Here is a 112,619-nt window from a genome sequence, read left to right as displayed (position 1 = left end):
TCGTCGTTCCACACCACGATCTGCGTGCTCGAAGGACTGCTCGACTACGAGCGCGGCGGCGGACAGGTGCCGGTCGCCGAGGCGCGGCGCGGCGGCGAGGAATACCTGCTCAGCCGCGCGCTCTTCCGCCGGGCCAGCACCGGTGAGCCGGCCGACGACAGCTGGCTGGAGTTCTCCTTCCCGACGCAGTGGTACTACGACGTGCTGCGGGGCCTCGACTACTTCCGCGATGCCGGCGGCACGCCCGACCAGCGCCTGACTGATGCACTCGACCTGCTGCGCACCAAGCGGCAGCCGGACGGCACCTGGCTGCTGGAGAACACGCACCCCGGTCTGGTCTGGTTCGACCTGGACGACGGGGACGGAGCACCCAGCCGATGGAACACCCTGCGTGCGCTGCGGGTGCTGCGCTGGGCGGACGGGAACGACTGACGGGTGGTGTAGCGACGGCGCTGCCGCTGCCTAGACTTTCCGGATGACTGGATTCTCCACACGTGCCATCCACGCCGGCCAGGAGCCGGACCCCCGCACCGGCGCCGTCGTACCCGCGATCTATCAGACGTCGACCTACAAGCAGGACGGTGTCGGCGGCCTGCGCGAGGGCTACGAATACTCGCGATCGGGCAATCCCACGCGTGCCGCGCTCGAGGAGTGCATCGCCGCGTTGGAAGGCGGCGCAAAGGGTTTCGCGTTCTCCTCCGGGCTGGCCGCCGAGGATTGCGTCATGCGCGCGGTCCTGCGGCCCGGGGAGCACATGATCATCCCGACCGACGCGTATGGCGGCACGTTCCGCCTGGTCGACAAGGTGCAGAAGGTGTGGGGCGTGGACTACAGCCTCGCCAAGGTGTCGCAGGCCGACGCGATCCGCGGCGAGATCCGGCCCGGTGTCACCAAACTCGTCTGGATCGAGACCCCGACCAACCCGCTGCTCGGCATCGCCGACATCGCGGCCATCGCCTCCATCGCGCACGAAGCCGGTGCGTTGCTCGTCGTGGACAACACGTTCGCATCGGCATACCTCCAGCAGCCGCTGAGTCTGGGCGCAGACGTCGTCATGCACTCGACCACGAAATACTCCGGCGGGCACAGCGACGTCGTCGGAGGTGCCGTGGTGGTTGCCGAACACGTTGGTGTCGAAGCGTTTTCGGATCTTGCGGAGCGAGTCGGATTCCACCAGAATTCGATGGGCGCGATCGCCGGACCGTTCGACTCCTGGCTGGTGTTGCGGGGGCTGAAGACCCTCGCGGTGCGCATGGAGCGGCACTGCGACAACGCCGAGAAGGTCGTCGAATACCTGCGCGGTCGCAGCGACGTCACGCATATCCACTACCCGGGGCTGGACAGCCACCCGGGTCACGACATCGCCGCACGCCAGATGCGCCGCTTCGGCGGCATGGTCAGCTTCCAGCTCGCGGGGGGCGAGCAGCACGCCGTCGACGCCATCGGCCGCACCAAGCTGTGGACGCTGGGGGAGTCCCTCGGCGGCGTCGAGTCGCTGATCGAGCACCCGGCCCGGATGACGCACGCGAGCGTCGCCGGGACCGAGCTCGAGGTGCCCGCCGACCTGATCCGCCTGTCCGTCGGGCTGGAGGACCCGGACGACCTGATCGCCGATCTCGACCAAGCGCTCTCCTGATCGAGAGGACCCATACCGGTACGAGAGGACCCGAAATCCGGCATTGACTTCGGGTCCTCTCGTGCGTTAAGGGGTCCGCTCGATCGGTGCGCGGTGCGAGTTGACTCGAATCAAGACGCGATATATCGTCATTTGTGAACTTGCGATATGTCGCGAAATTCGGTGGCGGTTGTCGGAGGTCGATGAGACCGTAGGTCAATCGGGACGAGGGAGTCGAGATGGGTGACGCGGTGACGGCCGACGGGCTGGTCAAGCACTACAAGGACGTGAAGGCCGTCGACGGCGTGAGCCTGCGCGTGCCCGAGGGCAGCGTGCTCGGCGTGCTCGGTCCTAACGGCGCGGGCAAGACGACGACGGTGCGGATGCTCACGACGCTGATCCGGCCGGACGCGGGGGCCGCCACGGTGGCGGGTGCCGACGTGCTCCGCGACCCGCAGGCCGTGCGCCGCAGCATCGGAGTGTCGGGCCAGTATGCCGCGGTCGACGAATACCTCAGTGGCCGTGAGAATCTCGAGATGGTGGCTCGCCTTTATCACCTGCCGGCGAAGGAGGCCAAGGCTCGCGCCCGTGAACTCTTGCGTCAGTTCCGGCTGGACGACGCGGCCAATCGTCCGGCGAAGACCTACTCCGGCGGCATGCGCCGCCGCCTCGACCTGGCCGGCGCACTCGTCGCCCGGCCTCCGGTGATCTTCCTCGACGAGCCGACGACCGGTCTTGATCCGCGCAGCCGTGGTGACATGTGGGACGTCATCAATGATCTTGTCGGGCAAGGCACGTCGGTGCTGCTGACCACGCAATACCTTGAAGAAGCCGACCGTCTTGCCGACAATATCGTCGTGATCGACCACGGGCGGATCATCGCGGAAGGCACTGCGGACGAGTTGAAGGCACAGGTCGGTGGGGAGCGGCTGGAGATCACCGTTGCCGAGGCGGAGCGGATAGCTGACGCGACCCGAGTGCTCGAAGTCGTGGGCTCGGGAACGGTCGAGGCCGATCGGCACACGCGCCGTCTCATCGTGCCGGTCACGGGTGGCACCCAGTCTCTGCTGCAGGCGGTGCGTGCCTTCGATGAGCAAGCAATAGCCGTGCAGGACATCGGAATTCGCCGGCCGACCCTGGACGACGCGTTCCTCAGCCTCACCGGACACAAGGCGGTGTCCGACGAAGCCGACGATTTCGAGCAGCTCGCCGGGCAGGCGTCATGACCGACGTGAGAACTCGGTTGTCGTCGACGACGGCCGATGACAGCCAGGAGATCCGCACCGGCAGCCTGATCGGCGACGGCTTGACGGTCGCGCGGCGCAATCTGATCAAGATCCGGCGGGTGCCCGATCTGCTGATCTTCACCACCCTGCAGCCGATCATGTTCGTGCTGCTCTTCGGCTACGTCTTCGGCGCGCTCGCTGGTTCTGGTGCATCGGTGCAGTCCGGCTATCGCGAGTTCATGATGGCCGGCATCTTCACCCAGACGATCATCTTCGGTGCGACCATCACCGGCTACATGATGGCCGAGGACATGCAGAAGGGTGTCATCGACCGGTTCCGGACGCTGCCGATGCACCCGAGCGCCGTGCTCCTCGGCCGCACCCTGACCGACGTCGTCAACAACGTGGTGGTCCTGGTTGTGATGTCCGTGACGGGCCTGATCATCGGCTGGCGGATCCATCACGGTGCGCTGCACGCGCTGTGGGCCTACCTGCTGATGCTGCTCTTCGCCTATGCGCTGTCCTGGGTGTTCGCCTATGTCGGCCTGCGCGTCCGCTCCCCGGAAGTGGTCAACAACGCGTCGTTCATGATCATCTTCCCGGTGACGTTCATCGCCAACACGTTCGTGCCATCGCAGAACATGCCGGTGGTCCTGAAGCAGATCGCCGGCTGGAACCCCGTCTCGACCATCACCCAGTCGGCGCGGGAGAACTTCGGCAACCTCTATGCGCTGAAGTCCGGCCAGACCCACGCGGCTGTCGACAAGCAGACGGCATACACCTGGGCGCTGCAGCACCCGGATCTCTACACCCTCAGCTGGACCGCCGTGCTGCTGGCGGTGTTCCTGCCGTTCGCGACGGCGGCCTACAAGAAGGCCGTCGCCAAGTAGCTCGGCGGACACGAGAAAGGGCGGCGCGCCGGCGAAGTGTGCCGCGCGCCGCCCTGCCCGTATGACGGACAGCCCGTCTCAACCGGTGTAGGCTGTGGCGTCGAGGACCAACACGTCGATGGTCTTGCCGTTGGGTGCGTCGTAGGAGACCTGGTCGCCGACCTTGGCGCCGTTGATCGCGCTACCGAGCGGGGACTTCTCGCTGTAGACGTCGAGGGTGGAGTCGCCGGCGATCTCGCGACTGCCGAGCAGGAATTTCTCCTGCTCGCCGAACATCTCGACCGTCACGACCATGCCGGGGCTGACGACACCCTCGGTCGCGGACGATTGGCCCACGACCGCATTGCGCAGCAACTCCTCGAGCTGGCGGATGCGGGCCTCCATCTTGCCCTGCTCCTCCTTGGCGGCGTGATAGCCGCCGTTCTCCTTCAGGTCACCTTCTTCGCGGGCCTCCTCGATCTTGGCCGCGATATCGCTGCGGTCTTCGCCCGAGAGGTGATCCAGCTCGGCCTTGAGGCGGTCGTACGCCTCCTGGGTCAGGAAGCTGGCCGAGGTGTCGGCAGTGGTCATGACGTCTCCTTCAGTCGTCGGACCTTGGTCAAACAATGAGGTCCGGGGCCACCTCCGGCTCATCGCTCGGATGCTGGTCCCAGACCTGGGTATAGCGACCCACACTACCATCGACGTGCGCCGCGCCCGAATCGTCGTGCAGCCGCCGCACCGCCGGTCAGCGGTATGCGCAACTGTCGACGATGCCGGTGACTGCCTTGGACACGGTCGGGATGGTGCGCGTATAGGACGTGGTCAGGTGGTTGCTGGCCGGCAGGTTCACGGTCAGCACACCGACCCGGTTATGGGTGATGTCCTGCGCCTCGAGCGTGCAGGTCACCGGCTTGCCGTCCTGGTTGGTCACGAAGAACGTCACCTCGACGCTGCGGGAGTCCTTCACGGTGAACGGTCCGTTGTCCCAGCTGACGCCGCGCGTCGCCGAGATGCCCCACCAGGTGGCGATGCCGGTGGCCGCCAGCACGCCGATGATCCCGATGATCCACCACTTACGTTGTTCGGGGGTGAGTTGGGGCATCGCCATAAGGTGAGAGAATAGGTGCCGAACCCGGGTGATTCCCGGGCGCCCCGTGTGCGCCCGACCGCGGACCGCCCTTTTCCGAAGCGTCCTACGAGGAGTCCACGACGTGACAGAGGGCTTGCGCCTGTTGGCGGTTCACGCCCATCCCGACGACGAGTCCAGCAAGGGCTCGGCGACCATGGCCCGGTATGTCGACGAGGGTCACCCGGTGCTGGTGGCTACCTGCACCGGTGGCGAGCGCGGCGACATCCTCAACCCGCGGCTGAAGGGCAACGCCGACATCGCTCGTGACATGCCCGAGGTGCGTCGCGCGGAGATGGCCAAGGCGCGCGAGATCCTCGGTGTGCGGCAGGTGTGGCTGGGGTTCGTGGATTCCGGTCTGCCCGAAGGCGATCCGCCCCCGCCGTTGCCCGACGGGTGCTTCGCTCTGGAACCGCTGGATATCACCACCGAGGCGCTGGTCCGGGTCATCCGTGACTTCCGGCCGCACGTCGTTACGACATACGACGAGAACGGCGGCTACCCGCACCCGGACCACATCATGACGCACGACGTCACCGTCGCGGCGTTCGAAGCGGCGGCCGATCCGCAGGCGTTCCCGCACGCGGGTGCGCCTTGGCAGCCGCTGAAGCTCTACTACGACCGCGGCTTCTCCCGCGCCAAGATGATGGCCTTCCACGAGGCGCTGCTCGACGAGGGGCGCGAGTCGCCATACGCCGAATGGGTGGAGCGCCGCCTGAACCGCCCGGAGGGGCGGGTGACGACCCGGGTCGAGTGCTCGAAGTATTTCCCGGTGCGGGAGCAGGCGCTGCTCGCGCACGCGACGCAGATCGACCCGGACGGCACGTTCTTCGCGCTGTCGCCGGCCGGGCAGGCCAGGGTGTGGCCGACCGAGGAGTTCGACATCGCGCGGTCCTACGTGCCGATCGCCGAAGGCGAGGACGACCTCTTCGCGGGTCTGCCGCAAGACGTCGCGGCGGCCGACGCGATGGCGTCCGGCCCGCTCGGGGCGCCGGTGGTCGACGATGTGGTGCAACGACAAACGCAGGAGGCAACCCATGGGTGACGGCGGCAACGAGAGTGTGGCGGTCACCGCCGGCATCTGGGGCTTCATCGTGCTCTTCGGACTGGCGCTGGCGTGCTGGCTGCTCTTTCGCAGCATGAACAACCACCTGCGCCGGGCGCAGTGGCAGGAAGACCAGGATCACCCTGTGCGGCAACGAATTCCGAACACGAAGCCGCCGCGCGATGAACTTTCGGTGTCGCCGGGGAATCGGCCTGGCGTGAATCCGAGAGATCGCCAGGGCGGCACCGGCTGAGACCGGCGAGGGATCAACTGCCTCTCAGTTTCATAGGTAAGGTTTGCTTCTGCGTCGAGCGCAGCGGGCGGTCGGCGCAGGCCTGGGGAGTGCAACTAGATGTCCTTGCTCGGCAAGCCGTTCCTCGTCACACTCGTGATTCTCGCGGTGATCGCGCCGGTCGCGACACTGGTGTTGTGGCCGAAGGCTCGCGGCCCGCGTGCGCTGCGCGTTGTCGGCCGGTTGGTGCTGCTGGGTGTGTGCGAACTCACCGCGGTGCTGCTCGTGCTCACTGCTGCCAACGACTACGGGCAGTTCTACTCCTCCTGGAGTGATCTCCTCGGCACGGTGCACGGACACTACGCGACCGCTCAGTATGGCGCCACCGCAGCACCCGCCCGCCGTCCGGTGGTGAAGGACGCGCAGATCGTCCGGCGGCCGGCCCAGGATCTGGGCACGCTGCAGGTCCAGGGAGTCGACAACTGGTCGTCGCCGAAGCAGTGGCGCACTGAGGGCAAGGTGCTCAAGGTGCGCATCACCGGCCGCCGTTCCCACCTGTCGGAGCAGGCGCTCGTCTACTTGCCGCCGGAGTACTTCTCCCCGAAGTACGCCAAGACCGCGTTCCCCGCCGTCGAGGCGCTGACGGGGTACCCGGGCATCTACACCACCCTGGTCTCGCGGCTGGACTACCCGCGTGCCGCACTGGACCTGGTCCGCAAGCACCGTGCTGCACCCGCGATCTACGTGATGATGTCGTCCTCACCGGTCGCGCCGCGCGACACCGAGTGCAGCGACGTTCCCGGCGGCCCGCAAGCGGAGACTTATCTGAGCTCCGAGGTGCCGAACGCGATCGAGCGGGCGCTGCGGGTGCGGCATACCTGGGGCATCATCGGCGACTCGACGGGCGGCTTCTGCGCGGCGAAGTTCGCCTTCTACCAGCCGCAGGTGTTCCTCGGCGGGGTGTCGCTGTCCGGTTATTACCAGGCATTCAACGACTGGACCACCGGCGACCTGTATGGCGGGTCGCTCGAGCTGCGGCACCGCGACGACCTGCTGTGGATGCTCGAGCACCGGCCGGCCCCACCGGCAAATCTCTTCCTGACCATCAGCAAGCAGGAAACGCATCCGCGCGACGGCTACCCGGACACCGAGCGCTTCCTGAGTCTGGTGAAGCCGCCGATGCGGGCTACGGCGCTGATCGCACGGGAGGGCGGGCACAACTACGCGACGTGGGGCCGACAGCTGCCGCGTGCACTCAGCTGGTTGTCGGCCCAGATCGGCAAGCCCGGCGGCATCTTCCGCGACACTCCCGCAGGGGGCGGGAAGGCCGACGCCTCCGGTGCTGATGCGTCAACTGGTGGCGTGTCCGTAGATCGCCAGTGACGCGGCGACGTAGTGCGCGATGAAAGCGACGACGGTGAACGAATGGAACACCTCGTGGAAGCCGAACCATCGCGGCGACGGGTTCGGCCGCTTCGTGCCGTAGACGATCGCGCCGAGGGTGTAGAGAACTCCGCCGACGGCGATCAGGGTGATGATCGCCGGGCCGCCGGAGCGCATCAACGGGGCGAAGTAGAAGATCGCCACCCAGCCGAGAGCGACGTAGATGGGGGTGTAGAGCCAGCGTGGTGCGCCGACCCAGCAGACCCGGAAGAGCACACCGAGGCCGGCGCCGCTCCACACCAGCACCAGCAGGCTCAGCGCGTCGCGGCCGTGCAACAGCGTGAGCGCGAACGGCGTGTAGGTGCCGGCAATGATCAGGAAGATGTTGGAGTGGTCCATCCGCTTCAGCAGGCCCTCGACCCGCGGGGTCCACTTGCCGCGGTGGTAGACCGCCGACGTGCCGAACAGCATCGCCGCGGTGACGGCGAAGACCGCCGCGCCGATGCGGCCGCGTGCCGTCGGGGCCAGGCACACCAGGACGATGCCTGCTGCGACGGCGAGCGGTGTCATCCCGGCGTGCAGCCAGCCGCGCAGCTTCGGTTTCACCGCGCGGATCAGATCGGCCGCGTCCCGCTGCAACGAGCGCGCCGCGGCAATTTTCGGCTCGATCATGACGCCAGGGTAAGCGAACAGATTGTGACCGGAAAGCCCGTCCTGCCGCGATGAGACGAAGGTCTCGGCATACTCTGGACACCGGAGGTTTCCTCTGCACCAGCCTCCGGATGTCTTCGACAGGGAAGTGGGATCGGCCGATGCGCGTGCGTGACCTGCTCTACGCCGCGTACGAACGGCACGTGCGTAAATCGCTGCCTCAGCAGAACCTGCCACGGCACGTGGGCGTGATGCTCGACGGCAACCGTCGCTGGGCCCGGGCCCGCGGCGCGCAGACTGCGGACGGTCACCAGGCAGGTGCCGACAACATCAAGCCGCTGCTCGAGTGGTGCGAGGAGGCCGGGGTCGAGGTCGTCACGCTCTGGTTGCTGTCCACCGACAATCTCAGCCGGTCCCCGCAGGAGCTGACGCCGTTGCTCGGCATCATCGAGGGTGCGGTCGAGAGCCTCGCCGCCGAGCAGCGCTGGCGGCTGCACCCGGTGGGTGCGCTCGACCTGTTGCCCGACTCGACATCGCAGGTCCTCAAGCAGGCTGCCGATGCCACCTCCGCCGTGGACGGCATGATCGTCAACGTCGCCGTCGGGTATGGCGGGCGGCGCGAGATCGCCGACGCCGTCCGCGCGATGCTGCAGGAGCACGCCGAACGCGGCACGTCGATCGAGGAACTCGCCGAGACGCTCGACGTCGAACACATCGCCCAGCACCTCTACACCAAGGGTCAGCCCGACCCCGATCTGGTGATCCGCACGTCTGGGGAGCAGCGGCTCGGGGGCTTCCTGCTCTGGCAGAGCGCAAACTCCGAGTTCTACTTCTGCGAGGCCTACTGGCCCGACTTCCGGCGCGTGGACTTCCTGCGAGCCCTGCGTGCGTATGCCGAGCGTGATCGCCGGCTCGGCAGGTAGGCGGAACGCGAGACGACGACCGGGGCGGCTGAACGCCTCGCGAGCCTGCGAGCGTCAGCGTCCAGCCGTGCCGCGAGGAGTCGAGCTAAACTACACTACCCGAAATGCGCTGTGATGGCGCGGGATTCGCCGTCGACCGTGACGCTCCCGCCATACGGCAGCAGGAGCTGGGGGCTGGTGTGGCCGAAGTCGACGTCGAGTGCGACGACGAGGTCCGGGTTGTATTCGCGGGCCGCGCGCAGCACCGCGTCGCGTTGCTCTGCCCGCAGCCCCGCCGCTGACTCCGGCGAGACCGGGTGGTCGTGGTCGCTCACCGGCGGACGTGCCCACAGCAGCGCTGACGCGGCCGCGAGCAGGCCGCGCTCGCCGAGGTTGCGCAGCATCCAGTAGTTCTCGGTCGGTGTCTTCGGGTCCTCGTCGGCTTCGAGCAGCAGCACCATGCCGTCATACGCCGGGGCGGGCCGCAACCAGCGGTTCGCGGCGAGCGTCCACTCCACGATCGCGAGGCAGCCGCCCCAGGTGACGCCGGTGACGGGTCGCGCCGGACCACTCCAGGTCCACGGCTCGGCCGGCTGGTCCGGTGCCGGGTCGGTGAGCGCGCGCGGGTCGTCCCAGCGCCAGCCGACGTCCCGGGACCGGGCGGGCTCGGCCAGTCGCAGGTCGCCGCCGAAGAGTGCCGCGCGTAGTGACTCCAGATGCGCCCCGTCCGGCACCGGCCCGAGATGCACTTGCGTCGAACCGCCATGCACGCCCGCAATGCCGTGGAACCACAGGTAATTCAGCAGGTTGGTGTTGTCGCTGTAGCCGAGGAACCGCTTCGGGTTCGCCTGGATGACGTCCGCGTCGAGGTGCTTCAGCACGGTGATCTGGTCCTCGCCACCGATGGTCGAGACGATCGCGCGGATCGTCGGATCCGCGAAGGCGGCGGTGACGTCGGCTGCGCGCTCGGCGGGTGTCGCGTCCCGCCGCGTCGTCGGGAACTCGACAGGTTCGACACCGAACTCGTCACGCAGCCGGGCCATCGCCCGGTCGTGTATGGCGGGGAAGTGCGCCGGCGCGGCCCAGCTGGGGGAGAGCACCGCGACGCGATCGCCGGGGCGGACGGGCGGCGGCAGGACGGGTGACGACATACCGGCTATGCAATCAGGTGAACTTTGCGTGACTCGACCGGCGTGGCTTCTGCGGATCTGCATCGCCGTCCGTAGTGTCGGAACTGACGCAGCGCGATCCCCGTGCTCGCGTTCGGGAGGCCCGACGATGGAGCGATCACCGCTCCGGACGAAGGGCCGGCACCGGCTCTTCGGGGCCCGGTCCCGGCACCTGGTCCGAGAGTAGGCACGCGGCACGACCTGCCGCGCGCCTGGAGGAGATCGACATGGCCATCAGCTCCCAGCCCTCCCCTTCGACGCCCACCAGCGCGACGCCGCGCGGCATCCGCACCTACGTGCTCGACACCTCCGTGCTGCTGTCCGATCCGCGCGCGATGCGCCGGTTCGCCGAGCACGAGGTCGTGCTGCCGGTCGTGGTGGTCACCGAACTGGAGGCCAAGCGGCACCACCCGGAGCTGGGCTACTTCGCGCGCACCGCGCTGCGCGCGCTGGACGACCTCCGCGTCGAACACGGCCGGCTCGACGCGCCGGTGCCGATCGGTGACGGGGGTACCCTCCGCGTCGAGCTCAACCACACCGACCCGCAGTCGTTGCCCAGCGGATTCCGCTTGGGGGACAACGACACTCGCATCCTCGCGGTCGCGCGCAACCTGGCCAACGAGGGCAGGGACGTCACGATCGTCAGCAAGGACCTGCCCATGCGGGTCAAGGCGTCGGCGGTCGGGCTGCAGGCCGAGGAATACCGCGCGGAGCTCGCCGTCGAGTCCGGCTGGACCGGCACGGCTGAGATGGACGTCGCTCAGCAGCAGCTCGACACGCTGTATGACGACGGGCGCGTCGAGCTGGCGGAGGCCGCCGACCTGCCGTGCAACACCGGAGTGGTGCTCCTCGGCGCAGGCAGCAGCAGCGCTCTCGGCCGGGTGATGGCGGACAAGTCGGTGCGGCTGGTCCGCGGCGACCGCGATGCGTTCGGGCTGCACGGCCGGTCCGCCGAGCAGCGGATCGCGCTCGACCTGTTGCTCGACCCGGACGTCGGGATCGTCAGCCTCGGCGGCCGCGCGGGCACCGGCAAGTCGGCGCTGGCTCTGTGCGCCGGTCTCGAGGCGGTGATGGAGCGGCGCCAGCACAGCAAGGTGATCGTCTTCCGGCCGCTCTACGCCGTCGGCGGCCAGGAACTCGGCTACCTGCCCGGCACCGAGAACGAGAAGATGGGCCCGTGGGCACAGGCGGTGTTCGACACCCTCGGCGCGGTGGTGTCCCGGGAAGTGACCGAGGAGGTCATGGACCGCGGGCTGCTGGAGGTGCTTCCACTGACCCACATCCGGGGGCGCTCGCTGCACGACGCGTTCGTGATCGTCGATGAGGCGCAGTCGCTGGAGCGGGGCGTGCTGCTCACCGTGCTGTCGCGCATCGGTCAGAATTCCCGCGTTGTGCTCACCCACGACGTTGCGCAGCGCGACAACCTGCGGGTCGGCCGGCACGACGGCGTCGCCGCGGTCATCGAGAAGCTGAAGGGGCACCCGCTCTTCGGGCACGTCACGCTGCACCGCAGCGAGCGGAGCCCGATCGCCGCCCTCGTGACCGATCTGCTGGAAGGAACCGAGTCCTGAGCGAGGACCGCCGCAAATCCTTTCGTCTCAATATCTCGGTTCGGTAACGCTCAGCTGTCATCTTCGAGTAACGTACCTGCGGACGCGCTCGAAGAAAGCGGTCGGCAACGACCGCAAGAGTGCGGCGTAGCCCGTGCGACACGGTCCCCGAAATTCCCGGGTCGCGCGGCTACGCCGGAATCACCTCTGGGGCGCGTCAGCCATGTCTTCCCCCGAAAGGCTGCTGCTTCATGTCTCGTCCCGTGGGACGTCACCGCGCTCGGCGCGACACCGGAATCTACGCATTGCGCCGCCCTGCGGTCGCCGCGACTGCCGCGATCTCGACGATCTCGGTCGCCGCAGCGGCATACTCGACGGCGGCGAGCGCCAACGCGAGCGTTGCGGGTAGCCCCCGTGCCAGCATCGCGTTCGGCACGGCCGAGACCAGCTCGACCGCCCTGCTGGCCGCCAACTCGGCGGTGGCCGGTGACGGCCAGGCGCAGCTCTCCGCGGCCCAGCAGGCCGTGGCCGCACGCGCTGCAGCCGACGCCAAGGCCCGCGGCGCGGCGGCGGCGAGCGCCACTGCCGCGAGCAAGTTGCAGGCCCAGGCCGCGGAAAGCGCGAAGGCAGCGCTGAAGGCCGCAGCGGACAAGACGGCCACCGCGCCGGCTGCGGCTTCGCAGCCGTCGAGCGACCCGACGCCCCCGAGCACCTCGCGCGGCGGATCGCGCCCGACATACAGCGGCAGCCCGCAGGCGATCGCGGCCGCGATGCTCAGCTCCTACGGCTGGGGGCAGGACCAGATGGGCTGCCTGGTCAGCCTCTGGAACCGCGAGTCGGGCTGGAATGTCTCCGCGTCCAACCCGTCGTCGGGCGCCTACGGCATCCCGCAGTCGCTGCCCGGATCCAAGATGGCCAGCGCCGGCGCCGACTGGCAGACCAACCCCGCGACGCAGATCCGCTGGGGTCTGGGCTACATCCAGGCGACCTACGGTTCGCCGTGCGGTGCGTGGGGGCATTCGCAGGCGACCGGCTGGTACTGAGCCCGGCGCGTCGGGCACCTCGGCACGTCCGGGTGAGGGGCTAGTTTGGGCACCATGTTCCTGCACAAGCGCTGGTTCGTCGCGACCTACTGGATTGTCGCGCTGGTGCTCATCGGTGTCGGCGGAGCGCTCGGTGCACGGTGGGGCGACTCCCAGGCGCCCACCTTCGACAACCAGGAGAAGGGGTCCGTCCCGGCGAACGGCGTTTCGCACCTGCTCTATCAGGTCTTCGGCGGGATCCTGCTCGCCCTCGTGGTCGCCGCGCTCTTCGCCGGCGTCTGGCTGCTGCTGTGGATCCGGACCCGTCGTGCCGAGCGCGGGTATGACGAGGGCGATCTCGACCTCGACGACGCGGACGCCATGTCGGTGGATGACGTGGAGCACCTCTTCGACGAGGAGGACGACGAGGTGGACGAGACGCCCAGCCCGCCGACGCACCGCCGCTGAGCGGTTCGCGAGGTTGGGCCCAGCTCTCTCAGATCTTGCGCAGGCGCACCCGCGTCACGTGGTGACTTTCGTCCTTGCGCAGCACCAGCGTTGCCCGGCCGCGCGTGGGTGCGACGTTCTCCACCAGGTTGGGGCCGTTGATGGTGTCCCAGATCTGGCCGGCCCGTTCCACCGCCTGCTCGTCGGTGAGGGCGGCATACCGGTGGAAGTAGGCGTCCGGGTCCGCGAAAGCCGTCTCGCGCCAGCGTAGGAAGCGCTCGACATACCACTGCTTGATGTGGTCCTCACGCGCGTCGACGTAGACGGAGAAGTCGAAGAGATCCGAGACGGCCAGCGTGCCGCGATGGTCGGTGCTCGGCACGGACGGCTGCAGCACGTTGAGGCCTTCGACGATGAGCACGTCCGGCTGGCGCAACTCGATCTGCTCGCCCGGGACGATGTCGTAGGTCAGGTGCGAGTAGACGGGCGCATTCACGACCTCGGCTCCTGACTTGACCTCGGACAGGAATCGGATGAGCTTGCGCCGGTCGTATGACTCGGGAAAGCCCTTGCGGGCGAGCAGGTTCCGGCGCTCCAGCTCGGAGTTGGGAAAGAGGAAACCGTCGGTCGTGACCAGCTCGACCCGTGGGGTTCCCGGCCAGTGCGCGAGCAGTTCGCGCAGGATCCGGGCGGTCGTCGACTTCCCGACGGCCACCGAGCCGGCGATGCCGATGACGAACGGGGTGCGTGCCGGGCGCTCGCCGAGGAAGTCCGTGGTGACGCGGTGCAGCCGCCCGGTGGCCGCGACGTAGATGTTGAGCAGCCGGGACAGTGGCAGGTAGATCTCCTCGACTTCCGGTATGTCGAGCCGGTCGCCGGTGCTGCGCAGCCGCCGGATGTCGTCGGCGGTGAGGCTCATCGGGTGGGAGTCGCGCAGGCCGGACCAGCCCGCCCGGTCGAACTCGATGTATGGCGTCGGGACGGACGTGCGGCTGCGTGTCACCGGGCCATTGTCCATGCATGGGTGACTCATCGGGTTCAATTGGGCCCTATGTGTGGAATCGTCGGATATGTCGGCTCGCGAGTCGACGGGCGTGCGCTCGATGTGGTGATGGAGGGTCTGGCCCGTCTGGAGTACCGCGGATACGACTCCGCCGGGGTGGCACTGGTCGCCGACGATGCGATCGAGGTGCGCAAGCGGGCCGGCAAGCTGGCCAACCTCGCCGGGGAGATCGCCGAGCATCCGCTGGACCCGTCGCGCACGGCGATCGGCCACACGCGCTGGGCGACCCACGGGGGACCGACCGACGCGAACGCGCATCCGCACCTGGGCGGCCCGGGCGGGCGGCTGGCGCTCATCCACAACGGCATCATCGAGAACTTCCACCCGCTGCGGGCCGAGCTGCTCGCCGCCGGGGTGCAGTTCCGCTCCGAGACCGACACCGAGGTCGTCGCGCACCTGCTGGCGCAGGAGTATGACGGTGACCTCACCGCAGCGATGTTGCGCGTCGTCGCCCGGCTGGAAGGTGCCTTCACCCTCCTCGCGGTGCACGCCGACCAGCCCGGCGTCGTGGTCGGAGCGCGCCGCAACAGCCCGCTCGTGGTGGGTCTCGGTGAGGGGGAGAACTTCCTCGGCTCCGACGTGGCCGCCTTCATCGGCTACACCCGGGAGGCGCTGGAGCTGGAGCAGGACCAGATCGTCACCATCACCCCGGAGCGGGTGGATGTCATCGGCTTCGACGGCGAGGCGGCCCGTGGCAAGACCTTCCACGTCGACTGGGACGCTGCCGCCGCCGAGAAGGGCGGCTACCAGTGGTTCATGGAGAAGGAGATCCACGAGCAGCCGCAGGCCGTCGCGGACACGCTGCTCGGCCGCAGCGACGGAGCCGGCCGGCTCACGCTGGACGAGCTGCGCATCTCCGAGGCGCAGCTGCGCGCCGTCGACCGGATCACCTTCGTGGCGTGCGGCACTGCGGCATACGCCGGCATGGTGGCGAAATACGCCATCGAGCGCTGGACGCGGATCCCGGTGGAGGTCGCGCTGGCGCACGAGTTCCGCTACTGCGACCCGATCGCCGACGACCGCACGCTCGTGGTGTCGATCAGCCAGTCGGGCGAGACCATGGACACGCTGATGGCGGTGAAGCACGCCCGGGACCTCGGTGCGCTGACCGTGTCGATCTGCAACACCCACGGCTCGACGATCCCGCGCGAGTCGGACGCGGTGCTCTACACGCACGCCGGCCCGGAGATCGCGGTCGCGTCGACCAAGGGCTTTCTCGCCCAGATCACCGCCTGTTACCTGCTCGGCCTCTACCTCGCGCAACTGCGCGGGGAGTCGTATGCCGATGACGCTCGTGCCGTGCAGGCCGAACTGCAGGAGATCCCCGGTCTCATTACCGACGTGCTCGGCCGGCTGGACCGGGTGCGCGAGATCGCCCGCTTCATGGCCGACACCCGCTCGGTGCTCTTCCTCGGCCGGCACGTCGGCTTCCCGATTGCGCTGGAGGGCGCGCTGAAGCTCAAGGAGCTGGCGTACATCCACGCCGAAGGGTTCGCCGCGGGCGAGCTCAAACACGGGCCGATCGCGCTGATCGAGCCCGGGCAGCCGGTGTTCATCGTGGTGCCCGGACCGGACACCCCGCACGGGCTGCACGGCAAGGTCGTCTCCAACATCCAGGAGATCCGGGCCCGCGGCGCCCGCACCCTCGTGATCGCCCAGGACGGTGACACGGCCGTCGAGCCGTTCGCCGACGAGGTCATCCGCGTGCCGCGGACCTCCCCGATGCTGCAGCCGCTGCTCGCCGCTGTGCCGTTGCAGGTCTTCGCCCTCGAACTGTCCAACGCCAAGGGCCTGGACGTCGACCAGCCGCGCAACCTGGCCAAATCCGTCACGGTGGAATGACGTGATCGTCGGGGTCGGCATCGACGTCGTCGACGTGGCTCGCTTCGTCGCCAAGCTGGACGCGACGCCGCGCCTGGCCGAACGGCTCTTCGTGCCCGCCGAGCGCGCGCTGCCGCCCAACTCACTGGCCGGCCGGTTCGCGGCGAAGGAAGCGCTCGCGAAGGCGCTGGGGGCACCGGGCGGCCTGCACTGGGTCGACGCGGTCGTGGTCAAGGACGCTGCTGGCAAGCCGTCCTGGGAGCTGGCCGGCTCGGTAGCGGATCGGGTGGAGCAGCTCGGCATTCGCTCGCTGCACTTGTCGATCTCGCACGACGCCGGCATCGCATCGGCGGTCGTGGTCGCCGAAAGTTGAGGAGAACCACCATGATTCGTGCGTATGACGTGCCTGCTGTCCGGGCCGCGGAAGAAGTGGTCCGGGCACAGCTGCCCGACGGCGAGCTGATGCAGCGCGCGGCGACCGGCCTCGCGCAGGTGATCGCGGCGCGGCAGTCCGAGGAGGGCAGCGACCGGGTGGTCGTGCTGGTCGGCGGCGGAGACAACGGCGGCGACGCCCTGTATGCCGGGGCCATCCTGGCCGCAGACGGTGCCAACGTGCTGGCGGTGCTGGCCGGGTCACAGACGCACGAAGGGGCACTTGGAGCCGCCGAGTCCGCCGGCGTGCTGCTCGAGGAATGGCGGTCGGGTGAGCCGCCTGCCGCTGTCGTATCGGCGCTCGCCGAGGCGGACGTCGTGGTCGACGGCATTCTCGGCATCGGCGGCCGTCCCGGCCTGCCGGAGCACCTGCGGGCGATCCCGGACCTGGTCGGAACAGACGCGTTGGTCGTCGCTGTCGACCTGCCGTCGGGCTGCGACCCGGAGGGGCAGGTCCGCAGCGACGCGCTCTACGCCGACGAGACGGTGACCTTCAGCCTCGCGAAGCCGGTCCACCTGATGCCCGCGACCGAGCAGGCGGTCGGCCTGCTCACCGTGATCGACATCGGTGTCCCGGAGCCGGAAGTCGCTGCAGTGCAACGCTTCTCCCATGCCGACGTGACCGGGCTGTGGCCCGTGCCGGCACCGGGCGACGACAAGTATTCGCGCGGCGTGCTCGGTGTCGTGACCGGCGGTGAGCACTACACCGGCGCGGCCGTGCTGTCGGTCACCGCCGCAGTGACCGCCGGCGTGGGCATGGTGCGTTACATCGGTCCTGAGGCGCCGACCGGCCTGCTGCGGCATGCCGTGCCGGAGACGGTCTTCGGGCCTGGACGCGTGCAGGCCTGGCTGATCGGCTCCGGTCTCGAGCTGGACGAAGCGACAGCAAAGCAGCTCTCGACGGCGCGCGAGGCGCTCGCGAGCGACCTGCCGGTGGTGCTCGACGCGGGTGGCCTCGACCTGCTGAACGAGCCGCGTTCGGCGCCGACCTTGCTGACGCCGCACCTCGGTGAGTTGCTCCGGCTGGCAACGCGTCTCGACATACAGGGGGAGGGCGGGACGCTCACCGATGCGGACGTGCGACACGCACCGACCGTGGTCGCCGGGCAGGTGGCCGACCGGCTCGGCTGCACGGTGCTGGTCAAGGGAGCGGTCACCGCAGTCGTGTCGCCCGCGAGCGTGGGCCGGCCGATCCTGACCCAGGCGGACGGCCCGTCCTGGCTGGCCACGGCCGGAGCCGGTGACGTGCTCGGGGGAGTGTGTGGCGCGTTGCTGGCGTCCGGGCTCGACCCGGCCACCGCGGGTGCCCTCGGGGCGCTGGTCCACGGGGTCGCCGCCGACCGCGCCAATCCGGGCGGTCCGGTGCGCGCCCTCGACGTCGCCCACGAACTCGGCCGCACCGTCGCGCACCTGCTGCGGCTGCCCGCCTGAACTTCGGCCGTGCCGGATGCCACACTTGCCCTGTGACTGACCACGTTCCGACCTTGCCCGGTGACGCGCCCTGCCGGGTGACCGTCGATCTCGACGCCATCTCGCACAACGTCGAAGTGCTCCAGCGGTATGCCGGAGACGCCGCGGTGATGGCGGTCGTGAAAGGCGATGCCTATGGCCACGGCCTGGTGCCGAGCGCGCGTGCGGCGCTGCGCGGGGGTGCCCACTGGCTCGGTGTCGCGCAGTTGCAGGAGGCCTTTGCGTTGCGCTCGGCCGGGATCACCGCTCCGGTGCTCAGCTGGCTGCACGCTCCGGGCGTCGACTTCGCCGCCGCGGTCCGGCAGCGCATCGACATCGGCGTGCCGGCCATCTGGGAGCTGGACGCGGTGGCGGCAGCGGCCCGCGAGGTCGGCGAGACCGCGCGCGTGCAGCTCAAGGTCGACACCGGCCTGGGCCGCAACGGCGCGTATGGCGCGGACTGGCCCGCTCTGGTCGAGGCAGCCGCGCGACACGTTGCGGACGGAACGCTCACTGTCACAGGGGTTTTCACACATTTCGCGTTCGCTGACGCGCCGCACCATCCGACTGTGCAGGCGCAGCAGGTGAAGTTTGCCGACGCGGTGCACGACTGCGAACGTGCCGGGTTCGCGCTCGAAGTGCGGCATATGTCGAACTCCGCGGCCACCTTGACGACGCCGCGGGCGGCATACGACATGGTGCGGCCGGGGCTCGCCGTCTACGGCCTGTCGCCGGTGCCCGACATCGGCGGCCCGTCCCGCTTTGACCTCGTGCCGGCCATGCAGGTGTCGGCGAACATCACTGTCGTCAAACGGGTTCCGAAGGGTCAAGGGGTCAGTTACGGGCACACCTACGTGACGCCGCGGGAGACGACGCTGATCGACGTGCCGTGCGGGTATGCCGACGGCGTGCCGCGTTCGGGCTCGTCGGTGGGGCCGGTGCTGGTCGGAGGGCAGCGTCATACGGTCGCGGGACGCGTGTGCATGGACCAGTTCGTCGTCGACGTGGGCGATCTGACGGTGCAGGCCGGCGACGAGGTGGTGCTTTTCGGCAGCGGTGCACACGGTGAGCCGACCGCGCAGGACTGGGCCGAGGCGACCGGCACGATCAGCTACGAGATCGTGACGCGGATGAGTTCGCGGCTGCCGCGGGTCTATCTCGGCGAACCGGCCCGGTGAGCGCGCGCTCGCGCGGGCTGATCGGGCTCGGCATCGGCCTGGCCGCCGCCGGCGTCGCGACGGCCGCCGGTGTGGCTGCCGACCGGGTGCTGCGCGCCCGCAAGGACAAGGAGACCGACGTCGCCGAGGAGGAGCTCGACCCGTCGGGTGCGGTCGTGGTGGCTGACGACGGGGTGCCGCTCTACGTCGAGATCGATGACCAGGACGATCCAGTGGCGACGGTGGTGCTGACGCACGGTTATGCGCACAACCAGGCGCTCTGGTCGCGGCAGCGGGGCGCCATCCATGACGCCGGCTATCGCGTGGTCGCCTGGGATCTGCGGGGGCACGGGCGGTCCGGCGAGGGCGACGACTCGTCATACACGATCGCGCAGCTCGGTCGTGACCTGGCCACGGTCATCGACCGTACGACGCCGGAGGGGCCGATCGTGCTGATCGGTCATTCGATGGGCGGTATGGCGATCATGGCGCTCGCGCAGGAGCGCCCCGAGCTGGTCCGCGACCGGGTGGTCGGCGTCGCGTTGATCAGCACCAGCGCCGGGGGCCTCACGGAGGTCAACTACGGGCTGGGCCGCCAGCTCGGTGGTGTCGTGCACCGGCTCGGTCCGGCGGCAGTGAGCCGGGTGGGTCGGCGGCAGGAGCTGTTCAACAGCGCCCGGTCACTCGGACGTAATGTCGAATCCGTTCTGGTGCATCGGTATTCATTCGGCGGGCCGGTGCCCGCAGGCGTCGTTCGGGAGGTCGCGGACATGATCTTCGCGACTCGCATGCACGTGATCGGTGCCTTCATGCCGACTCTCATGGCGTATGACGGGCGCGCGGCGCTGCCCATGCTCGCGGGCATCGAGACGCTGATCCTGCACGGGACGCGCGACCGCATCACGCCGATCGAGCATGGCGAGCGGCTGGCGCAGGAGTTGCCCGGGGCCGAGTTGGTCGTCGTGGAGAACGCCGGCCACGTGCTGCCGCTGGAGGACCCTGAGCTCGTCACCCGGGAGCTGCTGGAGTTTCTGCGACGTGCCACTCGGGCTTCGGTGGACACCGAGGTTTCCCAGTCGGATTCGGCCACCTCATGACGGATCGGCGACTGGTGCTCGGCTCGGTCGACGCGACCCAGGAGTGGGGGCGGAAACTCGGCGCGCTGCTGCGTGCCGGCGACGTGATCGTGCTGACCGGTGGCCTCGGTGCGGGCAAGACGACGCTTACACAGGGCATCGCCGAGGGTCTCGGGGTGCGCGGGCCGATCACGTCCCCGACATTCGTCATCTCGCGCATCCACCCGTCGCTGGCCGGTGGACCGTCCCTGGTGCACGTCGACGCCTACCGGCTGGGCGGCCCGGACGAGCTCGACGACCTCGACCTCGACGCGGACATCGCCGTCTCGGTGACCGTCGTCGAGTGGGGAGCGGGTATGGCGGAGGCGCTCGCGACCGAGCACTTGGAGATCGTCCTCGCTGCGGGTGGTCCGGATGACGGTGAGGATGCCCGGGTCGTCACGTTGGTGCCCACCGGTGGCAGGTTCGAGGAACTGGCCGCGCGGCTGCTTGGTGCTTGCTGATCGTCGTCCGGCTGACATACATCGAACGCCCGGTCCACGTCAGGTTGCGGTGGCAGGTGACGCGTTCTTCGGCCGGTAGGTGAGGAGGAACGGGGTCGCGGCGAGGATTCCGGCGGCGATGATGATGGCGAAGCCGAGGAGTGCGTCGCGGGTGGTGACGTGTTGGAGGGCGATGCCGAGGCCGATGACGGGGATGGATATGCCGATGTATCCGGAGAGGAAGAACGCGGCGAGGGATTCGGCGAGTTTGGCCGGTGGTGAGATGCCGATGACGACGGTGAGGCTGCCTTTGAACGTGGCGCTTCCGCCGGCGCCGATGACTGCGCCGCCGATGAGGAACAATGTCAGGCTGGGTGTGGGGAGCCAGGCGGAGGTGACCAGGATTGTGAGCCCGAGGATCATCAGCAGGACGCTGATCGTGAGCACGGCGCGGGGGGTCCATCGGTTGATCGCGGTGGTTAGCACGATTCCGGCAGCGAAGACGAGGCCGATCGCTGCGCCGGCGAGTGCGAGTGAGGTGTGGTGGAGTACTACGAGTAGGAAGGTGCCGGCCAGTCCGATGAACATGCCGAGCACGGCGAAGGCGAGTCCGATGCCGACGAGTGCGGCGATGAACTCTGATCGGGCGTGTGGCGGCACTGCGGCCCGTTGTGGCCGGTAGGGAGGGCGGGGGTCCAGTCGGGGTCGGGTCTCGGCGGAGAAGATGAGCCCGACTGCTGAGATGGCGAACGCGGCGAGCATGACGACATACGGGATGGTCAGTGGATGTGGCGCGTATTGGGCGAGCAGCCCGACGACGAGGGCACCGAGGCCGAGGCCGCCGAGGGTGATGTTGCTGGCCAGTAGTTGTGCCCGGTGCCGCAGGTGCGGCGGCCGGTGTGCGGCGTGCAACTCGGTGAGATAGGTGGTGGCGGTTGACGCGGTCAGGCCGACCGACAGGCCGCACAGCACGCGGGCGAGGAAGAGGCCGGGCAGTGCGGGCCAGGCGATGAAGATGATGGCGCTGATCGCGTCGAGTCCGAGTGCGGCCAGCAGGAACGGGCGGCGGCCGTGCTGGTCGGAGAGGTGGCCGGCGAAGAACAGGCTCGCGATGACGCCGACTGCGTAGGCGGCGTAGACCAGCGTGATCGTCAGCGAGGTGAAGTCGTCGCGGCGGGCGTAGAGACCGTAGAGCGGGCTGGGCGCGGTCATGAACGCTTGCAGTGAGAGGAACGCGAACGCGGTCATCCAGTAGCTGAAGCGGTGCCGAGTGGTGCTGTGCGCGCGGGTGTTCATAAGGGCACCCTAACTCAATTTCTATCCAATGGTCATAAAAGGAGGCCAACGGCCGTACTCGAGCGGTGTCCGCAGATCCTGCGCGCGGCGCGGACTGTGAGGTGGCGTGCCTTGGTGCTGATCTGGTTCCGGTGGGCAACTGGCCGGGAGGGGTGCTCGTAGGATTCGAGGCATGCCCCCACGACCTGACGCTTCGTCCGGCAATGCCGATGACGCTGCCCAGGCGCCCCGTCGTGGGCGTGGCCGGCCGGCGGTATTGAGCCGGGAGCGGATCGTGGCGGCGGCGTTGGAGTCGAATCTGGACACGCTGACGGTGCGCGAGCTGGCAACCAAGCTGGGGGTTCGTCACGGCGCCCTGTATCACTGGGTAGCTGACCGTGATGAGTTGCTTGATCTGGTCAGTCAGGTGATCGTGGATCGAGTGTTACCGGCCGATGATCCCCGGCCGGAGCAGTGGCGGGACTGGTTGCGTCGGCTGGCGTGGTCAGCGCACGATGAGTTTCTCGCGGTCCCCGGCTACGCGACGCGGACCTCGCAGCCGCATCGGCATAACCAGGAGTCGTTCGGGCGGATGCGGACGCAGGTGATCAAGGCGTTCACCGCGGCGGGGGCGAGCCCGGAAATGGCCGAGCAGAGCTTCTATATTTTCGCGACTTCCCTGTTCAGTTGCCTGTCGGCAATCGAGAACTCTGTCGATCTGGGCGGCAGTGACGTGCGGTACGACGTATTCCTGGAGACCCTGTTGCGAGGTCTGCCGGCCCGTGACGAAGTTCCTGGTCGGCCGGCGTCGAATCGGTCGTGGGCAGGGTCGTCGGCGGCGCGATCCTCCGCAGCCGGTCCGTCAGGTCGTCAGTCGCCGAAGGCAAGCCGGTCGGCGACGTCGGGGTCGGCCGGGTCCTGACCGGCGGCTGCGGCGCGTTGGTAGTTGGCGAGGGCGGTGTTGTCGAGTCCGTTTTTCCAGTAGACGGTCGCGCGGCGGTCGTCTCTGTGGGTGTGGCGCTGGTGATCCAGGTGATCGCTGGATCGTCGCGGCGGGGGAGCAGATCCAGGTCCGAGTCGTGGTCGGCGGTGAGGAGCACTCCTGGTGGGGACTGTTGCGGGCAGGGTTTCGAGGATGACCGCGACCGCGGGCGGTGCGCTGTCGTCGCCGGCGAGTAGGCGGGTGTCGGTGCCGGTTGCAGCGTGGAACTCACGGCGCATTCCGGACAGACCGATGGTGTCACCGTGGCTGGTGCGGACGGAGCCGAGGAGGGGTTGTGGCGATCGCATCGCTGACCAGCTCAGCGGGTTGCCAGGGTGGTCGTTGTCGGTGGTCGCCGATAGGCTTGAAGTGCTTCTGTGCCGGGATTGGTTGGCGCGAATTTGATTGGGGGATATGGTAATTCGGTGATTCTGGGATTGACCTGGGAGTCGTACGAATGTATGATGGGAGCATGTCGAAGCAGCAGCTACTGGTCCCCGGTGAGGTCATCACCGGTGCACCCGTGGATGCGCTGCTGGCGACGGCGCACGCGTTGCTGGTGGCAGCTGCTGGCAAGGTGCGGGAGGGGACCCGGGATGTTCCTCGCGGAGTGTTGATCGATCAGGCGGTCGCCTGCCAGCAGGTGCAGAACACGGCGTGGTCGGTGCAGTCAGTGCGGTTGGCGCAGGTCGCTTCCATCGAAGAAGTCATGATCTCTGGTGAGGGGGTGCGGGAGGTGCGGCACCCGATCGGCGCCCACCAGGACGAGTGGTTGCCCGCGGAGGTCGCCACCCGGTTGGGGTGGTCGGACCGGCAAGCCACCAACCGGCTCACCGAAGCAATTCAAGTCATCAGGTGCACCCCAGGGTTATTCGACCTCGCGACCGCCGGGGTACTGGATGCCCGCAAAGTCTCCGCGGTCACCGACGTCCTCTGTAGCGCCACCCCGAACGCGATCCGGCAGGTCGAAGCCGGACTCCTGACCGTGATCGACCAAGCCAGCCAAGCCAGCCACGACGACGAGAACCCTGGCCAGGACGCCGAAGACGGAGCCTCGGCGGGTGAGGAACCCGGCCAGGACGCCAGTGACGGTGACGACCAAGACGCCGCGACCGGTGAGGAACCGGGAGTCCCGGTGGCGGTGACGTCCACGAAACTCGTCCGGCGGGCACGCAGGTTGCTCGCTCAGGTGGCGCCCGCCGAGGCGGAGGAGTCGGCCGCGGTGCGGCGGGCGCACGCGCTGGGGGTGCAGGTGTACCCGCACGACGAGCCAGGGTTGAGCGTGCTGCGCGCGGTCCTACCCACCATCGACGCCATGCAAGTGCTGGCCGGAGTCAACGAACTCGCCAGTCACCTGCACCAGGACACCACCACGGCCAAGGGCCTGGACGAGTGCCGGGTCGACGCATTCACCGACCTGCTCCTTGGCAACGTCACCGTGGACACGACCTGTGTGCTGCAGATCCCCGTCATCCCCGCCAGGACCAGCGCGGCCGGGGCCGGCGGGGCCGGATTCACCCCCGAGGTCATACCCGAACGGCCAGTGACGAAGCCCGTAGTGGTGTCCAGGGCTACCGAGCCCGTGTTCGCCAGGTTGCTCCGGGACACTTCGAGAGTCAGCCTCGACCTGCTGACCGCGGTAGGCGCGCTGGAAACAACCCCAGCAGGTCTGACGGCTGGCGCGAGCGGCCCGGCCCGGGGGGACTGGAGCTGGCGAAGCCCCGGCGACGTGCAGCAACTGGACAGCACCCACCGCACAACATCACGCCACGCCACGAGCGCAGCCGAGCAAGCCAGGGTACCAGGGACCCGATGGCGGATCAGCGACACTGTCATCGAAGGCATTGGCGTCATCCCCGCCGCAGTGCTCACCCACCTATGTCAGACCCTCGGCACCACCCTGACCCGTGCCCTGGTCGACGCCGACACCGGCGCCACTCTGGAGTCCTCGGATCGGACCTACCGGCCCAGTGCACGGGTACGCCGGTTTGTCACCCGGCGGGACGTGCACTGCCGCTTCCCCGGCTGCACCAGGCCCGCGGTCCGCTGCGACGTCGACCACGTCACCCCCTTCCCCGACGGCCCCACTGCCGCCTGGAACCTGCAATGCCTGTGCCGACACCATCATCGCGCCAAACACGAAACCGGCTGGAAAGTCACCATGACCCGCACCGGGGTCTGCACCTGGACCAGCCCCTCCGGCCGCAAATACGTCACCTGGCCCGGCGACTGACTCGTGAGCCGCGGCTCGTCCGCCCCGCCGCGGGATCAGTGCTCGCTTGGGAACTGAGACCGGCTTGAAGGTCACGGACGATCGTGCCGAGTTGTCCCGATGCGAGGAGCCCCGGCCCGAGGGGACCTGATCGGTTCTGCCCGACAGGTGGAAGGGTGCGCAGCGCAGCCCGGACCTCCGCCGTCAATTGCGCTAGCTGCCAGCGGATTTCGTCGTCACCGGCTTGTGGCCGGTTGGGTTCCGCGATGCTGGCTGCCCTCACGGCATACGCCGCAGCCCCGAGTGCGTGTGCACCCATATGGCACACGGCGACGGCCTGCCCGGCAGACCGGGCGGCAGCAGCGGCGGCGGGAGTCTGCACCGCGCCGACGGGCACGCCACCGACGAACCGGCGGCGCTTCAGCCTCGAACAACCCGAGCACCCGCTCGGCGCAGTCGGCCGCCCATCCGGCGACGAGACGGCGATCTGCTTCGCTGAGCGTCTGCGGTGAACTCACGCTCGAACTCTATGCATTGTTGTGCGCGTGGAGTCAGAGGTGAGAGCGATCGGCGCCAGGCGGCGCCGTACCCTTGTCCGGTGCTCCTGCTCGCTCTCGACACCGCCACCTCGGCCGTCACCGTTGCGCTCCACGACGGCGACCAGGTCGTCGCCGAGGAGTCGCTCGTCGACGCGCGCCGGCACGCCGAGACGCTGACCCCGATGATCGCCTCCGTCGTCGCGGGCGCCAGGCACCGGCCCGCGGACCTTACGGCAGTCACGGTCGGCGTCGGACCCGGGCCCTTCACCGGCCTGCGCGTCGGCCTCGCCACCGCGGTCACGCTCGGCCTGGCCCTCGACATACCCGTGTATGGCGTGTGCACTCTCGACGCGCTCGCGCACGCCGTCGCCTTACGGCCGGGCTCCCCGGCGAAGTTCGTGGTGGCGACCGACGCGCGCCGCAAAGAGGTCTACTGGGCGCACTACCGGACGAATGATGGCTTCCCGCAACGTGTTTCGGGTATGCCGCAGGTGTCGCGGCCGGCCGACCTCTCCGACGAGATCCGCGCACTCCCAGCCGCCGGACGTGGCCCGCTCCTCTACCCCGACTGCTTCGCCAGCGCACTGCAGCCGCTCGACGTGCCCGCGGGAGCGCTCGCGGCATACGCAGTGGAGCAATTGCGCACGGGCGGCGAGCTGCTGCCCGTGCAACCGCTCTACCTGCGCCAGCCGGACGCGACCCCCTCGGCCGGACCCAAGTCGGTGCTGCCGCGATGACCACTCCACTGCGCGAGCTGGAGTGGCCCGACCTGGCCGACATCGGTGCCCTCGACGAACAACTCTTCGGACAGGACGCGTGGTCGGCTCGGTCGTGGTGGGCCGAGCTGGCCGGCCGGCCCCGACGCCGCTACACGGTCGCGACCCAGGGCGAGCGGATCGTCGGCTACGGCGGCATCGACTGTGCCGGCGCGACCGCGGACGTGATGACGATCGGCGTCGACCCGGCCGCTCAAGGCGCCGGCGTCGGCCGCGCGCTGCTGGCCCACCTCCTCCGCCAGGCACGCGAAGCCGGCGCCGAGGCATTGCTGCTCGAAGTCCGTGCCGACAACGACCGAGCCCGAAACCTTTACCTGCGAGCGGGTTTCGAGCACATCCAGACTCGGCGCAACTACTACCGCCCCGACAACGTGGACGCGCACATCCTGCGCGCCGACCTCAAGGTGACCGCATGACCGAACCGCTCATCATCGGCATCGAGAGCTCGTGCGACGAGACCGGCGTCGCGTTCGTGCGCGGCAACACGCTGCTGGGTGACGTCGTCGCCAGCAGCGTCGAGCAGCACGCGCGCTTCGGGGGAGTGGTGCCCGAAGTCGCCAGCCGCGCCCATCTGGAAGAGCTGATCCCGACCATCCGGCGCGCCTGCGAAGAGTCGGGCCACCGCCTCGCCGACGTCGACGCGGTCGCCGTCACCTCCGGCCCCGGACTCGCCGGTGCGCTCATGGTCGGCGTCGCCTCCGCGAAGGCGCTCGCGTGGGCGCTCGACAAGCCGCTGTATGGCGTGAACCATCTCGCGGCGCACGTCTGCGCCGACGTGCTGGACCACGGCCCGCTGCCGGAACCCACTGTGGCACTGCTGGTTTCGGGTGGCCACACCAATCTGCTGCTGGTGCGCGACATCGCCTCCGACGTGGTCGAACTGGGCAGCACCATCGACGACGCGGCGGGCGAAGCGTTCGACAAGGTTGCGCGCGTGCTCGGCCTGCCCTACCCCGGAGGGCCGCACATCGAGCGGGCGGCCGCCGAGGGCGACGCCACCGCCATACGCTTCCCGCGTGGGCTGACCTCGCGCAAGGACCTGGAACGGCACCGCTTCGATTTCTCCTTCTCCGGCTTGAAGACCGCCGTCGTGCGCTGGGTGCAGGAGCGCGAACGTGCCGGCGAGCCCGTCCCGGTGGCCGACGTGGCAGCGAGCTTCACCGAGGCCGTCGCGGATGTGTTGACCCGCAAGGCGATTGACGCCTGCCGCGAGTATGGCGTGGGCGATCTCCAGATCGGCGGCGGCGTCACCGCGAACGCCCGGTTGCGCGCACTGGCGCAGGAGCGCTGTGACGCGGCAGGTGTCAGCCTGCGCGTCCCGCGGGTGCGCCTGTGCACCGACAACGGTGCCATGGTCGCCGCGCTCGGCTCACAGCTGGTGCAGCGCGGCCTCGCCCCGAGTTCCCTTGACCTGCCTGCAGATTCGTCGATGCCGGTGAGCCAGGTCAAGGCGGACTGAACTCACCAGTCCCGGTGCTCGATGCCGGAGGCCCAGCGCTCCGGGGGCTCCGGGCGTTCGAAGACCGAGGCGATGGCGATGCGGCCGGGGCCGCTTGCGGACAGCCACAGCGTCGTCGACTGGTATCCGGTCCGGTTGAACGAGCCCGCGGCGGCGCCACCGGGCTGTTCGGAGACGAGGCTCAGACGCACCGAACCGTCGTAGTAGATCAACGACGAGGGCTGCACCAGGATGCTCTCGCGGGGGGCGAGATCACGGATCAGGACGTTGCCCGGAGCGTGCAGCATCAACAACCCGTGCTGGCCCTGGGCCTGGAAGCGGTCGACGAATTGGCCGATCGGGTAGAAGTACTCCGTGTCGTTTCCGGAACGGGTGGAATACCACACCGGCGCCTGGTACCAGTCGTAACTGACGTTGGAGCTGGCGACCAGGAAGCGATGCTCATGCACGTTGATGGCCTGTCCGGCCCGCAGTGGCACCGCGATGGTCTCCCCGGGTGCGTCCTCGCTGAAGGCCAGCGAGCCCGGCCCGTGCGCGGTCATCATGACCAGCGGCAGACCCGCCATCATGCGTTTGAAGCCGCCCTTCATCGGCAAGGTGTCCAGCTGCACGCGGGAGTCGGCGTGCAGCAGCACGTGGTGGGAGAAGTAGACCCCGTCCTCCGGCCCCAGCTCCATCTCCGTCATCGGCACATACTTGCCGCTGACCTCGCAGGTGGAGCGGTTCCAATAGAGCTTGGTCATGTCCCGCAGTGGCGGCAGTTCGATCCAGCCGGAATCGCTCGTGCGCAGCGTCACGTCGATGGGTGCACCGCACGAGGGACAGCTGCGTTGCTGACCGTCACTGGGCATCCGGCAGTAGGGACACTCATAGGTGGTGTTCGTCATCGGCGGCACACACCCTCAGCCATGGTGCACGTACATCGACTGGATGCCGACCCGGCCGGGGCCGGTCATCTCGGCGAGGTACATGCTGTGCCGCATCATCCCGGTTCGCAGATTCTGCTGCACGGTCGACATCTGCACCGAGGAGTCCTTGTAGAGGAATCCGCCGGGCTCGACGAGGATCTTCTCCCCGGCAGCGAGCGTCTTCTGGAACACGTTGCCGTATCCGTGCAGCAGCAGCAGCCCCTGCTCGCCGTGGGTGACAAAGCGGTCCATGTACATCCCCTGGCCGCCGTGCAGCACGTTGACCATGCCCTTGATCTGCACGAACGAATAGCTCACCGAGTGCGTCGCGGCGAGGAAGGCGTGTCCGCGCACGTCCATCTCCATCGAGGGGTGCAGCGGTAGCACCACCACCTCGCCGGTGGCGTCGCGAGACAGCGCGATCCGGCCCGGGCCGTCGGCCTGGTTGATGATGTGCGGCATGCCGCCGAGCTTTCGGGACATCCCGCCGCCCAGCTTCGTGGCCTGTATGGCGAGCCCTGGGTCCTTCCACAGCATGACGTGGTGCTCGAAGTAGACCGCATCGCCATGGGCGAGGGCGATCTCCGCCACTGGGACGATCTCGCCGTCGATCTGGCAGACCGAGGAGGCGAAATGGAACTCGGTCAGGTCGTGCAGCCGGGGTGCCTCGGCCCAGCCGGCCTCGGTCACGCGCACCGCATCGCTCAGGGAGGCACCGCAGGCCCAGCAGGACGCAGACCCCTCCTGGTTGACGCTCCCACACCATGCACAGGTCACTTGATCCATCGGCGGTCCTTTCCGTGAAGCCGTCCGCGCCGCTGGCGAGTATCCCAACGCGGGGTGGGAATTGGCTGCGGGTTCTAGCACCTCACCAGGCCGAGGCGCTGTTTGAGCGCCAGCACCCGGTGCGTCGAGGCGCTCAGCTTCGCCGCGAACGCCGGGTCGCTCGCGGCATGGGCGAGCAGGGCGCCGATCATCGTGCCCGCGTCGCTCGCGCGAGCGGTCAGCACGATGTCGCCACCCGCGTCGATGAAGCGCACAGCCCGCTGACCGACCGGAACGGCCGCAACCGCAACGGCATTCATGTCGTCGGTGATGACCACCCCGTGCCAGCCGAGCTTGCCCCGCAGCAGCCCGGTGACGATCTTCGCCGAGAACGGAGCCCGGTTGGCCGGGTCCAGCTTCGCGTAGATTGCCGACGACACCATCACCGCGCCCGCACCGGCCTTCATCCCGGCGGCGAACGGCGTGAGGTAGGGATCGTTCTCGGTCGTGTCGGTGTCGGTGGTGCCGATAGTCGTCACGTCGGTGTTGCCGGTGACCCGCCCGAGCCCGGGGAAGTGCTTCACCGTCGCGCCGACGCCCGCGGAGACCAGGCCCTGCACCACGTCCCGCACCGACTGCGCGACCGTGGCCGGATCGTGCCCGTATTCGCGGTCGAAGCTCCCGATCGGCGCATTGCTGGCCGCCGTCGCGGCCGGGACCGTATCGGCCACGGGTGCGAGGTCGAGGTTGACGCCGGCCGACTTCAGTTGCGTGCCGATCGTCTTCGCGTATGCCGTGCGCGCCGCCGCGCTCATGCTGCCCTGCTGCAGAGCCGTGACGAGCGTGCTGAAGCCCGGGCCGCGCAGTTGCTGCACGGCGCCGCCCTCCTGATCGGCCGCGAGCAGCAGGCCGACTCCGCCGGTTGCCGTCGAACTTGCTTGGGATTGCAGGTGATCCGACGTGGTGCGGATGCTCGCAGCGCCCTCCGCCCACCCGCCGAGGTAGATGACGTTGCCGACGTGCTGCGTCGCGATGAGCGTGTCATCGGCATTCATCGAGCTGGCGCCGTCCAGCCCGATCATCAGCAACTGCCCGGCGCGTTGTGCCGGGGTCAGCCGGTCGTAGGTGCGCTGCACGCACCGGGAGGTGGGAGAGGTTGCGGTCGATGTGGCGGGCATCGCGGTGACACCCGCTGAGGATCGGGCCGGCGAGGCGGCCACGCGGGGAACGGCCGAGCTGGCGGCCGAGCCCGCGGCCGTCGTCGAAGCCGTACCGGCCGCAGCCGCTGACCCGCCGTGAGAGCTGCCCGACGAGCAGCCGGCGGTCGCCACTGCAGCCACGACATACACCGCGGCGAGGCGTACCGACCCACGAGAGAGCACGGACCGACCGTAGCTCACGGCGGACCGCAACTCACGGTGCGGGCACAAGCATCAGCACCGCTTGCGCCCCGCCGATGCGGGTGACCAGGATCGTCGCTTCGGCGCTGCCCTTGAGCCGCAGCTGGCGCCGCAGGCCGTCCGGATCGACCGACGCACCCTTCTTCTTGATGGTCAGCCGGCCGATGCGGTGGTCGCGGGTCCAGGAGCGAAGTGCCTTGAGATTGAAGGGCATTGCGTCTGTCACGACATACTTCTTGGCCCACGGGACGACGACGTCGCGCGGCGAGCTGACGATACCGACGCCCGTGTCGAGTTCGACCCCGTCCACCCGGCGCACCAAGGCCCCGCTGAGACCGGCCCGGATCACCGCACGGTCGGCCTCGTAGAGATAGCCGTGCAGCCGGTCGAGGCGCGCGGTCTGCGACCCGGCATCCTCCGCGTCGCGCTCCAGCACCTCATAGGCGAACTGGTCGCTCACCACCAGCGCGGACCGCCCGACGTCCCATGCCGCGGCGTTCCACCACAGCACGCACTCCACCACCTCGCCGTCGTATGACGTCCACTGCGCCTGGGTGCCCGGCGGGACCTGGCCGTGTGCCAGCGAGGGGGACAGCTTCACACCGGCGGCGGCCACCTGCGCGCCGGCGGCACACACGAAGTCCCAGGCGGGCACGAGTTCGTCGAGCCGGAAGGTGCGCCGGGTGCGTCCGGTGATGTCGGCGACCCCGGGCGTACGGCGCGCCGGGTCGAGCCAGACCGCCGCGTCGGGTGCTTCCCTGCGACCCGGCAGTCGCACCCGTTCGGCGAGCTCGTGCTCCGCCCGGGCATGCGGCCACGGCCGCAGGTTGTAGTCGGCGATGCACGCCGTCACCTCGTCGGCGTCCACGGCCGCGACCCGCAGACCGGAGTCTGCGAAGGCACGCGCGTCCGCGCCGATGCCGCAGCCGAGGTCGTGGACCACCCGTGCGCCCGAACCGGCGAGCCGGCGGGCGTGCAGCCGGGCGACCTGGCGCCGGGTCGCCTGCTCCAGTCCGTCGGGGGTGAAGAGCAGGTCGCGCGCGGCGCGGCCGAACTTGCGCTCGCCCCGGGCGCGCAGCCGCGACTGAGTGAGAGCGGCCGCGACCAGCTCGGGGTCGAAACCCTCTCGCCGCAGCCGCTCACCGAGCACGAAGGACTCCGCCTCGTCATACGGCGGCAGGGACGCCAGCAACGCCGCGCCCTCGCCACTGATCAGCTTGGCGAGCAGTCCGGGCGTCATACGGTTAAGTGTTGCGCATGAAGGGAATGCGCTTCGGTCCGGCGCGCATCGTCGTCACGTTCTATGCGATCACCGTCACGATCGGCACCGCTTTGCTGGCGCTGCCGGCCGCCAGCACCAAACACGGCAGCGCGGAGTTCAGCACGGCGCTGTTCACCGCGGCCAGCGCCACGTGCATCACCGGGATGTCGCCGGTGGACGTGGCGACCTACTGGACGCCGTTCGGGCACGCCGTGATCCTGTTGCTCGTGCAAGCGGGGGGCCTTGGCATCGTGACGCTCTCGGCGCGTCTGCTGCAGCTGGTGCACGGCCGAATGGGTCTGCAGGGCACGTTGGCGGCCCAGGCCGACGCACACACCGACACGCCTGCGCACGCCCGCTCGATGGTCCGGGTGATCGTGCGGTTCTACCTGCTGCTGGAGGTGCTGCTCGCCGTCCTGCTCGGGCTCCGGCTGCACTTCGCGTATGGCGAAGGGGCCGGCCGCGCCGCCTGGGAGGGCGTCTTCAACGCCGTCTCCGCGGTCAACAACGCCGGTTTCACGCTCTATTCGCAGGGTGCGGTGAAGTTCGCCGGCGACCCGTGGGTGCTCGCCATGCTGTGCTGCGGCGTGTTCATCGGCGGCCTGGGCTACCCGGTGTGGTTCGAGCTGATGCGCCGGCGTCGGCCGCGTCAGTGGTCGATGCACACCCGGTTGACGCTCTACGGCTCGGTGATCCTCTTCGCCGCAGGGCTGGTGACCTTCCTGGCGTTCGAATGGCGCAACCCGGCGACGATCGCGCACATGAGCGTGACCGACAAGATCTGGAACTCCATCGGGGGAGCGGTCTTCCCGCGCACTGCGGGCTTCAACACCGTCGACTACGAGCACGTGCGGCCGGAGACGATGGCGGTCAACTACGTGCTGATGTTCATCGGCGGCGGCAGCGCCGGCACCTCGGGCGGCATCAAGGTGTCGACCTTCTTCCTGCTGGGTGCGGTGATCATCTCCGAGATCCGTGGCGAGCCGCAGGCCCGGGTCGGGCCGCGCGCCATACCGGCGGCAGTGCAGCGGCAGGCGCTGACCGTGGCACTGCTCGGGGTCGGCTGCGTGATGGCCGGCATGATCGCCGTCATCACCATCAGCGAGCAGCCGATGCAGCTGGTGCTCTTCGAGACGATCTCGGCGTTCTCGACCACCGGACTGAGCGCGAACCTGACCGCGCAACTGCCCGTCGCTGCCCAACTGGTGCTCGTCGCATTGATGTTCATCGGCCGAGTCGGCACGATGACGGTCGGCACCGCGCTCGCCATGCGGCGCAGCAAGCGGCGCTATCGCCTACCGGAGGAGTGGCCCATTGTCGGTTAAACGACGCGGAACCCTGGACGCGCACAGCGTCCTGATCATCGGTCTCGGCCGCTTCGGCACCTCCGTCGCCAGGACGCTCACCGAGCAGGGCTGGGAGGTCCTCGCGGTCGACCAGTCGGGCGAGCTGGTGCAGAAGTGGTCGGACGTGCTCACCCACGTCGTGCAGGCCGACAGCACGGACGTCGACGCGTTGCGGCAGATCGGTGCCGGCGATTTCGAGCGCGCGGTGGTCGCGATCGGTTCTCATCTGGAAGCCAGCATCCTGACCACGGCCAACCTGGCCGACCTCGAGGTCCCGAGCGTGTGGGCGAAGGCGATGACCAAGCAGCACGCCCGCATCCTGGAACGCATCGGCGCCCATCACGTGGTGCTTCCGGAGCGTGACATGGGTGCGCGCATCGGTCGGCTGCTGGTCGGATCGCTCACGGATTATTACGAATTGGAGAGCGGGTTCGGCATCGGCCGGATGGGTGCACCGGACCGGCTCTGTGGCAAGACGCTGGCCGAGCTCAGCCTCCGTGGCCGGTATGGCGTGACGGTCGTGGCCGTCAAGCACCAGGGCGGCGGCACCTTCGAGGACGCACGGCCCGAGACGCGGATCGAGCGGGGTGACCAGCTGGTCATCTCGGGCTCCACCGAGCGGTTGCAGCAGTTCTCGGGGCGGGCCTGAAACCCGAGACAGTAGAGTCGTCATACACCGAAGTCCGCCGCCTGAAGGGTCCGCCGCCCGTGCGCGAGATCGTCGTCTTCTCCGGATCAGCCCACCCGACCTTCGCCGACAGCATCTGCGATCACCTCGGCGTGCCGCGGTCGTATGTCGACCTCAAGCGCTTCAGCAACGACTGCCTGCAGGCGCAACTGCTTGCCAACTGCCGGCAGCGTGACGTGTTCCTGGTGCAGCCGCTGGTCCCGCCGACGCAGGATCACCTGATGGAGCTGCTGCTGATGATCGACGCCGCGCGTGGCGCGTCGGCCGAGCGCATCACCGCCGTCATCCCGTATTTCGCCTATGCGCGATCGGACAAGAAGGACGCGTCGCGCATCTCTATCGGCGGCAAGCTGGTCGCCGACCTGCTCGCGACCGCCGGCGCCGACCGGGTCATCACGATGGCGCTGCACGCGCCGCAGGTGCACGGGTTCTTCTCGATGCCGGTCGATCACCTGACGGCGATCGGCGTGCTGGCCGACCATTTCCGCGCCAGCGGCGACCTCGCCGATTCGGTCGTGGTGTCGCCCGACTTCGGAAACGCCAAGACCGCAACGCAGTTCGCCCGATTGCTGGGGCTCCCGGTAGCGGCCGGCTCCAAGAAGCGCATCTCCGACGAGAAGGTCGTCATCGACACCATCGTCGGCGACGTCGACGGCAAGCGCGCGATCGTGCTCGACGACGAGATCTCGACGGGTGGGTCGGTCGTGGAGTTGCTTGATCGGCTGGGGGAGCGCGGCTGCACCTCGGCCGACATCGCGTGCACGCACGGCCTGTTCGTCGGGCGGGCGGTCGAGCGGCTGTCCGCGCATCCGCTCGTGGGGCACGTCGTCACCACCGACACGGTGCCGCGTCCGCCGGACTGGCCCGCGCTGCAGGTGCGCTCGGTGTCCGCGCTGTTCGCCGAGGCGATCGCCAGGATCCATGCCGGCGAGTCGGTCAGCAGCCTCTTCGACGGCGTCGACCCCTCGCACGCCCCGCCGCAGGCGACGTTGCCGCTCGGCTGAGGGTCAGCGGGGCACCCACACAGTCACCAAGCACACCTCCTGGCCGCCGCATGCCTGTCGGAGGGACTTGCACCACGCCGACCAATAAGATACCAATAGTCTCCTATGGTTGATTCACCGACGAAGCCAGCGACCCGTCGACGCGGGCGAGCGCTGGAAGACGCCCTGCTGGATGCCGCGTGGATGGTGTTGGAGCGGGCCGGGTATGCCGGGTTGACGATGGACGCCGTCGCTGCGGAGGCATCGACGAGCAAGAGCGTCCTCTATCGGCGCTGGCCGTCGCGTTCCGACCTCGTTCTCGCGATGGTGCTGCGCCGAGTGCCGATGGCACCGCAGGTCGACCCGGACACGGGCACGCTGAGCGGTGATCTGCGGGCGCTGCTGCGCCAGGTGAGTGAGCGGTTCATCTCTCTCGGTGCCGCCGTTCCTGCGCTTGCCGCCGAGTTGCCGGGCAATCCCGAGATCGTCGAGGCATCCCGGGTTGCGTTCGGTGCCGCGGAGGCATTGGCCCAGAACATCGCCGACCGGGCGGCAGAGCGCGGGGAGATCCCGACCGCCCGGCTCGCGCCGGCCACTCTCCGGGCGCCGCTGAACCTGGCGCGGTTCGACCTGCTGATGACGATGCAGCCGCTTGACGAAGCTGCGATCGACGCGCTCGTGAACGAGGTCGCACTGCCGCTCTACGGCGCGAGTCGAAGTAGTTGCGCTCACGACCCCCTGCCTTGCCCGCCTCACCACCTGGAGGACTGATGACTGTTGTCGCCATGGACGCCGCTGGATTTGCGGCAGCGGAAGCGCGGCTCGCGCTCGGAGCTCCGATTGTGATCCCAACCCCATCGCCGCTGGCGTACGTGCTGTTCGCGGACGAGGCGACCGGTATCAACGTGGCCAAGGGCCGCGATCGTGACCAGCCGGTCGGTGTCACCCCGGTCGCTTTCGAGGTGATCCGCCCCTATCTCGGCGTGGACCAGGATGGTGAGCGACTTGTCGAGTGGCTGATGTTCGACGCGCACTTCAGTCTCTTGATTCCCGTCCGCCCACCGACACCTGAGTGGTTGGCTCCGGCGATCGTCAAGGGTGTCGCTGCGCTCGCGGGTGCGTGGCTGCCGCAGCTGGAGCCGCTGTTGCGCAACCGGAAGTTCGCATACAGCAGCTCGGCCAACGCCACCGGCGCGCCGCCGGCCGCCGACGCCGCGAGCGCCGATCGCGCCTTTGGCGGCGACCTGCTGGTCCTCGACGGCGACGCCTGCCGCGCCGGTGACGGGAGACATGGCTCCACGACCACGCTTGCCGTGAGCGCCGAGGGCGCTCTGTCCGTCTACCGCCACGGAATCCAGGACGCTGGCGCCGAGGATGACGAGGAACGATTTCTCCGCACGCTCGGCGCCTGCGCCCAGGTGGCACGATGACCAGGAACGCGACGGTACGGTCCGGGGACGACACGCCATTGCGCCGCCTGCTCAGCCTGCCCATTGTTGGCTTCGCGCCGTGGCTTCTGCTCGTCCTCGTCGAGGGCCCGGGGCGCGTCGCGCTCGCCTCCGGCCTGGCCTGCGCACTGGCGATCGCGATCACGGCGAGCGGCGCGGCGATTGGTCGGCGCCCTAAGCTGCTCGAGGTCAGCGGGATCGTCGTCTTCGGGCTGATGCTCATCGTCGTGGTCGCCTTCCCGGACACCCGGCATTGGCTGGGGCTGTGGGCGGCCGAGATCTGCAACGCTGTCATCGCGCTGGTCACCGTCGGCTCGATCGTTGCGCGACGGCCCTTCACGGTGGCCTACGCGCGGGAGATGACCGAACGCGAGCATTGGGACAGCCCGCTGTTCATGCGGGTGAACTACGCACTCAGCTCGGCATGGGCAACCGCATTCCTGGCCAGCGCGATCGTCGGCTACCTGGGTGACGGGCCCCTGCACGACCCCACCAACATCTGGACCAACTGGGTCATCCAGGTCGCGCTGGTCATCGCCGCCATCGCGTTCACCAACTGGTACCCGCACAAGGCCCTCGCGCGATACTCGCCCGAACCCGCCTGAGCACTCGCCGCCGGATCATTCTTGGCACTCAAGTTGCATGAGTGCTAACGACCGCATAGATTCTGTGCTGGCACTCTTCCTGGGACAGTGCCAACCGGAGTTCGTGGTCGACCCCCGCGACGGCGCCCACGACATACCCCGGTCGGTAGCTGACCAGGGCACGCATCCACGGCCCGCTCGATCGGGCCCCAGAACAGGAAGGTCACACCGTGTCGGTGAACATCAAGCCGCTCGAGGACCGCATCGTCGTCAAGTCCGTCGAGGCCGAGCAGACCACCGCCTCAGGCCTGGTCATCCCGGACACCGCCAAGGAGAAGCCCCAGGAGGGCGAGGTCCTGGCCATCGGTCCGGGTCGCGTCGACGACAACGGCCAGCGCGTCCCGCTGGACGTCGCTGTCGGCGACCGCGTCATCTACTCCAAGTACGGCGGCACCGAGGTGAAGTACGCCGGCGAGGAGCTGCTCATCCTCTCGGCCCGCGACGTCCTCGCGGTCGTCACCAAGTAAGACCCCACACTTTGCGTATGACGTGCCTCGGCTCGCTCACTTCGAGCGGGGCCGAGGCGTCGTCATACGTGACCAATTGACGAAAGGCCAATAATGGCAAAGGAATTGGAGTTCAACGACGCCGCCCGGAAGTCGTTGGAGCGTGGCGTTGACGCCCTGGCCAACGCGGTCAAGGTGACGCTCGGCCCCAAGGGCCGCAACGTCGTCATCGACAAGAAGTGGGGCGCCCCGACCATCACCAACGATGGTGTGACCATCGCGCGTGAAGTCGAGCTGGACGACCCGTATGAGAACCTCGGCGCCCAGCTCGCCAAGGAGGTCGCCACCAAGACCAACGACATCGCCGGTGACGGCACCACCACCGCGACCGTGCTCGCCCAGGCCATGGTGCGCGAAGGTCTGCGCAACGTCGCCGCTGGCGCTGGTCCCGCCGCGCTCAAGCGTGGCATCGACCAGGCGGTCGAGGCGATCAACGACCGGCTGCTCAAGGACGCCCGCGAGGTCGAGGGCAAGGACGAGATCTCCCAGGTCGCCGCCCTGTCCGCGCAGGACCAGACGATCGGCGGCCTGATCGCCGAGGCGTTCGACAAGGTCGGCAAGGACGGCGTCATCACCGTCGAGGAGTCCTCGACCGCCGAGACTGCCCTGGAGTTCACCGAGGGCATGCAGTTCGACAAGGGCTACATCTCGCCCTACTTCGTCTCGGATCCCGAGCGCATGGAGGCCGTCCTGGAGGACGCCTACATCCTGATCAACCAGGGCAAGATCTCGGCGGTCGCCGATGTCCTGCCGCTGCTGGAGAAGGTCGTGCAGTCCGGCAAGCCGCTGCTGATCATCGCCGAGGACATCGACGGCGAAGCGCTGTCGACCCTGGTGGTCAACAAGATCCGCGGCACGTTCAACGTCGTCGCGGTCAAGGCGCCCGGCTTCGGTGACCGTCGCAAGGCCATGCTGCAGGACATCGCCATCCTCACCGGCGGCCAGGTCATCGCCGAAGAGGTCGGCCTCAAGCTCGACCAGGTCGACCTGGAGCTGCTCGGCCAGGCCCGTCGCGTCGTCGTCACCAAGGACAACACGACGATCGTCGACGGCCAGGGCGACGCCGATGCAGTGGGCGGCCGGGTCAAGGAGCTCAAGGCCGAGATCGAGCGCACCGACTCCGACTGGGACCGCGAGAAGCTGCAAGAGCGGCTGGCCAAGCTCGCCGGCGGTGTCTGCGTGATCCAGGTGGGTGCGCACACCGAGGTCGAGCTCAAGGAGAAGAAGCACCGCATCGAGGACGCGATCTCCGCGACCCGCGCCGCGATCGAAGAGGGCATCGTCGCCGGTGGCGGCTCCGCTCTCGTGCACGCTGCCTCCGCCGTCGACGCGCTCGCCCTGGAGGGCGACGAGGCGACCGGCGCCGCGCTGATCGCCAAGGCAGTCGTCGAGCCGCTGCGCTGGATCGCCGAGAACGCCGGGCTCGAGGGCTACGTCGCCGTCGCGCGCGTGCAGGACGAGCCGGTCGGCAGCGGCCTGAACGCCGCGACCGGTGAGTATGGCGACCTGGTCAAGCAGGGCGTCATCGACCCGGTCAAGGTCACCCGCTCCGCACTGCGCAACGCCGCCTCGATCGCGTCGATGGTGCTCACCACCGACACGCTCGTCGTGGACAAGAAGGAGGACGAGGAGGCCGACGCCGGCCACGGCCACGGCCACAGCCACTGACCTGCCTCGCTTGAAACACCGCAACGGGCCCCGTCATACCTCGGTATGGCGGGGCCCTCGCCATACCCGGGCCTCCCAGCGGGGAGGCGGATTTGCCCGATCAGCTGGCCGCAATCGGATGAACGACCTACTCTGGAAAGTGCGGCTACTTCCACGTGCCTACCGCGACCGGACAAGGAACGAACGTGAACTCGGGGACTTCTCGATTGCGTGCTGGCCAGGACGACCTGGTCGGCGAGTTGGACGCTGCCCCCGTAACGTTTTCGCCGCGTCGAGCGATGTCACCAGCGAACGCACAGACTTCCCTGCGCGATCTGGCGGCAGGCGCTCGTGACGGCGACGCGGATGCCACCAACGAACTCATGGCAGCCGTACACCAGCTGGCCGTTCGCTATGCGCGCGGCAAGCTGGGCAGGTTTTCCGCTGCCGCCGATGCCGCCGCCGATGCGGCGCAGGAGGTGTGCGTGGCCGTCCTCACCGCGTTGCCGCGCTACTCCGACCGTGGCGCGCCTTTCGAGGCGTTCGTCTACCGCATCGCCGCCAACAAGGTTGCCGACGTGCAGCGTTCGGTCATCCGGCGGCCGGCGCCGACCGACGAGATCCCCGAGACCGTCGACGAGCGACCCGGCCCGGAGGAGTGCGCGCTGACCGGCGACGAGTCCGGCCGGCTCTGGGCGATGCTCGACCGGCTCTCGCCCCAGCATCGCGAGATCCTCACCCTGCGCGTCGCCGTAGGACTCTCGGCGGAGGAGACGGCCGACGCCCTGGGCATGTCCGCGGGTGCGGTGCGCGTCGCCCAGCACCGTGCGCTGTGCCGGTTGCGCGGCTTCTTCGACGAGGACGCGGCACCATGACGCCTAACCTCGACGACATCCGGCGCGACGACGAGTTGCTGGACGCGCTGGGCCGGCGCCAGGCGACACGTCCGGGCGACGCCACCGGCGAGGCGCTGCGCGCCTGGGTCCGCGAGATCGACGCCCCTGACACGTCCCTGCCCAGCGGGCGCTACGCACGCCGGCGGCACCGGCACGTCAGGGCCGGTGTGGTCGCGGCCCTCACGGTCGGCACCCTGTCCATCTCCGGTGTCGCAGCCGCCGTCACGGGTGTCGGCGGCATCGCCCAGGTCGCCCGGCACATGGGTTTCGTCCACCGCAGCGCAGACTTCGGCTCCGGCGCAGCCGGCCCGACCAGCACCGGCTCCGCCACGAGCGCCACATCCGAACAGGCGCCCGCGTCCCCACGGCGGATGCCGGCCACGGGTGTCGGTTCGGTCGCCACGAACAGGCCAGTGCCCACCACCCTGCCCCGCGTGCTTCCGGGCGCGATCCTGCCGCCGGACAAGGGCGGGTCGGCGCCCTCCACCACGTCGACGACCCCGCCGTCGACCACTCCCACCAGCCGGCCGACGAGTCCCAGGACCACCCCGACCTCACCGTCGTCCACCTCGTCCGGTTCCACCAGCCCGAGCGGTTCGCCGACGTCCAAGCCCACCAGTCCGCAACCGACCGGTCCCACGCACGGGCCTTCGTCCCCGGCGCCCACGTCGACCACGGCGCCCGTCTGGTCCCCAGTGTCGCCGACGAGCAGCGGCACCTCCTCCAGCAGCGGCACATCCAGCGGCCCGACCGGCGCCGACTGACCTTCTGTCCGGTGCCGGGGGCGCGCCTCTTACACTCGTGCAATGGCTTTCGAGGAGTCGCCCGCGCCCGCCCACCCGTTCGACGTCCCGGCCAAGTTCGGTCAGCTCGGACTGACCTACGACGACGTGCTGCTGCTGCCCGGAGAGACTGACGTCATACCCAGTGAGGTCGACACGACCAGCCGGGTGACCCGCGAGATCAGCCTTCGGGTGCCGCTGGTGTCCGCGGCCATGGACACCGTCACCGAGGCCCGTATGGCGATTGCCATGGCACGCCAGGGCGGTCTCGGGGTACTGCACCGCAACTTGTCCATCGACGATCAGGCCGAGCAGGTCGATCTGGTCAAGCGCACCCAGACCGGCATCATCTCCAACCCGGTGACCATCGGGGCCGGCGCGACCCTCGAAGAGCTGGACGAGACCTGTGGCCGCTACCGCGTGTCGGGACTGCCCGTGGTGGACGACGGCGGCCACCTGATCGGCATCATCACCAACCGGGACCTGCGCTTCACCCCGGTCGCCGAATGGGCATCGACCAAGGTGTCCGACGTGATGACCCGGCCGCCGCTGGTCACCGGTCCGGTCGGCATCAGCCGTGAGGACGCGGCGGCACTGCTGCGCCAGCACAAGCGCGAGCGGCTGCCGCTGGTGGACGACGACGGCCGGCTCGCCGGGCTGATCACGGTGAAGGACTTCGTGAAGTCCGAGCAGTTCCCCAACGCATCCAAGGACGCCGACGGCCGGCTCCTGGTCGCCGCGGCGGTCGGCTACTTCGGGGACGCGTGGGAGCGCGCCACCACCCTGGTCGAGGCGGGTGTCGACATCCTCGTGCCGGACGTCGCCAACGGACATGCCCGGCTGATGCTCGACATGATCCGCAAGCTGAAGTCGGACCCGGCCACCCGTCACGTGCAGGTGCTCGGGGGCAACGTCGCGACTCGCGAAGGCGCGGCGGCACTCGTCGAGGCGGGCGTCGATGGGGTCAAGGTCGGCGTTGGGCCGGGCTCGATCTGCACCACCCGAGTAGTCGCCGGCGTCGGCGTGCCGCAGGTCACCGCGATCTACGAGGCATCGCTCGCCTGCAAGCCGGCCGGAGTCCCGGTCGTCGGTGACGGTGGTTTGCAGTTCTCGGGTGACATTGCCAAAGCCCTTGTGGCGGGGGCGGATTCGGTGATGATCGGCTCGCTTGTCGCCGGCTGCGAAGAGTCACCGGGCGACCTGATGCTCGTCTCGGGGAAGCAGTTCAAGACCTACCGGGGCATGGGCTCGCTGGGCGCGATGGCATCCCGCGGCAAGAAGTCCTTCTCCAAGGACCGCTATTTCCAGGCCGACGTCGCCAGCGACGACGAGATCGTGCCCGAGGGCATCGAGGGCCGCGTGCCCTACCGCGGCCCGCTGGGCACCGTCGTACACCAGCTCATCGGCGGTCTGCACCAGTCGATGTTCTACGTGGGCGCGAGCACGATCCCGCAGCTGCAGGAGCGCGGCCGCTTCGTGCGCATCACGTCCGCCGGGCTGAAGGAGTCGCACCCGCACGACGTGCAGGGCATCGTGGAGGCCCCCAACTACGCGCGCTGACCGTCAGTCCGCCGCCAGCAGATTGCCCCGCAGGTCGAAGCGCTCGCCATAGTGCGGGATGACCCGGCGCACGCCCGAGGGCATCAGGAAGCGGGTCGGCGACATCGTGTGGATCGGGAATACCACCTTCGGGTGAATGGTCTCGATCATGGCGAAGATGGCGTCGGCGGTCGCGTGTCCGGACGAGCCGCGGCGCAGCAGCGTGACGCCGAGCGCGGCCAGCCAGTCGGCGAAAACCGCCCAGTGCGGGTCGAATTCGCCCAGCGGCGCACCGTTGGCGTGGAAGAACGGCGTCCCCGGCGTGATCGGCAGGTCGAGCAGGCTGGGCAGCTCCGTGGTGTCCGGCTGGATGACGTATGACGCGGGCTGCGCCCGGACCTCGTCCAGCAGCTCCTCGGTGAACGGCGCCGCCTCGACGCCCATCCGCTGCAAGAAGTCGGCGACCTGAGCGGGCCACAGGATCGTGCGGCCGTGTTGCCGCGCGAGTGCGGTGAACTCGGCCGCGCGCTCGACGTCCCGCGGGTAGACCGACAGGAGCACCAGCCCGGCGTGGTCGAGCGTCTGCACGAAATCGGCGTTCACGGCGGCCTCATCGCGGATCACGCCCTCCGGCGGGTCGAAACTCATCAGCGTGCCCTCGGTCACGAACGCGTCGACACCGCGCACCCGCTCCACGAAGGCCTGGGTCAGCTCCGGGTGCTCGCCGTGGAAGCGTAGATCGCCGGTGAACGCGAGCACCCCGTCGGGGCAGGTGACCAGGTAACCGCTCGCCCCCGGCACGTCGTGATCGACCCGGATGCACTGCACGCTGAACGGGCCGAAGTCGCGGATCTCACCGTCCTGCAACGGGATCCACTGCGGCGCCGCGCCGGCCAGGCGTTCACCGGAAGCCTCCAGCGCGTCCAGCACCCGCACTGTGTCCGCATGCGCGTGCATCGGGATGCCGGCCCGGACAAAACCCGCCAGGCCGGTGTGGTCGATGTGTGCATGACTGGCGAAAACCGCTGTCTCCTCGGTGGGTTCGGCCAGTGCGGCATCCTCGTCCGACAGCCAGCGCCGGTCCCAGAGGCCCGGGACGCGCGGCGCCATACCCAAACGCAACCGGTCGGCGAGTTCGCGGCCCGCGCGCTCGCGCACCGGCGCGCGGAACAGGTCGGTCTGACTGGGTATGTCGAGCCCGATGTCCAGCATCACCCGGTGGCTGCCCTCGGTCAGGGTGATCTTGCTGGATCCGATGACTCCGAGTCCGCCCCAGAACTGGACGACTGTCATGAATTCTCCTTGGAAATGAACGGCTCGTCAGCCACGAACGCCACCGGCCGCCGAGAACGCGCCGGTGATGAACTGCTTCTGCAGCAGCAGGAAGACCACGAGGACCGGGATGGTCGTGAACGAGACGCTCGCGCACAGGCCGGTGTAGTCGGTGCCGTTGGTGCTGGAGAACACCGACAGACCGACCTCGATCGGTCGCACGGCATTCGATGACGTCATGACATACGGCCACAGGAACGCGTTCCACGAACCCATCAGGACGTTCAGGCCGAGCACCAGCAAGGCCGGGCGCACCATCGGCAGACCCACCCAGAAAAGGATCCGCAACGGGCCGCAGCCGTCGAGTTCTGCGGCCTCGAAGAGCTCCTTGGGCACGTTCAGGAAGAACTGCCGCACCAGGAAGATGCCGAAAACGCTTGCGCCGAAAGGCAGGATCTGGATCCAGTAGGTGTTCAGCAGGTGCAGGTGCTGGGCGATGATGTAGTCCGGGATCAACAGCACGCTCTGCGGGACCATCATCACCGACAGCACCAGCCCGAAGAGCGCGCCGCGTCCCCGGAAGCGCATCACCGAGAACGCGAAGCCGGCGAGCAGTGAGGTGAGCAGCGCCAGCACGACGGTGCACACGGCGATGAAGATCGTGTTGGTGAAGAACCGCTCCCACGGGGCCATGTGCCAGGCACGGTCGTAGTTGCTGAAGTTCGGGTGCGGGACGAGCGAAGCCCAGGAGAACGAGTACGCCTGCGACGTATTCAGTGTCGACGTCACGAACACCCAGTAGAGCGGCGCGATGAAGGCAAGACCGACCAGCGCTGCCACGACGAGCCGGACGACGCGACCGGTCGTCGACGTGCCCGGGCGGCGCGTGGCGCGCCGTCCGGGCAGTCGTCGGGTGCTGCCCGGCAAAGTGGTGCCGGTCACTGCGCCCCGTTCATGTGCTTCATCGCGTTCGCCTGTGCCGTCTTCAACGCGGCGGCCGGGTCCTTGCCGTTGCCGAGCGCGGCCTGCAGGCCGAGTGCCAGGTCACCTTGCGTCTCCGAGACCGAGGCGTACGGCGGGGTGTCCTGCGCCCACTCCAGCGACTCGGCGGCGAACTTCTGATACGGGTGCGACTTCAGGAAGCTGCTCATCAGCGGCAGCGCTTGGGAGGTCACCGGCAGGTAACCGCTGGCTGTCGACCAGGCAGCCTGCTGCGCCGGGGTGGTCATGAAGCTCAGGAACTTCCAGGCGGCGTCCTGCTGCGCCTTGCTGGCCTTGGCGAACATCACCACGTTGCCTCCGGCCAGCTGGTTGGCCGGCCCCGACGGACCGGTGGGCAACGCGGCGGTGCCCATGACGAACTTCTTCCCGACGGCCGCACTGTTGTAGTAGTACGACGCGACGCTGGAGATGTCGAAGGCACCCTTCTGGGCACCCAGCGCGATCTGGCCCGGATAGTTGCTGCCGATGGCGAGCGCGCCGGCCTTCTTCAGGTCGACCAGGTAGGTCAGCGCCTTCACGGCCGCGGGCGAGTCGAACTGCGGCTTGCCGTCCGCGGTCCAGGCAGGTGTTCCGTTGGCCTGGCAGAGGATCTCGAACCATGCGGTGCCGCCGGCCGGAGCGCTGCTGCTGCCCGGGTCGATCGAGATCGCCGTGACGCCCTTCGTGGACACCGCCTTGGCGACCGTTGCGAACTGATCCCAGGTGGTCGGCACCGGCTGGCCGGCTGACTTCAGCATCGCAGTGTTGTAGTACATGATCACCGTCGACTTCGCGAAGGGCCACATCCAGGTCTTGCCGTCGGACAGCTTCAGGTCGTTCTGGATGCCCTTGTAGAACGTGCTCGCTGTGCTGGCCTCGTTCGGGAAGGAGTCCAGCGGCATGATGACCTTGCTGGAGGCGAACGCTGCGGCATCGCTGGAGTAGACCTGGGCCAGCGTCGGCGGGTCACCGGCCGACGTGGCGGCCTTCAGCTTCGCAGTGAGTGTGCCGTAGTCGGCGTACGGCTCCAGGTTGACGACGATGTTCGGGTTCTTCTTCTCGAACGCCGCGACCTGGGCCTGCATGGCGGGCTTGAGCGCACCACTGGACATCGCTTCCATGAAGGTGATGGTGGTCTTGCCGCCGCCGTTGCTACCGGCCTTGGTCCCGCCTCCACCGCTGGATCCGCCGCTGCCGGTCGACCCGCACGCTGCGGTGACGCCGACCAGCCCGAGGGCGGCGACTGCGGTCAGCAGCTTGACGCTGCGACGGCGAGTTGTGTTGTTGGACATGATCTTTCCCCTTACTGGTGGGTGTCAGTCGCGAGTGCGATTCAGGACGAACTGGAGGATGGACAGCACCGCGGTGATGACGAGGAGCACGATGGCCAGGGCCGCGGCATACCCGGTGTGATAGACGACGAAGGCCTGGTAGTAGATCTCGTAGCTCAACGTGCTGGTGCCGAAGTTGCCTTGAGTCATCGTGTAGAACTGCGTGAACGCCTGCAGCGACGAGATCGTGCTGATCACGACGACGAAGAACATCACCGGACGCAGCTGCGGCAACGTGATGTGGATGAATTCCTGGAAGACGTTGCAGCCGTCGACCTTGGCGGCCTCGGAGAGTTCGGAGGACATGGTGGTCAGCCCGCCCAGGATGATGATCGCGATGAACCCGAGTTCGTGCCAGAGCGACACGAAGATGACCACGGGCATCGCCCAGGTATTGCTCTCCAACCAGTTCGGACCGCCGATCCCGAAGACCTTCAGGACCTGATTGGCCAGGCCGAACTGGCCGTTGAAGATCCACATCCACACCAGTGACGTCGCCACGAGCGGGGTGACGTTCGGGAGGAATGTGGCGGTGCGTGCCGCCGACATCAGCCGCCCGCCACGCTGCAGCAGCAGCGCGATGAGCAGCGCGAGCAGTGGCCCGAGCACCACCATGGCAACGACGAAGTATGCCGAGGTCTTGGCGGTGTCCCAGAACGAGGGGTTGGCCTGGCCGGCGAAGGCGTTCTTGTAGTTGCTCAGCCCGATGAACTTGCTCTGCGAGATGTTCAGCGGATTCCAGTTGAACAACGAGATGAACGCGGTGTAGAGCGTCGGCGCGATGGTGAAGACGAAGAAGATCACCAGCGCCGGCAGGACGAAGAAGTAGGCGATCGGCGAATTCATCGCCCGACGGGGACGACGCGCGGCAACACTCACGGCAGTCCCCTCCTCCGGCGGGTGCTGCCGTTCGCCGGCAAGATCGATCGCTCGCTGCGCTCACTCATGACGAGAGTGATGGCCTTTCCGGTACTCACGTCGCTCACCGGGAGTCACCGGCTCGCGCGCAAGATTTCAGGATGACACCTTTCGGTGACGCGATGGTGACAAGTGAGGTAACAAGATGGGTCCACTTGGTGTAGCGCCGTGGGACTCCGGCAACGGTTGAGGTGAAGTCCGCTTCACGTCGTAGCGTTCTGCTGGTGACCGACAGTCCGTGGACCCCGCTGCGCCGGATGGCGCTCGCGGGCTCCGTGCTGCTCGTCGGGCTCGTGGCGTTCGAACAGATCGCGGTGTCCACGGCCATGCCGACCGTCGCACGTCAACTGCACGGTCTGGGCATCTATCCGGTCGCGTTCGCGATCCCGATGGCGGCATCGGTGGTCGGGATGGTGATCGCCGGCACGTGGGCTGACTGGGCCGGCTCAAAGGTCGTGATCCTGACGGGAACAGCACTTTTCGTCGGCGGATTGGTCATCGCCGGCGGCGCCGCTTCGATGCCGGTGCTGGTGCTCGGCCGGACCGTGCAGAGTCTTGGGGGCGGGCTCAACGTGGTCGCGCTCTACGTGCTGATCGCTGCGGCGTTTCCCGCGCAGTTGCGGCCCAAGGTGTTCGTCGGCACGTCGGGGGCGTGGGTGGCGCCGTCGCTGTTCGGACCTCCGGTCGCTGGCTACCTTGCGACGGAAGGTCACTGGCGGTGGGTCTTCTGGCTCGCCGCCGCGGCTGCTCTTCCGGCGCTTGCGCTGCTGCTGCCGGTGATGCGCAGGCTCCCGCCGCCGGAGGGTTCGCGGGAGGAGGCGAGCGTGGTGCGCCGTCGCTGGATCGCCGCGGTCGGCGCAGCAGTCGGGGCGGCCGTGCTGTCGGTCGCGGCCGATCAGCCGGGCGTGATCGTGGTCATCGCCGCGGCGATCGGCGTCGCGCTGCTGGTGTGGTTCGCGCCCCGGCTGGTGCCGCGCGGCACGGTCCGGGCCGCGCGGGGCATGCCTGCGATCGTCGCGACACGTGCGTTGCTGGGCTCGGCCTTCTCCGGTGCCGACGTCTACCTGCCGCTGATGCTGACTCGCCAGCACGGTATGACCGCCACCGAGGCCGGCTTGGTGCTGACCGTCGGCGCGACGTCGTGGTTCGTCGGAGCGTGGTTCGCAGGCCGGATGAAGACCGCTGAGCAACAGCGGCGTGTTGTGCGAATCGGCCTGGTATTGCTGTCGATCGGCATTGCCGGAGCGATCGCATCCGCCTGGCCGGCGACCCCAGGCGTGCTGCTGTACGTCGCGTGGCTGATCGGCGGCAGCGGCATCGGGCTCGCCTACTCGCCCCTCACAGTCCTGCTGATGGGTATGTCGGCGCCGGAAGAGCAAGGACGCAACTCCTCCGCCTTGCAGACCGGCGAGACCCTCACCACCTCGGTGCTGCTCGCCGTGTCCGGGATCGTCTTCAGCGCGCTCGGCACGCACTCGGAGGTGCTCGCCTTCGTCAGCGGACTCGTGCTCGCGCTGCTCACCGCACTGCTCGGCACTCTCGTCTCGCGGCGCCTCGCGCCCGGCACGGCCGGCGGAACTCAGCGGGCGCTGGTCGCGATCACCGAGGCCAGCGACGCAGGCTGAAATCCGTCCGGCTTCAGCACCTTCCCATCGGCGCGGCGCGGGCCGCCGACCTTGGAGAGGTTGGCCCGGTGCACTTCGGCAAACGCGGCATCCGCGGGAATCCCGAGCGCAGCGAGGGCGCCATACGTGACGTAGAGCAGGTCCACCAGCTCGTGCGCCAGAGGGGCGAGGTGCGTCGGTTCGAGCGGCCCGCCGTCGGTGAGTTGGGCCGCGAGATCCCGCGCGGCCTCCGCGACCTCGGCGTGTTCTTCGTCGACCAGGCGCTGACGGAGCGCCAGCAGCGCCGGCGACGGCACCGTCGGGACGGTCGGATAGTCGTCGCCGAGTGCGTCGTGGAAGTCTCGGACCCGCTCGAAGTTCGACGTCGTCATACCGGCAGCTTGGCACCTGCAGATCGAGCGGCACACTAACGTCACGAGCGGACCACGTATTCGGGGTGAGTTTGTGTGCCGCTCAATGCATTGGTGTGCCGCTCGATCGGTGGGCGGTCCTCACGGCGCCGGCCGGGCAGCGGCCGGTAGCCTGCTGCCCGTGACTGAGATCGAGATCGGCCGAGGCAAGCGGGGGCGCCGCGCATACTCCTTCGACGACATCGCGATCGTGCCGTCGCGGCGCACGCGGGACCCGCAGGACGTGTCGGTGGGCTGGCAGATCGACGCCTACCACTTCGAGTTGCCGGTGGTCGCCGCGCCGATGGACTCGGTGATGAGCCCCGCGTCCGCGATCGAGCTGGGCAAGCTCGGCGGGCTGCCGGTGCTCGACCTCGAGGGGTTGTGGACCCGCTACGAGAACCCCGAGCCGCTGCTGCACGAGATCGCGTCGCTCGATCCCGAGCGAGCCATCTCGCGGATGCAGGAGATCTATCGCGAACCGATCCGTCCTGACCTGATCACGTTGCGGCTGAAGGAGATTCGCGACGCCGGGGTGACCACTGCCGGTGCGCTGTCGCCGCAGCGGACCCAGGAGCACTGGAAGACCGTGGTCGACGCGGGCGTCGATCTGTTCGTCATCCGCGGCACGACGGTGTCGGCCGAGCACGTGAGCGGCCGCGCCGAGCCGCTGAACCTGAAGCGGTTCATCTACGAGCTCGACGTTCCCGTGATCGTCGGCGGCGTGGCGACCTACACGGCCGCGCTGCACCTGATGCGCACCGGCGCGGCCGGGGTGCTCGTCGGGTTCGGCGGGGGCGCGGCGCACACGACCCGGCGCGCGCTGGGGATCCACGTGCCGATGGCAACCGCGGTCGCCGACGTGGCCGCGGCGCGCCGGGACTACATGGACGAGACCGGCGGCCGTTACGTGCACGTCATCGCCGACGGCGGCATGGGCCTGTCCGGCGACATCGTCAAGGCATTCGCGTGCGGTGCCGACGCAGTGATGCTCGGTGCGTCGCTCGCCCGCTCTACCGACGCGCCCGGGCACGGGTTCCACTGGGGCAGTGAGGCCCACCACGAGCATCTGCCCCGTGGGGAGCGCGTGGAGGTCGGCACGGTCGGGACGCTGGCGCAGATCCTGACCGGCCCGGCACAGACCGCGGACGGCACCACGAACCTGATCGGTGCGCTGCGCCGCTCGATGGCGACCACCGGGTACTCGGACCTGAAGGAGTTCCAGCGCGTCGAAGCAGTCGTTGCGCCATACCAGCGCAGCTGACTGTGACGAAGGTTACTCTTGAGTAATGACCGATCAGCACACCGTCGATCCCACGCTGCCGTCCCGGCTTGCCCGACGCGTGCGGGCGGCTGCCGGCGCCGAGCATTTCGACTGCCTGACCCCGTTCACCGGCGGGGTGATCGCGACCCTGCCGGTCTCGACCGAGACCGACGTCCGGCAGGCGTATGACGCAGCTCGTGCCGCGCAAGCCCGCTGGGCCGCTCGCGCGGTGGGCGACCGCGCGAAGATCCTGCTGCGCTTTCACGATCTGGTCCTGGCCCACCAGGACGAGCTGCTCGACCTGATCCAGCTGGAGTCGGGCAAGGCCCGCCGGCACGCGTTCGAGGAGGTGCTGGACGTTGCGGGCGTCTGCCGCCACTACGGGCGCAAGGCCCCCGACTACTTGCGACCGCGACGGCACCTGGGCGCCATACCGGGGCTGACGCAGTCGACCGTGCTGCACCAGCCACGCGGGGTGATCGGCGTGGTCGGCCCCTGGAACTACCCGCTGTCGATGTCGATCACCGACGCGCTGCCCGCCCTGATCGCCGGCAACTCGGTGGTGCTGCGCCCCGACGAGAAGGCCGCGCTCACCGCCCTGCGCGCGGTGGAGTTGCTCGACCAAGCCGGGTTGCCGCGCGACGTGCTGCAGGTCGTCCTCGGCCCCGGGCCGACGATCGGCGAGGCGGTGCTCGACCGCGCCGACTACGTGATGTACACCGGCTCGACCGCCACCGGACGCACGGTCGCCGAGCGCGCCGCATCCCGGCTGGTCGGGGCGTCGCTGGAGCTCGGCGGCAAGAACGCGATGTATGTCGCCGACGATGCGAACCTGCGCCATGCCGCCGAGAGCGCGGTGCGGTCCTGCTTCTCCTCGGCCGGTCAGCTGTGCATCTCGATCGAGCGGCTGATCCTGCACGAGCGCATCGCCGAGGACTTCCTGAAGATCTTCCTCGGCCGGGTGGACCGGATGACGCTCGGCGCGGACCTGGCATGGGGAGTCGACATGGGCTCGCTCATCTCGCCGGAACAACTGGACCGGGTGACCCAGCACGTCGAGGACGCCCGCGCCAAGGGTGCGACCGTCCTCGCGGGCGGGCACGCCCGGCCCGACATCGGGCCGTACTTCTACGAACCCACCGTGCTGGACGGCGTGACGGCCACGATGGACTGCCGGATGGGGGAGACGTTCGGCCCGGTGGTCGCCGTCTACCGGGTCAGCGGTGACGACGAGGCGATCGCGCTGGCGAACGACACCAACTACGGGCTGAACGCTTCGGTGTGGAGCCGCGACACGACACGCGGCAAGCACCTCGCGTCGCAGATCCGGTGCGGCACCGTCAACGTCAACGAGGGCTACATCGCGGCGTGGGGCAGCAACGGCTCGCCGATGGGCGGCATGGGCGACTCGGGGCTCGGCCGGCGGCACGGGTCCGAAGGCATCCTGAAATACACCGAGTCACAGAACATTTCGGTGCAGCGAGGCACCCCCTTCCGGGTTCCCAGAGGTGTCCCCGAGAAAGTCTGGGCGCGGTCGATGGCGCGCGGTATGCGGGCCATGAAGGGGATGCGCCTGTCATGACGTTCGATCACGACGTGGTCGTCATCGGGTCCGGGTTCGGCGGCTCCGTCGCGGCGCTACGTCTCGCCGAGAAGGGGTATGACGTCCACGTCTTCGAGTCCGGCCGCCGCTTCGAGGACGACGACTTCGCCAAGACCTCGTGGGACGTGCGCAAGTATCTGTGGGCGCCGCGGCTGAAGTGCTTCGGCGTGCAGCGCTACCACCAGCTGCCCGGGGTGATGATCCTCGCCGGCGCAGGAGTCGGCGGTGGCTCGCTCAACTACGCCAACACCCTCTACAAGCCGCCGCCGGAGTTCTTCGGCGATCAGCAATGGGGACACATCACCGACTGGGATGCCGAGCTCAGCCCGCACTACGAGGTCGCGCGCTCCATGCTCGGCGTCGTCGACCAGAACCCGTGTACCGGGCCGGTCGAGACGCTGATGAAGGAGACCGCCAACTCCCTGGGCGTGGGCTCGACCTTCCGCAAGACCCCGGTCGGCGTCTTCTTCGGCACAGCCGGTGAGACCGTGCCCGACCCGTTCTTCGGCGGCGAAGGCCCGGCCCGCACCGGGTGCACCGAGTGCGGCAACTGCATGGTCGGGTGCCGGGTCGGTGCGAAGAACACCCTGATGAAGAACTACCTCGCGCTCGCGGAGCGCCGCGGTGTCACTATCGAGCCGCTGCGGACCGTGGTCGAGCTGGAGCCGGTGGGCCCGGAACCGGCCGGCACCGGCTTCCGGATCACCACCGAACGCACCGGCGCCTGGGTCGCCAAGGACCGGCGCTCGGTGACCGCCGCCCACGTGGTGGTCGCCGCCGGCACCTGGGGCACGCAGAACCTGCTGCACCGCATGAAGGTCACCGGGCGGCTGCCGCGCCTGTCGGACACCCTCGGCGAACTCACCCGCACCAACTCCGAGGAGCTCGGGGGAGCGGCAGCGGTCAGCGTCCCCGACGGCGTCGACCTGACCCGCGGGGTTGCGATCACCACGTCGTTCCACATCGACGAGCGCACGCACATCGAGAACGTCCGCTACGGCAAGGGCTCCAACCTGATGGGCCTGATGTCCACCTACCTGGTCAACGGCGACAAGGGTCCCGTCGGCCGCACGGTGCAACTGCTCGCGCAGGCCGGCCGGGCGCCGCTGACCGCGGCCCGGGTGCTGGGCCCGCGGTGGAGCGAGCGCACCATCATCGCGCTGGTGATGCAGAGCATCGACAACTCGATCACGGTGCGCCCCCGGCGGAGGCTGGGACGCATCCGGCTGACCACCCAGCAGGGGTATGGCGAACCCAACCCGCGCTGGATTCCCGCGGGGCACAAGGCGATTCAGGCAATCTCGGCACAGCTCGCGAAGATCGGCAAGGTCGACGTCGTCGCGGGCGGCTGCTGGCCGGAGTTCTTCGGGATGCCGATGACGGCACACTTCCTGGGCGGCGTGGCGATCGCGGCGGACCCGGAGCACGGCGTCATCGATCCCTATCACCGGGTATGGAACTACCCCGCCCTGCACGTGGTCGACGGCTCGGCCGTCTCGGCGAACCTCGGCGTCAACCCGTCGCTGACGATCACCGCGCAGGCCGAGCGGGCGATCGCGATGTGGCCGGTCAAGGGCGCCGCCGACGAACGACCGGAGCAGGGTGCGCCATACCGGCGGCTCGACACCCCGCGGGCCCGCGTGCCCGGCGTCGACCTGGGTATGCCGCGGCTCGTGTCCGCCTGAGATCACCGGGCGTGCAGCGGGCGGCCAGGGTCCGCGACGTATCCTGCTGGGGTGTTTCGTGCCGCGTTCCGCCCTCGCATGCTGGGGCTGCTGGCGCTGACCGTGGCGTTCTTCATCGGCTGCGTGATTGCCGGGCTGTGGCAGTGGGGCGTCGCGCAGGACAACGGGTCGAAGGCGATGACCGACAGCATCCACCGGCCGGTCGTGTCGCTCAACCAGGAGCTGAAACCGCAGCAGACCTTCCCGTCCGACGGTTCGCTGCAGCCCGTGCGCTTCCAGGGCCACTACGACCCGAGCGGTCAGGTGCTGGTCAGCGGCCGGGTCCTGCATGGCGTGACGGGCTTCTGGGTGGTGACCCCGGTTGTCGTCGACGGCACCGGTGCCCGCATCCCGGTCGTGCGCGGCTTCGTGCCCCGGCCTGCGGATGCGACCCGGCCCCCGGCGACACCGGTCACGGTCACCGGCGCACTGGCACCCGGTGAGGCGCCGTCGGCGAACAATCCGCCGCCCGGTCAGCTGTCCACCGTCGACCTGGCGGCGTTGCTGACCAAGTGGGGCGGCAACATCTACAACGGGTTCGTCTTCCTCACCGCCGAGCAGCCGGTGCTGACCTCGCCGGGCGTGCAGCCGTTCCCGCCGCCCACCCCGGGAAGCAGCGGACTCAGCCTCGTCAACCTCGGATATGCGCTCCAGTGGTGGAGTTTCGCGGTGTTCGCGATCTTCATCTACTTCCGCGAGCTGCGCCGTGAGGCGCACCCCGAGCTGCGGCCCGGTGCCGCCGAGGCGGACAATCAAGCGGGATCAGCCCCCGCCATACCCACGACTGAAGGAAGTCATGTCTGAGACCGAGACCCAGGTGCTCGCCACGCCCGCCGGGGAGTTGCGCCCCACCGACGACCTGGCCAAGGTGGCGACCGCGCTGAAGTTCTTCCGGGTGATGGCGATCATCGCCGGTGTCGCACTGCTGATCCTGTGCGTCGAGCTGGTGCTGCACTACGGCTTCCACAACGAGGCGATGTCCTGGTGGTCGCCGATCCACGGCGTGCTCTTCATCGTCTTCATGATCTCGGTCTACAACCTCGGGACCAAGCTGCGCTGGAGCGCGATGCGCATGGTCGGCTACATCTGCACGGCGTTCGTCCCTGTGCTGTCCTTCTGGCTGGAGCACCACGTCGGCGGTGCCGTCGGCGCCCTGCTCGAGCGGGCGCAGCGCGAGCGGTAGGCGCGGCCGATAGAATTGGTCGAGTGACAGCGCCGCTCACCGAAAAGCCCGTCCTCGTCGTCGATTTCGGCGCCCAGTACGCGCAACTGATCGCCCGCCGCGTCCGGGAGGCACAGCTTTACAGCGAAGTCGTGCCGCACACGATGCCGGCCGGCGAGATGCTCGCCAAGAACCCGGCAGCCATCGTGCTGTCCGGCGGTCCCTCCTCCGTGTATGCCGAGGGCGCCCCGTCCCTGGACCCTGCTCTGCTGGAGGCGGGCGTGCCCGTCTTCGGCATCTGCTACGGCTTCCAGGCGATGGTCCGCGCGCTCGGCGGCTCGGTCGAGCACACCGGGCTGCGCGAATACGGCGCGACCCAGGCGCAGATCGAGGACACCGGCTCCACCCTCTTCAACGGCCAGCCGGCCGAGCAGTCCGTCTGGATGAGTCACGGCGACTCGGCGTCGAAGGCGCCCGAGGGGCTGCGGGTCACGGCGACCACCCCGGGCGCGGCCGTCGCCGCCGTCGAGGACGACGAGCGGAAACTGTATGGCGTGCAATGGCATCCGGAGGTCATGCACTCGACCTTCGGGCAGCGCGTGCTGGAGAACTTCCTGCTGCGCGGCGCCGGTCTCGCCGCCGACTGGACACCGAAGGCGATGGTCGAGGAGCTCGTCGACGGTGTCCGCGAGCAGGTCGGCACCGACCGGGCGATCTGTGCCCTCTCCGGGGGAGTCGACTCGATGGTCGCCGCGGCCCTGGTGCAGCGTGCCATCGGCGACCAGCTCACCTGCGTCTTCGTCGACCACGGGCTGCTGCGCGACGGCGAGGCCGAGCAGGTGCGCGAGGACTTCGTCGAGCTGACCGGGGCCGACCTGGTCGTGGTCGACGCCGCAGACCGCTATCTCACCCAGCTCGCCGGTGTCACCGACCCCGAGCGCAAGCGCAAGATCATCGGCGAGCAGTTCATCCGGATCTTCGAGCAGACCGCGCGCGACATCGTCGCCGACCGCGGGGACGACCAGCACCCGGTGAAGTGGCTGGTGCAGGGCACGCTCTACCCGGATGTCGTGGAATCCGGTGGCGGCACCGGCACGGCGAACATCAAGAGTCACCACAACGTCGGCGGACTGCCGGACGACATCCAGTTCCGGCTGGTCGAACCGTTGCGGCTGCTCTTCAAGGACGAGGTCCGCCAGGTCGGGCTGGAGCTCGGGCTGCCGGAGAAGATCGTCTACCGCCAGCCGTTCCCCGGGCCGGGCCTCGGCATCCGCATCGTCGGCGAAGTGACCGCCGAGCGGCTGGCCATCCTGCGTGCGGCGGACCGGATCGCGCGCGAGGAGCTGACCGCCGCGGGTCTGGACCGCGAGATCTGGCAGTGCCCGGTGGTGCTGCTCGCCGACGTGCGATCGGTCGGCGTGCAGGGCGACGGTCGCACCTACGGCCACCCGATCGTGCTGCGCCCGGTGTCCTCCGAGGACGCCATGACCGCCGACTGGACCCGCCTGCCGTATGACGTGCTGGCTCGCATCTCCGGGCGCATCACCAACGAGGTGCCCGACGTCAACCGGGTCGTGCTCGACGTGACCAGCAAACCCCCGGGCACCATCGAGTGGGAGTGATCGCCGGCAGTGAGCAGGATCCACAGCGATCACACATCCCGGCACTGGCGGACCCACGGGCGGCCGGCCGAGGATGATCGAGTGCTGACCACTCCCCTGCCGATCCGCGAACGCATCGCGCCGGCACCGGTGGAATCGCGCCCGTCGCAGCTGGACCGGTGGCAGATCTGGTTGCACGCCGTCCTGATGGCGACGGCTGCGGGCGCCGGTCTCGTGGTGGTCGTGCGCTACGCCATATATTCCACGACCGGGTTCGCCCGGGATCAGCGGCTGATGGAATCACTCGGGGTGACATCGGCAGGCTGGTCACGGCTGATGGACGTGCTCGGCCTGGTGACCGACGCCGGGGTCGCGATCGCGCTGCTGGCGTGTGTCGTCGTGGCGATGGCGCAGCGCCGCTGGGCCGTGGCGGCCGCGGCCGGCGTGCTCATCGCGGGCGCCAACCTGACCACCCAGGTGCTGAAACACCATGTCCTGCAGTCGGTGGCGCAGCAGAACTCGCTGCCGAGCGGGCACACGACGGTGGGTCTGTCGCTCGCGCTCGCCGCCGTGGTCGTGGCGCCATACCGCTGGCGCCCGCTGGTCACGGCAGGGGCGGCGGCCCTCGCGACGTTCATCGGCGCGGGCACGGTCGCCGCGCACTGGCACCGGCCGGGCGACGTGCTCGCTGCGGGAATGGTCTGTCTGGGCTGGGCAGCCGTCGCGCTCGCCATCGCGGGGGGCCTGCAGCGGCGCCGGCACCGGGGCCGGCAGGCGCACGCGCTGTGGCTGGCGTCGGTGGCCGGTGTCGTCTTCGCGGGCGTCGTCTTCGTGGCGATCGGCGTGCGGCCCAGCTTCGGCTTCCACGACCTGCCGCGTGCGATCTTCGCGCTCGGCCTGATGGGCGCGATGTTCGGCATCGTGGTCGCCTGGGTGTCGTCGGCCGTCGACCGCTGGGTCGCCTGACCCCGCGCCAACCGCTATCCGGTCGAAGGTGCGCCGACCTTGGGCATCGCCCACCAGGCGAGCCAGCCGAACGCGCCGAGCGGGATCTCGGCGATGTGCGTGAAGAGCGCGAAGATCAGCACGCCCGCCGCTACCGCAGGTGGGTTGGCGCCCCAGAAGGTGAGCACGACCGCCGCACTCGCTTCGGTGAAGCCGAGTCCGCCGGGCGTGAACGGGATCGCGGTCATCAGCCGGCTGATGGCGTATGCCGCGAAGAGGTCGGCCACCGGAAGGTCGACGTGCACGGCCGCCATCACCCGCCAGAAGAGCAGGAACCACAGGCCGAGCTGACCGATCACGCCCAGCGACATCGGGAACCAGCCGTGCTTGGTCACCGTGCTGATGCGTGCTCGCTGGTCGAGCAGGAGGTGCTTGATGTGCAGCGGTGTGCCCTTATTGTCACCGCGGCGCATGCGGGCGAGCAGCGGACCGACCCGCTCGTCCAGCTGGTCGCCGAGCCACGCCGTCCACTGGGGGCGGCTGAGCGCGACGACGAAGCCGATCAGCAGCAGCAACCCGATCACGCCGCCCCACCAGGCACCGCGCCGGACGATCGACGGCATGGCGTCGGTCGACTGGGACACCGCTGCGATGCCGGCGAGCGGCATGCCGACGCGGAAGAGGACGTTCCAGATGCCGCTGACGATCAGGCCGGTGGAGATGTTGCGGCGGGCGAAACCCCAGGAACGCAGCATCATGTAGGTCGACGCCATTCCGACGGCGCCGCCGCCAGGCAGCACATTGCTGACCGCCGAACCGGAAACGTTGATGATGGACGCCTTCAGGTGGGACAGCCCGGGCAGCGCCGCGGACAGCGTGAAGGTGTAGACAGCCAGGCCCAGCAGCATGATGCCCATGCATTCGAGTGCCGCCTGCGGACCCATCAGGTCGAGGTGATGGCCGATCTTGGCCCACGAGGTGTGGGTGAACCAGGGGAGCGAGGCGATGATGACACCGGCGAGCACGATGCCGAGCGAGGCGTGGATCGCCAGCCGGGGGCTGAACTTCGGCATGACGGGCGTCTCGCCGTCGTCATCGCCCGCCAGGTTGTTGTCCGCGACGATGTCATCGAGCTCGACCGTGCGGTCCTGCGCACGTTTCTCGCTCTTCATGCCAACCCCGAGAAGATGTCGTCACTGATCGGGCCGGTGTGCGCGGGATCGCGAAACCATTCCCTTCCGAAGACAACATCATAAATTGGCCGCGGGATCTTCAAGAACAGGCTCAGCGTGCGGTCGGCTCCGTCGTCGGCCGCCGCCTGGGAGGCGTGTGCCGCCATGGCCGCGCGCTTCTGGGCGATCTGGTGCCGCACGTCGATGCGGTGGGTGATCTGCGCACGCGGCGTGAAGGCACGCTCGTAGACCCCCAGGTCGAAATTGCTGGGGAACCGGTAGAACCGGGACACGAACCGCACGGTCCGGCTGAGCAGCTCACGCGGAACGGTCGCCTCGACGACGCGCGGTGTCCCCGCCAGCCGGGCCGCCTCCGCGCCGACCTGGTGCACCTTGACGTGATCGCGGTGGCCGTAGCCGCCGGCGGCGTCATACGTCATCAGCACGTCGGCGTGCTCGGCCCGCAGGATGTCGGCGAGCAGACCGGGGGCGGCGGTCGCGCGCACGAAGCGCCGGCTGCCGGGCAGGTCCGGTGGTATGGCGCCGACCATGCCGGAGTCGGCATACCCCAGGTGTATGACGCGAGCCACTCCCATCGCGGCCGCACTGCGCTGCAGCTCGTGCAGCCGGCGGGCGCCGAGGCCGTCCCGGAAGTCGCCGGACGTCAGGCCGAGCGCCCCGTCGGTGGCCACTACGAGGACGACGCGGTGCCCGGCAGCAGCCGCCTTGGCCAGGGTGCCGGCCGTGAGCAGCGCTTCGTCGTCGGGGTGCGCGTGGAACGCGACCAGGGTGTGGGGCATCGGCCCCATCCTCCCCCATGGCACTCTTGGGGATCGATGAAGGTCGCGCTGCTGTCGGATTGCTATCCGCCCAGACTCGGGGGCATCGAGACCCAGGTGCACGGCCTGGCCCGGGCCCTGGTCGCCGCGGGGCACGCCGTCGAGGTGTTCACCATCACGCCCGGTCCGGCGGACGGCCCGATCCCGGTGCACCGGCTCGGCCTGCGCCGGGAGCTTCCCGGCGGGCTGCTGATCAACCCCGCGGCACGCTACTCACTGCGAAAGACGTTGCAGCGCAGCGACTTCGACGTCGCGCATGCGCAACTCGGAGTTGTCAGCCCGTTTGCGATGGACGGTGTGGGGGTCGCGCTGGACGCGGGTCTTCCGGTCGCGGCGACCTGGCACAGCGTCACCGGCCATTCCGAGCCGCTCGTGCGTGCCCTCGGGTATGCCGCCCGGTGGGCGCGACGCGGCGCCGCGCTCTCGGCGGTGTCCGCCGTCGCGGCGGCGCCACTCGAGCGGGTCACGGGCTCGCCGGTGGCGATCGTCCCGAACGGCATCGACACGTCGTTCTGGTCAGCGGGGGAGCGGCCGCAGCGCTCCGGCCCGGTGCACGTGGTCAGCGCGATGCGGCTCGCTGCGCGCAAACGCCCCGCCCAACTGGTCGACGCGGTGCGGCGGGCGCGGGAGACCTCCGGCACGGACATCCGGCTGACCGTTGCCGGGGACGGTCCGCTGTGGCGCCGGCTCCGGGGTCGCGGGGGAGGCTGGCTCACGCTTCCCGGTCGGCTGAGCCCGGAGGCACTGCGTGACCTCTACTGCCACGCGGACGTGTATGCCGCCCCCGCCGTGCTCGAAGCCTTCGGGATCGCGGCGGCGGAGGCGCGCTGCGCCGGGCTGCCGGTGCTCACCCGGGCGGAGAGTGCGGTCCGCGAACTCGTTGAGGACGGGGCCACCGGGCTGGTCGTTGCCGACGACGCCGGTTTTGCAGCCGCGGTGGCCCGCATTGCGACGGATCCCGCACTGCGCGAACGGCTTTCGGCCGGCAGTCGGCAGACGCCGGTCGGTTTCGGCTGGCCGGACGTGGTGCAGGGTGTGCTCAGTGAATATCGGCGCGCCGCGTCCGGCGGATGAGGAAGCTGACGCCGGCTGCCGCCAGGAACACCACGCCGACCGCGAGGGCCAGGGCGATGCCGACGACGGTCCAGTCCGGCCGGTCGGCCAGGCGCCATACGACCGCGACGGCGGCCAGCACCAGCACGATCACGCCGCGGACGACGGTCGGCACGTGGGGTCCGGTCTCGGTGTTCATGCCGGCTCCTTGATGGTGATGTTGCCCGTGCCGACCTCGGCCGACAGGTCGATGACCTTCGGGCCGTCGCCGACGGTGATGGTGTGTCGGGTGTCGATGCCGCCGTAGGAGCTGACCGGCGAGTCGACGGCGTTCTGCCGGACGAGTTCGATGCCGCCGATGCGGGCGTGGCCGGCAACCCGGACGGTCACGCCCCGGGGCACCGAGATGGTCAGCTGCCCGATGTTCACCCGGGCGTGCAGGTCGGTGCGCTCGGGCAGGGAGTTCACGTCGAGCGAGCGCAGGTCCAGGTCGCCGTTGCCGATCCGCATCGCGTAGTTGTGCTGTGCGACGGTGGTCGGACGCCAGGACTCGTCACCGATCGAGCCGGTCCACGGCATACCCTTCGGCGCGACCACGGAGGTGGCCAGCGCCAGCAGCGCCGCGAGCATCGCCAGCGGGCCGAGCACACCGCCGCGGCGTCCCGCCAGTCCCCCGATGACCAGCGCGACCGCCGCGACGGCGGCTCCAGCGGCCAGGCCCACTTGCAGGGCACTGCCGCCATGGGAGGTGCCGACAAGGACCAGCGCAGTGAATGCGCCTGCCAGCACGGAGATTCCGAGGATGGTGAAGGTCAGCGCGGCGCCGAGGCGGGGGCGTTTGACGCGGACCGGGACGAATGGCGGGGCAGGCGCCGTGGGTTCCCACGGCGGCGCCGGCGCGTCCTGCTTGCTCAGGTCGATGCCGCTGCCTTCCCGGGCCACGGCTCCGGCGGCTGCGGCACGGTTGCCGGCGCTCGGCCCCTGCGGCGGGTTGTCCCACGGTTGGGCACGAACGGTGTCGGTGATCCGGGAGATCCACTCTCTGGTCGACTCCTCCGGGTGCCGGGCGCCCGGTCCGTGACCGTTCCACGCGACGAACGCCAGGGCGAGCCCCGCCAGCACGATGGCCTGCCCGCCCATGCCCCAGCCGTGTCCGAACGACCAGAACGCGCCGAAACCGCCGCACGACAGCACCACGGCGAGCACGCACAACGCGATGGACGCGAGGTCACCGTGCCGCACCGCCTTCTCGGCCGCGATCTCGCTGCGGTCGTCCGGCAGCAGCGCCCAGCCGAGGAAGTACAGCGGCACGCCGAAGCCGAAGAGGCAACTGGCCAGGATGAAACCGGCCCGGACGATGAGCGGGTCGACGCCCCACCGCCGGGCGAGTCCGGCCGCGACGCCGCCGATCCACTTGCGTTCCCCGTCGCGCTGCACGCCGAGCCGGCGGGCGGCGCCGAAAAACCGGTCGAGGGCGTCATACCCCTTGACCGGCTGCGGCTGTGGTCCCGGATAGGTCTGCTGCGTCATACCCACCACGATGGCGGGGTATGACGCCCGGTGCCATGCGGGTCGTCCCTGACGATGCCCTGAGCCACCCCCGAAAACCGCTTCGGACGCTCGGTAATCGCCTCCGGGTGCGCCAGACTGGCACTGTGAGCCAGACAGCCCGGGTCGAGGACGTGCAGCGTCCGCCGCTGGCCCGGCCCACCGAAGGGCGGGTGGTCGCCGGCGTGTGCGCCGGGGTCAGCCGGCACCTCGGCGTGCCGTTGGCCGGCTTGCGGGTGATCACCGCGATATCGATCGCGCTGCTCTTCGGGGTGCCGGTCTACGTCTTCCTGTGGCTGACGATGGCGCAGTCCGAGGGGCCGGCGCTGGTGCAGCCGTTCGAGCGCAAGGGCCGCGGGATCCCGCGGCACCCGCTCTACCTGTTCGGCATACCGGTGCTGGTGCTCGGCGGGCTCGCGGTCTCGGGCGCGATCCGCTCCGCGGCGCGGCTGTCGCTGACCCTGCCGCTGCTGGTGATCGGCGTCGGTCTGGTGCTCGTCTGGTCCCGGCTGGACAGCTCGGAGCGGCGGCAGTGGATCAGCGCGAGCGACCGGCGGGAGACGCGCATCCGCACCGTCGTCGGCATCGTCCTGGCGCTGGCCGGGCTGATCTTCCTGCTCTCCCAGGGCGGCGGGATCGGCCGGCTGCGGGATGTGGCTGTCGGCGTGCTGGTGGTGCTGCTCGGTGCCGGCATCCTGGGGGCGCCGTTCATCGCGCGGTTCTTCGACACGCTGCGCACCGCGCAGACCGAACGCATCCGGGCAACCGAAAAGGCAGACATTGCAGCGCATTTGCACGATTCGGTGCTACAGACGCTGGCGCTCATCCAGCGGCGGGCCGACGACCCACAGGCGGTGCTGCTGCTGGCGCGGGCACAGGAGCGGGAACTGCGCGGCTGGCTGTATGCCGAGCAGGTGCCTCCCGACGCCACGCTCGCGGCTGCTGTCACGGAGGCCGCCAGTGACATCGAGACGCTCCACGGCATACCGGTGGACGTGGTGGTGACCGGTGACCGGCCGCTGGACGAGGCCGGGGTCGCGCTGGTCAGGGCGTTGCGCGAGGCACTGGCCAACGCGGTGCGGCACGGCGCCCCGCCGGTGTCGGTCTATCTCGAGGTGGGGCCGGCGGAGGTGGAGGCGTTCGTGCGCGATCACGGGCCCGGCTTCGACCCTGCTGACGTTCCCGCCGACCGGCTCGGGGTGCGGGAGTCGATCGTCGGCCGGATGCGCCGGCATGGTGGCGAGGCACAGTTGCGGCGGCTGGACGACGGCACCGAGGTGCGGCTGCGGATGCCGGTGGCGGCCGGGCCGAACGAGCAAGCTGACGAAGGCGGAGACAAGGTATGACGGCGCGCGTGGTGTTGGTGGACGACCACCGGATGTTCCGGTCGGGCGTCAAGGCCGAGCTGGACGATTCGGTGACGGTCGTGGGGGAGGCGCCCGACGTCGACGCGGCCGTCAAGGTCATCCGGGAGACCCGGCCCGATGTGGTGCTGCTCGACGTGCACCTGCCAGGCGGCAACGGCAACGGCGGCGCGGATGTGGTCACCGGGTGCGCCGGCCTGCAGACCGAGTCCGGCGACCCGGTCCGGTTCCTCGCGCTGTCGGTCTCCGATGCGGCCGAGGACGTCATCTCGGTCATCCGGGCCGGCGCCCGTGGGTATGTCACCAAGACGATCAGCCCGGCCGACCTGATCTCCGCGATCGACCGGGTCCGCGACGGGGACGCGGTGTTCAGCCCGCGGCTGGCCGGCTTCGTGCTCGACGCGTTCGGCGCGACCGCCGGTGAGATCGCCGAAGTCGACGAGGAGCTCGACCGGCTGTCGGCGCGCGAGCGCGAGGTGATGCGGCTGATCGCGCGCGGCTACCAATACAAGGAAGTCGCCAAGGAGCTCTTCATCTCGGTGAAAACGGTTGAGACGCACGTGTCGTCGGTGCTGCGCAAACTGCAGCTGTCCTCCCGGCACGAGCTCACCTCGTGGGCGATGCAGCGCCGGCTGCTTTAGTCCGTCGGCTCCTGCGCGGCGAGGCGGGCGTCGCGTTCGGCGGCGAATTTCGCGACGTTCTGCTCCATCTTGCGGCGCAGGATGGTGGAGCCGAGGATGCCGAGGACGACCGCGATGCCGAGGGCGACATACGAGAAGTTCTTCAGATAGGACTCGGCGGCGGTGCCGACGTAGTAGACGAGGTAAGTAGTGCCGCCCGCCCAGCAGATGGCGCCGGCGGCGTTGGCGGTGAGGAAGCGCGGGTAGTGCATCTTCAGCGAGCCGGACAGCGGGCCGGCGAAGATGCGCAGCAGCGCGATGAACCGTCCGACGAAGACCGCCAGCATGCCCCACCGCCGGAAGACGTGCTCGGCATACTCCACCAGATCGGGTCCGAAATGGCGCGGGAAGCGGCGCCCGAGGTAGCCGAAGAGCCGTTCCCCGTAGCGTCGGCCGATGGTGTAGCCGATCGTGTCGCCGATGACCGCGCCCGCCACTCCGGCGATCGCAATGCCGTGCGGGCTGATCGCGGCCTCATGCCGGGAGGAGAGGATCGCGGCGGCGACCAGGATGGTTTCGCCGGGGATCGGGACGCCGAGGCTTTCGATGCCGACCGCCAGCCCGACGAGCAGGTAGACCGCGATCGGCGGGATCGTGGTGAGCCAGTGGTCCATGTCAGTCCTTGGGCGACGCTCAGCGCCAGCCGGTTCCGGCGCCTCCGGGGATGTCCCCCGCAGGATCGTACGGCGCGCGGGTGAACCGGAAGGTGCCCAGGTCGAGGTATGCCGGTCGCCCCGGCGTGCCGCCGTGCGCGGTGAGGCGTTCGCTCGCGAAGTATTCGTCGAGCCCGATCCAGCCGTCGCCGGTGGGTGCGAAGCGGGAGCCGCGCCCGCCGCCCTGCGGGGTCAGCACCAGGTGGTCGCCGTCGCGGGTGAGCAGGTGCGGGCGGGGTCCCCAGAACCAGGTGCCCACGAGGTGTTCGTCGTCGGCGGCGTGCGGGTCGGCCACCCAGGCAGGGCTGACGCGCGGGTGCTGCGCGCGCAGGATGTCGAGCAGGTCGGCGGTGGACAGGTCGAGGCCGGCGGTGCTGTTGACGAGTTGAACGACCCCGTCGCCGGTCTCGGGGTCGATGCGCAGCGCCGACTGGTGCCCGGGCATCGACCCGCCGTGCCCGATCAGCCGCCGGCCGCCCAGGTTGACGATGTCGAGCCCGAAGCCATAGGCGCGGGTGTATGGCGCGCCCGGCGTGTCGTCGACCAGCGCGGGCACCTGCATCTCGGTGCGTAGCGCGTCGGACAGGACTCGGCTGTCGCCGCGGACCAGGAAGGCGGCGAAGGCGGCGAGGTCGTGCACGGTTGACCAGAGTTGCCCGGCGGGTGCCATCGCGAGGGTGTCGGTCGCGGGCTCGTCGTGCAGCAGATCGGCATACGGGTGGACGGCCAGGCCGGGCGCGGCGGAGGCAGTCGGGGCGTAGGTGGTGTCGCGCAGGCCGAGCGGGGTGAGCACTTCGGCGTGCAAGGCGTCCCACCAGGTGCTGTTGCGGAGGCGGGCGACGAGTTCGCCGGCGACCGCGAAACCTACGTTGCTGTAATGGAATCGGCGTCCCGGCCGGTGCAGCGCGCGGATGCTGGGCTGCAACTCCGGCCAGTTGCGACCGCTGCTGCGTTCCCACCAGGCGCCCTCGGTTTCCGAGGGCAGGCCGGCGCCGTGGGTCAGCAGTTCGCTGACGCGGACGCCGGGGAGCCGGTCGGCCAGTTCGGGCAAGTGCTCGGCGACCGGGTCGGTCAGGGCGACGCGACCGTCGTCGACCAGGCGCAGGGTGAGCACGGAGGTGAAGGTCTTGGTGATCGAACCGATGCGGTATTGCGTTGTGGGCGTGGCCTTTCCGCCATCAGGTCGGCCGGTCACATGTCCCACCGCGCCTGCCCAGACGACCTCGCCGTCGGCAATCACCGCAGTCGTCGCCGACGGTGCGCGACTGGCGCGCTGGGCCGCTGCCAAGCGGGCGTCGAGGAGTTGTGCGGTGTGATCGTCGAGGGTCATGGCATCCGATCCAACCACGGTCTGGGAGAGTTCTGCCCGTGCGAGTTGTCACAGCGAACGTCAACGGGATCCGGGCCGCGGTGCGCCGGGGTGGTCTTGCCTGGCTGGCGGGCCAGGATGCGGATGCGCTGGCGTTGCAGGAGGTCCGAGCGTCCAGCGAACAGCTGCGCGCCGCGTTGACGGGCACGGATTTCGAGTCCTGGCACGTCATCCATGCGCCGTCCGGGGATGCGGGGCGTGCTGGTGTCGCGGTGCTGAGCCCGCATCCGGTGCTGGACAGCCTCGTCGGGTTGCCCGGCTTTGAGGAGACAGGCCGGTGGGTCGAGGCGACGGTTCAGGTCGCCGGCTCGCCGGTGACGGTGGTGTCGGCATACGTGCACACCGGCGAGGCGGGGACGCCGAAGCAGGACGAGAAGTTCGCCTTCCTGGAGGCGATGGGCGAACGTATGGCGAGCCTGATCGCCCGCGACGCGGTTGTCACCGGCGACTTCAACATCTGCCACACCGCGCGAGACCTGAAGAACTGGAAGGGAAATCGCGGCAAGGCCGGGTTCCTCCCGGAGGAGCAGAAGCACCTCTCGCAGTGGTTCGAGTCGGGCTGGGTCGACGTGGTGCGGGAACAGGCCGGTGACGTCGACGGTCCCTACACGTGGTGGTCGTGGCGGGGGAAGGCGTTCGACAACGACGCCGGCTGGCGGATCGACTACGTCCTGGATTCGCCATCGCTGGCCGGTCGGGTCGAGCGGCACCTGATCGGCCGGGCGGCGGCATACAGCGAGCGGTGGAGCGATCACGCGGCCGTCGTCGTGGACCACCGCTGATGTCAGTGCCGGCGCCTACTGTCATTGGATGACCAAGTTCACCTATTTCACGGCGTGCACGCTCGATGGCTACATCGCTGACGCCGACAATTCGTTGCAGTGGTTGTTCGACGTCCCGGTCGGCGAAAACGACACTGCTGTCGGGGATTTCATCGACGAGGTCGGGGTGCTCGTGATGGGTGCGACGACCTACTCGTGGATGCTTGGGCACGAGGACGTGCTGGATCGACCGGAGAAGTGGCGCGAGTGGTATGGCGACCGCCCGACCTGGGTCTTTACTCATCGCGACCTGCCATCGATCCCGGGCGCGGAGGTGAGGTTCGTCGCCGGCGACGTGCGCGACCAGTTGGGCGTCCTGCGGCAAGCGGCGGGAGATCGCATGGTGTGGCTCGTCGGCGGCGGTGAGCTTGTCGGCGCGTTCGACGACGCCGGTGCGCTGGACGAACTCCGGCTGGGGATGGTGCCGGTCACGCTCGGCGCGGGTGCCCCAGTGCTGCCGCGCCGCATCACCTCCGAGCGACTGTCGCTGGTGCAGGCGCACCAGGTCGGGCAACGCGTGGACCTGCGCTACGCCGTGCGCCGGCGAGAGGTCGATCAGTCCGCGGCGAGGTCGATCCAGTAGCGGCGGATGACGCCGTGGTCAGGGGTCTCGCGGACGTCCTCCAGGACGCCGCCGTGCCGCTCGATCGTGCGGTATGACGGGACGTTCTCTGTGTTGCAGGTGATCAGAACCCGTTGCAAGCCAAGCCCTTTCGCCTGATCGAGAGCAAGGCCGAGTGCGGCGGTGGCGACGCCCTGGCGCCTCGCGGAGGGGCGCACGCCATACCCGATGTGGCCGCCGACGGCGAGCAGGAAGTCGTTGAGGCGGTGCCGCAGGGAGATCGAGCCGAGGATGCGCGTGGGGTCGCGGTCGTCGACGATCCAGGAGAGCGTGTCGTGGACGCGGTCGGGCGGCAGCACAGTCGTCTCGTCGGCATACGCGACGCGCTGGGCGACCCAGGCCGCGAAGCGCTCCGGGTCCCTGAGTTCGTCGTCGGTGATCGAGTCGGTCGCATAACCGTCGCGGTGGCCGGTCCCGAACTCGAAGGCGCTGTCCAGGAAAGCAGCGTGGAGTTCGGCCGTGGGCTGAATCAGGCGGATCCGGGCAGGAGACGTATCAGGCGCCATCGGCAGATCCTCCCAGGCGAGCCTGGATGCTGTCACCACACTTATCCACAGCCTGGCCGGAAATCGGCGGGTAGGGAGGGGGATGTGGACAACAATTGGCGGCGAAAAGGCTTGCATGACAACGGTGTTCATGACATAGTCGAACACATGGACGATGAAATAGCACGCGAAATGAGGGCTCGACCGACCTGGTCGACGCTTCCATGGTGCGCGCGTTTCACGACCGGCTGGATGCGCCGGTCGCCGTGCTCGACCCCTCGTCCAGTGCCGCGGACGCCCTGGTGAGCAGGCAGGAGCGGGTGCTCGATGAGCTGCGGGCATGCGACGAACTGCGCAACGCGTTGTCGGCACGGATGGCCCGGCTGGCGGTGGTCGCTGACGAGCTGCAGCGGGAGCGCGACATTGTGCGGCGGATCCCGGTAGCAGACACCGCTCGGCTGGTGGGCTCGCAGGTCGGGTTCGCTCGCCGCCGCTCGGGGCGCGACGGTGCTGCGTTCGTCCGGCTCGCGCACGTGCTGACCCAGGACATGCCTCAGCTGCTCAAAGCCCTGGCTGCGGGACTGATCGACGAGACTGCTGCTTCCCGCATCGCCCGCGAGACGCTGGGCCTGTCCGCCGCCGACCGGGCGACCGTGGACGAAGCGATCGCGCCGATGCTGGGTCAGGTGTCGGTGGGGCGGCTGGTCAATGCCGCGAAGGAGCAGGCATACGCCCTCGACGCCGAAGCGCTCCGGGCGCGCCGGCTGAAGGCGGAAGCCGACAGGGACGTCACGGTGCGACCCGCGCCCGACCAGATGGCCTGGCTGAGTGCATTGCTGCCGATCCAAGATGCCTTGGCCTGCCAGCCTGCGCTGGAGGCGGCCGCGGACCAGGCCGCCGACAACCAGACCAGTGCGGGCACCAGAAGCAGGGCAACCCGCGCGCAGGTGAAGGCCGACGCCCTCGTCGAGCGCGTCACCGGCCGCTCGCGCGGATTCGCCAACAACAACGTGTGCGTCAACCTCCCGCTCCCCGCGGACACGTTGCTGGGCAACACTCCTGCGCACGTGGCGGGCTACGGGCCGGTGCCGGCCGACCTGGTCCGCGAATGGATCGGCAGCGGCGACCCGACCGGACCCCAGTTGCGGCGCCTGTTCACCCACCCGGGCATGGGCGACATCATCGGCATGGACTCCCGGTCCCGCCGCTACCCGGGACTGCTCGCCCGGCTGATCCTGTTCCGCGACCAGACCTGCCGCACCCCGTGGTGCTCGTCGCCCGTCCGGCACACCGACCACATCGAGCCGCACGCGAAGGGCGGCGCCACCAGCGCCGCCCGGCATGCCGCCACCGACCCGTCATACACCGAACACACGCTGATGGCGGTGGTCTGGGACCACAACGTCCACCAGACCGACCGCCGCCGCGCGGGCCTACGCCCCGCCGACGACGCCGACGACACCGGTTGAGTCGACGCTCCCCGGCGGGATGTCGCCCGCGGGCCGCTCCCACGCGCCGAACGCCAGCAGCAGCGGAAAGGCGGTCAGCATCCCGGCGGCCGGGATCGACACGCCGGAGTCGTTGACCAGGAAACCCAACGTCCACGCGAACAACACCGTGGTCAGCGCAGCCGACACGATGGGGTCGAAGCGCCACGCGGTGAAGGTCCACGCCGGCAGCGCCGATTTCGGCACCAGGGCGAGGGCGATGGACAGCAGTAGGAGAGCGGGGATCAGACTGATCCACCAACGCGACTGCACGAACGTCGTGTTGATGCTGATCGCGTGCGTGAACTCGGAGATGTCGTCGTGATGGACCAGCCGGTCGAAGTAGAAGCCGAGGTGCGTCCGATATTCAGGGGGGTAGAGGGAGTCCAGGCCGGCGCACGCGAGACTCCAAAGGCAGGTGATCACGACCGTCCCGGCGATCCAGCGCCCCCGGTGACACTTCGCCGACATGTTCCACAGCACGAGGGCGACCGCCGGCACTAGGGCGAGACCGCCACCGCCGTCGTTGCCCAGGCCAGGGCCGTTGTCGACCGCCGCGCTGAGCAGCCCCAGCAGCACGACGACGGTCATGGTCGCACGCGACGACCAGACCTGCCGTGCGGCCGAACCGACGACACTCAGGGTCAGCAAAGTCACGGTCACGAAGGTGCCGTAGCCGAGGTTGCCCATGCCGAAATAGCGCGAGGCGAACTCTGGCAGCAGACCCATCATCGAGAGCAGCTGCCACGGAGTGCCGAGGATCGTGTCGACGATCATCGCCCACCACGTCAGCACACAGACCGTGAAGAGCGGACCGAGCCGGTAGGACCTCGTCGCCGTTGCCGCCGCGCCGATCAGACAGGCGATCAGCGACACTCCCACCGCGAGGGCCAGCCGGGGCCGCCCGGCCGACTCCCAGCCGACCGTGTTCACCAGCAAACATGCCGCCGGCAGCGCCGCCAGGGTCGACGACACCGCGACGACGAGGGCCCAGATCCGCCGGCGCCGCACCCGCCGCGCCGTGCGCAGCAGCACGACCAGCACGATCAGCAGCACGGCGAGGCCGGCGAACGCGCACGTCAGGTATGGCGCGGCCAGTGACGAACTGACGGCGAGAGCCGCGGTCCTGCGCCGCGCCGCGCGGGCCGCCGAGAAGGGGGGCGTGGCTGTGGCACTGAGCAGTGGCCGGGCGTAACCGGCCAGCTGTGTCTGGCCCACCGATCGGTAGAGGGTGGCGGCAATGTCGTCGACCGCGACCAGCCCAGGATGCCTCGTCTGGTGACTGGTCAGCTCGCCCGGACGAACCCCCGGCCCCCAGCACACAATCGCCCCGAGGCCGTTCGCCGGCCGGCCCGGCACAGTGCTCAGCCCCGCGACGATCACGTCGGGGCCGGCCGGCACCCGCCGGAGCACCATCGGCAGCAGTCGGCGCGCGGACCCGGGAGGCAGGTCGATCAGCGTGAGGTGACAGGTCGTGGCGAAGTCAGCCGGGTCGGCGCGGAAGTCGTCGACGCGACCGGACGAATCGGCGGCACCGAGGGCGGCATACTCGCCGGCGGCGGAGACGCACTGCCCGTGCTGCTCGGCCGCGTGGGCGAGCGCCCCCGGATACCCCTCGGTCCGCGCGAGGCTCTCGGGCAGCCCGGTCGCATCACGCCGCACCCCGGTCGCGCAATTGCGCGGGCCGGTCGTCGTGCCCGATGTCGGACCGTGCACCGAGCCCGCCGAGATGGTGCTCCACGCGGAAGCCGCACAGAACTCCGTGCTGCTGGCGAAGCGGAAGAGCGTGCCGACCGCTGCCTTCGGCAGGTGGTCCCGCAGTACGGGGTATGCCGACAGCCCACGCCCCGACCACGACAGGCCAGGCACGTTGATCACGACGACCGGCGCTCCCGCGCCCACGTATGACATCCGCGTTCCCGCCCGCGCGACCCGCAGCGCAGCAGCGCCAGCCGTCAGCGCGCAGGTGATCACCAGGAACACGATGAGGAGGTGTGACGCCCGGACACCTATTTCACGCAAGGCACCCCGCCGCTGTTGATGTCCGTCAGCGCCGTCACCGGCGGCCCCGAGCGCCCGCCGCCGGTGCCCGAGACGGCGGTCGGGACACTGGTCGGACCGCCCAGCGGAGCGGTGCCGAGCACCACGACGAGCTGCCCGGCGGCCAGGCTCGGGTCGGCGGCGATCGTCGTACCCGCACCGACGGTGCGCGCGAGCGCGTGCGCCGCGGCCTTGTCGGCCGGGTTGTACTTCACCACGGTTGCCGACTGGGTCGGCCCGTTGCCGATGGTGCCGGCCCGGTAGCCCTTGCCGGTGAGACTCGACTCCTGCGCCGCCGCCGCGCCGGCGATCCCGGACGCATTGGTGACGGACACGGTGTAATCAGCCACCGGCGGCGGCGGGTCCGCCGGTGCGGCGTGGTGCTTGGGCGCCGGTTTGCCGGAGAGCAGTTGTGCGGCCGTCGCCCGGACGCGCGCCGCGTCGACCAGGTTCACGTCCTGCCCGTCGACGACACCGAAGCTCTGGATCGGCATGGTGTAGAAGTGCAGGCCGCCACCCGCCAGGTGCTCGGCGATGCCGACCAGGGCGAGCGTGTTGAGGTTCTGCGACAGCACGATGTTCTTCTTGGCGACGTCCATCAGGCCGAGCGTCTTGGTTGGATCCAGCAGCGTGTCCGCCGACTTCAGCTGGGTGAGCAGGCTGATGATGAACGCCTGCTGGCGGCGTTCCCGGTCCAGATCGGTGAAGTTGAGGCTCGGGTTGTGCGTGTCGCGCCGCTGCCGGACGAAAGCGAGCGCCTGGGACGCGGAGATCTCCTGCACTCCCTTGTGGAAGTCGGCGCCGGAGAACGTGTCCACCGTGTTCTCCTTGACGCAAACCTTGATCGGCTGCACCACCTGCGCGAACTGGTAGAACGCGACCATGGTGACCTCGATGAAGCTGCTGATGTGCACGCCGAGGAATTGGTCGACTGTCTTGATCTCGGCCGCCCGGCCGGCGTCGCGGCTTTGCTGGTATGCCGCCTGGCCGGTCACCCCCTTCGCGCTCAGCTCACGCTGCTTCTGATCGGCCGCCAGCCCGTAGGCCTCCTTGATCTTGCCGTGGCACTCGCCGTCCGGGCAGCCGGGGAAGGCGACGTAATCGTCGCGGGGGATGGAGATACCGACCGCGTGCTTGCCGTCACCCGAGATGTGGATGAGCATCAACACGTTGGAGTTGAGGCCGCCGACGCTCTGGTCCCCGGTGTGCAACGCTTCGTAGATCTTCTTCGGCAGCGGGTTGCCGTTCTCGTCCACCCGGCTGTCCAGGCCCATGACCAGCAGGTTAGTGCCGGCCTTGGTCTTTGCTGGCGTCCCCTTCAGCACCGCCGACCGCCGCACCTGGTTGATGTCGTGGTAGAGGTAGGCGCCATACGCGGCTACGCCACCGACCACGAGCACCATGATGGCGGCTGTTCCGATGATCAGCCGGCGGATGATCACTCGCCGACGTCGTCGGCTCCGCATCCGTGTGCGGCTGGGCGACGGCGCGGCGCTGCGACCGTTGCCCGGGCCTTCACCCGGATCCTTGGACACCGGACCGGGCAACGGATAGCGGTCTGTCATCGGCCCTCCGGCCTCCATCGATCGACGACTGTGTCGTGCCGGCGGAGCCGGCCCCCTCGTGCGACCTGCTTTTCTAGCAAGGCAAGCTCCACGAAGGCTGGACGACCGCTGGACCGCGGCCGCATGGCGGTGTCCGAGGGGCCGCGTAGTCTTGCCACCGAGATGAGCAGCCTTTTCGACGATCTACCCCTGCCCGGATTCCCGCCCGATGCTGCTTCGGCGACCGTTCCGACCGGCGTCGACGAGCGCGGCGTGCCGAGGTGGGCGAGCCTGGGCACCCCGGCGCCGGCGGCCGAGCGTGCACCGGCCACACCGTCGATGGCCGACCCGGAGAGCCTGGTCGCCGGACTCAATCCGCAGCAGCGGGAGGCGGTGCTGCATCAGGGGCCGCCGCTGCTGATCGTCGCCGGTGCCGGCTCCGGCAAGACCCGCGTGCTGACGCATCGCATCGCCTACCTGATGGCCGCCCGCCACGTGCAGCCCGGCCAGATCCTGGCGATCACCTTCACCAACAAGGCCGCCGCCGAGATGCGTGAACGCGTCGAAGCACTTGTCGGCCCGGTCGCCCGCTCCATGTGGGTGTCGACCTTCCACTCCGCATGCGTCCGGATCCTGCGCCGGGAGGCAGCCAAGATCGGCATGAAATCGACCTTCTCGATCTATGACGCGGCGGACAGCCAGCGGATGATGGCGCTGGTCATTCGAGACCTCGACCTCGACCCGAAGCGCTTCCCGCCGCGCTCCTTCAGTCATCAGGTCAGCAACCTGAAGAACGAGCTGGTCGACGAGGAGACCTACGCCTCGCGAGTGGTGGACGGCACCCCCCAGGAACGCATGCTGGCGGAGGCCTATGCGGCATACCAGCGCAGGCTGCGGCAGGCCAACGCGCTCGACTTCGACGACCTGATCATGACCACCGTCAGCATCCTGCAGGTCTTTCCGGACGTCGCCGAGCACTACCGCCGGCGGTTCCGGCACGTGCTCGTCGACGAATACCAGGACACGAATCACGCGCAATACATGCTGATCAAAGAGCTTGTGGGGCATACGGTTTCGGACGCTGCGCTCGGCGAGGTGCCGCCGGCCGAACTCTGTGTCGTCGGTGATGCCGACCAGTCGATCTACGCCTTCCGCGGCGCGACGATCCGCAACATCGAGGAGTTCGAGCAGGACTACCCCGACGCCGACACGATCCTGCTGGAACAGAACTACCGCTCCACCCAGAACATCCTGCAGGCCGCCAACGCGGTCATCGCCAGGAACGAGGGCCGCCGCCCCAAGAACCTCTGGTCGGATGCCGGCGCCGGGGCGCCGATCGTCGGGTATGTCGGGGACTCCGAGCACGACGAGGCCGCGTTCGTCGCGCGCACCATCGACCTGCTCGGCGACGAGCACGGCGTCACGCCGAAGGATGTCGCCGTCTTCTATCGCACCAACGCCCAATCCCGTGCGCTGGAAGAGGTTTTCGTCCGCGTCGGCCTGCCCTACAAGGTCGTCGGCGGCACCCGTTTCTACGAGCGGCGGGAGGTGAAGGACGCCCTCGCCTATCTGCGCGTCGTGTCCAACCCGGCCGACACGGTCAACCTGCGCCGCATCCTCAACGTGCCCAAGCGCGGCATCGGCGACCGGGCGGAGGCGTGCGTCGCCGCGCTCGCCGACCGGGAGCGGATCCCGTTCATCGCGGCGCTCGGCCGCGCAGCCGACGCGCCCGGCATCGCGACGCGTTCGGTGACCTGCATCAACGGCTTCACCGCGTTGCTGGAGGCGCTGCGCATCGTGCACGAGGCCGACGACACCGGGGTCGGCGACCTGCTGGAGGCCATCCTCGACCAGTCGGGCTACCTCGCCGAGCTGCGGCGCAGCGCCGACCCCCAGGACGAGACCCGGGTCGAGAACCTTGCCGAACTCGTCGCGGTGGCAAGGGAATTCGATGAGAACTACCCAGGCGGTTCGCTGGAAGACTTCCTCGAGCAGGTCTCGCTCGTCGCCGACACCGACGAGATCCCCGACGAGGAGGGCGAAGACCTCGGCGTCGTCACCCTGATGACGCTGCACACCGCCAAGGGCCTGGAGTTCCCGGTGGTCTTCCTCACCGGCATGGAGGACGGCACCTTCCCGCACCTGCGCTCGCTCGGCGATCCGAAGGAGCTCGAGGAGGAGCGCCGGCTGGCGTATGTCGGCATCACCCGCGCTCGCGAGCGGCTGCACATCTCGCGGGCCGAGGTGCGCTCGGCGTGGGGCGCGCCGCAGTACAACCCGCCGTCCCGCTTCCTCAGCGAGATCCCCGACGGGCTGATCGACTGGCAGCGCGTTACCACGACCTCGACCAGGCCGTCCTCGACCCCTGCCGTGGCGCGCCTCGCGGCCAAACCAGGGGTGCGCAGCCCGGGAAACCGTGCGATCATCTCGCTGAACTCCGGTGACCGGGTCACGCATGACACGTTCGGGCTGGGGTCCGTCATACGCGTCGAAGGGCAGGGGGAGCGAGCCATGGCGCACATCGACTTCGGCGGTGACACCGGTGTCAAGCGGTTGCTGCTGCGCTACGCCCCCGTCGAGAAGCTGTAAGGCAGCCCGGTGCGCACGGCACGGAACCGGACGGCACTGATCAGTGCTGCGGTGTTCGTCGTGCTCGTGCTGATCCTCGTCGGCGCCTGGTGGCTGGTGCATCGGCAGGACACCCGTCGCGTACCGCAATTCGTGAAATCGTCCGCGGAGTCCGCCGAGCGGTCCGCGCAGTTCGTCGATGGCCTCCCGCCGCCCCCGGCCGCGCATCGGGACGCTGAGGGATGTGACGTGCTGACGTGGGAGCCAGCCGTGACGGGTGGCAAGGGCGGCACCGTGACGGTCGATCCCGGCCCGAGCGGCGCGGTCGTCTACTGGCTGCCGGGCAGCCAGTCCACGAGTTGCCGGGTCCGAGTCACGAAACTGACCGAGGCACAAGCCGATTCGCTGGCGACGGACGTGCGCAAGTCGACCTCACACGGCGGCAGGTGGAGCTGCCCGGCGGATGACGGGTCAGCCGCCTGGATCTTCTTCCGGTATGCCGACCGCCCGCGCGTCGAGGTCGTCGACGCGGCGCTTTCCGGGTGTCTGAGCGCGGGCGCACCTGGGCGTGACTCGGTGGGGCCGTTCTGGCGCGGCGCCGACGCGTTGACCGCGCTGCGCCCGGCCGGTGAGTAACCGCTCAGAAGACGCCGCGCGCCCGCAGCCAGAGTCCGTTGCCCCGACGCAGTCGGCCGCTGCGCAGGTCCACGGACTCTGCTGGGGTTGCACCCGTCCCGGCATACCGGGTATACATGCACTCACCAGGGTAGATACCGGGTATATCCCATCGGGGGAGGAACCCAATGTCGATCAAGCACAGCCTGCTGGCACTCCTGCAGGACGGGCCAGGGTATGGCGCCCAGCTGCGTCAGGAGTTCGAGCAGCGCACCGGAGGCACCTGGCCGCTCAATGTCGGGCAGGTCTACACGACACTCGGCCGGCTGGAGCGTGACGGGCTGGTGGAGAGCGCCGGAGCCGCCGACGAGGAGGGCCGGATCGCCTACCAGCTCACCGACGCCGGACGCACCGAGGTCGAGCAGTGGTGGGCCGTGCCGGTCGCGCGGGAGCAGACGCCCCGCAACGAGCTCGCCATCAAACTCGCGCTCGCGGTGACGCTGCCGGGGGTCGACGTGCAGCGCATTGTGCAGACTCAGCGCACCGCCACGATGACCCACCTGCGCGACCTGACCCGCCTCAAGCGCCGCGCCGACGGCGAGGACCTGGCGTGGGAGCTGGTGCTGGAGTCGCTCGTCTTCGCCGACGAGGCCGAGGTGCGCTGGCTGGATCACGTGGAGGCGAGGATCAGCCGCCTGGGCCCTCCGGAGGCGAAAGCCTCGCGGACGGCGCCCGGCGCCACCGCGGGGAACGCTGGAGTGCGTGAGGGGGCGACGAACGGATGACGCAGCAACCGATCCTCCGGCTGGACGACGTCGTCCGGACCCACGGCACCGGCAACACCGCGGTGCACGCGCTGCGCGGTGTGTCGCTGACGGTGCGTGCCGGAGAACTCGTCGCGGTGATGGGCCCGAGCGGCTCCGGCAAGTCCACTCTGCTCAACCTTGCCGGCGGCCTGGACGCGCCGACCGAGGGCGCGGTGTCGATCGACGGGCAGGTGCTCGCGTCGCTGTCGCGTGCTGGACTGGACCGGCTGCGCCGCCGGACGATGGGTTTCGTCTTCCAGGACCTGAACCTCATCCCGTCGCTGACCGCGATCGAAAACGTCTCTCTCCCGATGGAATTGGACGGCGTGGGTGTGCGCAAGGCGCGTGCTGCGGCTCGCGACGCCCTGGGCAAGGTCGGCATCCTGGAGCTGGCCGACCGCTTCCCGGAGCAGCTGTCCGGCGGTCAGCAGCAGCGGGCCGCGATCGCCCGCGCGCTGGTCGGTGACCGGCGCCTGGTTCTCGCCGACGAGCCGACCGGTGCGCTCGACTCGACCACCGGCGAAGCGGTGTTGCGCACGCTGCGTGACCAGTGCGACGACGGCGCGGGCGGGCTCCTGGTGACGCATGAGTCGCGGCACGCGGCGTGGGCCGACCGGGTGATCTTCCTGCGCGACGGCGTGGTCGTCGACGCGACAGGTGACGCGGAGACTCCCGAGTCGCTGCTCGAAACGGGGGTCTGACATGGGCACCTCGGGGGAGTCCACGTCAGCTCCGGCGCTCCGGAGTTCAGCTCCGGCTCTCCGGCGCTCAGGGGGCATCGGAGGGTATGTCGGGGGCTGGCGAGTCTCGTTGCGGCTCGCCGCCCGCGACATACGCAAGCACCGCGGCCGCGCCGTGCTCGTGGTGCTGCTCATCGGGTTGCCGCTGTTGTTCATCGCCGCAGGCGGCACCTTCGCCTTCACCAACGTCGTCAGCCCGCGCGAGGGCATCCCCCGGACGATGGGCGCGAGTCAGGCGCGGCTGACGGTGCAGGGCTCGGACGCGATCGTGCAGGACTGGAGCGGTGTCGCCTTCGGCATGATGGACGGCAACATGCCGAAAACCCTGCATTTCCGGGGCGATCCGAAGTCGCCGACCGCACGCGACATCCAGGGCGTCACCGGCGGCACGGTGCTCCCAGTGACCTGGTCGCAGCCGTATGTCGTGCTCGCGCACCGGTCGATGCTCGCATCGACGCTCGGCATCGACGGCCGCCGGCACGCGTATGACGGCATGGCTCGTCTCACCGCCGGACGGTGGCCGCGGACGGCCGACGAGGTGCTGGTCAGCCGGGCGGGTGCCGCCGACGGCATACCCACGCACGGCACGCTCACCCTGCACAGTGGCGGCATGACCCGCACGGTGACCGTCGTCGGCCGAGCGGACACCCCGAACGCGCAGTCGCTGGTCGCGCTGCCGAGCGGTCGGGCAACGTCGTGGGTGCTGGACCGGAAGTCACCGGTGCGCTGGCCGGAGGTCAAGGAACTGAACCGCTACGGCCTCCTGGTCGCCAGCCGGTCGGTGATCGAGCATCCCGGGCAGGCGCAGGCAGATCCCGGAAATCAGTTCCTCGGAGCCGGCGATTCAGGGAACACCTCGCTGCTGATCCTGCTCGGCACCGGGCTCGTCCTCGTGATCGCGCTGCTCGCCGGCCCGGCGTTCGCGGCAAGCGGCGCCCGGCACCGCCGCGCGCTCGGCCAGCTCGCGAGCAACGGCGCCAGCAAGGCGCAGCTGCGCCGCTATGTGCTCGCCCAGGCGCTGCTGCTTGGCGCACTCTCGGCGATCATCGGCCTCGTGCTCGGCGCTGCGTGCGGGTGGCTGGCCGTGCAGGCCTACGCGCACTGGTCGCCCACCTCGGCCGCGCCCGGCCCGCTCGACCTGCGCTTCGGCTGGGGGCTGATCCTGCTGGCTGTCGCCGTATTCGCTTCTCTCACCGCGGCTTTCGTGCCTGCGGTGGCCGCTTCCCGGGTCAACCTGATCGCCGTGCTGCGTGGTCACGTGTCGGTCGCGAAGGTGCGCGCCGGCTGGCCGATCGCCGGCTTGGTGATCGCCGCGGTGGGGGCCGTGCTGCTCCCGATCGCGTTGGTCGCCAGCGAGGGCCGAGACGGCGACGCTGCCGACACCAGCCCCCTGGTCGTCGGCGGCATCATCCTGGGCTCGGTGTCCCTCTTCGTCGGCACGCTGATGACGGCACCCTGGCTACTCGCCCGGCTCGGCAGCCTGGCCGGTCATTTCCCGCTCCCGCTGCGCATCGCGGTGCGCGACATCGGCCGCCAGCGCGGCCGGGCCGTCGCGACGACCGGCGCGATCCTGGCCACGGTCGCCGTGCTGACCACCACGGCCATCACCCTCGCCAGCAACAACCGCGCGATGCAGGAGGCCTACCAGCCCAGCCTGCCGATGGGCCAGGCCCTGGTCACTGCGACCGACGGGGCCGCGGTCGACCCGGATGCCATCCGGGTCATCCGCGATCAGTTGCCGCGCGCGGCACTGACCGAGCTGCGATCGGTCGGCTCGCCGAGTGCGAGCGGCGGTGGCAATGATGGAGACCTGGTGCAGGTGACCGCGGGCTATCAATCGGGCTGCAGCGACACCCAGGCGCTGGCCGGCCCGGGCGACTCTTCCTGCTCACCGGTGTTCGCTCCGTCGTGGGGAAACCTCCTGGTCGCGGCGACGCCTGCCCAACTGGCCCGTGTCTTCGCACTGAGTGCGAACGATGTGGCGGCGCTGCGTGCCGGCCGCGTCCTGCTGCCCGGCGGCCCAGCGGCGCAAAAGCGTGCCATGACGGTCGTCACCGGCACCGGCCGCTTATCGAGCACCGGACCGTTGCAGGATGCCCGAGTCACCGCGAAGGTCTCGGTGCCGGTCGCGCTCAGCCCGCAACCGTTCTTCACCATGCAGCTACCCCAGCGCACGACGAACGATGGGCAATCCGTCACGACCTACGGCTCGCTCATCACTGCTTCCGCGCTCATCTCGACGGACGCGGCGGCAAAGCTGCCGGGCGGCAGCTACCTCGCCGGCGTCCTGATCCGCAACCCCGGCGGTGTTCCCCGCAGCGCGGCGCAGACGATCAGCGACCGGCTGAACGGTCCGGCAGGATCCGGCGACATTCTCTACGTCGAGCGCGGCTACCAGGATGTCGACAACTGGATCTGGCTGGTCATCGGCATTGTGTTCGGTCTGCTGGTCCTCGTCGCCACCCTCACCTCGACCGCGTTGTCCAACGCCGAATCCCGCGCGGACAGTGCGACGTTCGCCTCGCTGGGCGCACCGTCGCGGCTGCGCCGGCTGATCGCCGGATCCAACGCGGCGGCGGTAGGCCTGTTCGGAGCGCTCCTCGGCCTGGTCGTCGGGTGCGTCGCCGGGTATGCCGCGAGCCATCCCGCGACGCGGAGCGCGCTGGGCGGCCACCACCACACCATCACCGTCATCCCGTGGGCGATGCTGCTGGCGGTAGCCATCGGCATACCCCTGCTCGCCGGGGCGCTCGCCGCGCTCGCAACCCGTGGCCGGGTGCCGATGACCCGCCGGCTGACCTGAAATCGCCGACCCAGCGGGTGCGCGGAAGCGCCATACCACTAGCATCCGAACTGGACAACGAGGTCCGGACGCCCGCCGTCCGCGGCACGCTCCGGACGCCTCGAGCCTTCAGAAGTTCTTTCCAGAAGCGACATGAGGGACGGATTCCGCGTGGATCTCTTTGAATACCAGGCGCGCGACATGTTCGAAGCGCACGGCGTGCCGGTGCTGGCCGGCCAGACCGCCACGACCCCGGAGCAGGCCGAGCAGGCCGCGGCCGAGATTGGCGCCACGTCCGGCGGCGTGACGGTCGTCAAGGCACAGGTCAAGACCGGAGGCCGCGGGAAGGCAGGCGGCGTGAAGGTCGCCAAGTCGCCGCAGGAGGCGAAGGAGCGTGCCGCCGAGATCCTGGGCATGGACATCAAGGGCCACACCGTCGGCACCGTGATGATCGCCCAGGGCGCGGACATCAAGGAGGAGTACTACTTCTCCGTCCTGCTCGACCGGGCCAACCGCAGCTACCTGGCGATGTGCAGCAAGGAGGGCGGCATGGAGATCGAGCAGCTCGCCGTCGAGCGTCCGGACGCCCTCGCCCGCGTCGCCGTCGACCCGAACGTCGGCATCGACGAAGCCAAGGCGAAGGAGATCGTCGACGCCGCCGGCTTCGACGCCGAGCTCGGCGCCAAGATCGCCCCGGTGCTGCAGAAGCTCTGGGACGTTTACACCGGTGAGGACGCCACCCTGGTCGAGGTGAACCCGCTGGTGCAGACCGGCGCCGGGGACATCGTCGCCCTCGACGGCAAGGTGACCCTCGACGCCAACGCCGACTTCCGCCACCCGGATCACGCGGCGCTGGAGGACACGTCCGCGACCGACCCGCTGGAAGCGAAGGCCAAGGAGAAGGGCCTCAACTACGTCAAGCTGGACGGCCAGGTCGGCATCATCGGCAACGGTGCGGGACTGGTCATGTCCACCCTCGACGTGGTCGCCTACGCCGGCGAGCAGTATGACGTGAAGCCCGCCAACTTCCTCGACATCGGCGGCGGCGCCAACGCGCAGGTCATGGCCGATGGGCTGGACGTCATCCTCGGCGACGAGCAGGTGAAGTCGGTTTTCGTCAACGTCTTCGGCGGCATCACCGCGTGCGATGAGGTTGCCAACGGCATCAAGGGTGCCCTCGAGATCCTGGGCGACAACGCCAAGAAGCCGCTCGTCGTCCGCCTTGACGGCAATGCGGTCGAGAAGGGCCGGGCAATCCTCAACGAGCTGAACCACCCGCTGGTGACCCAGGTCGACACGATGGACGGCGCCGCGGCGAAGGCCGCCGAGCTCGCCGGCTCCGCCAAGTGATCCGCTGACGGCATACGAAAAAGGAACCTTCAAGAATGTCAATCTTTTTGAACGCTGACAGCAAGATCATCGTCCAGGGCATGACCGGTGGCATGGGCTCCAAGCACACCGCGCTGATGCTCGACGCCGGGTCCACCATCGTCGGCGGCGTCAACGCCCGCAAGGCCGGCACGACCGCCGAGATCGGCGGCAAGGAGCTGCCCGTCTTCGGCACCGTCAAGGAGGCGATGGAGGCCACCGGCGCGAACGTGTCGGTCGCGTTCGTGCCGCCGGCGTTCGCCAAGGACGCCGCGATCGAGGCCATCGACGCCGAGATCCCGCTGCTGGTCGTCATCACCGAGGGCATCCCGGTGAAGGACTCCGCCGAGTTCTACAACTACTCGATCGGCAAGAAGACGAGGATCATCGGCCCGAACTGCCCCGGGATCATCACCCCCGGGGAGTCGCTGGCCGGCATCACGCCGCACACGATCGCGGGCAAGGGCCCGATCGGGCTGGTCTCCAAGTCGGGCACGCTGACCTACCAGATGATGTATGAGCTGCGGGACTTCGGCTTCACCACCGCCATCGGCATCGGCGGCGACCCGGTCATCGGCACCACGCACATCGACGCGCTGGAAGCCTTCGAGGCCGACCCCGATACCAAGGCGATCGTGATGATCGGCGAGATCGGCGGTGACGCGGAGGAGCGCGCTGCGGCATACATCAAGGAGCACGTGACCAAGCCGGTCGTCGGGTATGTCGCGGGCTTCACCGCGCCCGAGGGCAAGACGATGGGTCACGCGGGCGCCATCGTGTCCGGTTCCTCGGGCACGGCTGCCGCCAAGAAGGAAGCGCTCGAGGCCGCCGGGGTGAAGGTCGGCAAGACGCCGTCGGAGACCGCCGAGCTGATGCGCGAGATCCTGCGCGGCAGCTGAGGTTTCGCGGCTCAACCGCCGAGGAGGGTCAGGACGGTGCCGCTGATCATGAACGGGCCGAACGCGATCTGGGTGTTCCGGGTCGCGCGCCGGCCGATCAGCAGCACCGCCGCCCAGACCCCGCCCAGCACGAAACCGGCCATCGTCGCGGTCAGCACGGCCGTCCAGGACGACCAGCCCAGCTGGACGCCGAGACCGACCGCGAGCTTGACGTCGCCCAGGCCGATCCCGGCGCCGCCAGGGGATACCACCAGCAGAAGCAGGTATGCCGCGCCGAGCGCCGGACCCGCGAGGACCGCGCGCAGCAACGCCGGCCAATCACCCGTGGACAGGCTGGCCGCCGCTGCGATGAACACCGCGAGCAACGCCAGCGGATAGGTCAGCGCGTCCGGCAGCCGGTGCACGTCGAGGTCGATCGCGGCCAGCGCCGCGAGCACCGGCAGGCTGAGGCACGAGACGAGCGTCATACCAGCGTTGTGGCGCTCGGCCAGGGCGTGCGCGACGAGAAGGCTGACGAGCGGCAGGGCGGCGAGCAGCCAGAGGTGGCTACGGGTGGGTGTGCCGCTCTCGTCGGCATGCCGGTGCGCCTCGGTCCGCAGCCGGGTGCGTAGTGCGGCCGCGACGGGCACCGCCATACCTCCGGCAAGGGCGCCGATCAGCCACGGGTTCATGCGGCTAGAGGCTAGCCGGTCAGCGGCGCACGGCTCGTTTCCAGTGCAGCAACAGGGTCGTGATGAGCGCGCCGAGCACGAGTTCGACCGCGAGCAGCGGCACGATCAGCAGCGACGGGCCGAGATACGACAGCGATCCTCCGCTCACGCCGGCGGTGGACAGCCAGCTGAGCAGCAGCACGATGAGCACCGTCATACCGGCCGCCTGGGCAGCCGTCGCGGCCTTCGTGCGCAGCGACGCGTAGGTCGTCAGGCCGGCGAGCGCGCGATGGCCCACGAAGCACCCGAGCAGCACCGGCAGCAACGGGGCAAGCGTGGCCACCAGTGGTAGTGGGCCCGCGCCGGGCACTCCGCCGAGCAGCGGCACCATCGGCAGGATCCCGCCGTGCACCGAGCCGCTGCCGACGCTGACCGCGCCGAGTTGCACGGTCGCGCCGGTCGTCCACCCGGCGGCCCAGAGCACCAGGTTGGGCAGTGCGGCCAGCTGACCGGCCCACAGCACTACGCCGCCGAGCAGTCCGGGGTGCAGTTGCCCCTGCAGGTCGCCGATGCGTGACGCGTGGGTCAGCGCCAGCACCAGCACGATCACCAAGCCGATGCCCAGGTAGGCCAGCACACCGCGCACGGCCGGGCGCAGCGCGCGACGTGTCGAGAGTGAAACGTGTTCGTCGACAAAGGTTTTGGCCTGGTCGGCAACCGGTTCATCGCTGCGCAGCAGCGCCCACAGAGTGCCGGCAAATCCGACCACGAGCGCGCCGGGCAGCACGGTGAGCAGGCTGGGGCTGGCCGGTCCGCCGTGGGAGAGTGCGGTGATGACCAGGCCGGTGACGGCATACCCGCCGAGGTATGCCGCAGGCCCCTCCCACCATGCGCCGGAGCGTTCGGACAGGTGGGTGAGCATGGCCTTGGCCGCCATCCGCGCGAACAGCACGGCAAGCGCGGTCAGCACCAGCGGCGCGAGGGTCAGCGTGTGTGCGGCGACCGACACGTGGCCGCGGTGCGCGAGCGCCCAGCCGTCGCCGGCGAAGCTGAGCGCGTCGGTCCACGAGGTCGTGCTGTGCGGGTCGGCCGCCCACGCCACCATGACCGGCGCGACGAGCACCAGTGCGAGCGTGACCGCCCCGACGGCGCCGTAGCCGACGGCGATCGAGAGTTGCCGCCAGTCGCGGGGCGCGGGCGTCCGGGGCGAGCTGGGCACGGAGCTGCGGGTGCGATCCAGAAGACTCATGTCGCAGCCATGGTCGCGGGGATCGGGCGGTGATTCGTGCAGACTCGCCGGGCGGCAGCGGATTCCCCGGTGTTACATAGTTTCGGTAGCCTGCCGAATGTGGTGAACACCCAGCCCGTGCCCATCGTCGTGCTCGTCTCCGGCTCGGGGACACTGCTGCAGGCGCTGCTCGACGCCGCGCAGGATCCGGCGTATGGCGTGCGCATCGCCGCGGTCGGCGCCGACCGGGACGGCGTCGAAGGGCTCGCGCGGGCCGAGCGTGCGGGTGTTCCGACGTTCGTCTGCCGGGTGCGCGACTACCCTGACCGGGCGGCCTGGGACACCGCGCTGACGGAGCACGTCGCGACATACGACCCGGAGCTGGTGGTGTCGGCGGGGTTCCTGAAGCTCGTGGGGGAGCGCTTCCTCGTGGCGTATGGCGGGCGCTACCTCAACAGTCATAACGCGTTGCTGCCGAGCTTCCCCGGCATACACGGCCCCCGCGACGCGCTGGAGTATGGCGTGAAGCTCGCCGGCGCAACGCTTTTCGTGGTCGATGCCGGCGTCGACACAGGCGCCATCGTCGCGCAGTGTGCGGTGCCGGTGGAGGACGACGACACCGTCGACACCCTCACCGAGCGCATCAAGGAGGCCGAGCGCCCGCAGCTGGTGCAGTGGGTCGGCCGGCTCGCCCGCGACGGCTTCACCGTCGAGGGCCGACGCGTGCGGGTCGGATAAGCTAGGCCCACACGACTGGCGCAGGTGGGTAACCACCGGGGAGTGGAATCGCGCGTATCGCCCGCCTGGGTGCGCGCAGCCATCACTGATCCCTGCAAGGAGAGTCATGTCCGAGCCGCAAGGCCGCCGTCCGATCACGCGCGCACTCATCTCCGTCTACGACAAGACCGGTCTCGAAGACCTCGCGCGCGGCCTGCACGCCGCCGGCGTCGAGCTGGTTTCCACCGGCGGTTCCGCTGCCCTGATCGATGGCCTCGGCATACCCGTGACCAAGGTCGAGGACCTCACCGGCTTCCCCGAGTGCCTCGACGGCCGGGTCAAGACGCTGCACCCGAAGGTCCACGCCGGCATCCTGGCCGACACGCGCATCCCCGAACACCTCTCGCAACTGGACGAATTGGGTGTTGCGCCGTTCGAACTGGTTGTCTCCAATCTCTACCCCTTCCGGGCGACCGTCGCCTCCGGCGCGACCCCCGACGAGTGCATCGAGCAGATCGACATCGGCGGCCCCTCGATGGTGCGCGCCGCAGCCAAGAACCACCCGAGCGTCGCGATCGTCACCTCCCCGGACGCCTACCCCGCAACCCTGGACGCTGTCGCCGCTGGCGGCTTCACCCTGGACCAGCGGAAACTGCTGGCAGCGCAGGCTTTTCAGCACACTGCCGACTACGACAACACGGTCGCCAACTGGATCGGCAACGTCTATGTCGACACCAGCGACGGCACCGGTTTCCCCAGCTGGTCCGGCGCGACCTTCGTCAAGGCGGGCGACCTGCGGTATGGCGAGAACCCCCACCAGGCAGCGGCGCTCTACCGGCACTGGCGTCCCGGCATCGCGTCGGCCGAGCAGCTCTTCGGCAAGGCCATGTCCTACAACAACTTCGTCGACGCCGACGCGGCGGTCCGGGCGGCATACGACCACGGCGACCAGCCGACCGTCGCGGTTATCAAACACGCGAATCCCTGTGGCATCGCTGTCGGTTCGGACATTGCCGACGCGCATCGCAAGGCGCACGCGTGTGACCCGATGTCGGCGTTCGGCGGGGTGATCGCCACCAATCGGCCGGTCACCGTCGAGATGGCCGAGACGGTGCAGGACATCTTCACCGAGGTGGTCGTCGCACCCGACTTCGAGCCCGGTGTGGTCGAGATCCTCGGCAAGCGCAAGGCGATCCGGCTGCTCAGACTCTCGTCGGAGGACGCCCAGCAGCGGGATCCGGTCGAGATCCGCCCGATCAGCGGCGGCATGCTGATGCAGCGCGTCGACAAGGTCGACGCGGTCGTGCGCGACGAGGACGGCACGATCACCGGCGGTGACGACGCGGCCAACTGGCGGCTGGTCTCCGGCGACGCCGCGGACGACGCCACGCTGGCCGACCTGCAGTTCGCCTGGCGCGCGATCCGCGCGGTCAAGTCGAACGCGATCCTGCTCGCCTCCGGCGGCGCTTCCGTCGGTGTCGGGATGGGTCAGGTCAACCGGGTCGACTCCTGTCACCTCGCGGTCAGTCGCGCCGGCGCGGACCGTGCGCGCGGCTCGGTGGCCGCCTCGGACGCCTACTTCCCGTTCCCCGACGGCCTGCAGGTGCTCCTCGACGCCGGCGTGAAAGCCGTTGTGGCGCCTGGTGGTTCGATCCGCGACCAGCTGGTGATCGACGCCGCCCAGGCGGCCGGCGTCACGATGTACTTCACCGGCACCCGCCACTTCGCGCATTGAAAGTCCGTCGGGAGCAAGCTCACCCCCAGATTGAGCGGTACACAAACGCATCGAGCGGCACACATATTCACCCCGAATATGTGTGCCGCTCGATGCGTTACTGTGCCGGTCGATCAGTGATGCGCGGCGGCCTCCACCTTGCGCAGCCGGGCGACGAGGGTCTTCAGCAGGGCGGCGGCGATGTCGCCGTCACCGCGCACGAGCGGCATGAACGCCATCGGTGACAGCGCGAACGTCTCGACACCGTCCGGGCCGGCGGTGATGGTCGCCGATCGCGGCGCGCCGTCGATCATCGACAGCTCGCCGACGTAGTCGCCGACGCCGATCTGCCCGCGCTCCTCGCCGCCGACGACGACGGTCGCGGAGCCGGCGAGGACAACGCGCAGACCGCTGTCCTGCGCGCCCTCGGTGATGACGTGCGAACCGGGGCCGCTGCGGAAGGTCGAGCCGCTCTCCGCGATCTGCGAGATGGCCGCTGGGCTCAGCCCAGCGAACAGGTCGATGCCAGCGAGGATCTGCTTCAGCTGGGCGCTTGCCATGGACGAACCCCTTCGAGACGTGAACACCGGTGCGGTAACCGAGCCAACCTAGCAGCGCAGCATGCTCTCTGCCGGGTAGATTCGCTATCCGTGACGACATGCGCTCGCTGCGGGGCCGAGCTTGCCGAGGGGGTGCGCTTCTGTTCGTCCTGCGGCGCGGCCGTCGCGCAGGGTGGTTTGCAGGCGCCGGTGCGCAAGCACGTGGTGATCCTGTTCTGCGACCTCGTGGGGTCGACGACGCTGGGTGAGGGTGCCGACCCCGAGGCGCTCCGTGAGCGCCTGGCGCGCTACTTCGACGCGGTGTCCCGCGTGATCTGGTCGTATGGCGGCACGGTCGAGAAGTTCATCGGTGACGCGGTGATGGCGGTCTTCGGCGTCCCGGACACCCGGGAGGACGACGCGGTGCGTGCGGTGCGGGCCGCGATCGGCATCCACGAAGCGGTCGCTGACCTGCCCGGGCTGCACGTGCGCATCGGCGTCAATTCCGGCGAGGTCTTCGTGACCCATCAGCCGGACGGGCAGTTCTCGGTGACGGGCGATGCGGTCAACACCGCTCAGCGGCTCGAAGCCGCGGCCGGCACCGACGAGACGTATGTCGGGGACACCGTCGCCGAACTCGTCCGTGCGCACGTCGTGCTGGATGACGTCGGTGAGGTCCTGCACAAGGGCAAGACGGTGCCGCAGCAGGTGTTCCGGGTCGCCGCGGACCAGGACCGGATGGTCGAGGTGCGCGAACCGGCGTTCGTCGGTCGCGAGGTGGAGCTGGCCGACCTGGCCGCGCTCGCCGATCGCGCGGCCGCCCGCGAGGAGGGCTGGCTGCTGACGTATGTCGGGGAGCCAGGCATCGGCAAGTCGCGGCTGGTCCGCCAGTTCGCGGCCGGTCGCGGCGACGCCCTGCGCGTCGTCGTCGGCGGCGCCGACGCGATGAGCACCGGCGCGTTCGGGCCGTTGGCCAGCTGGCTCTCCGGCCTCGACCCCGACTGGGAGGCGTATGTCGAGACCCTCCTCGGGGGTGATGCAGCTGCGGTGCTGCACCGCTTGCGCCCCGCGGTCGGCCGCTCGGACGCGCAGACCTCCATCGACGACGTCGTCTGGGCGGTGCACACGGTGCTGGCGAAGCTGAGCGAGAGTGCGCCGGTCGCCTCGGTGTGGGACGACCTGCACTGGGCGACGGAAGCGCAGCTGGACTTCATCGGCAGACTCGCCACGGCGTGCCGCAACCTGCCTGTGCTCACCATCTGCCTGACCCGGCCGGAACTCTTCGACGCCAACCCGGCCTGGGGCGGTGGTCGCAAGTCGCGGGTCGAGGACGTCATACCGCTGGGCGAGGAGGAGATGCTGGCGCTGGCTGCTGAGCGGATCGCGTTGCAGGACAACGAGATCGACCTCACCGCGGAGGACCTGGTGGCGCGTGCCGACGGCAACCCGCAGGTGGTGCAGCTGCTCGCGCAGTCGGCCGCGGCGGGCGAGGGGTTGCCGGCGTCGGTGACCCAGCTTTACGAGGCGGCGCTCGACCGGCTCTCCGCTGACGAGCGGGCACTGGTCGAGGTCGCTTCCGTCTACGGCCGGAGCTTTCCCCTCGCGCCGGTGGCAGCGACCGCCGGGCTCGCCGACGCGGGCGTCGTGGTCGACCGGTTGCGCAGCCGCAATGTGCTGGAGGTCACCGGCGAGGGTGGTTACCGCTTCGGGCAGGCGGTGTTCATGCAGACGGCATACCGCACGATGCCCAAGCGCACTCGCATCACTCGGCATGCGGCGCTCGCCGACTGGCTGGCGGAACACCGTCACGAGGTTGCCACCGACACCGTGCCTCTGGTCGCGTCCCACCGCCGCCGGGCGTACGAGTTGCTGCAGGAGATCGACGGGCCGCCGGAGGAGTTGGCATCGCTGCGCGAGTCGGCTGCAGCCAGCGGGATGCATGCGCTGCGGGCGATGGAGTTGCGCAGCGACCCGTCCATGCCCGACCTGCTGGATCAGGTGAGTCAGCTCCTGGCACCCGGCGACGCAAGGTTCTTCCGGCTGGCGCTGAGCCACCTGGTCGTCGGCACCAACTTCATGCGCGATCGGTCGCGCTGGACCGAGGTCGGAGAGCGCATCGAAGCCAGGATGGCCGCTGATCCGGTCTGGCAGGTGGTGGGTCCGGTCCTGCGCCATCACCGCGGAATGCGTACTGGACTGCTGACCGCAGCCGAAGCACGCACAGAAGGCAGGGCGATGCGTGAGAGACTGGGGGGCTTTCCGGACGCACCGGCCAACGCCGTCCAGCTGGCGCGCCTCTACCTGTCTCAGGCGGAGGCGGATCTGGGGAACCTGACCGCCTGCCATGCGCTGTGCCTCGAAGGCATCGCACAGGCCCACGCCTGCGAGGATGGCTTCTTCGAACAGGTCTGGCGCAACTTCGACATCCAGATCGGCAACTCCGGCAATGCGCCGTTCCGTGAGGTCATCGCAGACACCCGTCACGTGCAATCGATGGTCGCCGCGAACAGGGGACTCTGGGCCACGACGACGTCGGTGCTGGCGAGTGCGCTGGCGTGCAACGGGCAGTTCGACGCTGCGTGGCACGAGTGGGATGACCTGACCGCAGCGCTCGGCGATGACGTGGAGCGGCTCCCTCATGTCACGCAGTACCTGCCGCGGATGCTGTCCGCGGCAGGGCGACTCGCAGACGCCGCACATGCCTGGGCCGAGCTCGTCGACAAGGCACAGCGGTTCTCGATCCCGACGCTGGCATGTGGCTGCATCAGCGGCGCCGCTCGGGATGCGATCTTTGCGGGGGATCTTGCGACGGCGCGGACGATGCGCGGCCAGGCCGGCACGATCGAACTGCATGACAACTTGTCAGCTCACCGGGACAACGCGATCGCGTTCACCCACGCCATTGAGTGCGCCCTTGCCGGCGATCGCCCGGGCGCGGAGGCGTGGATGGACCGCGCCACGGGCATCGACCGACCCGAGGAGAGCCTGCTGGAGGCGGGCTATATCAACAGTTTGGCAGCCATCGTCGAGCACCTCCTGGGCGACGAAGCCGCCTCACGCACGGCAGCCGAAGCGGCGAAGGAAGCCTTCGACGCCAAGGGCGCGGTGGCGCTGCGTGACCAGGTCGACGCCTGGGTCGCCAATGCCGACAGGCTGCGCACGGCAGCAGACGCGGTAACCGGTTGACCCACCAGGCAAAATGGCTTTCCGTGACGACCTGTGTGCGGTGCGGAGCCGACCTGCCCGACGGCGCACGCTTCTGCGCCTCGTGCGGTGCAGCCGTCACCCAGGGCGGGTTGCAGGCGCCGGTGCGCAAGCACGTGGTGATCCTTTTCTGCGACCTCGTGGGGTCGACGACGCTGGGTGAGGGCGCCGACCCGGAAGCGCTGCGCGAGCGGCTGTCCCGCTACTTCGACGCCGTCTCCCGCGTCATTTGGTCGTATGGCGGCACAGTCGAGAAGTTCATCGGCGACGCGGTGATGGCGGTTTTCGGCGTCCCGGCGACCCGCGAGGACGACGCGATCCGCGCGGTGCGCGCGGCCACCGGCATACACGAAGCAGTTGCCGACCTGCCTGGCCTGCACGTCCGGGTCGGCGTCAACTCCGGCGAGGTCTTCGTCACCCATCAGCCGGATGGGCAGTTCTCGGTGACCGGGGATGCAGTCAACACGGCTCAGCGGCTGGAGGCTGCTGCTGGCACGGACGAGACGTACGTCGGCGACACCGTTGCCGAACTCGTCCGCGGCGAGATCGTCCTGGACGACGTCGGTGAGATCGTGCACAAGGGCAAGACGGTGCCGCAACAAGTCTTCCGGGTCGCCGCTGACCAGGACCGCATTATCGAAGTGCGCGAACCCGCATTCGTAGGCCGCACAGTCGAATTGGCCGATCTGAACGTCCTTGCCGACCGGTCTGCCATGCGGCGCCAGGGCTGGCTGCTGACGTATGTCGGTGACCCTGGCATCGGCAAGTCCCGGCTGGTCCGGCAGTTCACGGGCGGGCGCGGCGGGCTGCGGGTCGTCGCCAGCAGTTGCGATGCGATGACCACCGGCACGTTCGCCCCGCTCACCCGCTGGCTCGCCAGCCTGGCCGACGACTGGCAGGCGTGTGCCGAGGGGCTGCTCGGCGACTGCGCACCACCGGTGCTGCAACGGCTCCGATCGGCGGTCGGCATGTCCGACAGTCCGACCTCCGTCGACGACGTGGTCTGGGCGGTCCGGGCACTCCTTGCCGCCGTCTGCGAGACCACGCCGGTCGCATCGGTGTGGGACGACCTGCAGTGGGCGACGCCGACGCAGCTGCAGTTCATCGGCGCACTCGCGGCTGCCACCCGGACGCTGCCGGTGCTGACGATCGGCCTCGCCCGGCCCGAGCTCTTCGAGATCGACCCTGGGTGGGGCGGTGGCCGCAAGGCCCGTGTCGAGGACCTCGAACCGCTCGACTACGACGAGATGCTCACGCTCGCGGCCGAGCGGATCGCCCTGCAGGCCGGCGAGGCCAATATCACCGCCGAGGATCTGGTCACTCGCGCCGACGGCAACCCGCAGGTGGTGCAGCTGCTCGCGCAGTCGGTGGCCGCCGGGGGAGCGCTGCCTGCCTCCGTGACCCAGCTCTATGAGGCCGCCATCGACCGGCTCGGCCCCGACGAACGCGCTGTGGTGGAGTCGGCGGCGGTCTACGGCCGCCTCTTCCCGGCCGCCCCGGTCGCGGCGCTCGCCGGCGTGTCCGATGCGGGCGCCGTCCTCGACCGGCTGCGCGACCGCAACGTGCTGGAGGTCGCCGGGGACGGTGACTACCGCTTCGCGCAGGCGGTGTTCATGCAGACGGCATACCGCACAATGCCGAAACGCACTCGCATCACCCGGCATTCGGCACTTGCCGACTGGATCGCCGGCCACCGGGACGCCATACCCGCCGACTCCGTCGCACTCGTCGCGTCGCACCGGCAGCGCGCGTTCGACCTGTCGCAGGAGATCGACGGATCGCTGACCGAGCGGACGCAGTTGCAGGCCGCGGCGGCCGACGCCGCGATGGAGTCGATGCGCGCGATGCGGTTGCGCGGCGACCCGGGAACGCCCGACGCGATCGACCGGTTGCTCGACGTGCTGCCCGGGGGTGACGCCCGGCACTTCGAGGTCGCCCACGCGGTCGCACTGGAACGCACCGACCTGACCGACGTGTCCCGCTGGAGCGGCTGGCTGGACCGGCTCGACACGGCGATGGGTGCCGATCCGGTATGGCGGGTGGCGCGCACCGCCATCCGGCACTGGGCCGCGGTCAGCAGCGGCGAGCTCACCCTGGAGCAGACCCGTGCCGAGGGCAGGCGGCTGCTCGCCGAACTGGATGACCTCGGATCAGTCCACCCGCTGGCGGTCGACCTGGTGTCGCTCTATCTCGCGCAGGCGGAAGCCAACCTCGGCTATTTGTCCGCCTGTCACGAGTTGTGCCTGACCGCGATCGCGCGGGCACGACGTGACGGGCAGCACTTCAGCGAGCGCATGTGGCGCAACATCGACCTCCAGATCGCGTATACCGGGACCACCCCGGTCCAGGAGGTGATCACCGACGCGCGGACTCTGCAGCAGCTGGTCTCCGGGCACGCGCACATCTGGCGCACCACGACCGCGGTGCTGGCCGGAGCGCTGGCGATGAGCGGTGAGCTGGAGGAGGCGCGGTCCTGGTGGGAGCAGCTTGATGCCGCGCTGCAGAACGTTCCGGTCCGGCTGAGAGCCTATGATTTGCAGCACTTTCCGCGGTTGCTGCTCGCCGAGAGCGCTCCGGGTGATGCGGCCCGCTTCTGGGCGGCGCGAGCCGCGGAGACCGAGTCGCCGAGCTTCGTCACCGCCATGCTGGGGAGCGCCGCGCGCGACGCGATCTTCGATGGTGACCTGGCGTTCGCCGTCGAGTGCTCGCAGCGGGTCGTTGCGGTGGACCTGCCCGCGAGCCTGGCGTTCCAGGAGGACGTCAGCACGGCATACATGCTTGCCGTGCAGTGCGCACTGCGCGGCGACCGCATCGGCGCATTGCGGCAGATCGAGATCCCGGAGCGGGTGGACCCGCCGGAGGAGAGCCCGGTCAACGCCGCATTCGGGTGCACCATGCGCGCCATCGTGGAGCAGCTGCTCGGCGACGACGCGGCCCGGCAGGAAGCCGCCGGCCAGGCACGCGCCGCGCTGACCACCAAGGGTGCGACCGCGCTGGTGCCTCAGGTCGAGCGATGGGTCGGCAACGCGGAGCGCCTCCGGGGCGGCGCCTGGAAGAATGACGCCTCGTGATCACCTGTTGGCGTTGCGGTTTCAACTCACCCGCCGGCACGAAATTCTGTCCCAACTGCGGTGCGGCGCTCGCAACCGGTGCGCTTCAGGCGCCGGTCCGCAAGCACGTCGTCATCCTCTTCGTCGACATCGTCGGGTCCACCGGGCTGGGTGAGTCGATCGACCCGGAGGCGCTGCGCGCCGGGCTGGCCCGCTATTTCGATGCGGTGTCCCGCATCGTCTGGAAGTACGGCGGCACCGTGGAGAAATTCATCGGTGACGCGGTGATGGCGGTCTTCGGCGTCCCGGCCACCCGTGAGGACGACGCGATCCGCGCGGTGCGCGCGGCCACCGACATACACGCCGCAGTGCACGACCTATCCGGCCGGATGCAGGCCCAGCTCGGCCAGCGGCTCCGCGTGCGGATCGGCGTCAACTCCGGCGAAGTCTTCGTGACGCACCAGCCGGACGGACAGTTCTCGGTGACCGGCGACGCGGTCAACGTCGCGGCCCGTCTCGAGGCAGCGGCCGACGCCGACGAGACGTATGTCGGCGACACGGTGGCCGCGCTCGTGGGCAACGAGGTGTCGCTCGACTTCGTCGGCCCGATCACCCATCGTGGCAAGACCGAGCCGCAGGACGTTTACAAGGTGTCCGACCGGGACGGGCGGGTCGGCGACATCCGGCGCACGCCGTTCGTCGGGCGCGCGTCGGAACTGCGCGACCTCGACGCGATCGCCGACCGGTCGCAGCGACGCGGCGCCGGTTGGTTCCTGACGTATGTCGGTGAGCCCGGCATCGGAAAGAACCGTCTGGTGGGGCAATTCGTCGACGGACGGGACGGTTTGCGGGTGCTGCGCAGCATCGCGCAGCCGCTCGGCACGGACGGCAACTACGGGCCGCTTGCCAAGCTGCTCTCGGCGATCAGCGAGGACTGGGCCGAGACCGTGCAGGGTCTCTTCGACGAGCGCACCGCCACCGCGATCGTGCGCCGGCTTGAGTCGGCGACGGCGCGGTCGGAGGAGCCGACCTCCACCGAGGACATCGTGTGGGCTGTGCGCAAGGTGATCTCGCGCCTGTCGCTGAACGGACCGATCGCGTTGTGGTGGAAAGACATTCACTGGGCGAGCGAGCCGATGCTCGACCTGATCGAGCAGCTTGTCGAGCCGCTGCTGACCGACCCGGTGCTGACCATCTGCACCACCCGGCCGGAGCTTTTCGAGCGTCGGCCGATGTGGGGCGGTGGGCAGCAGTCCCGGGTCGAGCCCGTCGACCCGCTCAGTGCCGGCGAGCTGCGTGAGATGGCCGCCGAGCGGATGCCCGAACTCGAAGCAGCCGCAGCCGAATCCGGCCGATCACCGGAGGTCGCGCTGGACGCGCTGATCCGCCGCAGCGACGGCAACCCGCAGGTCTTCGAGGTGCTCCTCGGCTCGATGTGCGACGGGGAGGAGCTGCCGGTTTCGGTGCACACGCTCTTCGAGGCGACGCTCGACCGGCTGACGCCGATGGAGCGTGCCTTCTGCGAGGTCGGCGCCGTCCTCGGCCGCGAGTTCTATGCCGAGGCGGTCGGTCCGGTGCGCACCGCGAACCCCGACCCGGAGGACACCGGCAACGAGGTGGCCGGCCGGCTGCGGCAGCTGAACATCCTGGAGATGGTCGGCCAGGACAGCTCCGGCTTCACCCGATACGCGTTCGCCCAGTCGATGCTGATGGAGACCGCCTACCGCACCCAGGCGCGCCAGGTGCGCTCCGAGCGGCACCTGCGCGCAGCCGACTGGCTCACGAAAAATGCTGAGCGGCTTGAAGGTTCGCAACGTATGGCGATCGCCGAGCATGCCCGGAAGGCGTATGCCGAGCTGGCCGCAGTGTCGTCGGACACCGCCTTGCTGTCCCGGGTGCGGGACAGGGCGGCAGCTGCTTCGTTCGACGCGGCAGAGGAGCTGGACCTGCGCGGCGAGCCGGGTGCCCGGGCGGCATACCTCGATCTCATCCCGCTGTATGCCGACGGCGACCCCAAGCTGCACGACGTCGCGCACCGGGCGTTCATGCGCTCTGACCACATGAGCTTCCACGAGGTCGAGGAAGTGGTGCAGCGCTTCGACAAGAAGCTGGACGAGTCACCGGCCTGGCTGGTCCACCGGGAAGGGCTGCTGCTTGCCGGGCGCCTGCAGACTGCCGCGACGACACCGCTCGAAGGCATCGCAATGAGCACCGAACTTGTCGGTGCCACAGCGGAATTCGACGACTTGTCGTCGATCGTGCTCGACGTGGGTTGGGCTCGGGTGATCGCTTACGGGCTGGCCGGACGGATGACCGAGGGGCTCGGCGAGGTGAGCCGGCTGACCGAGATCGCGGCGGCTGCGGGGGACCGGCCGGTGCGCCGGCGACTGACCAATGCGCGCGTCGAATACGCGATGTGGAGTGACGAGCCGGTCGAGCTGGTGCTGCAGGACGTGGACCAGGCGATCGCGGCGGGCGGGGCACGGCGCGAGCGGGTGCTCAGCCTGCTGCCGTTGCGCGTGTGGCTGCGGGCGATGCAGGGCGACCGCGCCGGCTCGACGCAGGACTGGGAGCAGACGAAGGCGTTGTCCAGCGGGCCGGATTACCTTGCCCGAGAAGCGGATCGGTGGGCGATGGCGCTCTATAGCTTCGGCGAGGCCACTGAGGCCGCGGAGGTGCTCGTGCAGTCGCTGGACCAGATTGCGCCGATCATGCAGCTGGACAACCGGATGTGGGTCGTCCGGTTGCGGTTGCGGGCGGGGGACCTGGACGGGGCGCTGGACGCGTTCGACGGCGACTTGGAAACGCCCACGCTGGAGGACGACGGGTACAGCCCCGGCCTGCGTGACTCGGTCGTCGCGCAACTGCTGGCTGCGACGGGCAACGCCGGCCTTGCTCTGACACGGGTCGAGGAGTCACGGGCGGCGATTGCGGGTATGTCGATGCCGATCACCCTCGCCGAGCAGGCAGTCGACGAGGCGGTCACCCACCTGCTGCTGGGTGACGCACGGTCGGCCGCCGGCGCCGCAGACCGGGCGCGAAACGCCTACCGGCGCAAGGGTGCGGAAATCATGGCGGATCACGTGGACGACTGGCTGGCTGCGGCGAGCCGGCTGAGGGGAGCTACTGATGCGCACTGAGCAGCGCACTTTCCGCACCGGCGGCACCGAGGCGGTGCTCGACATCACCCGGGACTGCGCGGAGTTCGCCCGGGTCGGCCCGGACGGGCTGCTGCACGTTTTCGTGCCGCACGCCACGGCCGGCATCGCGATCATCGAGACGGGTGCGGGCAGCGATGACGATCTGCTGGCGGCGCTCGCGGACCTGCTGCCCGCCGACGACAGGTGGCAGCATGCGCACGGGAGCCGCGGGCACGGCCGGTCGCATGTGATGCCGGCACTGATCCCGCCATACGCCACGGTGCCCGTCGTGGACGGACGACTCACGCTCGGCACCTGGCAGAGCATCTGCCTGGTCGACCTCAACGTCGACAATCCGGTGCGGACGGTGCGGTTGTCGCTGATCCCGGGCTGACCCGGTTCGCCGGTGACGCGGCCATGGGAAGATGTGCGCTGTGACGGCGACTCTCCTGGACGGCAAGGCAACGCTCGCGGCGATCAAGGACGAGTTGCGGGCGCGGGTGGCCGCTCTCGCGGCGCAAGGCATCGTGCCGGGGCTCGGCACCGTGCTGGTCGGCGATGATCCGGCCTCGCACTGGTATGTCGGGGCGAAGCACAAGGACTGTGCCAGCATCGGCATCCACTCGATCCGCCGCGACCTGCCCGCGACGGCGACCCAGGCCGAGGTCGAATCCGTCATCGATGAGCTGAACGTCGACCCGGCATGCACCGGTTTCTTGGTGCAGCAGCCAACCGGTCTCGACGAATTTGCCTTGTTGTCAAGGGTTTCCTCCGAGAAGGACGTGGACGGGCTGCACCCGGTTAACCTGGGCAAGCTGGTGCTCGGCGAGGACGGTCCGCTGCCGTGCACACCGATCGGCGCACTGGAGTTGTTGCGCCGGTATGACGTGCCGATCAACGGCGCCGAGGTCGTCGTGATCGGCCGCGGCCTGACCGTCGGCCGGCCGCTCGGCCTGCTGCTCACCCGGCGCAGCGAGAACGCCACGACCACGTTGTGCCACACCGGCACCCGTGACCTGGCGGCGCACACGCGTCGGGCCGACATCATTTTCGCGGCCGCGGGAGTGCCGGGTCTAGTCACGGCCGACATGGTCAAGCCGGGCGCGACGGTGCTCGACGTCGGGGTCTCGCGCGTTGACGGGAAGATCGCCGGCGACGTCGCACCAGACGTCGCCGAGGTCGCGGGTTTCCTGACGCCCAATCCCGGCGGTGTCGGACCGATGACCCGGGCGATGCTGCTCAGCAATGTCGTCGCCGCGGCGGAACGGGGTGCGGCGGGCGGCGAGGCTGCGCGGGCGGGTGCGCCCTCGGGGAACGCGTGACCAGATTCCCACTCGGGCCGCTGTGGTGGTTCGTCGCAGTCGGCAGCGCGCTGGGGCTGGTGGTGATCGCCATTGGTGAGGTGCGCGCCGGCGGTTACCTGCTGGCGGTGGTCCTCGGGTTGACAGGAATCTTTCGAATCTCCTTGCCGGACAAAGCGGTCGGCGCCCTCGCCATACGATCCCGGGCAGGGGACGGCGCCGCGCTCATCATCCTGGCCATCGTCGTCGCGATCCTCTTCAGCATCCTCAAACTCACCCCGCTCCCTGCGTAAGCGGGCGTCCCGAAGGCTCGACGGTCGCGACTCCGGGACGGGTTCTGCGGGGTTTGGCGTCCCGAAGGCTCGACGGTCGCGACTCCGGGACGGGTTTTGCGGGGTTTCGTGTCCCGAAGGCTCGACGGTCGCGACTCCGGGACGGGTTCTGCGGGAGACTGCGTCCCGAAGGCTCGACGGTCGCGAGTGCGGGACGGGTTCTGCGGGGTTTCGTGTCCCGAAGGCTCGACGGTCGCGAGTGCGGGACGGGTTCTGCCGAAATCAGCGTCCCGAAGGCTCGACGGTCGCGAGTTTGTCACCCGAAATGACGCTGCCAGTCGTCACGGATCACGACCCGCGGTCCGCCCGCCGCGACGATTGTGTCCGTGATCCGCTCAAGAACCCGAAGCGGCTGCGTGTACATCGCCGAGGAGGTGATGAGGACGAAGCGCCACCCCATGGCCTCAAGCTCCTCACGCCGCAGGATGTCGCGCTCCCACTGATCAATCCGTTCGATGTGGTGCCGCCCGTCGAACTCGACAGCGACCTTCCACTCCGGCAGGGCGAGATCAAGTTCGCGCTTTCGGCCGGTGGATTCGTCATAGACCATGTGATTGATCGACGGCGGGGGAAGCCCGCCGCTGAGCATGAGCAGCCGCAAGCGGCTCTCATTGGGGGAGTAGACCTTGCCACGGACCAGCGCGGCGGCTTCCCGCGCGTGCTGGGCGCCATGGGCCGAGACATCGGCAACGAAGTTGCGCAGATATGTCGGACTGCATGCCTCGCGGCGAACCAGGGAGTCGCCGAGCACGAGTAGGTCGACGAGTTCGAGCGACCGGGCCAGGTCCAGGAAGGTCTGGCCCGGCGAGGTGAGGTGAATTCCTCGATACCGCAACAGATTCGGCGGGTTCTTGTAGAAGTGAAGGAAGACGCCGTCCCGCTTGCTGTGGCGCCGGATTCGGGTGCCGAGATGCAGATTTGAGGCGAGCGGGGTGACGCCACCGAAGACACGAGCCGCGCTGTACTGAGCGGCAAACTGTGCGCCGTCGATGACGCGAATCGCGAATGCGAGCTGTTCGATGTATGTCGGTCGGGCGCCCGCCTTCACGTAGGTACCGCGGAACAGCCGCCGATACTCGCCTCGCTGAAGGTCGCGTTTCGTGAGGCCGGCGGCGTACGCCTCTTCAGTGGTGAACAGGTCGGGGAGCGCAAGCTGCCGCCGGATCGGGATGGGTGCAGTCATGCATCGCAGGGTTGCAGGGTTCAGCGTCCGCCCGCAGAAGTTATCCACAGCCGCGGCTTCGGTCCCACGGCCCGAAGGCTCGACGGTCGCGAGTGCGGGACGGGTTCTGCCGGAGACGGCGTTCCGAAGGCTCGACGGTCGCGAGTGCGGGACGGGTTCTGCGGGAAACGGCGTTCCGAAGGCTCGACGGTCGCGACTCCGGGACGGGTTCTGCCGGAGACTGTGTCCCGAAGGCTCGACGGTCGCGACTGCGGGACGGTGCGAGCCGCCCCCAACCCACACACAAACGGGCGCCGGCTTCGAAAAGCCGACGCCCGCGTGAGCTGTATGTCGAGACGCCCCTATCACCGGGCCGCCTCGACGAGACGACCTCAGATCAGCCCGAGCTCCTTGACGGTGTCGCGCTCGGAGACCAGCTCGCGCACCGACGCGTCGATCTTGCCGCGCGAGAAGTCGTCGATCTCCAGTCCCTGCACGATGCTCCACTTGCCGTCGGCGACGGTGACCGGGAAGGAGGAGATGATGCCCTCGGTGACGCCGTAGGAACCGTCGGACGGCACCGACATCGAGACCCACTTGCCACCGGTGCCGAGCTGCCAGTCGCGGGCGTGGTCGATGGTGGCCGACGCCGCGGATGCTGCGGACGATGCGCCGCGCGCGTCGATGATGGCGGCGCCGCGCTTGGCGACGGTCGGGATGTAGGTGTTCTCGATCCAGTCCTGGTCACCGACGGCCTCAGCGGCGGACTTGCCGCCCACCTGCGCGTGGAACAGGTCGGGATACTGCGTCGCGGAGTGGTTGCCCCAGATCGACATCTGGCTGATGTCGGAGACGGTGACGCCGAGCTTGGCGGCCAGTTGCGCGAGCGCGCGGTTGTGGTCCAGCCGGGTGAGGGCGGTGAAGCGCTCGTTCGGGATGTCGGGCGCGTTGCTCATCGCGATCAACGCGTTGGTGTTGGCCGGGTTGCCGGTGACCGTGACCTTGATGTCGTCGGCCGCGACCTCGTTGAGGGCCTTGCCCTGCGGGCCGAAGATGCCGCCGTTGTCCTTCAGCAGGTCGCCGCGCTCCATGCCCGGGCCGCGCGGCTTGGCGCCGACGAGCAGCGCGTGGTTGACGCCGTCGAAGACCTTCTTGGCGTCGTCGCCGATCTGCACGCCGGCCAGCGTCGGGAACGCGCAGTCGTCGAGTTCCATGACGACACCCTCGAGCGCCTTGAGCGCGGGGGTGATCTCGAGCAGTCGCAGCTCGACGGGGGTGTCGGGACCGAACAGGTCGCCCGCGGCGATCCGGAAAAGAAGGCTGTAACCGATGTTGCCGGCGGCGCCGGTGACGGCGACCTTGACTGGCGTTGCGCTCACGAGGACTCCCAGTGGGATGAGGTGAAATCTTTCGCGTATGACGCTAGCAGCGGCTCGGCCGGGCCTGGCACCGAGGTCTTGTCGCGGGACCGATAGCCTGGTATGGCGCGAGCAGCGCCATACCACCGGTGGATCACCGGCACCAGACGAGCAAGGAGCCAGAAGCAGGCATGGAGAAGATCAAGGTCAAGAACCCGATCGTCGAGCTCGACGGTGACGAGATGACCCGCATCATCTGGCAGTTCATCAAGGACCGGCTGATTCACCCCTACCTCGACGTCGACCTCAAGTACTTCGACCTCGGCATCGAGAACCGCGACGCGACGGATGACCAGGTCACGATCGACTCCGCCAACGCGATCAAGGAGTATGGCGTGGGCGTCAAGTGCGCCACGATCACTCCGGACGAGGCGCGCGTCGAGGAGTTCGGGCTGAAGGAGATGTGGAAGAGCCCCAACGGAACGATCCGCAACATCCTCGGCGGCGTGATCTTCCGCGAGCCGATCATCATCTCCAACGTGCCGCGGCTGGTGCCGGGCTGGACCAAGCCGATCATCATCGGCCGTCACGCGCACGCCGACCAGTACAAGTCGCAGAACTTCAAGGTGCCCGGCGCCGGCACGGTGAAGATCACCTATGAACCCGCCGACGGCAGCGAGCCGCAGGTCTACGAGGTGGCGACGTATGGCGACGACGGTGGCGTCGCGATGGGCATGTACAACTTCAACAAATCCATCGAGGACTTCGCGCGCGCATCGCTCAACTACGCGCTGCAGCGCAAGGTGCCGTGCTACCTGTCGACGAAGAACACCATCCTGAAGGCGTATGACGGCCAGTTCAAGGACATCTTCCAGCGCATCTTCGAGGACGAGTTCAAGGCCGATTTCGACGCGGCCGGCATCACCTACGAGCACCGGCTGATCGACGACATGGTCGCCTGCGCGATGAAGTGGGAGGGCGGCTACGTCTGGGCCTGCAAGAACTATGACGGTGACGTCCAATCCGACACTGTCGCACAGGGTTTCGGCTCACTCGGGCTGATGACTTCGGTGCTGATGACGCCCGACGGCAAGACCGTCGAGGCCGAGGCGGCGCACGGCACGGTGACCCGTCACTACCGCCAGCACCAGCAGGGCAAGGCCACCTCGACCAACCCGATCGCGTCGATCTTCGCGTGGACGCGCGGCCTCGCACACCGCGGCAAGCTGGACGAGACCCCGGACGTCACGCAGTTCGCCGAGACGCTCGAGCGCGTCTGCATCGAGACCGTCGAGGGCGGCCAGATGACCAAGGACCTCGCGCTGCTCGTCGGCCCGGACCAGCCGTTCCTCACGACCGAGGAGTTCCTCGCCGCGCTCGACGAGAACCTGCAGAAGGCGATGGCCGCCTGAGCCGGTAGCACGATCCGCGAACGGGCGGTCAGGGTGATCTCACCCTGACCGCCCGTTTCTGTCGATGCCGGTCGCCTTGTCGGCCGACCGGGACTGGTGGGCTATACGTGACTGAATGTGCCGAGCGCCTCACTGCGATCGGCGAGGGCTTGCAGCGCCGTCGTGGACAATGGAAGCCATGACCGACAAGCGCGAGGTCCGGACCTGGCTGACCGACATGGACGGTGTGCTGGTGCACGAGGAGCACGCCATACCAGGGGCGGCCGACTTTCTGCGCCGGCTGCAAGAGCTCGATCTCGGCTTCCTGGTGTTGACCAACAACTCCATCTATACACCGCGTGACCTGCGGGCGCGGTTGCAGGCCAGCGGCATCGACGTCCCTGAGGACGCGATCTGGACGTCGGCCCTGGCCACCGCGCAGTTCCTGAACGACCAGCGGCCCAACGGGTCGGCATACGTGCTCGGGGAGGCAGGGCTGACGACGGCGCTGCACGACGTCGGCTACATCATGAGTTCGCGCGAGCCCGACTACGTCGTGCTGGGGGAGACCCGCACCTACTCGTTCGAGGCGATCACCAAGGCGATCCGGCTGATCGCCGCCGGGTCGCGGTTCATCGCGACCAACCCGGACCCGAGCGGGCCCTCCACGGACGGGCTGTTGCCGGCGACCGGCGCGATTGCCGCGCTCATCACCCGCGCGACGGGTGTGGAGCCCTACTACGTCGGCAAGCCGAACCCGCTGATGATGCGCAGTGCGCTCAACCGCATCCAGGCGCACTCGGAGACGACCGTGATGATCGGCGACCGGATGGACACCGACATCGTGAGCGGGCTGGAGGCCGGGCTGCGCACGATCCTGGTCCTGACCGGCTCGACCAGCGCCGCGCAGGTCGCCCGGCACCCGTTCGTGCCGACGCGGGTCGTCGACTCGATCGCGGACGTCGTGCCGCTGGTCGACGAGTTCGCCGCGCGCGACTGACCTCCCGCAACGGGCAAGGAGGTCAGGCGCCGACTGCTGTGCGGAAATGCTCGATCGTGCGGCGCAGACCCTCCTCGAGCCGGGTGGTCGGCTCCCAGCCCAGTCGCTCCTTCGCCAGTGAGATGTCCGGGCGCCGGCGCGTCGGGTCGTCTTGGGGGAGCGGCTGGTGCACGATCGGCGAGCTGCTGCCGGTCAATTCGACCACCAGCTCGGCGAGTTCGAGCATGGTGAATTCGCCGGTGTTGCCCAGGTTGACCGGGCCGGTGAACGACGGGTCGGACTCCATCAGCCCGATCAGCCCGGCGACCAGGTCGTCGACGTAACAGAACGAACGCGTCTGCGTGCCGTCGCCGAAGATCGTGATCGGCTCGCCGCGCAGCGCGAGCACGATGAAGTTGGAGACCACCCGCCCGTCGTCCGGGCGCATCCGCGGACCGTACGTGTTGAAGATGCGGGCGACCTTGATCGGCAGATCGTGCTGGCGCCGGTAGTCGAAGAAGAGCGTCTCCGCGCACCGCTTGCCCTCGTCATAACAGGAGCGCACGCCGATCGGGTTCACGTTGCCCCAGTAGCTCTCCGGCTGCGGGTGGACCTCCGGGTCGCCATACACCTCGGAGGTCGACGCGAGCAGGATCTTGGCTCCGGTGCGCTTCGCCAGCCCGAGCATGTTGATCGAGCCGTGCACGCTCGTCTTGGTGGTCTGCACCGGATCGCGTTGGTAATACACCGGACTCGCCGGGCAGGCGAGATGGAAGATCTCGTCGATCTCGACATACAACGGGAACGTCACGTCGTGCCGCACGAGTTCGAACGCCGGGTTGGCGAGCAGGTGATGCAGGTTGGAGCGGGTGCCGGAATAGAAGTTGTCCACGACCAGCACCTCGTCGCCGCGCTCCAGCAGCCGCTCCACCAGGTGCGACCCGATGAAACCCGCCCCACCGGTCACCAGGACGCGCCGGTCGGTCATGACGCCCCCCGGCCGCTGTGCCGCCGCACGAAGTTGGCCAGGTCGGCGCTCTGCTGGACCCGCGTCGGCTGGTGCACGTAGGTCATGTGCCCGGACTCATAGAAGTGGTGCTCCAGACGGGGGAGCAAGGCAGGAGCGAAGCGGGCGACGTCGTCCATTGCGCAGTAGTACGGCGTGGCGCCGTCGTAGTAGCCGTAGGCGAAATGCACTGCCAGGTGGGGGTTTTGGCGCATCGCCCGCTCCAGCCGGTCGATCACATAAACCGCGGAGTTCTCGAACTCGTGGAAGCTCCACTCCCGCCCGACGTCCTCGCTGATCGTCCGGTAGACCTGCTCGCTGGTCACGCCCAGCTCGCTGCCGAGATAGTGCTGGAACGCCGCGGCATACGGCCCGATGATCGCATCCATCGACGGGTCCGCATCCATCTCCTCGGCGATCCGGCTCCCCGCGAGGCCGGTGAACCGGGCATCGATGCGGCCCACCGTCATACCCTCGTCGCGCAGCAACTCCCCGCAGAAGCGCCAGTGCTCGATGCGTAAATCCGCGCGGTCGACGTAGTCCTCACTCAGCCCGGTCAGCGCCGCAACCCGCGAAACCGCCTCTGCACGCTCGGCTTCGGTCAGCCGATTGCCTCGCGACAGCACCCACGGGTAGTCGCGCGACGCATACTCCTCCGCCTCGTCCAGCACCTCCCGCAACGGCCGGTCGCCGTGCTTGCCGTGGAAGTGCGCCGTCGCGGCATAGAAGGGCAGATAGAGCGCATACGCCCGGTCGTTGCCGTGCTCGAAGTTGGCGGTCCCGAAGTCGAGCACGCTGCTGATCATCATCAGCCCGTTGAGATACATCCCCAGCTTGTCCTGCAGGTGCTGCGCGAGTGCAGCGGCGCGCGTCGTGCCGTAGGACTCGCCGGCGACGAACTTGGGGGACAGCCAACGGTTTTCGCGAGTCGTCCAGGCGCGGATCACCTCGCCGACCGACCCGATGTCCGCAGTGAAGCCGTGGAACTCCTTCGGCTTGCCGCCGGCGACGACCCGCGACAGGCCGGTCGACACCGGGTCGATGAAGACCAGGTCGGTGACGGCGAGCAGCGTTTCGGCGTTGTCGACCAAACCGTATGGCGGCGGCAGCAACTCGCCCACGTCGCCCATCTCCACCCGCCGGGGTCCCAGCAACCCAAGGTGCAACCACAGGCTTGAACTGCCCGGCCCGCCGTTGAACGCGAACGTCACCGGCCGCTCCCGCGGGTCCGCGTCGTCCAGGGTGTATGCCGTGACAGCCACCTCCGCAACCGGCTTACGCCCTTGCCAGACACCGTCTTTCAGGTCGTCGGCACGCAACACGACCGTGCCGGACTCACTGGTGTAGGCGAGCAGCCCCGCAGCCGTGGACACCGTGTGTGACCGGCGGACCAGCACATCCTGCGGATCGGGCGTGGCCGCCGCGGCGTCGCTGGCGAGAGCGTGGGACTCGGTGTTCACCCGTCGCAGACTAGTGGCCCGCGGTCATCGAGCGGTCGTCCACGCCCGGCGCGATGACCAGGTTGACGCCGCACCGGCTGATCGCCTGCCGGGCGTCCTCGTCGAGTTCGGCGTCGGTGACGAGGGTGTCGACCTGGTCGAGCTTGGCGATCGTCGACAACCCGATCGTGCCCCACTTGCTGTGGTCAGCCACCACCACCACGCTCTTCGCCGAGTGGATCAGCGCCCGATTGGTCTGGGACTCCTGCAGATTGGGGGTGGTGAGGCCGGCGTCCAGGTCGATGCCGTGCACGCCGAGGATCAGCGTGTCGACGTGCACGGTGCGCAGCATCTCGTTCGCGACCGGGCCGACCAGCGCGTCCGAGGGCGTCCGCACCCCGCCGGTCAGCACCACCAGCCGGTCGTGGTCCTCGGGGTCGAAGAGCAGGTCGGCGACCCGCGGCGAGTTGGTGACGACCGTGAGCCGCTGGACGTCGCGCAACTCGTGCGCCACGGCATACGCCGTCGTGCCCGCCGAGATCGCCACCGACGACCCGGGGGAGATCAGCGCGGCGGTGGCGCGCGCGATCTCCGATTTCGGCACGGGGTACATCTCGGACTTCGCGGTGAAGGTCGGCTCGTCGGCGCTGCGGTCGGCACGCGTGGCGCCGCCGTGCACCTTGCGCACCACGCCCTTGCGCGCGAGCGCCTCGATGTCGCGCCGGATCGTCATATCGCTGACGTGCAGCTCGGCGACCAGCTCCGAGACCCGGATGCCGCCGTGCTCCTCCACGGCATGGGCGATGAGGTCCTGCCGTTGTCTGGCGAGCATCGGATCTCCCTTCGGGCGCCGCGTTTCCGTCATATCTAAACACGATCAAACACCAGGCCGGTTGCTTGGCCTCGATACGCGGAGCAGCACGGAGTGAGAGACTGGCCGCCTCCACGTCATACCCCATGCGCCGACCGGCGCCACGAAAGGCAGCACACCCCTTCCATGAGCGACACGTCCAGCGTCCCCAGCCCGCGGATCCTCTCCGGCATGCAGCCGACCCATGACTCGCTGCACCTCGGCAACTACCTGGGCGCCCAGGTCAGCTGGGTGCGCATGCAGCAGGACTTCGACGCGTTCTTCTGCGTGGTCGACCAGCACGCGCTCACCATCAACCCGGACCCGGCCGACCTGCTCCGCCGCACCCGCGTCACCGCGGCGCAATATCTCGCCGGCGGCGTCGACCCTGACGTGTCAACGGTTTTCGTGCAGTCGCACGTGCCCGAGCACTCCCAGCTCGCCTGGGTGCTCAACTGCATCACCGGGTATGGCGAGGCAGCTCGCATGACCCAGTTCAAGGACAAGTCCGCCAAGCGCGGCACCGACGGCACCAACGTCGGCCTGTTCACCTACCCGATGCTGATGGCCGCCGACATCCTGCTGTATGACGCCACGGCCGTTCCCGTCGGCGAGGACCAGCGCCAGCACCTGGAGCTGACCCGGGACCTGGCACAGCGCTTCAACTCCCGCTACGGGCAGACCTTCGTCGTGCCCGACGCACACATCCCCGAAGGCACCGCCAAGGTGATGTCGCTGCAGGAGCCGACCGCGAAGATGAGCAAGTCGGCTGCCAACCAGAACGGCAACCTGATGATGCTCGATGAGACCCGCGTCAACACCAAGAAGATCAAGTCCGCAGTCACCGACACCGACAACGCGGTGCGCTACGACCCGGAGGCCAAGCCGGGCATCGCCAACCTGCTGCGCATCCACTCCGCACTGTCCGGCGACGCCATCGACGTCCTCGTCGAGCGATATGCCGGGGAGAACAAGTACGGCGCGCTGAAGACCGACGTGGCCGAACTGGTCGCTGACGTCCAAGGCCCGTTCAAGGCACGCGTCGACGAGCTGCTCGCCGACCCCGCCGAGCTGGACCGCATCCTCGCCCGCGGCGCCGAACGCGCCCGCTCCGTCGCGTCGGTCGTGCTCGAACGTGCTTATGACGCAGTCGGATTCCTCCCCGCGGGCGCACCCCGGTCATGAAGACGATCGGCGTCTCGATCCCGATCCCGCCGCCCTACGCGCACGAGCTGCAGCAGGCCCGGGTCGAGGCCGGCGACCCGCTCGCGCACGCGGTGCCGCCGCACGTGACGCTGATGCCGCCCACCGCGATCGACGACGACCAGGAGGCCGCGCTGCGTGCGCACCTGGCCGGCGTCGCCACGGCGCACCCGTCGTTCCGGATGACCCTGCGCGGCACCGGCACCTTCCGGCCGATCTCCCCCGTCGTCTTCGTCGCGATCGCCGAAGGCATTGCCGAGTGCGAGCAGCTGGAGCGCGCCGTGCGGTGCGGCCCGGTCCGGCGCGACCTCGACTTCCCCTACCACCCGCACGTCACGATCGCCCACGGCGTGCCGGATCCGGCGCTGGACGCCGCGTTCGAGGGACTCTCGGCATACCAGCGCAGCTTCCCGGTGGCCGGTTTCGACCTCTACGAGCACGGCGAGGACCACGTATGGCGCCCGGTGCTCGCCTGGCGGCTGTGCGGTGGGACGGCAGCGACCGGCGTTAGGTAAACCTTATTTCGATATCAAGGTACTTTGCGGCGTAATCTGAGGGCCGTGGCTACCTCAACCGTCTCCAAGCCGCCACGGGCCCGCACCGGCAAGGCAGGAAGCACAGTCTTCCTGAAGGTCCTGATGGCTGTGACCGGCTTCATCTTCGTGCTCTTCGTGATTGCGCACATGTACGGCAATCTCTACAAGCTCTTCGACGGGCACCTCGCGTTCAACGAGTATTCCGAGCACCTGCGGACCATCGGCGAGCCGATGCTCCCGCGGCACGGCTTCCTGACGATCATGGAGGTCGTCCTCGGCGTCAGCGTGATCCTGCACATCTACAGCGCAGTGCAGCTCTGGAAGCGCTCCAAGGCCGCCCGCCCGCAGCGGTATGTCGTGAAGAAGTCCGTCGCCCAGTCGTTCTCGAGCAAGTGGATGCGCTGGGGCGGTGTCTTCCTGCTGCTCTTCCTGATCTGGCACCTGCTGCAGTTCACCATCATCCGTTTCAACGTCGGTAGTGGCGGCGACAACCCCTCGATCACTCACGATCCCTACGAGCTGGTCGTGCACAGCTTCAACGTGTGGTGGGTGACGCTCATCTACGTCGTCGCGATGATCGCATTGGGCATGCACCTGCGGCACGGCATCTGGAGCGCCGCGCAGACGCTCGGCTTCACCCCGACGCCGCGCGCCCGGGTCATCGCTAACACCATCGCCATCGTGGTGGCGCTCGTCGTCGCGGTCGGTTTCGTCATTCCACCGCTCGCCATCGCCTTCGGCGGAATCAAGTAAGGACTGCTGCCAGATGCCTGAACTCATCGACAACCTCTACTCGCTCGGCGAGCCGATCCAGGACACCAAGGCCCCGGGCGGCCCGATCGACCAGAAGTGGACCACCGCGAAGTTCGAGAACAAGCTGGTCAACCCGGCCAACCGGCGCAAGCTGTCGATCATCATCGTGGGCACCGGTCTGGCCGGGGCCTCCGCCGCCGCGACACTCGGCGAAGCCGGCTACCACGTGAAATCCTTCTGCTACCAGGACAGTCCGCGTCGCGCGCACTCGATTGCAGCGCAGGGCGGCATCAACGCGGCGAAGAACTACAACGACGACGGCGACTCGACCTACCGGCTCTTCTACGACACGGTCAAGGGCGGCGACTACCGCTCGCGCGAGGACAACGTCTACCGCCTGGCCGAGGTCAGCACCAACATCATCGACCAGTGCGTGGCGCAGGGCGTGCCGTTCGCGCGCGACTACGGCGGCCTGCTCGACAACCGCTCCTTCGGTGGTGTGCAGGTCGCCCGCACCTTCTACGCCGCCGGCCAGACCGGCCAGCAGCTGCTCATCGGCGCCTACCAGGCCATGGAGCGCCAGGTCGCGGCCGGCACGGTGACCCAATTCACCCGGCACGAGATGCTGGAGGTCATCATCGTCGGCGGCGTCGCCCGCGGCATCGTCGCGCGCGACATGGTGACCGGTGAGATCGAGACGCACACCGCCGACGCGGTCGTGCTCGCCAGCGGCGGCTACGGCAACGTCTTCTACCTGTCGACGAACGCGATGGGCTGCAACGTCACCGCGTCGTGGCGCGCGCACCGCAAGGGCGCGCTGTTCGGCAACCCCTGCTACACGCAGATCCACCCGACCTGCATCCCCGTCGCGGGCGACTACCAGTCCAAGCTGACCCTGATGAGCGAGTCGCTGCGCAACGACGGCCGCATCTGGGTGCCGAAGAAGCGGGAGGACTGCGAGAAGGACCCTCGCGACATACCCGAGGAGGACCGCGACTACTACCTGGAGCGGATCTACCCCGCCTTCGGCAACCTGGTGCCGCGCGACATCGCCAGCCGCCAGGCGAAGAACATGTGCGACGAGGGGCGCGGCGTCGGCCCGCAGGTCGGCGACTTCCGCCGCGGCGTCTACCTCGACTTCGCCGACGCGCTGTCGCGGATGAGCCGGCACGAGATCGACGCGAAGTACGGCAACCTCTTCGACATGTACGAGCGGATCACCGGCGAAGACCCGCGCGTGGTGCCCATGCGCATCTACCCGGCCGTCCACTACACGATGGGCGGGCTGTGGGTCGACTACGACCTGCAGACGACCATCCCGGGTCTCTACGCGGTCGGCGAGTCCAACTTCTCCGACCACGGCGCCAACCGGCTGGGTGCCTCGTCGCTCATGCAGTGCCTGGCCGACGGCTACTTCGTGCTGCCCAACACGATCCGCAACTACCTGGCCGGCGGGCCCTTCGAGCCGGTCGCCGACGACGCACCCGAGGTCCAGGAGGCCGTGGCGTCGGTCACGTCCCGCATCGACGCGCTGCTGACGGTGAACGGCGAGCGCACGGTCGACTCCTTCCACAAGGAGCTCGGCCACATCATGTGGGAATACTGCGGCATGGAGCGCACCGACGCCGGGCTGCGCAAGGCGATCGACCTGATCCGGTCACTGCGCGAGGAGTTCTGGCGCAACGTGCGGGTGCTCGGCAGCGCCGAAACGCTCAACCAGTCACTGGAGAAGGCCGGCCGGGTCGCCGACTTCCTCGAACTCGGCGAACTCATGTGCATCGACGCACTGCACCGGACCGAGTCGTGCGGCGGGCACTTCCGCGCCGAGAGCCAGACCGAGGACGGCGAGGCGCTGCGCGACGACGAGAAGTTCGCGTATGTCGCCGCGTGGGAGTTCACCGGCGGCGACCGCGGGCCGCTCGAGCCGCCCGTGCTGCACAAGGAAGACCTCGTCTACAAGTTCATCGAGCTCAAGCAACGGAGCTACAAGTGACCCCACGAAGTTCTCCGCTCGCGGCACCCCACGAAGTTTCTCCTCCGCTTCGCTCCCCCGAATACTTCGCGGGGACCCCGTTGCCTCGCTCCGATACTTCGCGGGGGCCCCGCCTCCACCCCGAAATTTCGCAAGGAAGCTGATGAAACTCACTCTGAAGATCTGGCGGCAGGCCGGACCTGACGCCGCTGGACAACTGGTGACCTATCCGGTCGAGGGCATCTCCGAGGACATGTCGTTCCTGGAGATGCTGGACGTGCTCAACGAGGAGCTGATCGGCAAGGGCGAGGAGCCGGTCGCCTTCGATTCTGACTGTCGCGAAGGCATTTGTGGCATGTGCTCGCTGATGATCAACGGGCAGGCGCACGGCCCGGAGGTCACCACAACCTGTCAGCTGCACATGCGCTCGTTCAGCGATGGTGACGTGATCACCATCGAGCCGTGGCGCGCCGAGGCGTTCCCGCTGGTGCGCGACCTGATCGTCGACCGTTCGGCGTTCGACCGTGTCATCCAGGCCGGCGGCTACATCTCGGTCAACACCGGAGCCGCCGTCGAGGCGAACAACATCCAGGTGCAGAAGCACAAGGCCGACCGCGCCTTCGACGCCGCAACCTGCATCGGCTGCGGTGCCTGTGTGGCCGCCTGCCCGAACGCCTCGGGAATGCTCTTCCTGGGTGCCAAGATCACCCACCTGGGCGAGTTGCCGCAAGGCCAGGCCGAGCGTGACTCGCGCGTCGTGAAGATGCTGAACCAGCACGACGCCGAGGACTTCGGCGGCTGCCAGAACCTCGGCGAGTGCGCGGCCGCGTGCCCCAAGGGCATCCCGCTGGACGTCATCAACCAGCTCAACCGGGACTTCATGAAGGCCAAGCGGTGACGAGTCCCGCCACCGTCGTTGTCGCGTATGACGGCAGCGAGGACTCCGGCAACGCCGTGCGCTGGGCCGCGCAGGAGGCGGGGCGGCGGTCGGCGCCGCTGCGGGTCGTGTCCGTCATACCGCCGGTGACGTTCGTCGCCCTGCCCTACCC

106 protein-coding genes and 1 riboswitch (2 of these 107 running past the window's edge) are annotated in these 112,619 nt (G+C 69.1%); of the genes, 70 read left to right on the top strand and 36 right to left on the bottom strand.

Translation table 11 applies throughout. The features are described 5' to 3' along the window. The 4 genes from EFY87_RS09855 to EFY87_RS09840 all read left to right on the top strand — a co-directional run. Positions 1-432: the 3' portion of a hypothetical protein gene (locus EFY87_RS09855; RefSeq protein WP_123271307.1), read on the top strand. 537 nt of this gene lie to the left of the window's left edge; 432 of the gene's 969 nt are visible here — the last part of the coding sequence; its start codon lies off the left edge, out of view; its stop codon occupies positions 430-432. A gap of 43 nt (positions 433-475) precedes the next feature. Then, positions 476-1,636: a cystathionine gamma-synthase gene (locus EFY87_RS09850; RefSeq protein ID WP_123271306.1), complete on the top strand. Its 1,161-nt coding sequence runs from the start codon at positions 476-478 to the stop codon at positions 1,634-1,636. 218 nt (positions 1,637-1,854) lie between these two features. After that, positions 1,855-2,841 (top strand): ATP-binding cassette domain-containing protein, encoded by a 987-nt coding sequence (locus EFY87_RS09845; protein WP_123271305.1) that lies wholly within the window; start codon positions 1,855-1,857, stop codon positions 2,839-2,841. Beyond that, positions 2,838-3,731 (top strand): ABC transporter permease, encoded by an 894-nt coding sequence (locus EFY87_RS09840; RefSeq protein ID WP_123271304.1) that lies wholly within the window; start codon positions 2,838-2,840, stop codon positions 3,729-3,731. The genes EFY87_RS09845 and EFY87_RS09840 overlap by 4 nt, the downstream gene beginning before the upstream one ends. Before the next feature lie 78 nt (positions 3,732-3,809). Here EFY87_RS09840 and greA read toward each other — a convergent pair whose 3' ends face one another. Continuing rightward, entirely contained in the window at positions 3,810-4,301 is a 492-nt protein-coding gene (gene greA, locus EFY87_RS09835; protein ID WP_123271303.1) for a transcription elongation factor GreA, read from the bottom strand. Between the two features lie 157 nt (positions 4,302-4,458). Continuing rightward, complete coding sequence (locus tag EFY87_RS09830; protein ID WP_123271302.1) at positions 4,459-4,821, bottom strand: DUF4307 domain-containing protein; 363 nt, start codon at positions 4,819-4,821, stop codon at positions 4,459-4,461. A gap of 103 nt (positions 4,822-4,924) precedes the next feature. On the opposite strand from EFY87_RS09830, the gene mca reads away from it, so the two are divergent. The 3 genes from mca to EFY87_RS09815 all read left to right on the top strand — a co-directional run bounded on the left by mca (position 4,925) and on the right by EFY87_RS09815 (position 7,499). Further along, the gene (mca, locus tag EFY87_RS09825) at positions 4,925-5,884 is read left to right on the top strand and encodes a mycothiol conjugate amidase Mca (RefSeq protein WP_123271301.1); all 960 of its coding nucleotides are present in this window, start codon (positions 4,925-4,927) and stop codon (positions 5,882-5,884) included. After that, a complete protein-coding gene (locus EFY87_RS09820) occupies positions 5,877-6,137 on the top strand; it encodes a hypothetical protein (protein ID WP_123271300.1) in 261 nt (86 codons plus the stop codon). Before mca ends, EFY87_RS09820 begins: the two co-directional genes overlap by 8 nt. A 99-nt stretch (positions 6,138-6,236) precedes the next feature. Further along, the gene (locus EFY87_RS09815; protein ID WP_123271299.1) at positions 6,237-7,499 is read left to right on the top strand and encodes an alpha/beta hydrolase; all 1,263 of its coding nucleotides are present in this window, start codon (positions 6,237-6,239) and stop codon (positions 7,497-7,499) included. On the opposite strand, the gene trhA is transcribed toward EFY87_RS09815, so the two are convergent. Beyond that, positions 7,467-8,171, bottom strand: a complete 705-nt coding sequence (trhA, locus tag EFY87_RS09810; RefSeq protein WP_123271298.1) for a PAQR family membrane homeostasis protein TrhA — start codon at positions 8,169-8,171, stop codon at positions 7,467-7,469. The genes EFY87_RS09815 and trhA overlap by 33 nt on opposite strands. A gap of 140 nt (positions 8,172-8,311) precedes the next feature. Here trhA and EFY87_RS09805 point away from each other — a divergent pair, with 140 nt between their 5' ends. Then, entirely contained in the window at positions 8,312-9,073 is a 762-nt protein-coding gene (locus tag EFY87_RS09805; RefSeq protein WP_123271297.1) for an isoprenyl transferase, read from the top strand. Between the two features lie 95 nt (positions 9,074-9,168). Here the strand turns inward: EFY87_RS09805 and EFY87_RS09800 are convergent, their stop codons facing one another. Then, positions 9,169-10,203 carry a S66 peptidase family protein gene (locus EFY87_RS09800; RefSeq protein ID WP_123271296.1) on the bottom strand — a complete coding sequence of 345 codons (1,035 nt, stop codon included), beginning with the start codon at positions 10,201-10,203 and terminating at the stop codon, positions 9,169-9,171. Positions 10,204-10,448: 245 nt separating this feature from the next. Here EFY87_RS09800 and phoH2 point away from each other — a divergent pair, with 245 nt between their 5' ends. From phoH2 to EFY87_RS09785, 3 genes are all read left to right on the top strand, one after another. Continuing rightward, the gene (phoH2, locus tag EFY87_RS09795; protein ID WP_123271295.1) at positions 10,449-11,792 is read left to right on the top strand and encodes an RNA 5'-3' helicase PhoH2; all 1,344 of its coding nucleotides are present in this window, start codon (positions 10,449-10,451) and stop codon (positions 11,790-11,792) included. A gap of 230 nt (positions 11,793-12,022) precedes the next feature. Next, positions 12,023-12,814, top strand: a complete 792-nt coding sequence (locus EFY87_RS20665) for an aggregation-promoting factor C-terminal-like domain-containing protein (protein WP_220093587.1) — start codon at positions 12,023-12,025, stop codon at positions 12,812-12,814. Positions 12,815-12,868: 54 nt separating this feature from the next. After that, positions 12,869-13,261, top strand: coding sequence for a hypothetical protein (locus tag EFY87_RS09785; protein WP_123271294.1), 393 nt, complete (start codon positions 12,869-12,871; stop codon positions 13,259-13,261). Between the two features lie 28 nt (positions 13,262-13,289). Here EFY87_RS09785 and coaA read toward each other — a convergent pair whose 3' ends face one another. Beyond that, positions 13,290-14,258 carry a type I pantothenate kinase gene (gene coaA / locus EFY87_RS09780; protein WP_123271293.1) on the bottom strand — a complete coding sequence of 323 codons (969 nt, stop codon included), beginning with the start codon at positions 14,256-14,258 and terminating at the stop codon, positions 13,290-13,292. Positions 14,259-14,291: 33 nt separating this feature from the next. Between coaA and glmS the strand changes: the two genes are divergently transcribed. The 6 genes from glmS to tsaE are packed head-to-tail and all read left to right on the top strand — an operon-like array spanning position 14,292 to position 20,741. After that, positions 14,292-16,145, top strand: a complete 1,854-nt coding sequence (gene glmS / locus EFY87_RS09775; protein WP_123271292.1) for a glutamine--fructose-6-phosphate transaminase (isomerizing) — start codon at positions 14,292-14,294, stop codon at positions 16,143-16,145. A gap of 1 nt (position 16,146) precedes the next feature. Then, positions 16,147-16,497: a holo-ACP synthase gene (locus EFY87_RS09770; protein WP_123271291.1), complete on the top strand. Its 351-nt coding sequence runs from the start codon at positions 16,147-16,149 to the stop codon at positions 16,495-16,497. Between the two features lie 11 nt (positions 16,498-16,508). Continuing rightward, a complete protein-coding gene (locus EFY87_RS09765; RefSeq protein ID WP_123271290.1) occupies positions 16,509-17,987 on the top strand; it encodes an NAD(P)H-hydrate epimerase in 1,479 nt (492 codons plus the stop codon). A 32-nt stretch (positions 17,988-18,019) separates the two neighbouring features. Beyond that, the gene (alr, locus tag EFY87_RS09760; RefSeq protein ID WP_123271289.1) at positions 18,020-19,183 is read left to right on the top strand and encodes an alanine racemase; all 1,164 of its coding nucleotides are present in this window, start codon (positions 18,020-18,022) and stop codon (positions 19,181-19,183) included. Beyond that, positions 19,180-20,259, top strand: a complete 1,080-nt coding sequence (locus EFY87_RS09755; RefSeq protein ID WP_158607575.1) for an alpha/beta fold hydrolase — start codon at positions 19,180-19,182, stop codon at positions 20,257-20,259. The genes alr and EFY87_RS09755 overlap by 4 nt, the downstream gene beginning before the upstream one ends. Next, entirely contained in the window at positions 20,256-20,741 is a 486-nt protein-coding gene (tsaE, locus tag EFY87_RS09750) for a tRNA (adenosine(37)-N6)-threonylcarbamoyltransferase complex ATPase subunit type 1 TsaE (RefSeq protein WP_123271287.1), read from the top strand. The genes EFY87_RS09755 and tsaE overlap by 4 nt, the downstream gene beginning before the upstream one ends. Positions 20,742-20,780: 39 nt before the next feature. On the opposite strand, the gene EFY87_RS09745 is transcribed toward tsaE, so the two are convergent. Then, complete coding sequence (locus EFY87_RS09745; protein ID WP_123271286.1) at positions 20,781-22,016, bottom strand: MFS transporter; 1,236 nt, start codon at positions 22,014-22,016, stop codon at positions 20,781-20,783. Positions 22,017-22,188: 172 nt separating this feature from the next. Between EFY87_RS09745 and EFY87_RS09740 the strand changes: the two genes are divergently transcribed. Further along, positions 22,189-22,917, top strand: a complete 729-nt coding sequence (locus tag EFY87_RS09740; RefSeq protein ID WP_220093586.1) for a TetR family transcriptional regulator — start codon at positions 22,189-22,191, stop codon at positions 22,915-22,917. Here the strand turns inward: EFY87_RS09740 and EFY87_RS09735 are convergent. Continuing rightward, the gene (locus tag EFY87_RS09735; RefSeq protein ID WP_123271285.1) at positions 22,866-23,285 is read right to left on the bottom strand and encodes a hypothetical protein; all 420 of its coding nucleotides are present in this window, start codon (positions 23,283-23,285) and stop codon (positions 22,866-22,868) included. The two genes, EFY87_RS09740 and EFY87_RS09735, sit on opposite strands and share 52 nt — an antisense overlap. A gap of 164 nt (positions 23,286-23,449) precedes the next feature. On the opposite strand from EFY87_RS09735, the gene EFY87_RS09730 reads away from it, so the two are divergent. Then, positions 23,450-25,210 carry an HNH endonuclease signature motif containing protein gene (locus EFY87_RS09730; RefSeq protein ID WP_123271284.1) on the top strand — a complete coding sequence of 587 codons (1,761 nt, stop codon included), beginning with the start codon at positions 23,450-23,452 and terminating at the stop codon, positions 25,208-25,210. Here EFY87_RS09730 and EFY87_RS21265 read toward each other — a convergent pair. Together EFY87_RS21265 and EFY87_RS21260 are read right to left on the bottom strand one after the other, a co-directional pair. Then, a complete protein-coding gene (locus EFY87_RS21265) occupies positions 25,191-25,508 on the bottom strand; it encodes a putative immunity protein (RefSeq protein WP_342769114.1) in 318 nt (105 codons plus the stop codon). The genes EFY87_RS09730 and EFY87_RS21265 overlap by 20 nt on opposite strands. Beyond that, positions 25,426-25,707 (bottom strand): putative immunity protein, encoded by a 282-nt coding sequence (locus tag EFY87_RS21260; protein WP_342769113.1) that lies wholly within the window; start codon positions 25,705-25,707, stop codon positions 25,426-25,428. The genes EFY87_RS21265 and EFY87_RS21260 overlap by 83 nt, the downstream gene beginning before the upstream one ends. Before the next feature lie 80 nt (positions 25,708-25,787). Here EFY87_RS21260 and tsaB point away from each other — a divergent pair, with 80 nt between their 5' ends. From tsaB to tsaD, 3 genes are read left to right on the top strand one after another with little or no spacing between them, the layout of a single operon-like run. Next, on the top strand, positions 25,788-26,465 hold the full coding sequence (tsaB, locus tag EFY87_RS09720; protein ID WP_123271283.1) for a tRNA (adenosine(37)-N6)-threonylcarbamoyltransferase complex dimerization subunit type 1 TsaB: 678 nt from the start codon (positions 25,788-25,790) through the stop codon (positions 26,463-26,465). After that, the gene (rimI, locus tag EFY87_RS09715) at positions 26,462-26,920 is read left to right on the top strand and encodes a ribosomal protein S18-alanine N-acetyltransferase (protein ID WP_123271282.1); all 459 of its coding nucleotides are present in this window, start codon (positions 26,462-26,464) and stop codon (positions 26,918-26,920) included. Before tsaB ends, rimI begins: the two co-directional genes overlap by 4 nt. After that, complete coding sequence (gene tsaD, locus EFY87_RS09710; protein WP_123271281.1) at positions 26,917-27,963, top strand: tRNA (adenosine(37)-N6)-threonylcarbamoyltransferase complex transferase subunit TsaD; 1,047 nt, start codon at positions 26,917-26,919, stop codon at positions 27,961-27,963. Before rimI ends, tsaD begins: the two co-directional genes overlap by 4 nt. A 2-nt stretch (positions 27,964-27,965) precedes the next feature. Here tsaD and EFY87_RS09705 read toward each other — a convergent pair whose 3' ends face one another. The 4 genes from EFY87_RS09705 to EFY87_RS09690 form a co-directional block, all read right to left on the bottom strand. Further along, positions 27,966-28,850: an AIM24 family protein gene (locus tag EFY87_RS09705; protein ID WP_123271280.1), complete on the bottom strand. Its 885-nt coding sequence runs from the start codon at positions 28,848-28,850 to the stop codon at positions 27,966-27,968. Positions 28,851-28,865: 15 nt separating this feature from the next. Beyond that, a complete protein-coding gene (locus EFY87_RS09700; protein ID WP_123271279.1) occupies positions 28,866-29,657 on the bottom strand; it encodes an AIM24 family protein in 792 nt (263 codons plus the stop codon). A 74-nt stretch (positions 29,658-29,731) separates the two neighbouring features. Beyond that, entirely contained in the window at positions 29,732-30,814 is a 1,083-nt protein-coding gene (locus EFY87_RS09695; RefSeq protein ID WP_220093585.1) for a glycoside hydrolase family 3 N-terminal domain-containing protein, read from the bottom strand. A 235-nt stretch (positions 30,815-31,049) separates the two neighbouring features. Then, positions 31,050-32,276: a class I SAM-dependent methyltransferase gene (locus tag EFY87_RS09690; RefSeq protein WP_123271278.1), complete on the bottom strand. Its 1,227-nt coding sequence runs from the start codon at positions 32,274-32,276 to the stop codon at positions 31,050-31,052. Positions 32,277-32,293: 17 nt separating this feature from the next. On the opposite strand from EFY87_RS09690, the gene EFY87_RS09685 reads away from it, so the two are divergent. From EFY87_RS09685 to guaB, 11 genes are all read left to right on the top strand, one after another. Further along, on the top strand, positions 32,294-33,622 hold the full coding sequence (locus EFY87_RS09685; protein WP_245988570.1) for a TrkH family potassium uptake protein: 1,329 nt from the start codon (positions 32,294-32,296) through the stop codon (positions 33,620-33,622). Continuing rightward, entirely contained in the window at positions 33,612-34,292 is a 681-nt protein-coding gene (locus EFY87_RS09680) for a potassium channel family protein (protein ID WP_245988569.1), read from the top strand. The genes EFY87_RS09685 and EFY87_RS09680 overlap by 11 nt, the downstream gene beginning before the upstream one ends. 59 nt (positions 34,293-34,351) lie before the next feature. Further along, entirely contained in the window at positions 34,352-35,335 is a 984-nt protein-coding gene (locus EFY87_RS09675; RefSeq protein WP_123271276.1) for a ribose-phosphate diphosphokinase, read from the top strand. 105 nt (positions 35,336-35,440) lie between these two features. Further along, positions 35,441-36,085, top strand: coding sequence for a TetR/AcrR family transcriptional regulator (locus EFY87_RS09670; RefSeq protein ID WP_123271275.1), 645 nt, complete (start codon positions 35,441-35,443; stop codon positions 36,083-36,085). Then, positions 36,085-36,744 carry a hypothetical protein gene (locus EFY87_RS09665; RefSeq protein ID WP_123271274.1) on the top strand — a complete coding sequence of 220 codons (660 nt, stop codon included), beginning with the start codon at positions 36,085-36,087 and terminating at the stop codon, positions 36,742-36,744. The genes EFY87_RS09670 and EFY87_RS09665 overlap by 1 nt, the downstream gene beginning before the upstream one ends. After that, entirely contained in the window at positions 36,741-37,367 is a 627-nt protein-coding gene (locus tag EFY87_RS09660) for a DUF3159 domain-containing protein (RefSeq protein ID WP_123271273.1), read from the top strand. The genes EFY87_RS09665 and EFY87_RS09660 overlap by 4 nt, the downstream gene beginning before the upstream one ends. A gap of 209 nt (positions 37,368-37,576) precedes the next feature. Further along, complete coding sequence (gene groES / locus EFY87_RS09655) at positions 37,577-37,873, top strand: co-chaperone GroES (RefSeq protein ID WP_123271272.1); 297 nt, start codon at positions 37,577-37,579, stop codon at positions 37,871-37,873. Positions 37,874-37,966: 93 nt separating this feature from the next. Further along, positions 37,967-39,580: a chaperonin GroEL gene (gene groL / locus EFY87_RS09650; protein ID WP_123271271.1), complete on the top strand. Its 1,614-nt coding sequence runs from the start codon at positions 37,967-37,969 to the stop codon at positions 39,578-39,580. A 278-nt stretch (positions 39,581-39,858) separates the two neighbouring features. Then, the gene (shbA, locus tag EFY87_RS09645) at positions 39,859-40,434 is read left to right on the top strand and encodes an RNA polymerase sigma factor ShbA (RefSeq protein WP_123271270.1); all 576 of its coding nucleotides are present in this window, start codon (positions 39,859-39,861) and stop codon (positions 40,432-40,434) included. Further along, the gene (locus EFY87_RS20000; protein ID WP_148043298.1) at positions 40,431-41,219 is read left to right on the top strand and encodes a hypothetical protein; all 789 of its coding nucleotides are present in this window, start codon (positions 40,431-40,433) and stop codon (positions 41,217-41,219) included. The genes shbA and EFY87_RS20000 overlap by 4 nt, the downstream gene beginning before the upstream one ends. 42 nt (positions 41,220-41,261) lie before the next feature. Further along, positions 41,262-42,797 carry an IMP dehydrogenase gene (gene guaB, locus EFY87_RS09635; RefSeq protein WP_123271268.1) on the top strand — a complete coding sequence of 512 codons (1,536 nt, stop codon included), beginning with the start codon at positions 41,262-41,264 and terminating at the stop codon, positions 42,795-42,797. Positions 42,798-42,800: 3 nt separating this feature from the next. On the opposite strand, the gene EFY87_RS09630 is transcribed toward guaB, so the two are convergent. From EFY87_RS09630 to EFY87_RS09615, 4 genes are read right to left on the bottom strand one after another with little or no spacing between them, the layout of a single operon-like run. Continuing rightward, positions 42,801-44,069: an MBL fold metallo-hydrolase gene (locus EFY87_RS09630; protein WP_123271267.1), complete on the bottom strand. Its 1,269-nt coding sequence runs from the start codon at positions 44,067-44,069 to the stop codon at positions 42,801-42,803. Positions 44,070-44,096: 27 nt separating this feature from the next. After that, positions 44,097-44,990 carry a carbohydrate ABC transporter permease gene (locus EFY87_RS09625; protein ID WP_220093584.1) on the bottom strand — a complete coding sequence of 298 codons (894 nt, stop codon included), beginning with the start codon at positions 44,988-44,990 and terminating at the stop codon, positions 44,097-44,099. Further along, on the bottom strand, positions 44,987-46,321 hold the full coding sequence (locus EFY87_RS09620) for an ABC transporter substrate-binding protein (RefSeq protein ID WP_123271266.1): 1,335 nt from the start codon (positions 46,319-46,321) through the stop codon (positions 44,987-44,989). The genes EFY87_RS09625 and EFY87_RS09620 overlap by 4 nt, the downstream gene beginning before the upstream one ends. Positions 46,322-46,345: 24 nt before the next feature. Continuing rightward, entirely contained in the window at positions 46,346-47,239 is an 894-nt protein-coding gene (locus tag EFY87_RS09615) for a carbohydrate ABC transporter permease (protein WP_148043297.1), read from the bottom strand. 263 nt (positions 47,240-47,502) lie between these two features. Here EFY87_RS09615 and EFY87_RS09610 point away from each other — a divergent pair, with 263 nt between their 5' ends. Further along, on the top strand, positions 47,503-48,903 hold the full coding sequence (locus tag EFY87_RS09610) for an MFS transporter (protein WP_123271264.1): 1,401 nt from the start codon (positions 47,503-47,505) through the stop codon (positions 48,901-48,903). Here the strand turns inward: EFY87_RS09610 and EFY87_RS09605 are convergent. Further along, complete coding sequence (locus EFY87_RS09605) at positions 48,858-49,274, bottom strand: pyrophosphohydrolase domain-containing protein (protein WP_123271263.1); 417 nt, start codon at positions 49,272-49,274, stop codon at positions 48,858-48,860. The genes EFY87_RS09610 and EFY87_RS09605 overlap by 46 nt on opposite strands. Before the next feature lie 160 nt (positions 49,275-49,434). On the opposite strand from EFY87_RS09605, the gene EFY87_RS09600 reads away from it, so the two are divergent. The 7 genes from EFY87_RS09600 (at position 49,435) to EFY87_RS09570 (ending at position 57,612) form a co-directional block, all read left to right on the top strand. Next, positions 49,435-50,556, top strand: a complete 1,122-nt coding sequence (locus tag EFY87_RS09600) for a GuaB3 family IMP dehydrogenase-related protein (RefSeq protein WP_245988568.1) — start codon at positions 49,435-49,437, stop codon at positions 50,554-50,556. Between the two features lie 25 nt (positions 50,557-50,581). Continuing rightward, positions 50,582-52,138 carry a succinic semialdehyde dehydrogenase gene (locus tag EFY87_RS09595; protein ID WP_123271261.1) on the top strand — a complete coding sequence of 519 codons (1,557 nt, stop codon included), beginning with the start codon at positions 50,582-50,584 and terminating at the stop codon, positions 52,136-52,138. Continuing rightward, positions 52,135-53,844 carry a GMC family oxidoreductase gene (locus EFY87_RS09590; RefSeq protein WP_123271260.1) on the top strand — a complete coding sequence of 570 codons (1,710 nt, stop codon included), beginning with the start codon at positions 52,135-52,137 and terminating at the stop codon, positions 53,842-53,844. The genes EFY87_RS09595 and EFY87_RS09590 overlap by 4 nt, the downstream gene beginning before the upstream one ends. A 51-nt stretch (positions 53,845-53,895) precedes the next feature. After that, a complete protein-coding gene (locus tag EFY87_RS09585; RefSeq protein ID WP_123271259.1) occupies positions 53,896-54,687 on the top strand; it encodes an SURF1 family protein in 792 nt (263 codons plus the stop codon). Continuing rightward, positions 54,680-55,066 carry a DUF3817 domain-containing protein gene (locus tag EFY87_RS09580; protein ID WP_158607573.1) on the top strand — a complete coding sequence of 129 codons (387 nt, stop codon included), beginning with the start codon at positions 54,680-54,682 and terminating at the stop codon, positions 55,064-55,066. Before EFY87_RS09585 ends, EFY87_RS09580 begins: the two co-directional genes overlap by 8 nt. A 23-nt stretch (positions 55,067-55,089) precedes the next feature. After that, positions 55,090-56,667, top strand: a complete 1,578-nt coding sequence (guaA, locus tag EFY87_RS09575; protein ID WP_123271257.1) for a glutamine-hydrolyzing GMP synthase — start codon at positions 55,090-55,092, stop codon at positions 56,665-56,667. A gap of 81 nt (positions 56,668-56,748) precedes the next feature. Beyond that, on the top strand, positions 56,749-57,612 hold the full coding sequence (locus tag EFY87_RS09570) for a phosphatase PAP2 family protein (protein WP_123271256.1): 864 nt from the start codon (positions 56,749-56,751) through the stop codon (positions 57,610-57,612). Positions 57,613-57,626: 14 nt separating this feature from the next. Here the strand turns inward: EFY87_RS09570 and EFY87_RS09565 are convergent, their stop codons facing one another. Continuing rightward, complete coding sequence (locus EFY87_RS09565; protein WP_123271255.1) at positions 57,627-58,763, bottom strand: lysylphosphatidylglycerol synthase transmembrane domain-containing protein; 1,137 nt, start codon at positions 58,761-58,763, stop codon at positions 57,627-57,629. Further along, positions 58,760-59,563 (bottom strand): PIG-L deacetylase family protein, encoded by an 804-nt coding sequence (locus EFY87_RS09560; RefSeq protein ID WP_123271254.1) that lies wholly within the window; start codon positions 59,561-59,563, stop codon positions 58,760-58,762. Before EFY87_RS09560 ends, EFY87_RS09565 begins: the two co-directional genes overlap by 4 nt. 36 nt (positions 59,564-59,599) lie before the next feature. Here EFY87_RS09560 and EFY87_RS09555 point away from each other — a divergent pair, with 36 nt between their 5' ends. After that, entirely contained in the window at positions 59,600-60,676 is a 1,077-nt protein-coding gene (locus tag EFY87_RS09555) for a glycosyltransferase family 4 protein (protein ID WP_123271253.1), read from the top strand. On the opposite strand, the gene EFY87_RS09550 is transcribed toward EFY87_RS09555, so the two are convergent. Together EFY87_RS09550 and EFY87_RS09545 are read right to left on the bottom strand one after the other, a co-directional pair. Continuing rightward, positions 60,642-60,854, bottom strand: a complete 213-nt coding sequence (locus EFY87_RS09550; RefSeq protein ID WP_123271252.1) for a hypothetical protein — start codon at positions 60,852-60,854, stop codon at positions 60,642-60,644. The two genes, EFY87_RS09555 and EFY87_RS09550, sit on opposite strands and share 35 nt — an antisense overlap. Next, positions 60,851-62,185: a PspC domain-containing protein gene (locus EFY87_RS09545; protein ID WP_123271251.1), complete on the bottom strand. Its 1,335-nt coding sequence runs from the start codon at positions 62,183-62,185 to the stop codon at positions 60,851-60,853. Before EFY87_RS09545 ends, EFY87_RS09550 begins: the two co-directional genes overlap by 4 nt. A 125-nt stretch (positions 62,186-62,310) precedes the next feature. Between EFY87_RS09545 and EFY87_RS09540 the strand changes: the two genes are divergently transcribed. Continuing rightward, positions 62,311-63,549, top strand: coding sequence for an ATP-binding protein (locus tag EFY87_RS09540; RefSeq protein ID WP_245988567.1), 1,239 nt, complete (start codon positions 62,311-62,313; stop codon positions 63,547-63,549). Continuing rightward, the gene (locus tag EFY87_RS09535) at positions 63,546-64,208 is read left to right on the top strand and encodes a LuxR C-terminal-related transcriptional regulator (protein ID WP_123271250.1); all 663 of its coding nucleotides are present in this window, start codon (positions 63,546-63,548) and stop codon (positions 64,206-64,208) included. The genes EFY87_RS09540 and EFY87_RS09535 overlap by 4 nt, the downstream gene beginning before the upstream one ends. Here the strand turns inward: EFY87_RS09535 and EFY87_RS09530 are convergent. Beyond that, positions 64,205-64,861: a DedA family protein gene (locus EFY87_RS09530; RefSeq protein WP_123271249.1), complete on the bottom strand. Its 657-nt coding sequence runs from the start codon at positions 64,859-64,861 to the stop codon at positions 64,205-64,207. The genes EFY87_RS09535 and EFY87_RS09530 overlap by 4 nt on opposite strands. A gap of 19 nt (positions 64,862-64,880) precedes the next feature. After that, positions 64,881-66,230, bottom strand: a complete 1,350-nt coding sequence (locus EFY87_RS09525) for a serine hydrolase domain-containing protein (protein WP_123271248.1) — start codon at positions 66,228-66,230, stop codon at positions 64,881-64,883. 38 nt (positions 66,231-66,268) lie between these two features. Between EFY87_RS09525 and EFY87_RS09520 the strand changes: the two genes are divergently transcribed. Both EFY87_RS09520 and EFY87_RS09515 read left to right on the top strand, forming a co-directional pair. Continuing rightward, a complete protein-coding gene (locus EFY87_RS09520; RefSeq protein ID WP_123271247.1) occupies positions 66,269-67,051 on the top strand; it encodes an exodeoxyribonuclease III in 783 nt (260 codons plus the stop codon). A 28-nt stretch (positions 67,052-67,079) separates the two neighbouring features. Continuing rightward, the gene (locus EFY87_RS09515) at positions 67,080-67,673 is read left to right on the top strand and encodes a dihydrofolate reductase family protein (RefSeq protein ID WP_123271246.1); all 594 of its coding nucleotides are present in this window, start codon (positions 67,080-67,082) and stop codon (positions 67,671-67,673) included. Here EFY87_RS09515 and EFY87_RS09510 read toward each other — a convergent pair. Next, positions 67,646-68,254, bottom strand: a complete 609-nt coding sequence (locus tag EFY87_RS09510; protein WP_245988566.1) for a GNAT family N-acetyltransferase — start codon at positions 68,252-68,254, stop codon at positions 67,646-67,648. The two genes, EFY87_RS09515 and EFY87_RS09510, sit on opposite strands and share 28 nt — an antisense overlap. 167 nt (positions 68,255-68,421) lie before the next feature. On the opposite strand from EFY87_RS09510, the gene EFY87_RS09505 reads away from it, so the two are divergent. Continuing rightward, positions 68,422-69,666 carry a DUF222 domain-containing protein gene (locus EFY87_RS09505; protein WP_123271244.1) on the top strand — a complete coding sequence of 415 codons (1,245 nt, stop codon included), beginning with the start codon at positions 68,422-68,424 and terminating at the stop codon, positions 69,664-69,666. Here EFY87_RS09505 and EFY87_RS09500 read toward each other — a convergent pair. Together EFY87_RS09500 and EFY87_RS09495 are read right to left on the bottom strand one after the other, a co-directional pair. Continuing rightward, positions 69,631-71,658: a hypothetical protein gene (locus EFY87_RS09500; protein ID WP_148043296.1), complete on the bottom strand. Its 2,028-nt coding sequence runs from the start codon at positions 71,656-71,658 to the stop codon at positions 69,631-69,633. The genes EFY87_RS09505 and EFY87_RS09500 overlap by 36 nt on opposite strands. Positions 71,659-71,693: 35 nt before the next feature. Next, entirely contained in the window at positions 71,694-73,289 is a 1,596-nt protein-coding gene (locus EFY87_RS09495) for an LCP family protein (RefSeq protein WP_220093583.1), read from the bottom strand. Positions 73,290-73,451: 162 nt separating this feature from the next. On the opposite strand from EFY87_RS09495, the gene pcrA reads away from it, so the two are divergent. From pcrA to sucD, 7 genes are all read left to right on the top strand, one after another. Then, entirely contained in the window at positions 73,452-75,857 is a 2,406-nt protein-coding gene (gene pcrA, locus EFY87_RS09490; protein WP_123271352.1) for a DNA helicase PcrA, read from the top strand. Positions 75,858-75,866: 9 nt separating this feature from the next. Then, complete coding sequence (locus tag EFY87_RS09485; protein ID WP_123271242.1) at positions 75,867-76,472, top strand: hypothetical protein; 606 nt, start codon at positions 75,867-75,869, stop codon at positions 76,470-76,472. Between the two features lie 167 nt (positions 76,473-76,639). After that, positions 76,640-77,236, top strand: coding sequence for a PadR family transcriptional regulator (locus EFY87_RS09480; RefSeq protein ID WP_123271241.1), 597 nt, complete (start codon positions 76,640-76,642; stop codon positions 77,234-77,236). Beyond that, the gene (locus EFY87_RS09475; RefSeq protein ID WP_123271240.1) at positions 77,233-77,958 is read left to right on the top strand and encodes an ABC transporter ATP-binding protein; all 726 of its coding nucleotides are present in this window, start codon (positions 77,233-77,235) and stop codon (positions 77,956-77,958) included. Before EFY87_RS09480 ends, EFY87_RS09475 begins: the two co-directional genes overlap by 4 nt. A gap of 109 nt (positions 77,959-78,067) precedes the next feature. Next, a complete protein-coding gene (locus EFY87_RS09470) occupies positions 78,068-80,800 on the top strand; it encodes an FtsX-like permease family protein (protein ID WP_158607572.1) in 2,733 nt (910 codons plus the stop codon). A 150-nt stretch (positions 80,801-80,950) separates the two neighbouring features. Continuing rightward, positions 80,951-82,129 carry an ADP-forming succinate--CoA ligase subunit beta gene (gene sucC / locus EFY87_RS09465; protein WP_123271238.1) on the top strand — a complete coding sequence of 393 codons (1,179 nt, stop codon included), beginning with the start codon at positions 80,951-80,953 and terminating at the stop codon, positions 82,127-82,129. A gap of 35 nt (positions 82,130-82,164) precedes the next feature. Continuing rightward, complete coding sequence (gene sucD / locus EFY87_RS09460) at positions 82,165-83,046, top strand: succinate--CoA ligase subunit alpha (RefSeq protein WP_123271237.1); 882 nt, start codon at positions 82,165-82,167, stop codon at positions 83,044-83,046. A gap of 11 nt (positions 83,047-83,057) precedes the next feature. Here sucD and EFY87_RS09455 read toward each other — a convergent pair whose 3' ends face one another. Together EFY87_RS09455 and EFY87_RS09450 are read right to left on the bottom strand one after the other, a co-directional pair. Next, a complete protein-coding gene (locus EFY87_RS09455; protein ID WP_123271236.1) occupies positions 83,058-83,717 on the bottom strand; it encodes a prepilin peptidase in 660 nt (219 codons plus the stop codon). A gap of 19 nt (positions 83,718-83,736) precedes the next feature. After that, positions 83,737-84,945: a cell division protein PerM gene (locus EFY87_RS09450; protein WP_123271235.1), complete on the bottom strand. Its 1,209-nt coding sequence runs from the start codon at positions 84,943-84,945 to the stop codon at positions 83,737-83,739. 99 nt (positions 84,946-85,044) lie between these two features. Between EFY87_RS09450 and purN the strand changes: the two genes are divergently transcribed. Together purN and purH are read left to right on the top strand one after the other, a co-directional pair. Then, positions 85,045-85,662: a phosphoribosylglycinamide formyltransferase gene (gene purN / locus EFY87_RS09445; protein WP_123271234.1), complete on the top strand. Its 618-nt coding sequence runs from the start codon at positions 85,045-85,047 to the stop codon at positions 85,660-85,662. A 1-nt stretch (position 85,663) separates the two neighbouring features. Beyond that, positions 85,664-85,740, top strand: a riboswitch (ZMP/ZTP riboswitch). A gap of 28 nt (positions 85,741-85,768) precedes the next feature. Then, the gene (purH, locus tag EFY87_RS09440; protein ID WP_123271233.1) at positions 85,769-87,376 is read left to right on the top strand and encodes a bifunctional phosphoribosylaminoimidazolecarboxamide formyltransferase/IMP cyclohydrolase; all 1,608 of its coding nucleotides are present in this window, start codon (positions 85,769-85,771) and stop codon (positions 87,374-87,376) included. A 113-nt stretch (positions 87,377-87,489) separates the two neighbouring features. Here the strand turns inward: purH and EFY87_RS09435 are convergent, their stop codons facing one another. Beyond that, a complete protein-coding gene (locus EFY87_RS09435) occupies positions 87,490-87,915 on the bottom strand; it encodes a cyclic nucleotide-binding domain-containing protein (RefSeq protein ID WP_123271351.1) in 426 nt (141 codons plus the stop codon). Between the two features lie 90 nt (positions 87,916-88,005). Between EFY87_RS09435 and EFY87_RS09430 the strand changes: the two genes are divergently transcribed. From EFY87_RS09430 to EFY87_RS09405, 6 genes are read left to right on the top strand one after another with little or no spacing between them, the layout of a single operon-like run. Continuing rightward, on the top strand, positions 88,006-91,080 hold the full coding sequence (locus tag EFY87_RS09430; RefSeq protein WP_148043295.1) for an adenylate/guanylate cyclase domain-containing protein: 3,075 nt from the start codon (positions 88,006-88,008) through the stop codon (positions 91,078-91,080). 23 nt (positions 91,081-91,103) lie between these two features. Further along, complete coding sequence (locus EFY87_RS09425; RefSeq protein ID WP_158607571.1) at positions 91,104-94,169, top strand: adenylate/guanylate cyclase domain-containing protein; 3,066 nt, start codon at positions 91,104-91,106, stop codon at positions 94,167-94,169. Further along, positions 94,166-97,288, top strand: coding sequence for an adenylate/guanylate cyclase domain-containing protein (locus EFY87_RS09420; protein WP_123271230.1), 3,123 nt, complete (start codon positions 94,166-94,168; stop codon positions 97,286-97,288). Before EFY87_RS09425 ends, EFY87_RS09420 begins: the two co-directional genes overlap by 4 nt. Beyond that, positions 97,278-97,682, top strand: coding sequence for a YjbQ family protein (locus tag EFY87_RS09415; RefSeq protein WP_123271229.1), 405 nt, complete (start codon positions 97,278-97,280; stop codon positions 97,680-97,682). The genes EFY87_RS09420 and EFY87_RS09415 overlap by 11 nt, the downstream gene beginning before the upstream one ends. A gap of 40 nt (positions 97,683-97,722) precedes the next feature. Further along, entirely contained in the window at positions 97,723-98,610 is an 888-nt protein-coding gene (locus EFY87_RS09410; protein ID WP_123271350.1) for a bifunctional methylenetetrahydrofolate dehydrogenase/methenyltetrahydrofolate cyclohydrolase, read from the top strand. Then, on the top strand, positions 98,607-98,882 hold the full coding sequence (locus tag EFY87_RS09405) for a DUF3017 domain-containing protein (RefSeq protein WP_123271228.1): 276 nt from the start codon (positions 98,607-98,609) through the stop codon (positions 98,880-98,882). Before EFY87_RS09410 ends, EFY87_RS09405 begins: the two co-directional genes overlap by 4 nt. Before the next feature lie 295 nt (positions 98,883-99,177). Here EFY87_RS09405 and EFY87_RS09400 read toward each other — a convergent pair whose 3' ends face one another. From EFY87_RS09400 to EFY87_RS20290, 3 genes are all read right to left on the bottom strand, one after another. Further along, positions 99,178-100,104, bottom strand: coding sequence for an endonuclease domain-containing protein (locus tag EFY87_RS09400; protein WP_123271227.1), 927 nt, complete (start codon positions 100,102-100,104; stop codon positions 99,178-99,180). A gap of 371 nt (positions 100,105-100,475) precedes the next feature. Further along, positions 100,476-101,462, bottom strand: coding sequence for a malate dehydrogenase (locus tag EFY87_RS09395; protein ID WP_123271226.1), 987 nt, complete (start codon positions 101,460-101,462; stop codon positions 100,476-100,478). Further along, positions 101,459-101,605, bottom strand: coding sequence for a hypothetical protein (locus tag EFY87_RS20290; protein ID WP_158607570.1), 147 nt, complete (start codon positions 101,603-101,605; stop codon positions 101,459-101,461). Before EFY87_RS20290 ends, EFY87_RS09395 begins: the two co-directional genes overlap by 4 nt. 27 nt (positions 101,606-101,632) lie before the next feature. Between EFY87_RS20290 and EFY87_RS09390 the strand changes: the two genes are divergently transcribed. Further along, complete coding sequence (locus EFY87_RS09390) at positions 101,633-102,853, top strand: NADP-dependent isocitrate dehydrogenase (RefSeq protein ID WP_123271349.1); 1,221 nt, start codon at positions 101,633-101,635, stop codon at positions 102,851-102,853. 169 nt (positions 102,854-103,022) lie between these two features. Then, positions 103,023-103,832: an HAD-IIA family hydrolase gene (locus tag EFY87_RS09385; protein WP_425459358.1), complete on the top strand. Its 810-nt coding sequence runs from the start codon at positions 103,023-103,025 to the stop codon at positions 103,830-103,832. Positions 103,833-103,854: 22 nt separating this feature from the next. Here the strand turns inward: EFY87_RS09385 and EFY87_RS09380 are convergent, their stop codons facing one another. From EFY87_RS09380 to EFY87_RS09370, 3 genes are read right to left on the bottom strand one after another with little or no spacing between them, the layout of a single operon-like run. Continuing rightward, the gene (locus EFY87_RS09380) at positions 103,855-104,799 is read right to left on the bottom strand and encodes a UDP-glucuronic acid decarboxylase family protein (protein WP_123271225.1); all 945 of its coding nucleotides are present in this window, start codon (positions 104,797-104,799) and stop codon (positions 103,855-103,857) included. Continuing rightward, a complete protein-coding gene (locus tag EFY87_RS09375; protein WP_245988565.1) occupies positions 104,796-106,277 on the bottom strand; it encodes a S10 family peptidase in 1,482 nt (493 codons plus the stop codon). Before EFY87_RS09375 ends, EFY87_RS09380 begins: the two co-directional genes overlap by 4 nt. 10 nt (positions 106,278-106,287) lie before the next feature. Next, entirely contained in the window at positions 106,288-107,088 is an 801-nt protein-coding gene (locus EFY87_RS09370) for a DeoR/GlpR family DNA-binding transcription regulator (RefSeq protein ID WP_123271223.1), read from the bottom strand. A 165-nt stretch (positions 107,089-107,253) separates the two neighbouring features. Here EFY87_RS09370 and trpS point away from each other — a divergent pair, with 165 nt between their 5' ends. The 6 genes from trpS to EFY87_RS09340 all read left to right on the top strand — a co-directional run. Continuing rightward, positions 107,254-108,291, top strand: a complete 1,038-nt coding sequence (gene trpS, locus EFY87_RS09365; protein WP_123271222.1) for a tryptophan--tRNA ligase — start codon at positions 107,254-107,256, stop codon at positions 108,289-108,291. Continuing rightward, on the top strand, positions 108,288-108,824 hold the full coding sequence (locus EFY87_RS09360) for a 2'-5' RNA ligase family protein (RefSeq protein WP_123271221.1): 537 nt from the start codon (positions 108,288-108,290) through the stop codon (positions 108,822-108,824). Before trpS ends, EFY87_RS09360 begins: the two co-directional genes overlap by 4 nt. A gap of 45 nt (positions 108,825-108,869) precedes the next feature. Then, positions 108,870-109,598, top strand: a complete 729-nt coding sequence (locus EFY87_RS09355) for a succinate dehydrogenase cytochrome b subunit (protein ID WP_123271220.1) — start codon at positions 108,870-108,872, stop codon at positions 109,596-109,598. Between the two features lie 13 nt (positions 109,599-109,611). Then, positions 109,612-111,591, top strand: a complete 1,980-nt coding sequence (locus EFY87_RS09350) for a fumarate reductase/succinate dehydrogenase flavoprotein subunit (protein WP_123271219.1) — start codon at positions 109,612-109,614, stop codon at positions 111,589-111,591. Positions 111,592-111,733: 142 nt separating this feature from the next. Next, positions 111,734-112,468 (top strand): succinate dehydrogenase/fumarate reductase iron-sulfur subunit, encoded by a 735-nt coding sequence (locus EFY87_RS09345; RefSeq protein ID WP_123271218.1) that lies wholly within the window; start codon positions 111,734-111,736, stop codon positions 112,466-112,468. Further along, positions 112,465-112,619: the start of a universal stress protein gene (locus EFY87_RS09340; protein ID WP_148043294.1), read on the top strand. 706 nt of this gene lie beyond the right edge of the window; only the first 155 of its 861 coding nucleotides appear in the window; it begins with the start codon at positions 112,465-112,467; its stop codon lies beyond the right edge, outside the window. The genes EFY87_RS09345 and EFY87_RS09340 overlap by 4 nt, the downstream gene beginning before the upstream one ends.

Origin of the sequence: Flexivirga caeni, assembly GCF_003724155.1 — a bacterium.
Lineage (GTDB): Bacteria > Actinomycetota > Actinomycetes > Actinomycetales > Dermatophilaceae > Flexivirga > Flexivirga caeni.
The sequence above is the reverse complement of the archived record's forward strand: the minus strand, read 5'-3'. Positions and strand labels throughout refer to the sequence as shown.

What these genes read in the sequence shown, in the direction of transcription:
- EFY87_RS09850 (WP_123271306.1), top strand. Translation starts at nt 476, where the DNA reads ATGACTGGATTCTCCACACGTGCCATCCACGCCGGCCAGGAGCCGGAC.
- EFY87_RS09845 (WP_123271305.1), top strand. Translation starts at nt 1,855, where the DNA reads ATGGGTGACGCGGTGACGGCCGACGGGCTGGTCAAGCACTACAAGGAC.
- EFY87_RS09840 (WP_123271304.1), top strand. Translation starts at nt 2,838, where the DNA reads ATGACCGACGTGAGAACTCGGTTGTCGTCGACGACGGCCGATGACAGC.
- greA (WP_123271303.1), bottom strand. Translation starts at nt 4,301, where the DNA reads ATGACCACTGCCGACACCTCGGCCAGCTTCCTGACCCAGGAGGCGTAC.
- EFY87_RS09830 (WP_123271302.1), bottom strand. Translation starts at nt 4,821, where the DNA reads ATGGCGATGCCCCAACTCACCCCCGAACAACGTAAGTGGTGGATCATC.
- EFY87_RS09820 (WP_123271300.1), top strand. Translation starts at nt 5,877, where the DNA reads ATGGGTGACGGCGGCAACGAGAGTGTGGCGGTCACCGCCGGCATCTGG.
- EFY87_RS09815 (WP_123271299.1), top strand. Translation starts at nt 6,237, where the DNA reads ATGTCCTTGCTCGGCAAGCCGTTCCTCGTCACACTCGTGATTCTCGCG.
- trhA (WP_123271298.1), bottom strand. Translation starts at nt 8,171, where the DNA reads ATGATCGAGCCGAAAATTGCCGCGGCGCGCTCGTTGCAGCGGGACGCG.
- EFY87_RS09805 (WP_123271297.1), top strand. Translation starts at nt 8,312, where the DNA reads ATGCGCGTGCGTGACCTGCTCTACGCCGCGTACGAACGGCACGTGCGT.
- EFY87_RS09800 (WP_123271296.1), bottom strand. Translation starts at nt 10,203, where the DNA reads ATGTCGTCACCCGTCCTGCCGCCGCCCGTCCGCCCCGGCGATCGCGTC.
- phoH2 (WP_123271295.1), top strand. Translation starts at nt 10,449, where the DNA reads ATGGCCATCAGCTCCCAGCCCTCCCCTTCGACGCCCACCAGCGCGACG.
- EFY87_RS20665 (WP_220093587.1), top strand. Translation starts at nt 12,023, where the DNA reads ATGTCTCGTCCCGTGGGACGTCACCGCGCTCGGCGCGACACCGGAATC.
- EFY87_RS09785 (WP_123271294.1), top strand. Translation starts at nt 12,869, where the DNA reads ATGTTCCTGCACAAGCGCTGGTTCGTCGCGACCTACTGGATTGTCGCG.
- coaA (WP_123271293.1), bottom strand. Translation starts at nt 14,258, where the DNA reads ATGGACAATGGCCCGGTGACACGCAGCCGCACGTCCGTCCCGACGCCA.
- glmS (WP_123271292.1), top strand. Translation starts at nt 14,292, where the DNA reads ATGTGTGGAATCGTCGGATATGTCGGCTCGCGAGTCGACGGGCGTGCG.
- EFY87_RS09765 (WP_123271290.1), top strand. Translation starts at nt 16,509, where the DNA reads ATGATTCGTGCGTATGACGTGCCTGCTGTCCGGGCCGCGGAAGAAGTG.
- tsaE (WP_123271287.1), top strand. Translation starts at nt 20,256, where the DNA reads ATGACGGATCGGCGACTGGTGCTCGGCTCGGTCGACGCGACCCAGGAG.
- EFY87_RS09745 (WP_123271286.1), bottom strand. Translation starts at nt 22,016, where the DNA reads ATGAACACCCGCGCGCACAGCACCACTCGGCACCGCTTCAGCTACTGG.
- EFY87_RS09740 (WP_220093586.1), top strand. Translation starts at nt 22,189, where the DNA reads ATGCCCCCACGACCTGACGCTTCGTCCGGCAATGCCGATGACGCTGCC.
- EFY87_RS09735 (WP_123271285.1), bottom strand. Translation starts at nt 23,285, where the DNA reads ATGCGATCGCCACAACCCCTCCTCGGCTCCGTCCGCACCAGCCACGGT.
- EFY87_RS09730 (WP_123271284.1), top strand. Translation starts at nt 23,450, where the DNA reads ATGTCGAAGCAGCAGCTACTGGTCCCCGGTGAGGTCATCACCGGTGCA.
- EFY87_RS21265 (WP_342769114.1), bottom strand. Translation starts at nt 25,508, where the DNA reads ATGGGTGCACACGCACTCGGGGCTGCGGCGTATGCCGTGAGGGCAGCC.
- rimI (WP_123271282.1), top strand. Translation starts at nt 26,462, where the DNA reads ATGACCACTCCACTGCGCGAGCTGGAGTGGCCCGACCTGGCCGACATC.
- tsaD (WP_123271281.1), top strand. Translation starts at nt 26,917, where the DNA reads ATGACCGAACCGCTCATCATCGGCATCGAGAGCTCGTGCGACGAGACC.
- EFY87_RS09705 (WP_123271280.1), bottom strand. Translation starts at nt 28,850, where the DNA reads ATGACGAACACCACCTATGAGTGTCCCTACTGCCGGATGCCCAGTGAC.
- EFY87_RS09700 (WP_123271279.1), bottom strand. Translation starts at nt 29,657, where the DNA reads ATGGATCAAGTGACCTGTGCATGGTGTGGGAGCGTCAACCAGGAGGGG.
- EFY87_RS09695 (WP_220093585.1), bottom strand. Translation starts at nt 30,814, where the DNA reads ATGCCCGCCACATCGACCGCAACCTCTCCCACCTCCCGGTGCGTGCAG.
- EFY87_RS09690 (WP_123271278.1), bottom strand. Translation starts at nt 32,276, where the DNA reads ATGACGCCCGGACTGCTCGCCAAGCTGATCAGTGGCGAGGGCGCGGCG.
- EFY87_RS09685 (WP_245988570.1), top strand. Translation starts at nt 32,294, where the DNA reads ATGAAGGGAATGCGCTTCGGTCCGGCGCGCATCGTCGTCACGTTCTAT.
- EFY87_RS09670 (WP_123271275.1), top strand. Translation starts at nt 35,441, where the DNA reads ATGGTTGATTCACCGACGAAGCCAGCGACCCGTCGACGCGGGCGAGCG.
- EFY87_RS09665 (WP_123271274.1), top strand. Translation starts at nt 36,085, where the DNA reads ATGACTGTTGTCGCCATGGACGCCGCTGGATTTGCGGCAGCGGAAGCG.
- EFY87_RS09660 (WP_123271273.1), top strand. Translation starts at nt 36,741, where the DNA reads ATGACCAGGAACGCGACGGTACGGTCCGGGGACGACACGCCATTGCGC.
- groL (WP_123271271.1), top strand. Translation starts at nt 37,967, where the DNA reads ATGGCAAAGGAATTGGAGTTCAACGACGCCGCCCGGAAGTCGTTGGAG.
- shbA (WP_123271270.1), top strand. Translation starts at nt 39,859, where the DNA reads ATGTCACCAGCGAACGCACAGACTTCCCTGCGCGATCTGGCGGCAGGC.
- EFY87_RS20000 (WP_148043298.1), top strand. Translation starts at nt 40,431, where the DNA reads ATGACGCCTAACCTCGACGACATCCGGCGCGACGACGAGTTGCTGGAC.
- guaB (WP_123271268.1), top strand. Translation starts at nt 41,262, where the DNA reads ATGGCTTTCGAGGAGTCGCCCGCGCCCGCCCACCCGTTCGACGTCCCG.
- EFY87_RS09630 (WP_123271267.1), bottom strand. Translation starts at nt 44,069, where the DNA reads ATGACAGTCGTCCAGTTCTGGGGCGGACTCGGAGTCATCGGATCCAGC.
- EFY87_RS09620 (WP_123271266.1), bottom strand. Translation starts at nt 46,321, where the DNA reads ATGTCCAACAACACAACTCGCCGTCGCAGCGTCAAGCTGCTGACCGCA.
- EFY87_RS09605 (WP_123271263.1), bottom strand. Translation starts at nt 49,274, where the DNA reads ATGACGACGTCGAACTTCGAGCGGGTCCGAGACTTCCACGACGCACTC.
- EFY87_RS09595 (WP_123271261.1), top strand. Translation starts at nt 50,582, where the DNA reads ATGACCGATCAGCACACCGTCGATCCCACGCTGCCGTCCCGGCTTGCC.
- EFY87_RS09590 (WP_123271260.1), top strand. Translation starts at nt 52,135, where the DNA reads ATGACGTTCGATCACGACGTGGTCGTCATCGGGTCCGGGTTCGGCGGC.
- EFY87_RS09580 (WP_158607573.1), top strand. Translation starts at nt 54,680, where the DNA reads ATGTCTGAGACCGAGACCCAGGTGCTCGCCACGCCCGCCGGGGAGTTG.
- EFY87_RS09565 (WP_123271255.1), bottom strand. Translation starts at nt 58,763, where the DNA reads ATGAAGAGCGAGAAACGTGCGCAGGACCGCACGGTCGAGCTCGATGAC.
- EFY87_RS09560 (WP_123271254.1), bottom strand. Translation starts at nt 59,563, where the DNA reads ATGCCCCACACCCTGGTCGCGTTCCACGCGCACCCCGACGACGAAGCG.
- EFY87_RS09555 (WP_123271253.1), top strand. Translation starts at nt 59,600, where the DNA reads ATGAAGGTCGCGCTGCTGTCGGATTGCTATCCGCCCAGACTCGGGGGC.
- EFY87_RS09550 (WP_123271252.1), bottom strand. Translation starts at nt 60,854, where the DNA reads ATGAACACCGAGACCGGACCCCACGTGCCGACCGTCGTCCGCGGCGTG.
- EFY87_RS09545 (WP_123271251.1), bottom strand. Translation starts at nt 62,185, where the DNA reads ATGACGCAGCAGACCTATCCGGGACCACAGCCGCAGCCGGTCAAGGGG.
- EFY87_RS09535 (WP_123271250.1), top strand. Translation starts at nt 63,546, where the DNA reads ATGACGGCGCGCGTGGTGTTGGTGGACGACCACCGGATGTTCCGGTCG.
- EFY87_RS09530 (WP_123271249.1), bottom strand. Translation starts at nt 64,861, where the DNA reads ATGGACCACTGGCTCACCACGATCCCGCCGATCGCGGTCTACCTGCTC.
- EFY87_RS09525 (WP_123271248.1), bottom strand. Translation starts at nt 66,230, where the DNA reads ATGACCCTCGACGATCACACCGCACAACTCCTCGACGCCCGCTTGGCA.
- EFY87_RS09515 (WP_123271246.1), top strand. Translation starts at nt 67,080, where the DNA reads ATGACCAAGTTCACCTATTTCACGGCGTGCACGCTCGATGGCTACATC.
- EFY87_RS09505 (WP_123271244.1), top strand. Translation starts at nt 68,422, where the DNA reads ATGGTGCGCGCGTTTCACGACCGGCTGGATGCGCCGGTCGCCGTGCTC.
- EFY87_RS09495 (WP_220093583.1), bottom strand. Translation starts at nt 73,289, where the DNA reads ATGACAGACCGCTATCCGTTGCCCGGTCCGGTGTCCAAGGATCCGGGT.
- pcrA (WP_123271352.1), top strand. Translation starts at nt 73,452, where the DNA reads ATGAGCAGCCTTTTCGACGATCTACCCCTGCCCGGATTCCCGCCCGAT.
- EFY87_RS09480 (WP_123271241.1), top strand. Translation starts at nt 76,640, where the DNA reads ATGTCGATCAAGCACAGCCTGCTGGCACTCCTGCAGGACGGGCCAGGG.
- EFY87_RS09475 (WP_123271240.1), top strand. Translation starts at nt 77,233, where the DNA reads ATGACGCAGCAACCGATCCTCCGGCTGGACGACGTCGTCCGGACCCAC.
- sucD (WP_123271237.1), top strand. Translation starts at nt 82,165, where the DNA reads ATGTCAATCTTTTTGAACGCTGACAGCAAGATCATCGTCCAGGGCATG.
- EFY87_RS09455 (WP_123271236.1), bottom strand. Translation starts at nt 83,717, where the DNA reads ATGAACCCGTGGCTGATCGGCGCCCTTGCCGGAGGTATGGCGGTGCCC.
- EFY87_RS09450 (WP_123271235.1), bottom strand. Translation starts at nt 84,945, where the DNA reads ATGAGTCTTCTGGATCGCACCCGCAGCTCCGTGCCCAGCTCGCCCCGG.
- purH (WP_123271233.1), top strand. Translation starts at nt 85,769, where the DNA reads ATGTCCGAGCCGCAAGGCCGCCGTCCGATCACGCGCGCACTCATCTCC.
- EFY87_RS09435 (WP_123271351.1), bottom strand. Translation starts at nt 87,915, where the DNA reads ATGGCAAGCGCCCAGCTGAAGCAGATCCTCGCTGGCATCGACCTGTTC.
- EFY87_RS09415 (WP_123271229.1), top strand. Translation starts at nt 97,278, where the DNA reads ATGCGCACTGAGCAGCGCACTTTCCGCACCGGCGGCACCGAGGCGGTG.
- EFY87_RS09400 (WP_123271227.1), bottom strand. Translation starts at nt 100,104, where the DNA reads ATGACTGCACCCATCCCGATCCGGCGGCAGCTTGCGCTCCCCGACCTG.
- EFY87_RS09390 (WP_123271349.1), top strand. Translation starts at nt 101,633, where the DNA reads ATGGAGAAGATCAAGGTCAAGAACCCGATCGTCGAGCTCGACGGTGAC.
- EFY87_RS09385 (WP_425459358.1), top strand. Translation starts at nt 103,023, where the DNA reads ATGGAAGCCATGACCGACAAGCGCGAGGTCCGGACCTGGCTGACCGAC.
- EFY87_RS09380 (WP_123271225.1), bottom strand. Translation starts at nt 104,799, where the DNA reads ATGACCGACCGGCGCGTCCTGGTGACCGGTGGGGCGGGTTTCATCGGG.
- EFY87_RS09370 (WP_123271223.1), bottom strand. Translation starts at nt 107,088, where the DNA reads ATGCTCGCCAGACAACGGCAGGACCTCATCGCCCATGCCGTGGAGGAG.
- trpS (WP_123271222.1), top strand. Translation starts at nt 107,254, where the DNA reads ATGAGCGACACGTCCAGCGTCCCCAGCCCGCGGATCCTCTCCGGCATG.
- EFY87_RS09360 (WP_123271221.1), top strand. Translation starts at nt 108,288, where the DNA reads ATGAAGACGATCGGCGTCTCGATCCCGATCCCGCCGCCCTACGCGCAC.
- EFY87_RS09350 (WP_123271219.1), top strand. Translation starts at nt 109,612, where the DNA reads ATGCCTGAACTCATCGACAACCTCTACTCGCTCGGCGAGCCGATCCAG.
- EFY87_RS09345 (WP_123271218.1), top strand. Translation starts at nt 111,734, where the DNA reads ATGAAACTCACTCTGAAGATCTGGCGGCAGGCCGGACCTGACGCCGCT.